The sequence below is a fragment of the Pseudomonas sp. PGPR40 genome, from assembly GCF_022014505.1.
In the GTDB taxonomy this organism is placed as follows: domain Bacteria; phylum Pseudomonadota; class Gammaproteobacteria; order Pseudomonadales; family Pseudomonadaceae; genus Aquipseudomonas.
On record NZ_JAKLSP010000010.1, the window covers coordinates 1 to 115,343 of the forward strand.

Genomic DNA, 115,343 nt, shown 5'->3' on the forward strand with positions numbered 1-115,343 from the left:
GTCTTGGGGCGGGCAGAAAATCCGGGGTTTCCGGGAAACCGAGACTTTTTCATTAGCGCTTCTTGTTCGTCTGGGTTCACCTCGAACCTACTGAAAGTCTCAGAGGCTGGCGCTAGGACGTTTCCCAAAAGCGGCGCTGAAATTTCCTATTTCATGTTGTTGCAGGGGAAGAAGGAGATTTGCTCGGGGCGGCTGTGGCCCGGTAAATGGTGCCGGGAGCCGCGATTTTTTGTAAACCGATCGATCCAGATCAGCCATTTATCTTGGTCAACGTGCGCCAAGATTCAAAGCCGCAGTACGCTGCGCTCTTGGTCTGTGATGGCATCAAGGGTGGCACAGCTAGGCAAGTTGCCACCCGTTGTCTCCCATTCAATTTCAAGCAATACTCCCCACGTTCCCGAAAGGGGCTTGTGAGACTCTGAGGATCCTGGGCAACCAGCCATCGCAGAGCCAGGCAGGTACCGGGCGATGACAAGCCGACCTGTTTGTGAAAGGGCGCCGAAAGGCGCCCTTTGTCATTGTGGCAAGGGAGCTTGCTCCCGCTTGAGTGCGTAGCACTCACAAAATCAGCGGTGATGGTCAGGATTTTGGGGCCGCTGCGCAGCCCAGCGCGAGCAAGCTCGCTCGCCACAGGATAGCGTTCAACTCATTAGCCTCAGCCGAAGCGATCCTCTCACCAGTGCTTTATTGAACCTTCGCCAAATCCCCTTTCAACGCAACGCCCGCCATGATCGCCCCAGCGTGGCACTCATAGGTCTTGGCATCCTTGCGCTCATTTTTCTTGTAGAAGCTGACGATGTTGGTCACGGCATTGGCGCCGGCGTTCTTCGCTGCCTGGTGCAGGCTTATGATTGCTGATTGTGCGACCCATTCGCAGGCCACTTCGTCAGACTTGTTGAAGGCGTTGGTTTTCTTGTTGGTCACGGCACCCGCGCTGACTACGGTGACGTTGCCAGTCGGTGTATTGCCTGCCAGGTAGAATTTCACGCTGCCATCGATTTTGCCGGCGCGGGTTGCTTCGGCGACTGCTTTGTCAAAAGGCAGATACACCGCGGTGTCACGGGCTTGGCTGATGCCCGGCATTGCGCAGATCAGCAGGGTGGTGACGGCAGCGAGTTTCTTGAAGTGCATGGAGGTCTCCTTGACCCTGAGTCATTCGATTACGACCAGCGGCGGAAAATCAACGAGGTGTTGACCCCACCAAAAGCGAAATTGTTGTTCATCACGTACTGGTTGCTCATCTGCCGGAATTCACCGCGCAGGTAATCGAGCTTGCCGCACTGCGGATCGATCTCATCGAGGTTGAAGGTGTGTACGTATTGGTCGCGGTTCATCATTTCGATGCTGAACCAGGACTCCAGCGCGCCGCAGGCCCCCAGGGTGTGACCGAGGAAACTCTTCTGCGAACTGATTGGCATGTGTTTGCCGAACAACGCGCTGGTGGCCAGTGTTTCGGCAATGTCGCCCTGTTCTGTAGCGGTGCCGTGACCGTTCACATAGCCGATGTCGGAAGGCTGCAGCCCGGCGTCTTCCAGTGCCAGCTCCATGGCCCGGCGCATGGTGAGCTGCTCCGGGCGGGTGGCGTGCTGACCGTCGGCGTTGCTGCCGAAACCGACGATCTCGGCATGGATATGTGCGCCGCGTGCCAGGGCGTGTTCGAGCTCTTCGAGCACCAGCATGCCGCCGCCTTCACCGATCACCAGGCCATCGCGACCGGTGTCGTAAGGGCGCGGGCTGGTCTGCGGCGCATCGTTTTTCAGGCTGGTGGCGTAGAGCGCGTCGAACACCATGGCTTCGGTCGGGCACAGCTCTTCGGCGCCACCGGCGAGCATCAGCGGCAGGCGGCCGAACTTGATTGACTCGTAGGCGTAACCGATGCCCTGGCTGCCGCTGGTGCAGGCACTGGAGGTCGGGATCAGCCGGCCAGTGAGGCCGAAGAAGATGCTGATATTCGCCGCCGTGGTGTGCGGCATCATCCGCACGTAAGAGTTGGCGTTCAGGCCTTCGGCCACCGAGTTGAGCAGCATGTTGCCGAACGCCTTGATCTCGTCGGTGCTGCCGGTGGACGAGCCGCAGGAAACGCCCATGCGTCCGTCCTTGATCGACTCGTCGCCCAGCAGGCCGGCGTCCGCCAAAGCCTGTTCAGCCGCGCCCACGGCCAGGCGCGAGACGCGGCCCATGCTGCGCAGCTGCTTGCGGGTCCAGTGGCTTGGTACTTTGAAATCATCGATCGGCCCGGCCAGGCGCGTGTTGAGCTCGGTGAAACGATCCCACTCGTCCATGCGACGGATGCCGCTGCGGTTGGCCGCGAAGTTGGCGGCGATGGTTTCCCAATCGCTGCCCAATGAGGTAATGCCGGCCATGCCGGTGACGACGACGCGCTTCATCAGCACAGGCCTCCGTTGACGGCCAGAACCTGCCGGGTGATGTACGACGCTTCCGCCGACATCAGGAAATTCACCGCACCGGCCACCTCTTCCGGGGTGCCCATGCGTTGCGCGGGGATCATTTTCATCAGTTCTTCCACCGGCACGTTTTCATCGAGCATTGCCGTGTCGATCAGGCCGGGTGCGACACAGTTAACCGTGATTTTGCGCTTGCCCAGTTCGATCGCCAGCGCCTTGGCTGCGCCGATCAAACCAGCCTTGGACGCGCTGTAATTGACCTGGCCGCGATTGCCGATCAACCCGGACACCGAAGTGATGCAGACAATTCGCCCGGCGGCGCGACGACGGATCATCGGCATCATCACCGGGTGCAGCACATTGTAGAAACCGTCGAGATTGGTGCGCATCACCAGATCCCAATCCTCCTCGCTCAGGGCCGGAAAAGCACCGTCACGAGTCAGGCCAGCGTTGAGCACCACACCGTAATAGGCGCCATGGGTTTCGACGTCGGCTTCAAGAATAGCTTTGCAACTGGCACGGTCGGATACGTCGAATTGCAGGACGCGCACGTTGCGGCCCAAAGCTTCCACTTCGGCCTTTACCGCAATAGCGTCCGCCAGACCACTGCGACAGTGCAGCACGATGTCATGCCCGGCCCGGGCCAGGCGCAGCGCAATGGCGCGGCCGATACCACGGCTGGAGCCGGTGACCAATATGGATTCAGCCATCACTCGACTCCTTGGGGTTCATGAAGATATTGCGCGGCCTGAGGTGGGCGAAACACGTTTAGCCGGGCGGTGGCGTGGATGCCGGGGGCGGTGAGGTGGCATTCGAACACACCCATGCCGTTGTCATCTTCCAGCGAGCGTATCCCATGAATGGTCAACTCGGTGCCGGCGGGGAAGTGTTCCACGTTGCATTCGAATTTACGGGTGCCGAGCAGAAAGCCCAGTTCCACCGCATTGCCTTTCTGACGCGCATGGCAGCCGGCGTACGCGGCAACGCTCTGGGCCATCAGCTCGATGCCGACCCAGGCCGGCAGGCTGCCGTCGGGGCGATTGAACAGGCCGCCGGGCTTGACGGTGAGTCGGGTGTGAATCTGCTCGTCATCGAACGACAGGATCTGCTCGATCAGGATCATGTCGCCAGCGTGAGGCAGCAGTTCGGCGAGCGGCCAGGCAATCATGGGGCGTCTCCGATAATCAGGCTGACGTTATTGCCACCGAAGGCAAAGGAATTGCTCATCAGGTAGCGAGGTGCAATGGACGTCAGGTGGTCGGTCGGGGTCACCCAATGCAGGGCCGGTAATTCGGGGTCGGGTTGGCCGTCCCAGACGTGGGGCGGCAGGGCATGTTCACTGTTGGCCGCGTTCAGGCTCAACCAGCAAAACGCAGCTTCCAAAGCACCGGCAGCGCCGAGGGTATGGCCGGTCATCGGTTTGGTCGATGAGCAGGGCACGCCTTGCGGGAACAGCGTCGTCACGGCCAGGCTTTCCATGGCGTCGTTGTGTTGGGTGGCGGTGCCATGCAGGTTCAGATAGCCGATCTGCTGCGGTTGCAGGCTTGCGCGACTCAAGGCTTTGCGCATCGCTTGCAGGGCGCCTCGGCCGGTCGGTTCCGGCGCGGAAATATGGTGTGCATCGGAACTGGCGCCGCTGCCGAGCAGGGCAATCGGTTGGCGGTTACCGGCATTTTTGCTCATCAGAAACAGCACCGCCGCTTCGCCGATATTGATGCCGTTGCGGTTCGCCGAAAACGGGTTGCAGCGTTGTTCGGACACCGCTTCCAGGGCCGAGAAACCGTTGAGGGTCAGCTTGCACAAACTGTCGACACCGCCGCACAACACGGCGTCGCACAGGCCCAGATCAAGCAGTCGTTGGGCGCTCATCAGCGCGCGGGCGCTGGAGGTGCAGGCGGTGGAAATCACATAGGCCGGGCCGCTCAATTGCAGCCAGTCGGCGAGAAACGTCGCCGGCGCGCCAAGTTCCTGTTGCTGATAGTCATAATCGGCGGGGAACTGATGCTCGCGGATGTAATGGGCCAGACCGCTGCTGGCCTCGTGAATACCCGAGGTGCTGGTGCCGAGAATGACGCCGATACGGTCGCGGCCGTAGGTCTGGATTGCTTGCTCGATGTCTTCGCGAATCTGCAGCGCAGCCTCCAGCAGCAATTGATTGTTGCGACTGCTTTGATGCGCCAGCTCAGCCGGAATCGGCGCCAGCTCACCGCGCACCGCCGCCACTGGCAGCGAGCGTTCCACCACCCAGCCGGCCTCGCTGCGCATGCCCGAGCAATCGCCGGCAAACAGATTGCGGGCGACTTCCTGCTTATCGCGGCCCAGGGCGCAGATCACCCCGAGGGCGTTCAGATAAGCCGTCATGGCGTGTGCTCGCCTAACGGAGTGACGCGATAGTGAGGGCCTTGGGATACGTTCAATTCAAAGCTCAATGGTTGTGAATAGCGGATGTTCCAGCGCGGTGGCAAGGACCGTTGCCCGCCATGCTGGAGGGCGGCGGGATAGTTGCCATGTAATTCGCCCGTTGGGGTCAATGCAAACAACAAGGCAGCAAACAATTCCCGGGCTTCCGGATTAGGCGGCAGCAGACCGTCGGCCTGCCACTGGCCATCGATCAGCTTCTGCCGTGCCACGGGAATCCCCAAAGGGTCCATCATCGACCAGCGAATGCTCGGACCTTCACGCTGGATCACCAGCAGCCAGTCCTGACGCTGCTCGGCCATCTGACGTTCGATGTGCAGTTGCAGCGGCAACGCCAGGTTCGGGGTTCGCTCGGGCAGCGGTGCCTGGCTGGTGCAAGCGCTCAGCAACAGGACGCAACCCAGAAGCAGGAAACGGATCATCAGGTACACCCTTCAAGAGGCTTGCGCGCGACTACGTTGACCAGGGTTTCTTCCCGTTGGCCAAAGGGCTTTGGCTGGCGCAGGCCGAAGCGTTCGAGCAGGCCGAAATCCTTGGCGCGACTCCACCACAAGTAAGGGTAAGACACGTTCTGCGGGCCGAATTCAAAACCCTGCCGACGAATCATGTCCAGGTAACCGGCGGCGCTCTTCTGCACGTGCATCGGGTGGCGGAACAACCAGCGAATCACCCACGTATCAATGTAAGCCTCGGTGGACTCGGCGAACAGCAAATAGCCGCCCGGCTTGAGCACTCGATAGAACTCGGCCAGGGCTTGATCCTGTTCGACCAGGTGATGGAAGGTCTGGTGACAGAACAGCAGATCGACACTGGCGTCCGGGACGGCAAGGGTAGCGCAGTCACCGCCGATCAGTTCTACATCCATGCCCTGGCGGGCCGCTTCTTCGCCGCTCAGATTCAGGCTGTGCGGGTCGGCATCCAGACCGATCAGGCGCCGAGGCGCGAAGGTCTGGCGCAGGTACTGGAACGACTTGCCCTGGCCGCAACCGGCATCCAGCAGTACCGGATTGTCGGGCAACGGCGTGCTGAACAGATCGCGCAAATCGTTGATCGCCACGCGCAATACATGGTGCTGCCAGGTGTGACTACGCAGAAACCAGAAACCGAAACGGGTTTCTTCGACGTAGTTGTCGCTCAAGTAACTCATGTCGGATCCTGTGCGCAAAGGTCCGAGATCATCCGCAGTCGACGTTTGGGTTCGCTGACGAACGGGTTGCGCTCATCCCAGGCGTAACCCGCGAGGATCGAGCTGATCATGCGGCGGATTTCCGCTGTGCCGCCCTGATAGAAAATCACATCCTGAAAGGTCCCCGCGTACCAGCCTTCGACGTAGCAACGGAAGGTGTTGACGCCGCGCTTGAGCGGTTCGGCGAACTCGGTCTGCCAGTCGACGCTTTCACCTTGCAGTTGGCGGTGCAGCACGCCGGCGGCCATGCTCGCCGAACGCATGGCGATGGTCACACCGGAGGAAAACACCGGGTCGAGAAATTCCGCGGCGTTGCCCAACAAGGCGAAACCTGGGCCGTGCAGGGTTTTGACGTTGGCCGAATAGCCGCCAATGGTCCGCGCAGGTGTATCCCACACGGCATTGTTCAGCACACCGGCCAGGCTTGGCGTTTCGGCGATGAAGCCGCGCAAGCAGTCGTCCAGATTCTCGGTGCGGCCTTCGAAGTGTTCGGCGGCTGCCACCACGCCCACCGAGCAACGGCCATTGCTGAACGGGATGGTCCAGAACCAGATGTCACGCTGGGTCGGATGGGTGGTGATGAGGATTTTCTCCCGGTCGAAAGCCGGGCTGTCGATACAATCTTCGACGTGGGTAAACACGGCCTGGCGCACCGGGAAGTTCGACGGTGCTTCAAGGTCCAGCAAACGCGGCAGCACGCGACCGTAGCCGCTGGCATCGAGCACGAAATCGGCCTCGACGCGGTATTGGCTACCATCTTCGCGGAGCACATCGAGCTGCGGTTTCGCCAGGCTGAAATCGGCGCTGACAATGGCTTCGCCATAACGGACATCGACACCTTGCAGCTCAGCCTGATCGGCCAGCAGCTTGTCGAAGTCGGCGCGCTGAACCTGGAACGTCGTCGGCTTGCCGTTGGTGAATGTGTCGCCGAAATCGAAGGCGCTGTACTGATCGCCCCAGGCGAACGCCGCACCGTTCTTGCGCTGGAAACCGGCGGCGTTCACCGCCTCGAGCATGCCGGCTTCTTCGACGAAATCCAGGCAGTGGGACAGCAGGCTTTCACCGATGGAAAACCGTGGGAAATGCTGGCGCTCGATCATCAGCACATCATGACCTTTGCGCTTGAGCAGCGCGGCGGCGATGGCGCCCGAGGGGCCGGCACCGATCACCACCACCTGACGACGTTCCATTTCAACTGTTGGCACGGGTGCTCCTTGCCGGGGCGGCGATATTCAAAGGGATTCGGTGCATGCCGGCGAGTGCCGGCAGCAGGGTTGCGATCAGGCCCATCAACATCAGCGCGAAATACAGCGCCGGGCTGATGAGCTGTTGTTGCAGCAGCAGGTTGAGAAAAACGATCTCGCTCAAGCCGCGAATATTCAGCAAAAGACTTTCCCGCCAGCGGCTGGCACCTTCGAACGAGGCACCAGCCCAGCCGAGGCCCAGCCAGTTGCCCAACAGTTTGCTGGCAATCGGCAACAGCAGGAGCGCGGCCAGTTGCACGCCGCCGAGACTGTCGATGGCGCTGTGCACGTTGATCTGCACGATGCCGAACGTGAGGATCAGCGGGATGGCGATCCAGGTCTGCAAACGGTTCATCCACGCCGCCGGTAATGGCAGCACCAATGGCACCTTGAGCGCGGCCATGCACAGCAGATAGCCGATGCCGAAAATCAGCGCATTGAGTTTGAAGTGTTCGGCGACCACCAGCAGCGCGAAGAAGCAGCCGTTGTGCAGCAACGGTTGGCGCACCCCGAGCAGTCGCAGCGACAATGGCAGGCAGGCGCCAGCCAGCGGCAGCAAGAGGCTGCTCAGGTGCAGGCTGCCCTGGGCGAACGCGAACAGGGTCCAGCAGGTCAGATCGATCAGGATCGCGGTTTGCACCAGACGCCGGGTGGCGGCAGGCGGGTAGTTGATGTGTCGCAGGTACAGATACAACACCGGAATCGCGGTGATGGCGAACAGCAGACCAACCGCCAGCGAGCTGATCCACGGCTGCGGCGGCAACAGCCAGACCGCCGTCGCCAGCCCGCAGGCAAACGGAATGCAGAAACTCGGCAGGGCTATTTTCAGGCTCTGGCGTTCCAGCCGCAGGTCGATCACGTCGCTGAGGATGTGCCCCAGCAGCAAGGCAAAGCTCAGGCTGTAGAGGTTTTTCAGCCAGCCCGGCGAGATCAGGTCGGCGCCGCTCAAGTGCCAGCCCGGTTCGATCCAGAAGTACATCAGCAACGGCAGGCCGAAGGTCGCCAGCAGCAACTGGCTGACGATCGGAATCAGACCGAAATGACGACCGATACGGGTGGCCACGGCGAACAACACCAGGGCCATCGCCCAGAACACGGCGACCATCATGCTGCCGGCTCCACGACCGGGGCGGCATGGACTTGGCGTCCGGCCCACGGCGCCAGAATGAAACTGAATGCCAGGCCGAGGCTCACCGACAGGCCGAAGTTGCTCACCGCCGGTGTGCTGGACACCGCCAGCAAGCCGAACGACAACCAAGTGGTCACCGCTGCCAGCAAGGTGCCCAGCAGACTCGCCGCGGCGCCGCCGATCTGTTCGCGCATGAGGATCGCGTAATCGACGCTGATAGCCGTCACCAGCAACAGGCCGAACAGGCTGAACAGCGTCAGCGGCTGACCGAGCCAGCCGAGGCTTGCCAGACTGCACAGAGCCGCCAGCAACGGCAGGGAGACGATTCGCAGCGCGCCACCGAAACCGAATGGCAGGATCAGCACCAGCACGATCAGTACGCAGGAGGCGAGTTTCAATTCAGCGGCGCTGATTTGGGTGGCGGCGAAAACCTGGTTCAATTCACCGAGGCGGTCCACCAGTTCCACGCCCGCCAAGTCCTGCGCCTGGACCCGCAACAGCGCAGGATTGTTCAAGCCTTGCAGACTGACCATCGCAGCCACACCGTCATCGGTCGGCCCCAGCCACAGCGTGCGATAGGGCTCGGCCAATGGGCCCGCCAGCGCTGCGTCGATGTCTTCGACGGGCAGCGCTTGCAACGTTGCCAACTCGGCCTGCAACGCGGTGGCCGGCACGCCGAGGGCGAGCAACGGTTGCCAGAATTGCGGCAGCTTGCTCAGTGCTTCACGCACTTTGCGCTGTTCGCTCGGTGGGCTGACCAGTTGGTTGAGCGACAGATAGCCCTGAAGTTTTTCCAGATTGACCAACTGATCCAGACGCTCGCTCAGTGCCGTCAGACGTTCGAGCAGTTCCTGCTGATTGGACGCGCGCACCAGGAAGAACTGGCTGGTAGGTTGATAGCCGGTGATGCGTGCGATGGTCTGGGCCTCGTCAGTCAGTTGCTGCGGCGTGCCGACCCATTGGCGAATATCGTTTTTGCTTTGCAGCTGCAACAGACCGCCGACACAGAAGGCGATCAGCAGTGCCAGCAGTACTGGCGTGCGCAAGTATTTCAGCAGCGATTCACGCAGCTCCAGCAACTTCTCGGCGATGCGCATCGGCCATTGCGCCGGTCGCAGATCCACGCCCTTGAGCAGCGCCGGCAACAGGCACACTGCCGACAGGTAGGCGCCCACCAGGCCGGCAGCGGAGAACACGGCAATCTGGGTCAGGGCCGGAAACGGCGTCCAGGCCAGGGCCAGGTAGCCGATGCAACTGGTGATCAGGCTCAGTGTCAGCCCCGGCAGGGTCAGGCGCAACGCCGGCCAGCTGTGCCAGGGTTTCAGGCTCCAGCTTTTCGAGAGGTAATGCAGCGGGTAATCCACCGCCACGCCGATCAGGCTTGAACCCAGCACCAGCGTCATCACATGCATGTGACCGAACAGCGCCACGCAGGCCACTGCGCCGAACAGCATGCCCACCAGCACCGGGACGAACGCCAACAACACCCGCCAACGCCGGAAGGCCAGCAACAGCAGCAACAGAATCCCGACCGTGGCGCCGCCGCCGACCCAGGTCATCTCGCGAGCGGCTTGCCGTTGCCCGCTGGCGGCGTACAACAGGCCGCTGGCGGCGAGTAGTTGCACATCCGCCCGGGAGGCTTCTTCGCGACTGTACTGGAGCAGGTCGGCCACTTGCAGCGGCAGGCTCATGTCGAACGCGTTGCCGGCGGTTCGCGCCCGCAGCATCACCCAACTCTTGCCGTCGGCATCGGCAACCAGCGCACCGCTGCCGATGTCCAGTTGCACCAAACCATGCTGTGGCTGGCTGTTCTGGATACGTCCGGTCAGGCCGAGCCAATCGTCCTGGCTCGGCACCAGGCTGAAGCCGGTGAATGGGTCGAACAGGGCTTGTACCCGTTGCTGAATAAAGGCGTCGGGGTGTTCGATGAGTTGCTGCCGGTCGGCCACGGACAGCATTGCCAGTCGGCCTTGCAGCAATTGTGTGCGGAGCGCCGGCAAGTCGGCCTGCAGGTTCCACTGGACCTTTTCGAAGACGCCGCTGGCCTGCCACTGCTCGCCCAGTTTTTGCGCCATGGCGATGGCTTGCTGGCGCTCTTTATGGCCGACCAGCACCAACATTTCCCGGTTCAGCGGTTCTTGCATGCGTTGTTCGGCGCGCAGTTCCAGCGCGTCCGGCGCGGTGCCTGGCACCAGTTCCATCAGGTTGGCCGACAGCGGCGCGTCGTCACGCCATTGCCAGCCGGCGAGCGCGAGCACCGCCAGCAGCAGGATCAGAAACAGCCGCGGCAGCATGCGTTCACTCGGCAAAGTCATGTTGCTCCGCATCGCTCAAAGGTTGTAAGCGGGTGCTGTCCTGCATGCGCAACAGGGTTCGGTCACCCTGGGTTTCGAGCAGCTCGATGCTGTGCACCAGTTCGCCGCCGTCAATGTTGATCTGATTGAACACCTGCTTGAGCAGCATCGAGCGCGGGGTCAGGGTCAGCTTCCAGTTCTGTGCATCGCCGCTCAGCGACAGTTCGAAATCCCGTTGCAGGCCACTGCTGTCGCCTTGCAGCACCGCGAGGAACAAACGGTTCTGTTCGGCGCCGGCACTCTTGTTCGGCAACATTTGCCAGCCGTTGGCGTCACGCCGGGCAATGCCCTTGTCGCTGATGCGGTAGTCCTGTTGCAGCGGGGTTTTCAGCAACCAGAGCAGGCCGTGATTCTTCGCCAAAACGAAGGTGCCTTTGCTGGTCAGCGGCTGGGGCAGGGCGCGCAGGTGTTTTTCCTGGATGAAGCTGCCGTGGATCACATCGGGCTTGGCCAGTTGATCGCTCAACTGCTGTAGATCGAAAGCCTGGGCCAATGATGAAAGCCCGAGCAACGCTAAAGCGCCAAGGCATTTGAACAGCGAGTTCATGGCAGCATCCTTTCAACCGCGTCGGTGAACACCTTCGGCGAAGCCAACTGCATTTCGCGGCTGCTCATGTCGACGGCGACCTGCACTGAAACAGCGCGGGTCAAACGTTCACCGGTTGCAAGATCGCTGATCAGGTAATTGATCTTCAGACGGTTTTCCCACTCCACCAGACTGGCGCGCACATTCAACTTCTGGCCGAACACGGCGCCACGCACATAGCGCAGCTGCAAGTCGATCACCGGCCACGCGTAACCCGACGCCACCATGGCGTCGTAGTTGTGGCCGATCTTGTCCAGCAGCGCACAGCGGGCGACTTCCAGGTATTTGACGTAATGGCCGTGCCAGACCACGTTCATGGTGTCGACGTCAAAGAACGGTACGAGGATTTCCGTGTCGGTGTGAAGCACTCCCTTGCTACGCATGCAGCCTCCAGTGTTGTTCGGCGATGCGTTGCAGGCACAGGCGCAATTCGCCTTCCAGAGCACGGTCTTCGATGACCGGCGGGAAGTCCTTGGCCAATTCTTCATGCATCGCGGCCAGGGCCGGTGGCAGTGGACGCGCGTCTTCAGCCTGGCCGCGTAGCCAGACGCCTTGGTTGGCGGCGAGCAAGGTGGCGGCGGCGACCTGTTCGGTCAGCTCCAGCACGCGGATGGCGTCGCGGGCAGCGATGGTGCCCATGCTGACTTTGTCCTGGTTGTGGCACTCGGTGGAGCGCGAAAAGACGCTGGCCGGCAGGGTGTTTTTCAGGGCCTCGGCGGTCCAGGCGCTGGTGCCGATCTGCACCGCCTTGAAGCCATGATTAAGCATCGCGCGGTCGGCGGTGGCGCCGGACAGATTGCTCGGCAAGCCATGGTTGTAACGCTCGTCCACCAGCAGCGCGAGCTGACGATCAAGCAAATCGGCGACGTTGGCCACCAGGTTTTTCAGGCTGTCCATGGCAAACGCAATGTGGCCGCCGTAGAAGTGCCCGCCGTGCAGCACGCGTTCGGCTTCGGCGTCGATGATCGGGTTGTCGTTGGCGCTGTTGAGTTCGATCTCGATGAACGAGCGCAGCCAGTTCAGGCTGTCTGCCAGCACACCGAGCACGTGCGGCGCACAACGCAGGGAATAGCGGTCTTGCAGGCGATGCAGCGGCGCGGTCGGCGCATCGATCGCCAAATCCTTGCGCAGCCACGCGGCGACTTGCATCTGCCCTGGATGAGGTTTGGCGGCGAACAGACGCTCGTCGAAATGCTCCGGGTTGCCCTGTAAAGCGACCACGTTCAGCGCGGTGATGCGCGTGGCCAGTTGCAGCAGGTAATCAGCGCGGGCGTAAGCCAGGCAGGCGAGGCCGGTCATTACGGCAGTGCCGTTCATCAGCGCCAGCGCTTCTTTCGGACGCAATACCAGCGGTTCCCAACCCAGTTCGCTGTGCACATCGACGGCTTGTCGACGCTCACCACGGAACATCACTTCGCGCTCGCCGGACAAGGTTGCGGCGACGTAGGACAGCGGCGTCAGATCACCACTGGCGCCCACCGAACCTTCTTCCGGAATCAGCGGCAGAATGTCGTGTTCGAGGAAGGCTTGCAGACGCTCCAGCAGTTCCACGCGTACCCCGGAAACGCCGTAGCAAAGCGATTGCAAACGCGCCGCCAGCACCGCGCGGGTGGCTTGGGCGTCGAGCAGTTTACCCAGGCCGCAACCGTGGAAGGTATACAGATGACGGGGCAGGGCTTCGACGTGGTGCAGCGGCACCGCCACCACGCAGGAGTCGCCATAACCGGTGGTCACGCCATAGATCACGCCTTCCTTGTCCAACAGGGAATCAAGGAATTGCGGACCCTTGGCGATGCGCTGGCGAAACTCGGGGTCGCCCTGCAACTGCGTCGGCACCTGACGGTTGGCCAGGGCCAGCACGTCTTCGATGCGCAAAGGGAGTTCGCCGAAGGTTACCGGCTCAAGCATTGGCGTCGTCATCGGTCTTCCAGAAAGGGTAAAAGTTGAACCATTGTTGGGGTGCTTCGAGGCAATAGTGACCCAGGCGTTCGGCGTAGCGGGAGGCCCACTGATGAATGACCTGTTCGCGGTCGCTGCGTTTCCACACCACTGCCTCGGTGAACGGTTCGAGGGTCAGTCGATAGTCGCCCGTCGGTTTCTTCAGGCACAGCAGCAAATTGACCGGGCATTTCAGCAGACCGGCCAATAGCCACGGGCCTTGGGGAAAGGCTGCCTGATGCCCAAGAAAATCCACTGTCACGCTGCGCCCGCCATGTAACGGCACGCGATCGCCGGCAATCGCCAGCCATTCGCCGCGCTCCAGGCGTTCATGCAGTTGCAGCATGATCACCGGGTCCAGCTCGCTGACCTGAATCAGCCGCAGATTGGTCGCTCCGGCTTCGCCCAACAGACGGTTGAATTGTTCGGCATGCTTGGTGTGTACCAGCACGTTCATGGTGACTTTCTCGCCGATCTCGGCCAGCGCCCGGCAGACCTCGAGATTGCCCAGGTGTGCGCCCACCAGCATTTGTCCGCGTGTGCCGCGCAGTTTGTTGCGTAGCAACGCCGGGTCGATGATTTCGATCTGCTCGATGCTCAGTTTGCCGTTCCACACGTCGAGCTTGTCGAGCATGGAGTCGGCGAAGGCCATGAACTGACCGAACACCCGCCAATGGGTCGGGCGCAATTCGCGCCGACCGCTCCAGTCGGCGAGCCGCTGCTGGTATTGCCAGGCGCTTTGGCGGGCGCTGCGCCCGAACAGGAAAAAGTACAGGACGATGCCGTACAGCAACGGGCTCAACAACCGACGGCCCAAGACTTTTGCGCAAAGCGCAGTGAACTTCATCAACCAGAAACTGCCGCGCTCCTCACGGTCGGCCCAGTGCTGTTTGTCTGCGTTGCCGCTCATGCTCGCCACCGTCGCCAGAGGATCACCGGTGCCCGCAACAACATGCCGAAGAACAGCCGGGTGTGCATGCCCGAAATCAGTACATTGTCGTGGAACAGGCGGAAATGCGAGACGCCATCCAGCGGGTAATGAACCCTGGTTTTCAGCCACTGCATCGGCTGATTGCGCCAGGCCAGGCGCACCAGAATGTCGGAGTCGAAGTCCATGCGTTTGCCGATTCTGGCCGAGTCGATCAGGGCCAGGGTTGGCGGTAATGGGTAGACGCGGAAGCCGCACATGGAATCGCGAATCTGCAACGACAGGGTGTTGAGCCAGACCATCACATGAGTCAGGTACCGGGCGTACAAACGACCTTTCGGCACGCTGGCGTCGTATTGCGGATAACCGCAGATTACCGCCTCAGGATGAGTGCGCGAATGCTCGATGAAGATTTTGACGTCTTGCAGGTCATGCTGGCCGTCGGCGTCCACCTGCAAGGCATGGCTGAAGCCCAGGCGCGAGGCTTCCCGCAGGCCGGTCATTACCGCGCCGCCCTTGCCTTGATTGATGGTGAGCCTGATCAGGTAAACCCGATCACGCTGCGCCAGTTGGTCAAGCACCTTGGCACAGGCCGGGCTGCTGGCATCGTCCACCAGAATGCACGGCAGGCCACTGGCAAGCAGCGCATCGAGCACGGCGGTGATTGCGGTTTCGTGGTTGTAGACCGGGATTACGGCGCAGGGGTTATGCATCGCTGGCAGCCTCCAGCAAAATCCGCCCGCTGGAGCAGGTGGCGGTTTCATTGCGATAGGCGAAATACAATTTACTGCGCGCCGAGTCGAAGCGCAGGTGCAACTGGATTTCATCGCCGGGACGCACCAGTTGCTGGAATTTCAGCACTTCCATGCCGGCGAATTTTGCCGGCAGATCCATCAATTGCTGGCCCAGGCTCAATGCCCATTCCACCTGCACCACACCGGGCAATACCGGCGCCCGGGGGAAATGGCCGCTGAAGTAGGCCAGGTCTGGCGGGACGGCCAGTTGCAGGCTCCACTCGCCATCGACTTCGACCTGCTCCAGCACTTGCGCCGCCTTTGGCCGAGGTGTCAGCAGCAAGGCTTCAACTTCGGTCTGGGGCAGTTTGCCTTGCGCGTTCAGCGGCAGCTGCCGCAACAAACGCCAGCGGCGTGGCAGGGCCAGCGTTTCACAATGTTGACTCAGATGCTGACGCAAGGCTTGAGTGAAGCTGCGTCGCCCCTGATTACGCAACGCATGCAGGCCTCGTTCGCTGAGCACCAGCAGCGCACCCAATGAGGCGCGATTTTCCTGAATCACACCGAGGCGCGCTTCGGCGACCCAGGCGTGAGCCATCAGCGCTTGTTCGAGCATCGGCAGCGAGATACGTTTTTCTTCCAGTTTGACGATTCGGTCCAGCCGTCCCAACAGCTCGAAACGACCGTCGGCGGCCATGCGCGCGGCATCGGCGGTGTGCTCGATATGGCCGGCAGGCAAGTACGGTGACGCAACAAGCAGGGCGCCATCGCTGTCCTGGCTCAGCGCAACATCGGCGAAGGTCTGCCAGAGATTCTGGCCCTGACGCCAGGCGATGCCGCCGGTTTCCGAGCTGCCGAAAATTTCGGTCGGCCATTGTTGCAGGCGTTCGTACAGGCTTTGCGCCGCTTCGGCGGGCAACGCGCCACCGGAGGAAAATACTCGGCGCACTGCGCTCAGCGCTGGCCAGTCGAGGTTGTCGCCCATGCGTTTGAGCAGCGCCGGGCTGGCGACCCAGGCGAAGGCCAGGTGTTCGCGGCTGGCGCGTTGCAGGTCTTCCGGGAAGGCCAGTTGTGTACGCACAAACGAACGCCCGGCGCACAATGGCCATAGCACCCGAAACAGCAAGCCGTAGATGTGCTGCGTGGCGACGCTGCCGATGATGCAGGCCTCACCCAGATCTGCGCCCCACAAGTGCTCCAGCGCTTCGACTTCATTGGCCAATTGGCGCAGGGTTTTGTCGATGCGCTTGGGTTCGCCACTGGAGCCGGAGGTGCACAGGCTCAGCTGACAGCGATCCAGATCCAGCGGGTTGGCCGGCAGCGGTGGATGTCGATAATCGCTCAGGTGCGCATCGTCGGCGTGATCGGTCAGCCACAGATCGACGTCGGTCGACCAGCGCTGGCGAGTCTGCGCTTGCAGGTCGGCGGGCAGCAGCACGCTGATCCCGGCACGCCAGGCGCCGAACAGGGCAATGGCCAGGTCGGCGGCGTCCTCAAGGTGCACGGCGATGCGCTGTACCCCCTGAGCTTGCAGGCCAGCCGCCAGGCTCAGGGCCTGTTCGCACAATTGCGCGTGATTCAACGCCGGTTCCACCGTCACGGTGCGGTCCGGCCGAGCCTTGAGCAATAGTTGCTCAAGTGTTATCCAATTCATGGGCGGCCTCTTACCCGTTGTCGTATGAGCCATTCAATGGCAAACATCAGGCCGATCAATCCATAGGAGATCAGGCCGGTGTACAACATCCACCAACTCAGCGGCGCCCAAAGGGTCAGGGCGGCGGCGCACAAGCCGTTGCAGAGAAAAAACACGCTCCAGGCAATCGTCACCTGGCGGGTGTAGCGAATGGCCCTGGCCGGTAATTCCGGTTCTCGCAGACGGGCCAGGCGTTCGATCATCGGCGGGCCATATTTCAGGCTCAGGCCGAACAGCACCAGCATGAACGCGCTGATCAGCACCGGATACCAGCGCAGCAGCACCGGACTGTCGAATAGAGCCAGCAGCAGGCAAAACCCGATGGCGACCGTGGCCATCCACAGGCTTCCGGGGCGCCGCACGCCGGTCAGCGCTCGCGCCAGCCACAGGCTACCCAGCAGCAGACCGAACTGCCACGGGGCAAAATGTTCCATGCCGAAATACACCGCAAAGGGGTACAGCAGGCCTGCCAGCAGCAGGCCGAGGCCGATCAGTCGGCTCATGCGGCCGGTTGAACCAGACGGTAGACCGCCTCGACCACGTCGCTGACGGTACGCACCGATTTGAATTCTTCGGCGGCGATTTTCTTGCCGGTCTGGCGTTTGATGTGATCGATCAGGTCGACCGCATCGATGCTGTCGATTTCCAGATCCTGATACAGGTTGGACCCCAGGCTGATGCGCTCGGGCTCCAGCTCAAAGAGTTCGACCAGAGCATCGCGCAGGGTATTGAAAATATCGTCACGAGTTTGCATGGTCCGGTCTCAAGCTGCCTGTTTTGCAGTGACGAACGCCGCAAGGCTCGCCACGTTGGTGAAGTGATTACGGGTGTCCTTGGCGTCGGCATCGATTTTGATGCCGTACTTTTTCTGGATCGCCAGGCCGAGTTCCAGGGCATCCACCGAGTCCAGGCCCAGGCCTTCGCCGAACAGTGTCTGGTCATCGCCAATGTCGTCGACGCTGATGTCTTCGAGGCCCAGGGCTTCGATGATCAATTCTTTGATTTCCAGCATCAGGCTATTAGGTTGCAGATCGCTCATCTTCGGCGAGCTCCTTGATAAAGTAAGAGTGCAAATAGTCGTTGAGCTTGCGCGAGGCCTGAGGCGCAGGTCCTTGCGTAGCGAAAGCCTGTGGGTCTATATCGGCCCCGACGCGAAAACTGAAGTGCACGCGGCGTTTGGGGATCCGATACCAGGGTTCGGCCTTGGTCAATGTAGTCGGGCTGACCTTGATGATCACCGGGGTGAGGATTCTCGCACCGCGCAGGGCGATTGCCGCGCCCCCCCGATGAAAGGCCGGCGGTTGACCGGGTTGAGTGCGGGTGCCCTCGGGGAAAATGATCAGGGTCTGACCGCTTTTCAGCGCGTCGGCAGCGGCGTCGAGCATGTCCATGCTTCCGTCGTTGCTGATGTAGTCGGTGCGGCGTAGCGGACCGCGGGTGAACGGATTTTCCCAGAGGCTTTTTTTGACCACGCAGTTGGCGTGGCCCACCAGGCCGATCAAAAACACCACATCGATCAGCGAGGGGTGATTGGCGACGATCATCTGGCCTGGCCGTCCGAGCTTGTCTGCCCCCTGAATGTCGTAGGTCAGCACGCCAGTGCGAGCCATGAACCGAATGAAAAACCAGAAACAGCGGCTGACCGTCTGTCGTGCCCGCTGACGATGGGCCAGGGCGTCTCCCGGCAGGCAGTTCAACAGCGGGAACACCACCAGTCGCAAGCATAGGCCGCCCAACCCGAACAGGGTAAAGCTTGCCGCAGTGGCCAGCAGGCGCCAGTAATAGGCGTCGCGGTTTTTATCGGTTACGGGTTGCGTTGCCAGGTCCATACACGATTTTTCCAGGCATGTTGGCAGGTTGTCTGCTGGCCGAGCAGGGTACGCAACAGGTTCAGGGCATGCGGCCAGTGGGCTTTGGACAACGCTTGCGAGGTGCTGTTCAGCGACAGCTGCCACTGATTACCGGGCGTGATCAACAGGCCGACCGCGTAAGGGAATGGCACATCGTCGATCCAGGCCGAATAGGCTGCGGGCGGTTGCTCTTCGGTCACTATCAGCAGTACGGCGGGTGCGCCTTCGGCAAGCAGCGCCGCCGCCTCCAGCATGCCGTATTCAAGGCCATCACCGGCTGCGGCGAGGGCGGTCATTTCGCTGGTTTCACCGCGCATGATCGACCACAGTCCAATGACCGCATTGTGCACCGACAGGCTGAACTGGGTCGGCGACAAGGGTTGATCGGTCGCCAGATCGCTGAGAATTTCGAATGTGCGCGGGGTCTCGCCGTGACGGGAAATAAAGACCAACGGCAGGTCCTGGCGGCCATCAGCCAACGGCCAGCCGACACTGAACGCCATCCGCGCCAGACGGCTGAGTCGCCGACGCTGCATGGCCGGCAGAAACGACACATCGGGGGCGGCATCGCTGCGCTCGGGCACGACCGGTTGTCGGCTCCAGGCTTGCCAATCATCCACGCTTTCAAGCCCAGGGGCCCACGCGCGCCATTGGGCGATGTTGAAGTTGATCACAGACATTTCATCCCGCCCCTGCGGGCTTTCTTTGACGCGGTGAGTCGCAAAGAAACGCAGCTGACCTTATGTGGCGCTTAACGCCGAATGGCGCGCATTATCCCGGTGCGACGGGTGTGTTAGCAAATGCTGGTTACATTTTGCGCAACGAAATGTACCGTCTCGTTCGCGAAAAAAAGCTGTCGTTTAGCCAGTGTCCACATTGCGTCGGACATGTCTGTCGGCTCGATCGGCTGGCGATGGACGTGTTGGCGGCTTTTTCCGTCGGATATTTACCAATGACTGTGTGGTCCAGATGCCAGCGAGGTAGCTAAGCAGCGCCGTGGACTACTACACTCGGTCATTCTTTGATACACGGAGGTTTTGACATGCGGCGCGTGGTGTTCAATCAGAAAGGTGGCGTGGGCAAGTCAAGCATTGCCTGTAATCTGGCGGCGGTCAGTGCCAGCGAAGGCTATCGGACGCTGTTGGTGGATCTCGATGCTCAGGCCAACTCCACTCAATACCTGACGGGACTCACCGGTGATGATATCCCGATGGGGATCGCTGACTTCTTCAAGCAGACTCTGTCCTCCGGGCCGTTCTCGAAGAAAAACCAGGTCGACATTTACGAAACCCCATTCGACAACCTTCACGTCGTCACCGCCACCGCAGAGCTGGCTGACCTGCAGCCCAAGCTTGAGGCCAAGCACAAGATCAACAAGCTGCGCAAATTGCTCGAGGAGCTGGACGGCGATTACGACCGAATCTATCTCGATACGCCGCCAGCGCTGAATTTCTATGCCGTTTCGGCATTGATCGCCGCTGATCGTGTGCTGATTCCCTTCGACTGCGACAGTTTCTCGCGTCAGGCGTTGTATGGCCTGTTGGCGGAAATCGAAGAATTGAAGGAGGACCACAACGAAGGGCTGGAAGTCGAAGGCATTGTTGTCAATCAGTTCCAGGCCCGCGCCAGTTTGCCTCAGCAAATCCTCGACGAACTGATCGCCGAAGGGCTACCGGTGTTGCCGGTGTACCTGGCCAGTTCGGTACGCATGCGCGAATCCCACCAAGCTAATACGCCGCTGATCCACCTCGACCCGCGGCATAAACTGACCCAGCAGTTCGTCGACCTGCACAATCTGCTGGAAAATGCCTGAATCGCCCCTGTAGGAGCGAGCGGTGCGGCGGTCCGACTTGCCCGCGAAGAGGCCGGCACATTCGAAATCATCGTTGCCTGACACGACGCCTTCGCGGGCAAGTCGGACCGCCGCACCGCTCGCTCCTACATGATGGGCGGTGGGTTCAAATCCCCTGACTGCGCAACCAGCTCATCAACTGCGCTAACGGGAAAGCTCCGCTCTGGCGAGCCACTTCCCGGCCATTCTTGAACAGAATCAGGCTCGGGATCGAGCGAATCCCCAATTGCGCCGACAATTGCTGATTCGCCTCGCTGTCCAGTTTGGCCAGCCGACACTTGCCCGCCAATTGCCCTGCCGCCTGCTCGAACACCGGCGCAAACGACTTGCACGGCCCGCACCAGTCCGCCCACACATCCACCAGCAACGGCAGGTCGCCCTTGATCTGACTGGCGTAATCGCCTTGCTTCAATTCGAACGGTTTGTTCAGCAAGACCTCGGCCTTGCAGCGGCCGCATTTGGGATGGTCGTTGAGGCGCTCGGCGGGGATGCGGTTGAGGCCGTTGCAGTGGGGGCAGGGGATTAGGAGTGGGTCGGTCATGAGGGTGGTCCTGTTAAGAAGCCGATTACCTCTATTTGGAGACGTTTGCTCATGTTTTCAATCGTGCAGCGTCCTGCGATGTAACTAGGCTGGGTTGTACTGAGCGACACCGTTGGTCTGCTTAGAATTATCGCAACTTGCGATATTTTTGATCTGTGATTAACTTCCATAGCAGAATGCGATAAGGATGTTGCATGCATGTATTCACCGAAAAACCAATCCGTGAGGCCAAGGAAAAGTGGCCGCAGGTAGCCAATGCACTAGAGCAGTGGTATCGACTCGCCAAGGGGAGTACCCCGGGAGACTTCGCGGCGATGAAGGCGATTTTTCCCGCGACTGACAAAGTCGGAGAGTTTCATGTGTTCGACATTGGTGGCAATAAGTTACGGCTGATCGCTTTCGTCAGGTGTCGGTCTCAAAAGCTTTACATCAAGCATGTGCTGGATCACCGCGAATATGACCGCGGTAAATGGAAGGAGGGAAGGGCATGAGTATTCTGATCAAAAAGGCTGTCGAGCATTGGGAGTTCGTTTCTCCATTGCTTCGAAAACCAAAAAACGAAGACGACTATGACAGGTTGGCGCAGGCACTCGATGAATTGCTTGAAATGACCGGCGATGATGAGTCGCACCCGTTGATGAGCTTGGTGGACATTATCGGTGACTGGATTGCGGAGTGGGATCGCAAACACCACCCTATGCGCGAGGCCTCTGGTGTGGAGGTTCTCGGCTACATGATGCGCGAACACGGCCTCAGTCAGAGCGATCTGCCCGGTGTTGGCACCCAATCGGTGGTTTCCGAGATCTTGAGCGGCAAGCGTCAGCTCAACCTGCGGCAGATCCGCTGGTTAGCCGAACGCTTCGGTGTGTCAGTGGAGACGTTTATCTGACCCGCCTCACGACGAACAACTGATCTCCAGATGCTTGCCCCATTCCGGCGGCCGCTCGGCATAGCTCTCCATTCCAGGTTGTTCCTCGAACGGATTGCTCAATACCGAGTGCAGACGACGAACTTCCGCATAGTCGCCACTTTCCGCGGCATCGATGGCTTTCTGCGCCAGATAGTTACGCAGGATGTACAGCGGATTGACCGCGTGCATGCGCTTGCGGCGCTGTTCTTGATCAACCACGCCTTCACGAGCAACCCGGGCGATGTAGAGCGCGCCCCACGCATCGAAGCCCTTGATGTCGACGAAGTCATCGCGCAAACGGGCGACGGCCAGTTCGGGTGACTCATCCCCCAGGCGGCGAAAGAACAGGCTGTAGTCGACGCCGCTGTTCTGCATCAGTTGCAGCAGATGCTCCAGCAGTTTCTGGTCGTCGTCTTCGGCAGTGGTGAGACCGAGGCGGCGGCGCATCAGGTCCAGATAGTGGGCCTGGAACAGTGGCAGGTACAGGCCGAGGGTTTCGCGCAGGGCTTCGACGCTGATGAACGGCGTCAGGGCCTGGGCGAGGGCGCTGAGATTCCACTGGCCGATCGGTACCTGGTTGCTGAAGGAGTAGCGGCCCTGATCATCGGAGTGGTTGCAGATGAAGTGAGCGTCGAAGTCGTCGAGGAAGGCGAACGGGCCGAAGTCGAAGGTGATGCCGAGGATCGACATGTTGTCGGTGTTCATCACGCCGTGGCAGAACCCGTAAGCCTGCCATTTGGCGATCAGCTCGGCGTTGCGTTCGACGATTTCGCGGAACATCGCCAGATACGGTTCCGGCTGTTCCAGGCAGTGCGGGAAATGCATGGCCAGCACATGGTCGCCGAGTTCTTTTTGCTGCTCGGGGCGCTTGGTGTAATAAAAGAATTCGAAATGCCCGAAGCGCACATGACTCGGCGACAGGCGCAAGACCATGGCCGCGCGTTCCTGTTTCTCGCGCCAGACCGGCGTGTCGGAGCCGATCACGCACAATGCGCGAGTGGTGGGAATGTTCAGGGCATGCAGGGCTTCGGAGGCGAGAAATTCGCGAATCGACGAACGCAGCACCGCCCGTCCATCGCCCATGCGTGAGTAAGGCGTCTGACCGGCGCCCTTGAGGTGCAGGTCCCAATGCTCGCCGGCGTCGTTATAGACCTCGCCCAGCAACAGGCCGCGACCGTCGCCCAACTGCGGGTTGTAGGACCCGAACTGATGCCCGGAATAGACCATCGCCCGCGGCTCGGCTTCGGCCCAGAGCTTGTGACCGCCGAATAGCTCGGCAAACACCGGTGTCTGGGCCTGCGCCGGGTCCAGGTCAAGCAGCGCCATGGCGGCGGGGCTGGCGACCACCAGTCGCGGAGCGGCGATGGGCTCGGGCAGCACATGGGTTGAGAACGCGTCGCCCAGGCGGGCGAAGCGATTGTCGAAGGTCAGTTCGTCGAGGGCTTTCAACGGCCATCTCCAGCAGAATGTCCGAGCATTCTGCTAGGGATAGAGCCCTTAGTCGAGTTCGACCGTCGGAGGCTCTCGGTGCGATTTGCTGTCGGGCAGCGGCACGATGGTTTTGGTTTCCGGCTCGACCGGCACCATTTTGTATTCCTGGCCATGAAGGTTCTTGAGATAGACCTCCATTTGCCGGAACGAGATGTTGATCTTCTGCTTCTTGAACTCGCGATTGATAAAGCGGTTGACCTCATCAAGTACCGGGTTGCGGTCGCCAAGATCGCGCACATGCATGCGCAACTCATGGTCGAGGGTGCTTTCGCCGAAGTTCAGGAAGTACACGTGGGGTTCCGGGTCCTTCAGCACGCGCGGGTTGTCGCGGGCTGCCTTGAGCAAGAGCTCTTTCACCAGGTCCAGGTCCGAGCCATAGTCGACGCCGAGCTTGAGAGTCACCCGGGTGATCGTGTCGGTCAGGGACCAGTTGATCAGTTGCCCGGTGATGAACGTCTTGTTCGGGACGATGATGTCCTTGCGGTCGAAGTCGGTGATGGTCGTGGCACGGATGCGGATCTTGCTCACCGTGCCGGACAGGTTGCCGATGGTGATGGTGTCGCCGATCCGCACCGGGCGTTCGAACAGGATCATGATGCCGGAGATGAAGTTGGCGAAGATCTCCTGCATCCCGAAACCGAGGCCGACCGACAGCGCTGCCACCAGCCATTGCAACTTGTCCCAGCTCACGCCGAGCGTGGACAGGGTCGAGACGAAACCGATGCCGGCGATCACATAGGACAACAGCGTCGTCGTGGCGTAGGCACTGCCCTGAGCCAGGTTCAGCTTCGACAACACAAACACTTCCAGCAAACCTGGCAGGTTGCGAGCAAGCGCCAGGGTGATGCCAATGATGATCAATGCGCCGATCATGTCACCGATGCTGATCGGCACCATGCTCATATTGGCGCCGGTGCCGCTGGTGTATTCGTAAAGGGTGATGTTGTCCAGGTACGAAAATACCGAGATCAGATCGGACCAGACCCAGTACAGCGCCGCGATGAAACCGCCGAGCAGCGCCAGGCGAATCAGTCGCAGTGACTGTTCGTTGACCTTCTCGATGTCCAGGGTCGGCTCTTCGATCACCGCTTCGCCATCGCCCGCTTCTTTGGCCGCCTGGCGTTTGGCAAGCGCTCGCTGATAGGCCAGGCGCCGTGCCGCAACGCTGAGGCCGCGCACGAAGGTCGCTTCGATCACCAGCCAGAACATCAACAGGTAAAGTGTGTTGATCAACCGGTCGCTGAGTTTCAGTGCGGTGTAGTAGTAGCCAAAGCACACGGCGATGAACAACGCGATCGGCAGAGCGGTAAAAAGGACTGCCAAGGCCTTACGGAACAGCGATGTGTTTTCGTGGGTCGGGCTGCTGATCAGCAGACGGCTGAGTAACCAGGCCATCAAGGCGTAGCAGGTCAGCACCACTGGCATGCCGAGCACGTCGTCGGCCAGCGCTGCCGGTTGCAGTTCGGCGACAGCCACCACGGTTACCAGAGCCATCACCACCAGGCCGAGTCGGCGTATCCAGCCCTGAAGGAATTCGACCTGGGGTTTTTCCCAGCGGAAATGCAATTCGGCGACGCCGCCCGGCGCGAGAATGCGGTAGGCGGTGTAGAACACCAGCCAGGCCTGGGCCATTTGCAGCAGCGCCGCACCCATATTGGCGTTCTGCCCGCGTGCATCGATCTGCAAGGCCAGACCGCATAAGGCCAGACCCAGGGAGACCGGCATCGCCAGCAGGATGTTGATCAGAATCGCTTGCGGTGTGTGCCACTGGCTGTCGCGCTTGAAGTGGCCGATGTCCAGGTGAACTTTATTCAGGCGGGCATAAAGATTTTTGCGGCGCCACAGCAGCGCCCCGATCAGAAAGGCCAGCGGCAGAAACAACAGTGGCCGCTGCGTCAGGCCATCCGTCAGTTCACTCAGGCTTGAGGCCCAAGGCAGGGTGGTGACCTGACGTTCCAGGCGCTCCGGCACGGCGCGCATCCACTCAAGATCCAGCGGCTTGTTACTGGGGATCCAGAACATTTGCTCGTCCAGCGTAGCCCTCAGGCTTTGTGCGGTGCTGAGCAGTTGCTTCTGGTTGAGTTGCAGCGTGATGGATTCGTTGAGCACTGCGCTCAGTTCACGGTTCAAACGCTCCAGCAGGTCTGCGCGGGTGGTGGCCAGTTCCAGCAGGCTTTTGCGCAATTGCGGGGTGACTTGCTCGGGTGGTTGAGCCGCCAGCAGGTTGTCGACATAGGTGGTCGGATTGCTGAGCAATTCCCGTTGCTGGCTGACTTCGAACTGATACAGGCGAATGTCGGCGATCTGGTCGGCCAAGTCGCGGCCGCGGTTCAGCTTGAGGTTCGGCAGGGACTGTTTCTGTTTGTAGAGAATCTTGGAGAGCAGCAGGCTGCCCTTGAGCACATTGATCTGTTCTTCCAGCGCCGAATCGCTCTGGGTCACGCTGTCCAGTTGCTGTTTGGTCTGCAGGTTCTGTTGGGTGACTTCGTTAAGGCGGTCGGTGCTTTTGAGCAGGTAATCGGAGAGCTTCAGGTTGGCCGCGCTTTCGGTGGCCAGCAGGCTGCTGCCACCGGCTTTCTGTGCTTCGATGGATTGCTGGGTCACCGTCTCTTGCGACTGGGCCAGGCGCTTCTGGTTGATCAGGGTTTGCAGTTCCTGGATTTCCCGCTCCAGTCGATCGGATTTTTCCGACAGCAGATCATGCTGGCTGTTGCCCAGATCCTGCAGCTGACTGTTGCCGGCCAGTTCCTGTCGACGTAACGGGATCAGCGCATTCAGGGCCGCGAGCTCCGCGTTGAGTTGGTCGCGCTGTTCAGCGCTCAACGTCTTGCCGTTGTCTTTGCCGATTTTAAGAATGTTATTGATTTGCTGAATACGCGTCTGGCTGGCGGAAATTTCCGCTTGCGCACGCTCGGGACGAGTCTGGGCGGTAATTACCAGACTGTTGGCCTCGGCCAGTGCTTTCTGCAGATCGCTTTGCTGCGTTGAGCGTTCGGTCAAAAGCTGCTCAAGCTGCTGAATGGACTCTTTGGTATAGCGCTGCGCCACCGGCACCACATTGGTGGCCTTGAGGCGGGTCAATTCGCGCTGGTTCTCGATGTTCTGCTTCGGTGCGCTAGCGAGCTGCTGCTTGAGATCAGCCAGTTTTTGCTCGTAATCACGCTTGTTGGTGAGTTGCGTCAACGTGTTTTGCAAAATGCTCTGCAGGGCTTTCTGATCGGCTTCAGGCAGTTTGCGCTCGGCGATCTTGTCCAGGCTCGCCTGCACGGCGGCGCTGGAGGGCGGTTCGGCGGCTTGCAGCGTATTGATGGAAAGACTCAAGCCCAGCAGGGCCATGATGAAAAAAGTGCGCAGAGTTGACATAGAAACCGATCGAAAACGAGGCGAAGAGTGGAGTTTAGAGGAAGAGTCCCGGTCCGGGGCGACTTCCTTCGGGGAATCTGACGCCTACCTTACCAATCTTGTTCCCTTCCATGACAGCGACTGTCCAAAGGGTGTTGTTCCATTCCACCTGGTCACCGACGACGGGTGCACCGCCCACTTTCTGGGCAATGAAGTGGCCCAGGGACATGTTCGGATCGATGCCTTCGACTTTCAACCCGTACAGGGCAGCAACCGCGCCCAGCTGGGCGTCTCCTTCGAGTACGAAGTCGCCGAAGAAACGCAAATCCAGCCCCCGTTGCGGTGCCTGGCTGAAGAGTTTTCCGAGGGCCGGAAGGTTGTGTTCATGGCCGATCACACAGAGCAAATCATCGACTTCGAGCACCGTACTACCCGACGGATGGAGCAGTTGCTGGCCACGAAACAAGGCTGCGATACGGGTGCCTTCGGGCATTTTCAGCTCGCGAAGGGGGGATCCAATGCACCATTTCTCGGCGCCGAGGCGATACACAAACAACTCCCACTCACTGGTGACATGCACTTCCAGCGCCGATCGGGAAATCGGCAAAGGCTCTGGTGGGACGGTCACTTTCAAGAGCTTGGCAACCCAGGGCAGGCTCGTGCCTTGCACCAGCAGCGACACAAGTACGATAAAGAACGCCAGATTGAAATAGAGCTGAGCGTTGGGCAGCCCCGCCATCAGGGGGAACACCGCCAGAATGATCGGTACGGCGCCGCGCAGGCCAACCCAGGAAATGAAGGCCTTTTCGCGGCCATGGAACGCTTTGAAGGGCAACAGGCCGACCAGTACCGACAGCGGCCGGGCAAACAGAATCATCCACAGCGCCAGGCCCAGCGCCGGCAAGGCAATCGGCAACAGGTCATGGGGCGTGACCAACAGCCCCAGCACCAGGAACATGCCGATCTGGGCCAACCAGGCCATGCCGTCGAGCATATGTAAAATGCCGTGGCGGCTGCGCACCGGGCGGTTGCCGATCACCAGGCCGCACAGGTACACCGCCAAAAAGCCGCTGCCGTGCAGGGTGTTGGTCAGGGCAAATACCACTAGGCCGCCAGCGATGACCAGAATCGGATAAAGCCCCGTAGCCAGGTTGATACGGTTGACCAGTTGCAGCATGAGCCAACCCCCGCCGAGGCCAATCACACCGCCGATGCCGAACTCGCGCACCAAATGCACGAGCAGGTTCCAGTGCAAGCCGGTCTCGCCGCTGGCGAGCATGTCGATCAGGGTCACGGTGAGGAACACCGCCATCGGGTCGTTGCTGCCGGACTCGATCTCCAGGCTGGCGCTCACCCGTTCGTTCAGGCCCTTGCCGCCCAGCAGCGAGAACACGGCCGCGGCGTCGGTAGAGCCGACGATGGCGCCGATCAGCAGGCCTTGCATCAGATTCAGGTCGAACAACCATGCTGCCGCCATTCCGGTCAGGCCGGTGGTGATCAGTACACCCACCGTGGCCAGCGACAGCGCCGGCCATAACGCCACGCGGAAACTCGTCACCCGGGTGCGCAAGCCGCCGTCGAGCAGAATCACTGCCAGGGCGAGGTTGCCGACCAGATAAGCCGTTGGGTAGTTATCGAAAATAATGCCGGCGCCGTCGACACCGGCCGCCATGCCCACCGCGAGGATGATCACCAGAATCGGGATACCGAGGCGCGATGAAAGTGAGCTCACCAGAATGCTCGCACCTACCAGCAACGCGCCGATCAAGAACAGGCTGTTGATGGTCGTCGCATTCAAAGGCAGTACTCCAGAAAGCTAAAGGCGGGCACAAACTGACCATGCAGTCTGCGTGCCAGCGATTCTAACCTGTTGAAATGTGATGCTGTCAAAAAGCTTTTAACGATGATCGTTCCCACGCTCTGCGTGGGAATGCAGCCCGGGACGCTCCGCGTCCCAAGAGCAGACGCAGAGCGTCCATTGAGGCATTCCCACGCAGAGCATGGGAACGATCAGTCGCAGGTTACAGGCTAAACCGCCCAACCATGTTGTTCAGGTCCAGAGCCAGGCGCGACAGTTCACTGCTGGCAGCGCTCGTCTGGTTGGCACCGGTGGCCGATTGCACCGACAGGTCACGAATATTCACCAGGTTGCGGTCCACTTCACGGGCCACTTGCGCCTGTTCTTCCGCCGCGCTGGCGATCACCAGGTTGCGCTCGTTGATTTCGATGATGGCGCTATTAATAGTGTCCAGCGACAGGCCGGCACCGCGAGCGATATTCAAGGTCGACTCGGCGCGTTCGGTGCTGTTGCGCATCGAATCCACGGCGTGTTCGGTGCCGCTCTGGATGCTGCCGATCATGCGTTCGATTTCGCTGGTCGACTGCTGGGTGCGATGAGCCAGGGCACGCACTTCGTCGGCGACCACGGCAAAACCACGACCGGCTTCACCGGCACGTGCGGCTTCGATGGCGGCGTTCAACGCCAAAAGGTTGGTCTGGTCCGCCAGGCCGCGAATCACGTCCAGCACTTTGCCGATGTCTCGCGACTCGTTGGCCAGATCACCGATCAGGGTGGCGGTGCTCTGTACGTCGGTGCTCATGCGCTCGATGGCGCTGACGGTTTCCTGCACCAGGTCACGACCGTCGCCTGCGGACGTTGTGGCGTTCTTCGAGGCTTCGGAAGTGCTCACGGCGTTGCGGGCGACTTCTTCCACGGCGCTAGTCATCTCATTGACGGCAGTGGCGGCCTGTTCGATTTCGTTGTTCTGCTGGGTCAGGCCACGAGCGCTTTCATCGGTGACGCTGTTGAGTTCTTCGGCGGCGGACGCCAGTTGCGTGGCCGAACCGGAAATCCGTTGCAGGGTGTCGCGCAGTTTTTCCTGCATCTTCGCCATCGCGGCCAGCAGACGACCGGCTTCATCTTCACCGTCAACCGTGATGGGGCGCGTCAGGTTGCCCTCGGCGATTTGTTCGGCAGCGCTCAGGGCGTTGGCAATTGGCTTGGTGATGCTGTTGGTCAACAGCCAGGCGAACAGCACGGTCAGGCCGGTGGCGATAACCAGCAGAGTCACCACAAGGTTGAAGGCCGACGAGTACTGATCGGTGGCTCGCTGGTTGGTGTCGGCAGTCTGCTGAGTGTTGATCTCCAGCAAACGGTTGAGCACGGTGTTGATGGCTTCGGAATTGGTCAGCAAATCGCTGTTGAGCAGCGTGCGCAATTCATCGACCTGATTGCTGCGCGACAGGCTCTTCATCCGGTCTTCGATCTGACGGTACTGACCCAGCAACTGCACGTACTGATCATAGGCCGCACGTTCCTGCGGGCTGGCGATCAGTTTTTCGTAGACAGCTTGCGCCGCTCGGATCTGCTGGTTGCGTGTGTCCAGCAGGTCCATGGTTTTCTGCTGGATGTCTGGCTCGCGGTTTACCAACAGGCGATAAGACAGGACGCGCAGGCGCAGGGTTAGTTGAGTGAACTCGTCGAGGCTTTTAATGCTCGGTACGCTGTTCGAAGTGATTTCCTCGGCGGCGCCGCGAATCTTGCTCATCTGGTTCAGCGCAAACACCCCCAGAACCAGCATCAAGCTGCCAATCAAGGCAAAACCGAGGAACGCCCGCGGTGCGATATTCATATTTCGTAAAGACATGGTGTTCACCGAAAAAAGCGCATCCGTGCGGGGCTGAGACTGCTGTATTGATGGCTTATCGGTCATATGACCAAAGTCTTGAGGCGCTAGGTGTTTTTGTCGCAGAAGGGTCGTGGCGACGAAGTGCAGGAACCAGATCCGCCATTCACAGTCTCTAAAGCTCGCGAGGAAGGTCGTCCGCCAGGAAAATCAAGGCTTTGCGCCCGCATAACCCTGGCATCTGTGGTGACTTTTCTTTATCGTACGCGCCCTTTGAAAATGCCCGGAAAATCAAAATGTTGGAAGCATCCCTAAGCCAATTGGAACAACTGGTCAGCGACCTGGTGCAGCAGAACCAGACCCTGCTGGCCACCCATCAATCCCTGAGTGCCGAACTGGCCCAGGTCAAGGATGAAAACGAAAGCCTGCAACTGAGCCTGATGGAACAGGAAGAGAAACAAGGCGCCACCGCCGCCCGCATTCAGGCCTTGGTTGAGCGCGTCAGCGCCGGTCCTGTCAGCGCATGAGTCACGGTGCCGCAGGGGTAAAAGTTGTCTCGATTCTGGGTGAGGACTATTCGATCAAGGCGCCGGCCGGGGAAGAGCAGACCCTGCTGGACGCCGCTTTAATGTTGAAAGCCGCCCTGGCGGAGACCAAAAAGAAATACCCGGCGCTGATCGGTGACCGCTTGCTGGTGCTGGCGGCGATGAATCTGTGCTCGCAGCAGATCGAAATGCAAAAGCGTCACCAGCAGGAACTCGACCGTTACCAAGAGCAAGTCAGCGCCACGGTTGAAGTGATCGCCAAGACGATCAATCAGGCCTGATCGGCTTTGCGCACAACCAAAGAATAAATTGTCGATTTAGTTGTATACAATCGGCATGGCTGTTGCAGTGTTTCAGCCTCTTATTCTTTGGGGGTGCTCCATGCAGTTCTGGCGACGCAGTATTCAATGGCAGTTGATCCTGAGCATGGGCACCGCCCTGCTGGTCAGTATTCTGATCGTGGTTGGCGTTTATACCCTCGTGGTCAACCGCCTCGCCCAGCGCTATCTGGTCGAGCAGGCGTTGCCATCGAGCATCGAAGCGATGCGCAACGACATCGAACGAATCCTCGTTCAACCCCTCACCGCCGCCAAGGACATTGCCAGTAACAGCATGGTGCGTGACTGGTTGGCCGCAGGTGAAAACAGTGGCCAGACCGCTGGCTTCGTCAACTATCTGGAAGGCATTCGCGCCGAGCACAAAGCCTTTACCGCGATTATTATCGGCACCGCGTCCAACCATTACTTCACTGAAAAAGGCCTGGACCGGATCCTCAGTCGCTCCAATCCAAAGGACGCCTGGTTCTATTCGTTCCTCGACAGCAACCAGCCACGCACCCTCAATATCGACAATGACACCGCCACCGGCGAATTGGCCCTGTTCATCGACTTCAAGGTCGAGCAGGCCGGCAAAGTCGTGGGCGTCGCTGGCCTTGGGCTGAGCATGAAAGAGCTGTCGGAGTTGATCCACAATTTCAACTTCGGTGAGCGCGGCAAGGTCTATCTCGTGCGTTCCGACGGTTTGATCCAGGTTCACCCCGAGGCTCAGTTCAGCGGCAAACGCACGCTGGTTGAACAGATCGGCGCTCCGGCGGCGCAAGCGGTCATGGGGCAGCTCTCTACCTCCACCGCGTCCGCCACCAGCAGTTTTGTCCGCGATGGCGAAGATTTTCTGGCATTGAGCCTGCCGCTGCGTGATTTGGGCTGGACCTTGGTGGCCGAAGTGCCGCAGTCGCAAATCTATGCCGAAGCCCGGCGCGCGATGTGGATGAGCAGCGGTATCGGTCTGGCAGTGGCGCTGGTTTGCCTGTTGTTGGTGGTGTTGCTGGCCCGTGGGTTGGTGCGACCGATTCGTCAGGTAACAGCGGCGCTGGTAGCCATCGGTAGCGGTGGTGGAGATTTGACCCACAGGTTAGATTCCAGCCGCGCCGATGAACTGGGTGACCTCGCTCGCGGCTTCAATCGGTTCCTTGAAAGCCAGCGCGACATGATCGGCGAAGTGCTGGCCACCAGTGAGCGTTTGCGCACGGCGGTCGGCCAGGTGGCACGGGTGGTGGACAACACGGCCGAACGTTCGGGTCGTCAGCAGGAAATGACCGACATGGTCGCCACCGCGGTCCACGAGATGGGCCTGACCGTGCAGGAAATCGCGCAGAACGCCGGCAACGCGGCGGTCGCTTCGCAAACTGCACGGGATGAAGCGCTGCAAGCGCGGGAGGTGGTGGGCGGGTCGATTCGGCATATCGAAAGCATGTCCGATGAGATTGGCATCGCCGCCGGAGCGGTGGGCGAGTTGGCCCATCAGGTGGCATCCATCGATCAGGTGTTGGCGGTGATTCGCGGGATTTCCGAGCAGACCAATTTGCTGGCGCTCAACGCCGCCATCGAAGCGGCGCGGGCCGGCGACATGGGCCGCGGGTTTGCTGTGGTTGCCGATGAAGTGCGGACCCTGGCGCGGCGGACTCAATCGTCCACCGACGAAATCCAGCAGATGATCGGTAGCCTAAAGCAGGGAGCGGAGAATGCGGTGTCATCCATGCACGCCGGGCAAGCGGCAACCGGCACGGGCGTTGAGTCGAGTCAGCGCACCGGGGCGTCGTTGACCGCGATTACCGGGCAGGTCGAGCGCATCAGCGACATGAACCATCAGGTGGCCACGGCGACGGAAGAGCAGTCGGCGGTGACGGAAGAGATCAACCGCAATGTGCAGGGGATTTCTGATCTGGCGCGGGCGACGGCGGGGGAGGTCAGGGCTTGTCGGGACGACTGTCAGACGTTGCAGCGGTTGGCGGATGATCTGGCGCGGCAGATGGGCAGTTTCAAACTCACCTAACCGATCGTTCCCACGCTCCGCGTGGGAATGCCTCCTGTGACGCTCTGCGTCACGATCGCAAAGGGACGCGGAGCGTCCCGGGCTGCATTCCCACGCGGAGCGTGGGAACGATCAGTGAAAGGTTGTCAGAACCATTCATCCTGCATCGTTAAACACACATCATCCCGCGCCTCAAGAATCGCCAGCTCATGGTGACAACCCGGCACTTCCCACGTCAGGAAATACCGCGCCGCCTGCAGCTTGCCTTTATAGAAGCTCACATCCGCCGCGTTCCCTTTGGCTAACCCTTCCTCGGCGCGAATCGCCTGTTCCAGCCAGCGCCAACCAATCACCGTATGCCCGAACACTTTCAGATACAGCGCCGAGTTCGCCAGGCTGCTATTGACCTTGCCTTGAGCCAGATCGGTCAGCAGGCCGATGGTCACGGTTTGCAGGTGTGCCACCAGTTTTTCCAGCGGTTCACGCAACGGCGTCAGCGATTCATAGGCTTGCGCTCGTTCGGCGGTGTCGGCAATCAGGCGGATCAGTTGCTTGAGCCCCGCACCGCCGTTCTGCGCCAGCTTGCGCCCCAGCAAATCCAGGGACTGAATGCCGTGAGTCCCTTCATGAATCGGGTTCAAGCGGTTGTCGCGGTAATACTGCTCCACCGGGTACTCACGGGTATAACCGTGGCCGCCGAGAATCTGGATCGCCAGTTCGTTGGCCTTCAGGCAAAACTCCGACGGCCAGGATTTGACGATCGGCGTCAGCAAATCCAGCAGCTCATGAGCCTGCTTGCGCTCGGCTTCGCTCTCAAGCGTCGTGGTGTCGTCAAACAGTCGTGCCGCGTACAACCCGAGGTCAAAGGCTCCTTCAACGTAGGTTTTTTGCGTCAGCAGCATACGTCTGACATCGGCGTGCTGAATGATCGGCACCGGCGCGGTAGTCGGGTCTTTACTGTCTGGCACCCGACCTTGCGGCCGCTCGCGGGCGTATTCCAGCGAGTACAGATAACCGGCATAACCCAGCATCACCGCACCCATGCCGACGCCGATCCGCGCCTCGTTCATCATCTGGAACATGTAGCTCAAACCGTGGTGCGGCTTGCCCACCAGATAGCCGACACACTCGCCGTTGTCGCCGAAGTTCAACGCCGTGGACGTCGTGCCGCGCCAGCCCATCTTGTGGAACAACCCGGCCAGCAGCACGTCATTGCGCTGGCCGAGGCTTCCGTCATCGTTGACCAGAAACTTGGGCACGATAAACAGCGAAATGCCCTTCACACCGGCCGGTGCATCCGGCAGCTTGGCCAACACCATATGCACGATGTTTTCCGACAGCGAGTGATCGCCGCCGGAGATGAAAATCTTGTTGCCCTTGAGTCGCCAGGTGCCGTCGGACGCAGGCTCGGCGCGGGTATGAATATCCGACAGCGACGAGCCGGCATGTGGCTCGGTGAGGGCCATAGTGCCGAAGAAACGGCCGTCGATCATTGGTTGCAGAAAGCGCTGCTTCTGTTCCTTGGTGCCGAAGCTTTCAATCAGATTCGCTGCGCCCATGGTCAGGAACGGGTAGGAGGTCGACGCCGCGTTGGCTGACTGAAAGTGTGCAAAGCACGCTTGCGACACCAGCGTAGGAAGTTGCATGCCGCTGGCATCGAAACTGCGCGCGGCGTTGAGGAAACCGGCTTCGAGGAAGGCATCCACCGCCGGTTTCACTTCCGGAATCAGAATTGCCTGACCGTTCTCATAGCGCGGTTCGTTCTCGTCGCCCTTGCGGTTGTGCGGGGCGAAGAACTTCTCGGCGATGCTGCGAGCGGTGCCGATGGCCGCATCGAAGGTCTCGCGATTGTGCTCGGCGAACCGCTCACGCTGGGTCAGGCCCTCGGCATCAAGGACTTCATACAGCTCGAAAGCCAGATTACGGGAACTGAGCAACGTCTCGGACATGGCGGCCTACCTTTATTTGGAATGGACCGAGTCTAGGCGGAGGAATAAAGGCTGAACAGGATGATTGATGAGCGTGATGGAGGGGCAAAACGAGGGTAGGGCATGATCGTTCCCACGCTCCGCGTGGGAATGCAGCCCGGGACGCTCCGCGTCCCCAAACGACGTGACGCAGAGCGTCACAGGAGGCATTCCCACGCGAGAGCGTGGGAATGAACAGTGGAGTGTCAGCCGATCGTCATCAAACTGGCATTACCACCCGCCGCCGCAGTGTTGACGCTCAGCGCACGTTCGATCACCAGACGCTCCAACGCAATATTGGTCTCACCCTGCGACAAACCATGAACCCCAACAATCGCGCCGGCACGCTTGGCCACTTGCTGGCAGACCGCACGCAACTGGTCGGAGTGGCCATGATGCAGAACCGCATCAATCACCACTTCGTCCTTGGTCCAGTCGGCCACCCGCTTGATCCGCGCCTGAACTTCTTTCGGCAGGCGTGCGAACAGGGCCTTGCCCGGTTCAGCGTCCGGCCACACCGCCGAGCCGCCGACGGCCAATACCGCCGCCAGTTGGGTCAGCAGATCGCCTTCGACGTCCGCCAGGCACAGCACGTGTTCGCGCGGCAGGATCGCGTAGCTGTTGCGTTCGCCAGTCGGGCCCGCCAGTACGCGGGTGATGCCGCTCTGCGATTGCGCCGCGAACTGTGCACACAGGGTGCTCAAGTCAGCGAACTTGTTGCTGTCGGCCCAGGCTTTCAGCGCGGTCAGCGGTTTGCTCATGGCATCACGCAGACGGACGTCCGGTGCAGCGATAGCGTCGCCGCGGGCGAAGGATTGTTCGATCGCATCGGTAGGACGTGTCGACAGCAAGCGGTACAGGTACAGCGGACCACCGGCTTTCGGGCCAGTACCCGACAAGCCTTCGCCGCCGAACGGTTGCACGCCGACCACAGCGCCGACGATGTTGCGGTTCACGTAGACGTTACCGGCGTTGACGTTGTCGATCACCTTGGCGATGGTCTCGTCGATACGAGTGTGCACGCCCAGGGTCAGGCCGTAGCCGGAAGCGTTGATCTGGCCGATCAGTTGATCAATGTCTTTGCGCTTGTAGCGCACCACGTGCAGCACCGGGCCGAAGATCTCCCGTTGCAGCTCGTCGAAGCTTTCCAGTTCGATCAGGGTCGGCATCACGAAGGTGCCGCGTTTGACTTCTTCGCTGTTGGCGATGGCCACCTGATACACGTTGCGACCTTTGTCGCGCATAGCCTGGATGTGCTTCTCGATGCCGGCCTTGGCTTCGGCGTCGATCACCGGGCCGATGTCCACGGACAGACGCTCAGGGTTGCCGAGACGGCATTCCGCCATGGCGCCCTTGAGCATTTCGATGACACGGTCGGCGGAATCTTCCTGCAGGCACAGTACCCGCAGCGCCGAGCAACGCTGGCCAGCACTGTCGAAGGCCGACGACACCACGTCGATCACCACCTGTTCGGTCAGCGCCGAGGAGTCGACGATCATCGCGTTCTGACCGCCCGTTTCAGCGATCAGTGGAATCGGACGACCCTGGGCATCCAGACGACCGGCGACGTTGCGTTGCAGCAAACGAGCGACTTCGGTGGAGCCAGTGAACATCACGCCTTTGACCCGATCGTCACCGACCAGACGGGCGCCAACGGTTTCGCCACGGCCCGGCAGCAGTTGCAGCACGCCTTCCGGAATCCCGGCTTCGATCAGCAAACGCACAGCTTGAGCGGCCACCAGCGGGGTTTGTTCCGCTGGTTTGGCCAGTACCGGGTTACCGGCGGCCAGAGCAGCGGCGACCTGACCACTGAAGATCGCCAGCGGGAAGTTCCACGGGCTGATGCAGACCACCGGACCCAACGGGCGGTGGGCATCGTTGGTGAAATCGTTGCGCGCCTGCACCGCGTAGTAACGCAGGAAGTCCACGGCTTCACGCACTTCGGCGATGGCGTTGGCGAAGGTCTTGCCGGCTTCGCGAGCCAACAGGCCCATCAGCGGCTGGATCTCGCCTTCCATCAAATCGGCGGCACGTTCCAGAATCGCGGCGCGTTCTGCCGGCGGGGTGGCCTGCCAGATCGGCGCGGCTTTCAGGGCGCACTGGATCGCGTTATCGACGTCTTCGACGGTGGCTTCCTGCACATGGCCAACCACGTCACGCAGATCGGACGGGTTCAGGACGGGTGCAGGGGTTTCGCTGCTGGACGCGCAACCGAGCATCGGCGCCGCTTTCCAGTTGTTGTGAGCGGTGGCCAGCAGGGCGCAGGACAGGGAAGCCAGGCGATGTTCGTTGGCCATGTCGATGCCGCTGGAGTTGGCGCGCTCGGCACCATAAAGATCACGCGGCAGCGGGATACGCGGGTGCGGCAGGCCGAAGCCGCCTTCCAGCGTCGCCATCTGCTCGATGCTGGCCACTGGATCGGCCACCAGCTCCTGAATCGAAATAGACTGGTCGGCGATACGGTTGACGAACGAAGTGTTCGCGCCGTTTTCCAGCAGACGACGCACCAGGTACGCCAGCAATGTTTCGTGAGTGCCAACCGGTGCGTACACGCGGCACGGACGGTTCAGCTTGCCTTCGGAAACTTTACCGACAACCTGTTCGTACAGCGGTTCGCCCATGCCGTGCAGGCACTGGAACTCGTACTGACCAGGGTAATAATTCTGACCGGCGATATGGTAAATGGCCGACAAGGTGTGGGCGTTGTGCGTGGCGAACTGCGGATAAATGACTTCCGGCACCGACAGCAACTTGCGGGCGCAGGCGATATAGGACACGTCGGTGTACACCTTGCGGGTGTAGACCGGATAGCCTTCCAGGCCTTCGACCTGAGCGCGCTTGATTTCGCTGTCCCAGTAGGCGCCTTTCACCAGGCGAATCATCAGGCGATGACGGCTGCGGCGAGCCAGATCGATTACGTAATCGATCACATAAGGGCAACGCTTCTGGTAGGCCTGGATCACGAAACCGATGCCGTTCCAGCCGGTCAGTTGCGGCTCGAAGCACAGGCGCTCCAGCAGATCCAGCGACAGTTCGAGGCGGTCGGCTTCTTCGGCGTCGATGTTCAGGCCGATGTCGTATTGCTTGGCCAGCAGGGTCAGCGACAGCAGGCGCGGGTACAGCTCTTCCATCACGCGCTCGTACTGGGCGCGGCTGTAACGCGGGTGCAAGGCGGACAGCTTGATCGAAATGCCCGGACCTTCATAAATCCCACGACCGTGAGAGGCTTTGCCGATCGAGTGGATGGCTTGTTCGTACGAGGCCAGGTACTTCTGGGCGTCATGTTCGGTGAGTGCGGCTTCACCCAGCATGTCGTAGGAGTAGCGAAAGCCCTTGGCTTCGAACTTGCTGGCGTTGGCCAGGGCTTCGGCGATGGTTTCGCCGGTGACGAACTGCTCGCCCATCAGGCGCATGGCCATGTCGACGCCCTTGCGGATCATCGGCTCGCCGCTCTTGCCGATGATGCGGCTCAGGGACGAAGTCAGGCCCGCTTCGTTGTGGGTCGCGACCAGTTTGCCGGTCAGCAGCAAGCCCCAGGTGGCGGCGTTGACGAACAGCGACGGGCTGTTGCCCAAGTGCGGCTGCCAGTTGCCGGTGCTGATCTTGTCGCGAATCAGGGCGTCACGGGTGCCTTTGTCCGGGATGCGCAGCAGCGCTTCGGCCAGGCACATCAGCGCCACGCCTTCCTGGGACGACAGAGAAAATTCCTGCAACAAGCCCTGAACAATCCCGGCACGGCCGCCGGCGCTTTTCTGATTGCGCAGTTTCTCGGCAATCGAGGCGGCGAGCTTGTTGGTGGCCTCGGCCATCGGGGCCGGCAGACGCGCCTGCTCGATCAGCATCGGCACCACTTCAGGTTCCGGGCGACGGTAGGCGGCGGTGATAGAAGCGCGCAGCACCGATTGCGGCAGGATGCTTTCAGCGAACTCCAGGAAGCACTGATGCGCGTGATCGACGTGGATCTCGCCCGCTTCGTCAACTTCCTTGCCGTTCAAACCGCTCAGCTCGGACAGGGTTGCACCACCCTCGAGTTTTTCCAGGTAATTGAAAATTGCCTGCTTGATCAGCCAGTGCGGCGTGCGATCAATCGAGGTCGCGGCGGCCTTGAGGCGTTCGCGGGTCGGGTCGTCAAGTTTGACCCCAAGAGTGGTGGTAGCCATATTTTTATCCTCATGTTTGCCACGACCGCGTGGCATCAGCTGGCGGCAAGATTAGCTGTGCGTTGGTTGAGGTGCAACCGGGTGCAACCCTTTTTTTGTCAGAATAATAAGCAGCTCGTCAGGAAATCAATTCTGATGCATCGCTCCCGTGCCTGCTTGGTGCTTTTACTTCTAGTGCAACCCGAAAAACGCCCTAAAAAGGAGCAAAAACCGACCCTTTGCAAGAAAATCCGACTAGGTGCAACTTATTCGCACGAAACTGGTTGCACCTTATTTGCTTTGTTGAATAGCATTCGCGGCCAAGGTGCAACCGGTCCAAAAGATCGGTGCGCCGGCTGATGGCTTTCCTGGGGAAACATCAGTCATAAATGCGCGGGATCCTGAATCGTCTGTCAAACGTCGTCGTTTGCGAGCGGTTCACCAAGCCGCCGTTACATAAAAACAATGCCAGGGCGTAACTCAATGAGCGTAAGCAATCCAACCCTGATCACGTTCGTGATCTACATCGCAGCAATGGTGCTGATCGGCTTGATGGCCTATCGCTCCACCAACAACCTTTCTGACTATATTCTGGGCGGCCGTAGCCTGGGCAGCGTCGTAACCGCGCTTTCTGCTGGTGCTTCCGACATGAGTGGCTGGTTGTTGATGGGCCTGCCAGGCGCTATCTACATGTCCGGTCTTTCCGAAAGCTGGATCGCCATCGGCCTGATCATCGGTGCTTACCTGAACTGGCTTTTCGTCGCTGGCCGTCTGCGTGTGCAGACCGAGCACAACGGCGATGCGCTGACCCTGCCGGACTATTTCGCCAGTCGTTTCGAAGATAAAAGCGGCCTGCTGCGGATCATCTCTGCGGTCGTGATCCTGGTGTTCTTCACCATTTACTGCGCTTCCGGCATCGTAGCCGGCGCCCGTCTGTTTGAAAGCACCTTCGGCATGTCCTACGAGACAGCGCTGTGGGCCGGTGCTGCGGCGACGATTGCCTACACCTTCGTCGGTGGTTTCCTGGCAGTGAGCTGGACTGACACCGTACAAGCCACGCTGATGATCTTCGCCTTGTTGCTGACGCCGATCATTGTGCTGCTGGCCACTGGTGGCATCGACACCACCTTCCTGGCGATCGAAGCACAAGATCCAAGCAACTTCGACATGCTGAAAAACACCACCTTCATCGGCATCATCTCGCTGATGGGCTGGGGCCTGGGCTACTTCGGCCAACCGCACATCCTGGCGCGTTTCATGGCGGCGGATTCGGTCAAGTCGATCGCTAACGCCCGTCGCATCTCCATGACCTGGATGATCCTGTGCCTGGGCGGCACCGTCGCGGTAGGTTTCTTCGGTATCGCTTACTTCTCGGCAAACCCTGCCGTGGCCATGCCCGTGAGCGAAAACCACGAACGTGTGTTTATCGAACTGGCAAAAATCCTGTTTAACCCATGGGTTGCCGGTATCTTGCTGTCGGCGATTCTGGCTGCGGTGATGAGCACCCTGAGCTGCCAACTGCTGGTGTGCTCGAGCGCCCTGACCGAAGACTTCTACAAAACCTTCCTGCGTAAAACCGCTTCCCAGGTTGAGCTGGTCTGGGTCGGCCGCGCCATGGTGCTGCTGGTTGCCCTGATCGCCATTGCGATGGCGGCAAATCCGGAAAACCGTGTCCTGGGTCTGGTCAGCTACGCCTGGGCTGGTTTCGGTGCTGCGTTCGGTCCAGTTGTCCTGATCTCCGTGATCTGGAAAGACATGACCCGCAACGGCGCACTGGCCGGCATCCTGGTTGGCGCGATCACCGTAATCGTCTGGAAACACTTCGAACTGCTGGGTCTGTACGAAATCATCCCTGGTTTCATCTTCGCCAGCCTGGCGATCTTCTTCGTCAGCAAAATGGGCGCACCGACCGCCGGCATGCTTCAGCGCTTTGCTGCGGCCGAGAAGGATTTCCGTCTGAACCAGTGATGGGGATGAGCTGATGCTCTGATCTTTCAGCTACAACGAAACGGCCTGTTTCCTTAATGGAGGCGGGCCGTTTTTTTTGCGGGGAAAGGTTTGGTGTTTTTGATGGCCCCTTCGCGGGCAAGCCTCGCTCCTACGGATTTGTGTGTTCTGTAGGAGCGAGGCTTGCCCGCGAAGAGGCCATCCGCAGCAACACACTACTTTTGCGTGGAATGTCTGTAGCCCAACATCCCGATTTTTGAAGGAAAAATCCCTAAAAAAACAGGACAAATCTGATTTCCCTGTCCCTCCGTCAACACCCCTTGTCGCTCATGCAGAATCGCCCGCCTTCATTCTGCAGAGACACATCGGATGTTCGCGCCTGCCAATCAACCGCGTTTCACGTTGACCCTCGACGGCGTCCAGAATCAGCTCAAGGTACTTGAGTTCACGGGCAAGGAAGCCATTAGCCAACCCTACCGTTTTGACCTGGAACTGGTCAGCGAACGGCCCGACATTGACCTCGAAAGCCTGCTGCATCGTCAGGCGTTTCTGAGTTTCGATGCACAAGGTTCTGGTATCCACGGTCAGATTTTTCGCGTTGGCCAGGGTGATTCCGGTCAACGTCTGACGGGTTACCAAATCAGTCTTGTACCGCGTCTGGCGTACCTCGCTCGGCGCATCAATCAGCGAATCTTTCAGCGCAAAAACGTGCCGACCATCGTCGAGGAAGTTCTCAAAGACCATGGCATCCAGCGCGATGCCTTCAAGTTCCAGCTCGGCAGCGACTATTCCGATCGCGAGTATTGCGTGCAATACGCCGAAAGCGATCTGGCGTTCATCCAGCGGTTATGTGCAGAAGTCGGCATTCATTACCACTTCCAACACAGCCCCGACGGGCATCTGTTGGTGTTCGGCGATGACCAGACGGTTTTCCCCCGGCTGCCCGAGCCGACACTGTATCTGCCAGGCAGTGGGATGGCGGCTGAGGCGCCGGCGATCAAGCGCTTCAACGTGCGGCTGGAAACCCGGACTACAGCGGTCACTCGCCGGGACTACGACTTTCATAAACCGCGTTTGCAACTCGAAAGCCGCCTCGATAGCGAGCAGCGACCGCTGCTCGAGGATTACCACTTCCCCGGTCAATTCAGTGATCGCGAGCACGGCAAACGTCTGGCTCAACGGGCCTTGGAGCGCCACGGGGCAGATTACCGCCAGGCTGAAGGTTGCGGCGATGAATCTGCTTTAGTCAGTGGGCATTTCCTACGCCTTGCCGAACACCCGCGTCAGACGTGGAATGACCTGTGGTTGATCACTGAAATTGAACACCGTGGCCGGCAGCCGCAGGTGCTGGAAGAGTCGGCCGCCAACGACAGCCCGGATGATTTCCAGGGCTATCGCAATACCTTTCTGGCGACGCCGTGGGATGTTTTTTTTCGCCCGCCGCTGGGGCCAGAAAAACCGCGCATGCTTGGCTATCAGCCTGCCGTGGTCACCGGCCCGAAAGACAGCGAAATCCATTGCGACGCATATGGCCGAATCAAGGTTCAGCTCGCCTGGGACCGTGACGGTCAGCTCAACGAGCATTCCAGTTGCTGGCTGCGTGTCGCCACTGGCTGGGCGCACGACCGTTACGGCAGCGTGATGATTCCGCGCGTCGGCATGGAAGTGTTGGTGGGATTCATCGACGCCGATGCCGACAAACCGCTGGTCATGGGTTGCCTGCCCAATGCGGCAACCCCAGTGCCGCTCGATCTGCCGGCGGACAAGACCCGCAGCATTTTCCGCAGTCAAAGCAGTCCCGGTGGCGGCGGTTACAACGAATTGCGCATCGAGGATCGCAAAGGCGCCGAGGAAATCTACCTGCGCGCCCAGCGAAACTGGACTCAGCATGTGCTGAACGATCAACACGTGCAGGTCGACAACCAGCGCAGCATCGTCGTCACCGGCACCGCCCGCCATGAGTTGAAGGCTGACGAAAAACGCATCACCCACGGTCAGCGCCAGACCGAAGTGCGGCTGGACGATCACTTGGTGGTAGTCGGCGACCGCCACATTCGCGTGACCAGTCAGGCGCTCAATGCCAGTCAGCAATTCCACGTCAGCGCCGGCCAGCAAGTGGTCATCGACGGCGGTGCCAGTGCGACCATTCAGGCGGGCGGGCAGTGGATCAACATCGGCCCCGGCGGGATTTTCAGCAGCGTGCCGATTCAGGTCGGTGGCGCACCGATGGCGGCCATGACTGCGGCGCCGAGCTTGCCGGATGTTCCGTTGAAACTCGCAGCCGCCCCGGCAGCGCTGCTCAGTGCCGCACAAATACTCAGCCTGCAAAGCGACGCGCCATTCTGCGAAGAATGCGAGCGCTGCAAGGACGGTGTTTGTGCCGCCTGATGCCTTGTCACCTCACGCCTGGCTGGAGCGCCAGCCGCTGAAACCGTCGGAGCAACTGTTCGCGATCTTCAGCAGTGCCAGTGCGGCTGAACCGTTCAAAGCCTGGCAACGCTCGATCACGGCTCAAGCGCCGAGCCCGATTTGGGCAGATACCGCGTATGCCGAGTGGGAAGCGGTGATGCCCTATGTCGGAATCGTCGCTGTTGATGGTGAGTTTCTGGAGTGGGTTGCTGCTACTGAGTCTCGTGATTGGGGATGGTTGGCGGTTTCTTCTGCCACTCAAGAGGTATTGGTCGAGCATCTGCGCAGCCTCACGCAAGTTCTGCTGCCCAATCGCAACACGGTGTTTTTCCGATTCTGGGATGGGCGCTATTTACTGCCGATTTTGCAATCTGCCGAGGTTGGCGCCGCGCAACTGATACCGGTGGTTGGGCGCTGTCTGATTAATGGCATCGCCCTCGAAGTCGGCGGTAGTGCACTGAAAACCTCCAGGGTTTTCCCATGGTGGGAAGTTTCTGAATCGCTGCTCAAACCCGCCGAGTCCGCTACAACACACATCAACAACTTGCTGAAGTGGCTGAGCGAAGACCGCCCAGACCTTTACGAGGCGTTTTCCGAAAGTGTATTGCAGCACAAAGTTGCGATCTTTTTGCAAGCGCCAGACCTGCCTCAAGCACCGAAATCAGCCTTGGTGGATTACCTGATATCGGAGCTGGACTGATGGATCAGATCGAACGCATCGAGCAGGAGCTCGACGGTTTTAAAGACACCTTGAGTTTGTATCGCCAGCAACTGGGTAGCTTCTTGAGCAGGAATGCGGACAGGGTTAGCCGGGCTGCGGATATGCCGTCGCTGATGGGCATGGAGCGGAAGATCAAGCTGGGAAATACCAGTAAGTCAGTTAGTAGTGGCGACGATGATTTTCTCTCCAGTGTTGCGCAGTGTCCGGACAGCGGAATTCTGGAAATCGAGAGCAAGTTTGAATCGGTTTATGACATTCCGTTGGGGAATATTCAGGTCGATGTGATTGCCAGTGATGGCGGGGAAAGCACGCCGGTCTCGCTCGACGAAAGCGGTAAAGGAAAGTTTAAGGGTTTACCCGGCAAGTTCTATCGCGTTCATGTTCAGAGTGAAGTTACCCCGACTCAAATCAATGATCTTTTCTCCTCATACGATGGCCTGACCACAGAGCTGGAGGGCTGGCTGCGCAAGGAGTGGGAGGGGTTCAAGCCGCAGTGGTCGCAACAATCGGCATCAGCTTCATTGGCAGCAGTGGGAAATGGAGTACTCGCAGGAAGTTGGGCGGCGATTCAAGCTGTTTGGGATGGCATTGGTGAACTCACCGACATCCTGAAAGACCCCGACGCCTTTGCCGAAAAGCTCGGTGAAAGTGCCGGTCAACTCGCCAATCTGGCCGTCACTGCCCCAGACAAAATGGAAAAGGCCATGTTGCTGGCCAGCGACGAGGCAGCACTGTGTTTGCTGGTACGCACCGCAGTGCTATGGCTCGAAGCATTGCCACCTTCGCAACTGGCAGGGTCCTCGGCTGAAGCCATCTCCAAGGTCGTGGTCGGCTTGGTCATCGACTTGTTAATTGGCTTGGTGCTGAGTGTCGTTGGGGTAGGTATTGCCTGGCTGACGGTGCGCCTGGCCAAGTACAGCGCGCAGATTTTTCAGGCCGCAATGGGCTTCGTGAGGTCGATGGTCGCGATCATCAACAACTTCATGGAGTACGTCGACCGCTATAAGAAAGTCGCCGTGCGCGGTGTTGCAGCGGGACTGAAAAAGGGTCGCATGCAACTGCGTTGGGATGCCCGGCGTAACACCACGCTGAAAAAAAACGAACACCACGACGATGTCTCGAAACAGGCCACCAACCCCAACGGCGACAGTGCCGATTCCGCCGATAAAACCGCGACCAACAAATGCCCGGTGTCGATGGTCACCGGCGAAGAACTGCTGACCCTCACCGATGGTGCGCTGGACGGGATTCTGCCGTTCGACTTCATCCGGTTCTATCGCACCAGCGCTGCCGAGATCGACTGCGGGCTGGGTTTTGGCTGGAGCCATTCGCTCGCCCATCGACTGGAGATGGAGGGCGATCATGTCATCTGGATCGACCACGAAAACCGCCGCACCACGTTTCCGCTGCCGAATGCCGAACGCCCGGCGATCCATAACAGCCTGTCGCGCGCGGCGATTTATCTCGGGGCTGTTCCCGAGGAGCTGATCCTCGCCCAGGCCGGCGACGACGCGCGTTTCTACCACTTTCACAACGGTCGGCTGACGGCGATCAGCGACGCGTACGACAACCGCTTGCGCATCACCCGCGACCGTCAGGAGCGTATTCAACGCCTCGACAACGGCGCCGGCCGCGCCTTGCTGTTGCGCTATGACCGCGCGCACCTGATCGCCGTCGACTATCAGGTGTTTGTCCCGGCGCAGACCCTCGACGAAGCCTGGCAAACTGAACAAACGCTGGTCAGTTACCACTACGACGAACGCGATCAACTGATCGAAGCGAGCAATGCCGCCGGGGAGAGCGAGCGTTACGACTACGACGACCGGCACGTGATCCTGCAGCGGCAACTGGCCGGTGGCGCGAGTTTCTTCTGGGCGTGGGAACGCTCCGGCAAGGCGGCGCGCTGCGTGCGGCATTGGGCGTCGTTTGCGCAGATGGATGCGTGCTACGTCTGGGACGACCAGGGCAGCGTCACGGTCCATAACGTCGATGGCAGCCAAGAGGTTTACCTCCACGACGACCGCGCGCGGCTGGTACGCAAGGTCGAGCTGAATGGTGGTGAACAGCTCAAGGCCTATGACGACAACGGCCGGTTGGTGGCCGAGCAGGATCCGCTCGGGGCCATCACCGAATATCGTTACGACGAAGTCGGACGGTTGGTGGCGCTGATTCCGCCGGAAGACGAGCCGACGGCCTACGAGTATCGCAACGGTTTCCTGCACGCGCGCTATCGCGGCAAGGCGGTGTGGAAATATCAGCGCAATGCTCAGGGCGATGTCACTGAAGCCACCGATCCTGATGGCCAGGTTACTCATTACCACTACGACGCTCAGGGGCGTTTGCTGTCGATCCGCTACCCGGACACCAGCCGACATGTGTTCGTCTGGAATGCCTTGGGGCAACTGCTTGAGGAAACGCTACCGGATGGCGGGCAGCGACGCTTTTCCTACGATGCGCTGGGCCGGCAGACGACCCGTCTGGACGAGCACGGTGCGGTCACTCGCTACCAATGGGATGCCATCGGCCGACTGCTCCAGACGACGCTGCCTACCGGTGCCACTCGCGCCTTCAGCTACAACGCCTACGGCCAGATCACCGCCGAACGCAATGAACTGGGCCGCGTCACCCGCTACGAATACGCCGACGACCTGCACCTGGTCAGCCGCCGCATCAACCCCGATGGCACCCAGCTCAAGTACCGCTACGACAACGCGCAGCTGTTGCTGACGGAAATCGAAAACGAGTCCGGCGAAAAATATCAGCTGGACTACACGCCCAGCGGATTGATCCGACAGGAAACCGGCTTCGACGGCCGCCGCACCGCTTATAGCTACGACCTCAACGGCCAGCTGCAGGAGAAAACCGAGTTCGGCGACGACGGCTCGCAGCTGGTTACGGCTTATGAGCGGGACTCAGTTGGGCGTTTGCTGACCAAAACCCCGCCTGACGGTATCAAGGTCGAGTACCGCTACGACTCGTTGGGCCGACTGATCAGCGTCGACGACGGTCACGATCACCCGCTGGAGTTCGAGTACGACCAACAGGATCGCCTAATCACCGAGCACCAGGGCTGGGGCACCTTGCGTTATGGCTACGACGCCTGTGGCCAGCTCAAGCGATTGCGCCTGCCGGACAGCAGCAAACTCGATTACCACCACGCCAAGGGCGGTGCGCTGACGGCGATCGATCTCAATGGCACACGCCTGACGTCGCACACCTTCCTCGCCGGTCGCGAACAAAAACGCCAACAGGGCCTGCTGTTCAGCGAATATGCCTACGACGATCAGGGCCGACTGAAGGCCCACGCTGTCAGCCAACAGCAAAAAAATCTGTACCGCCGCGACTATGCCTACAGCCTCAACGGCAATCTCGACCACATCGCCGACACCCGCCATGGCCAACGCAATTACCAATACGACCCGCTCAACCGCCTGACTCGCGTTCGCCACACCCGCGACGAGCCAGCGGAAACCTTCGCCCACGACCCGGCCGGCAACCTGCTGATGCAGGACCGCTCCGGCGCCGCGAAGGTGCGGGGTAATCGCTTGCTAATGCAGGGCGACCGCCACTACGACTACGACGCCTTCGGTAATCTGATCCGCGAACGCCGCGGCACCGCGCAAAAGCTCGTCACCGAATACCGCTACGACTGCCAGCACCGCCTGGTCGGCGTCACCACCCCGGACGGTCGCACCGCCAGCTACCGCTACGACGCCTTCGGCCGCCGCATCGCCAAAACCATCGACGGCCACACCACTGAATTCTTTTGGCAAGGCGACCACCTCGTCGCCGAAAGCAGCCGCGAACACTACCGCAGCTACGTCTACGAACCCGGCAGCTTCCGCCCTCTGGCCATGCTCGACGGCAAAGGCCCGCGCAAGGCTTGCCCGTTCTACTACCAACTCGACCACCTCGGCACGCCGCAGGAACTGACCGATTTTGGTGGCGAGATCGTGTGGTCGGCGAAGTACAACGCCTACGGAAAAGTCACGCACCTGGCGTTCGGCGGGGGCGAGCAGCTTGAGCAACCGCTGCGCTTTCAAGGGCAGTACTTCGACGCCGAGAGTGGTCTGCATTACAACCGGCATCGCTACTATGATCCGGAGGTGGGTCGGTACTTGACGTCGGACCCGATCAAGTTGGTGGGTGGGCTCAATCAGTATCAGTACACGCCGAATCCGACGGGGTGGGTTGATCCGTTGGGGTTGTCTTGTAACCCGTGCCCTGGTGATAGAAATGTCGATGGACCGTATAGCGAAATTGTTCCCGGTGGGGGTTTAGCTGCGCATGAGGCTCGGGGTGGGCATCTGATTGAAAAACACATTGGTCGATCTGAAGCTCAGTTGGCAAAAAGGCTTGAAGATGAGGGGTGGCTTGGCAGGGCGTCTACTTTCTATGATCGAACAACGGCGGAAAAAGCTATGTCCAGCGTCATAACTACCAATAAGGCAGTGATAGCAAGATTCTTACAGAGCCGAGACACTCAGATCATTATTAGTGACTCTGTCCCTTATCCAGTTGGAGTTGTTTTAAGACGTAGAGCATCCACCGTTATGCCTGTATCCGGGGTGTATCTACTTTTACGCAAGGACCAGCGAATGCCAGATGGTTATCGAATACATACAGGATATGCAGAGTAATGAGCGCAAGATTTCCGGCACTATTCCAGTTCTTGGCTGGCTACTTTCATGAGGATTGGAGCTGTGATCACGAGTCAGAAGATGATGTCGTTCGATCGTTTGTTGCTGAATCTTCTCCAGAAAGGATTTCTCAAGTGAAGGATGAGTTGCAGGTCGTTTTACGTTCTATCCAAAGTGAAGAGGAATTGCAGGTTTTTTTGTTTGAGGAAATTGGATGTTCTTACTATTACCCCTATGCGTGGCCCTCAGGTAAAGCATGGTTGGAGCATATTTTGAGCATGCTTTAGCAGTGAATCCTGTTAGCTTTTCTGCGCTCATCGGGTGAAGGAGGAAGAGAAATTTCTGGGCAAGGTCGTCGGAAGTTTCCTTCAAAACGTATCGGTTTCCATGAACTGGTGCGAAGTGAGATCCATGGATAGTCTTTGGCTGTCGCTGCAAATGCAGTGGCAGGGTGTAGGAACCCTTGGAGATTTACCGCGCATCAGCGCTGTCGTTTGATTGCGGCACTTAATTTGTGTCCGTAACATCGTTCGCGGCGGCTGTACGCGGGACACGCTTCGGCGTGGCTGAGTTTTGGTGGATCTCCTCAGTTTCCTACTCTCGCGTACGGCTGCCACCCAAGCCCGTAGGAAAGGCCGTTGGTAGCTTAAATTTGTCCGCCAAAGGTCTCTAAAAAATGACAACACTTACACCCGATCCTCCCTACGAAAAAATAATCCCTCATCCCGAAAACCGCTTCATGGCGTTGACCGGCAACTGCACCGACATGCCCACGCTGTTCGTCGATACCCACGCGCCGCTCGATGTTTTATACGATGCCGCCAACTATCGAATTCGCGCCGTTACGCAGGTGCTGGAGAACATGTCGATGCGCGGTTCGGTTGAGTGTGAGTCGTTCATTCTTAGTGATTTTGCGTTGCTGTGCGCCATTCCGTTGCGGGATGGGTGTGATGTGCTGGATGTGATTGGGCGGCGGTTGCGGGCTTGGCCTTCGGAGTAAGACTGCTGAAAGATCGTTCCCACGCTCTGCGTGGGAATGCAGCCCGTGACGCTCTGCGTCACATCGGTGCCTGGCTCCACAGCGGTGGTGTGGCTGGAACGCGGAGCGTCCCTTGAGGCATTCCCACGCGGAGCGTGGGAACGATCATCGTGTAGACACCAAGATTGCCCGCTCAGCCACCAACCCCTGACGTTCTGCGCCGTACAAGGTAAACTTCCCGGCCTTCGCAGGAGCAATCATGAATTATCGTCACGCCTTCCATGCCGGCAATCACGCCGATGTGTTCAAACACCTGACTTTGACCCGCCTCATCGCCTTGATGTCGCGCAAGGAGCAGCCGTTTGCCTATCTCGACACTCACGCCGGCATTGGTCTGTATGACCTGCAGGGCGATCAGGCCAGTCGTACCGGTGAGTACCTGGAAGGGATCGCGCGGTTGTGGGATCAGCCGGATTTGCCGGCGTTGACCGCCGATTACATGAAGGTGCTGCACGAGATGAACCCGGATGGCCAGTTGCGCTATTACCCGGGCTCGCCGGAGTTGGCGCGGCGTCTGACGCGGCCGCAGGATCGGCTGATGCTCAACGAGAAGCACCCCGAAGACGGCTTGCTGCTCAAGGACAACATGGCCGGCGATCGTCGGGTGAAGGTTCACTTGGGCGAAGGCTGGCATGTGCCGCGGGCGATGTTGCCGGTGCAGGAGAAGCGGGCGGTGATGTTGATTGATCCGCCGTTCGAGCAGCTCGATGAGATGCAGCGTTGTGCGGCGTCGTTGAAAGAAGCGGTTGGCCGGATGCGTCAGACGGTGGCGGCGATCTGGTACCCGGTGAAGGATCAGCGCATGTTGCGGCGTTTTTATCAGGATCTGGCCGGCACGGGCGCGCCGAAGTTATTGCGGGTGGAGTTGTTGGTGCATCCGCTGGATACGCCCAATAGCTTGAATGGCTCGGGTTTGGCGATTGCCAATCCGCCGTGGGGGCTTGAAGAGGAATTGCGTGAGTTGCTGCCGTGGTTGTCCAAGAAGCTTGGGCAGACCCAGGGTGGGTGGCAGATGGATTGGTTGATTGCTGAGAGTTGACCAGTGATCGTTCCCACGCTCTGCGTGGGAATGCATCCCGTGACGCTCTGTGTCACCTGAAAGCGGAACGCGGAGCGTCCCCGGCGGCATTCCCACGCAGAGCGTGGGAACGATCGGTGTGCGGTTAGATCGGGCAAGTCACGCCTGTACCGCCAATCCCGCAATAGCCTTCCGGATTTTTGGCCAGGTACTGCTGGTGATACGCCTCGGCGAAGTAGAACGTCGGGGCTTCTTCGATTTCGGTGGTGATGGTGCCTTTGCCAGCCTTGGTCAACTCGGCCTGGAACACTTGCTCGCTGTGCTTGGCCGCAGCCAGTTGAGTCGGGTTGGTGGCGTAGATCACCGAGCGGTACTGGGTCCCGATGTCATTGCCCTGGCGCATGCCCTGGGTCGGGTTGTGCAGTTCCCAGAACATCTTCAGCAGCTCTTCGTAGCTGACTTTTGCCGGCTCGTAGACCACCAGTACCACTTCGCTATGGCCGGTCAGGCCCGAGCAGACTTCTTCATACGTCGGGTTCGGCGTAAAGCCGCCGGCGTAACCCACCGCCGTACTGACCACGCCTTCGCGCTGCCAGAACTTGCGCTCCGCGCCCCAGAAGCAACCCAGGCCGAAGATCGCGAAATCCACGTCCATCGCAAAGGGGCCCAGCAGCGGGGCATCGTGGACGAAGTGTTTTTCCGGCACGGTCATTGGGGTTTCGCGGCCAGGCAGAGCTTGTTCTTTAGTCGGGAGCACGTTTTTGTTCACCAGAATTTCCGAGCGCAAGACCATGATCAGTCCTCTCAGTTTGGTTGAGATGTAAATACACAGACCGCCAGTGTGCCGAATGATGCCAAGTTAATCACTACCCAATGTGGGAGCAGGCTTGCTCGCGAAGGCGGCGTGACAGTCGACATCCACGGCGCCTTAGACACCGCCTTCGCGAGCAAGCCCGCTCCCACAGGTGTTGCGACACCGTTGTCAGGCGATTGGGCCGCGCGGGTAGCGTTTGAGCTTTTCGATCAGCTCTGTGCCGGGGATCGGTCGGTCGAACAGGTAGCCCTGGCCGACGTCGCAGCGGTGGCGGCGCAGGAAGGCCAACTGCTCGGCTGTTTCGATGCCTTCAGCCACGACCTTGAGTTTCAGGTTATGGGCCATGGCGATTACCGCGGAGGTGATTTCCATGTCGTCCTGGTTGTCCGGGATTTCGTGGATGAAGCTTCGATCGATCTTGATGATGTCGATCGGGAATTTTTTCAAGTAACTGAGTGACGAGTAACCGGTGCCAAAGTCGTCCATCGCCAGGGTCAGGCCCAGACGCTTGAGTTGGTCGAGTTGCAAGTGCGTGTCTTCGGTGGCTTCCAGCAGCAGGCCTTCGGTCAACTCCAGCTCCAGCAGGTTCGCTGGCAGCTCTTCTTCCTTGAGGATGTTGGCGATGGACGCCACCAGGTCCGGGTCGGAGAACTGCTTGGGCGACAGATTGATCGCCACTTGCAGATTACCGAGGCCGGCGGCGGTCAGGTCTTTGCTCATGCGGCAGGCCTGGCGGGCGATCCATTTGCCGATCGGGATGATCAGCCCGGTTTCTTCGGCGACGCTGATGAACTGGTCCGGGCGGATCATGCCCTTTTCCGGATGATTCCAGCGCAGCAGCGCTTCCATGCCCAGCAAGCGACCGCTACGCAGGCACAGCTTGGGTTGGTAGAACACGTCCAGCTCGTTCTGGGTCAGGGCGCGGCGCAGGTTGTTTTCGACGAACAGTTTGTAGCTGGCCTCGGCGTTCAGCGCTTCGGTGAAGACTTGCACCTGGTGCTTTCCGTTGGCCTTGGCCTTGTGCAGTGCCAGGCCGGCGTTGCGCATCAGCGTCTGTGGGTCGCGGCCATGCAGCGGCGCGCAGGCCAGGCCCACGGAGCCGGTGACGCTGATCAATTGGTTGTCGACGAACAACGGTTTGTCGAGGGTTGCCAGCAATTGGTTGGCGACCTGCTGACCAGTCGAAAGGTCAGTGTCGTCCAGCAGCACTGCGAATTCGTTACTGGCGAAACGTGCCAGGCTGCCGCTCGGGCTCAGGCTGTTGCGCAAGCGTCGCGCCAGGCTAATCAGCAGCTTGTCGCCGGTCTGGTGGCCGAGGCTGTCGTTGATGCGTTTGAAGTTGTCGATGTCCACCAGCAGCAGGCTGATCGGTGTATCGCTGTCTCGGGCGAAGCGTTCATCGAGGTTGCGGATGAACGCCGGGCGATTGCCGAGGTTGGTCAGATTGTCGGTGTAGGCCAGGCGTTCGATACGTTGCTGGGCGAGTTTGGTCTGGGTGATGTCTTCGTAGATGCCGATGTAATGCGTCAGCTCACGGTTGTCGCCATAGACCTTGGAAATCGACAATTGGCCCCAGTAGGGTTCGAGGTTTTTGCGCCGGCTCTTGAACTCGCCCTGCCAGCTATTGCTTTTGGCCAGCGCCGACGGCGCATCGAACAGCAGTTCGCTGAGGTTTTCCAGCGCCGGCAATTCCGACAGCCGCTGGCCGTGGACTTCCTCGGTGGTGTACTGGGTGATCGCGGTAAAGCTTGGGTTGACGTACTCCACCACGCCGTCGCAATTGACCAGCAGAAAGGCGTTGGCGCTTTGCTCCACCGCACGCTGGAACAAGTGCAGGGCGCTGGTGGCGGTGCGACGGTTATGGTTGTTGATCACCTGGGCGAACTGATCCGCCAGCTCGCCGGCAAAGGCGATTTCATCCGACTGCCAGGCGCGGGTCGCACCGATCTGCTCCAGGCAGAGCACGCCGACTACCTGGCCATCCACGCGAATGCTGGCGTCAAGCATGGCGTTGACGTCGCGCGGACGCAGGCTCTCGGCTATTTCCCGGGTGCGCGGGTCACGGATGGCGTTATGGGCGTCGATGGCACGGCCGGTGTGCAAGGCGTCCAGATAATCGGGAAAACCGCTGGCGTCGATCGACTCAGGCAGTTGGCGATCCCGGGTGGCACGGTGATAGGCCGAGATCGGCGTCAGCAGCGAGCCGTCGAGGTGCCACAGGCTGGCGCAGTCGACTTCGTAAATGTCGCAGGCGCTACGAGTGATCAATTCGGCAGCTTCTTGCAGGGAATTGTTGGTGCTGTAGCGCTGGCGGGTCAGCAGCAGAATCAGGTCTTGCTGGGCGCGCACCCGGTCGAGGTGTAGCAGTTGCTCCTGCTGGGCGCGCTGATTGAGTTCCAGGGCGATTTGCAGGCGTGAGTTCTGGGTTTCCAGGTCCAGCGCAGGCAGCAGCGGTTCGCCGTCGAACAGACCGTCCACCACCATCAGGTAGCCGCGCAGCAGGTGTCGATTGTGTTGTTTGTAAGCTTCGCCCAGTTCCAGCAGGCTCAGTACGCCTGCGGCGGTGTGCAAGGTGTAGCGGATCAGGTAATGCGGGCTTTCGGTGAGTTGCTGCTGGATCGTGTCGTGCAGTTGATAGCGCGCCTCGGGCTCCATCAGGCTGGCATAGGGCGAGCCGACCAGGGCACAGAGCTCCACTGCCGGCAGGCCAAACTGTCGTTCGCAATTGGGGTCGAGAAACAACAGCGCCCAGCTCGGTTCATTCAGCCGTTCGAAACGCAGCATGCCGAGCCGCGAGGGCACAGGCAACTGCGTCACTACCTCGGCCACCATACGGCTGGCGGCATCGGGTTGGCTCTTCATATGGAGGGAAACTCGCTTCGAATATGCTGATCGCGCCGGGCTCTCGCCCTCTTTTCTGTTGTCTGCGGCAAGGTTGCATCATTGCGACACCGACTGACAAGAGAGATGAAGGCCAAGTGCTATAAGAATATGTCGGCAGGCGTGAAGATTTCTCCAGCGAGGCGCCAAAAGTAATGTTGTGAGTCAAAAAATCGCAGCCTTCGGCAGCCCCTACAAGGCTGCGATCTTTTCCGGAATCAACGCAATTTGATGCTTACCGACTGCAGTTGCTTGCCATCCCGATCGTGATAATTGACGCGAACCTGTTCAGTATCGACGATCAGATGCGCGAAATTATCCTGGCTGATCACCTCACTGGTCAGCTCATGCCGATAATCTCCCGCAGCTGTTCGGGCCAGCGCTTGGTCGAGAATGAACGTGGATGCCTTGGCATACGGCAGCAATTTGCTGTTGCACAGCGGTGAAGACACGATGGTGTGAACTTCGAAATCCGGATCCTCGCTGTGGGTCAGGCGACTGGTCAGCGAACCGTGGACATCGCCGGAAATGAAGAAGACGTTCTTGATGCCCTGCGTACGAATCGTCTCCAACAGCCGTAATCGTTGTTCCGGGTAGGCTTTCCAGGCGTCATCACCGTGAAGTTTGCGGTCGGGATAGAACATGACGCTGGTGACCACGAATTTCACCCGGGCCAGGCTGTTGATCAGCCATTTGAGCAGCGCCTGTTCCTGCTCTTCGTCCAGGATGCGCCGGTCGCTGGCCGACAGATTGCGTCGGGTTCGGCTGTCGGTGATAAACCATTCGATATCGCCATCGGAGAATTGATACCAATACTGTTGAAGTTTCCTGCTTACTTGTCCGTTGGCAAGTAACTCATGGGCAGGGCTGTGGCTCGCTTGATATAACTCATAGGCCGCCATGGCATTTTTGTATAAGTAAGCGTCGTACTTACTCTCGTTAGCCGGCCAGTTGTCTTCAATTTCATGGTCGTCGAGGATCATGTAAGTTGGCACGCCGGACATTAACTTCGAAATATGAGGCTGAGAGAAAGCCGTGCGGTATTTTCTGAGAATGTCCTTGTATTCCCGGTCGGGTGCGACAAGGTTCAAGTCATCGACGTAGATTTGGTCGCCCGTCATCAGCATGGCGCTGATAGGTGGCTCGGCGCGTTCCGCCAGGCTAGTAACCGAGGCAAAGATCCGGTCGCCCAAATGCGGGGCCGATGCACTGCCGGCGGTTATTCGCAGGTAACGACATGAACCGACAACATACGCCCGTGGTGTCTTGGTTTTGCTGGACTGAGTGCGAAAACGATAGATCTGCCGCGGCCATTGCAGTGGCAATTCCTGAACCGTCTCCACGGTATGCACCGGGCTCATGGGGCTGAACCAGCCTGCCTGGTATTCATAGTCTGTATCGGTGGCGAGATTGTTGAGGGCAATGACATCGGACATGTCACGCAAGATGGTCAGTTTTGAAAAGAGTCCTTTGGACCACTGCTCATCCCCCGTGCGTCGATAACGAATACCTGCAAATACCAAGGCATCCTTCTGTAATTCACCGCGCAAGAAAATGCGGGCATGGTTAGTTGTGGTGTGGCCAATAATTGGCCCGACAGTCGGTTTGAACATGTTCGAATCCATTCGAAGTAATGCTAACTAAGCAGATTAAGTTGTCGAGATTTCTATTAGGAATTCTCCAAACTGATCCTAGTTATTGACTCGCTAAAAATATCAGCCGGAAGTGGACTCGAGTTGTAGGCGGCGTAAGCCGTGAATGTAGGAATAGAGCTCGGAGGCAGAGGGCTTTTTTCAGGGCAAAAAAAAGCCCCGCCAAATTGACGGGGTTGAGGTACGAGCGTGGCGCTCGGAAAACATGACGCGACTGGCCCTCCGGTGAAGGAGGGCCGGCCGGTGTTACAGCAGGATAGTGCGAATGTCCGCCAGCAGGTCGCTCAGACGCTTGGTGAAGCGTGCAGCAGCGGCGCCGTTGATCACACGGTGATCGTAGGACAGCGACAGGGGCAGCATCAGCTTCGGCTGGAAGGCTTTGCCGTCCCAGACTGGCTGGATGGTCGCCTTGGAAACACCGAGGATCGCCACTTCCGGCGCGTTGACGATCGGCGTGAAGCCGGTGCCGCCAATGTGGCCGAGGCTGGAAATGGTGAAGCAGGCGCCTTGCATGTCGTCAGCGGTGAGCTTTTTGTCGCGGGCTTTGGCGGCCAGCGCAGCGGCTTCGGCTGCCAATTGCAACAGGCTCTTCTGGTCGACGTTCTTGATGACCGGTACCAACAGGCCTTCAGGGGTGTCGACGGCGAAGCCGATGTTCACGTACTTCTTGCGGATGATCGCTTTGCCGCTTGGCGCCAGAGAACTGTTGAAGTCCGGGAGTTCCTTGAGCAGGTGTGCGCACGATTTGAGCAGCAGCGGCAGGATGGTCAGCTTGACGCCAGCCTTCTCTGCAACGGCTTTCTGAGCATTGCGGAACGCTTCCAGGTCGGTGATATCAGCCGAATCGAACTGAGTCACGTGAGGAATGTTCAACCAGCTGCGGTGCAGGCTCGACGCGCCGATTTGCATCAGGCGAGTCATCGGCACTTCTTCGGTTTCACCGAAGCGGCTGAAGTCCACGACCGGAATCGGCGGGATGCCCGCGCCGCCGGTTGCGCCAGCCGCAGCGGCCGGTGCTTCCTTGGCTTTCTGCATCATGGCTTTGACGTAAACCTGCACGTCTTCTTTCAGCACACGACCGTGCGGGCCGCTTGGGCTGACCGCGCTCAGCTCGACGCCGAACTCACGGGCCAGTTGGCGCACTGCCGGGCCTGCGTGAACCTTGGCGCCTGGCTTGGCTGGAGCAGCGGCCGGTGCCGCAGCAGGTGCCGCAGCAGGTGCGGCAGCTGCCGGAGCAGCAGGTGCAGTAGCGGCTGGAGCAGGCGCAGCGGCTGGAGCCGGAGCCGCAGCAGGCGCTGCGCCTTTGACTTTCAGCTTCAGGATCAGGTCGCCGGTACCGACTTCGTCATCCAGCTTGATGGCAACGCTTTCCACCACGCCTGCGGCAGGCGATGGAATTTCCATGCTCGCCTTGTCGGATTCCAGGGTGATCAGCGACTGGTCGGCGGCGACGGTATCACCAGCCTTGACCAGCACTTCGATGATCTTGGCCTTGCCCGACGAACCGATGTCCGGGACATGAATATCCTGAACAGTGTCGGCAACCGGAGCCGCCGGAGCCGCAGCGGCTGGCGCCGGAGCAGCGGCAGCAGGCGCAGCAGCCTGGGCTGGCGCGGCCGCGGCCGGTGCAGCAGCACCTGCCACTTCCAGATCCAGAATCAGATCGCCAGTGCCGACTTCGTCGTTGAGCTTGACGCTGATGGCTTTGACCACGCCAGCGGCGGGCGAAGGGATTTCCATGCTGGCCTTGTCGGATTCCAGGGTGATCAGCGACTGATCAGCCTCGACGGTGTCGCCGACCTTGACCTGGATCTCGATGATCTGGGCCTTGCCCGACGAACCGATGTCCGGCACGTGCACTTGCTGAACGCTGGCAGCAGCCGGCGCAGCAGCAGGAGCAGCGGCGGCAGGAGCCGCAGCCGGTTTGGCTTCAGCCTTGGCCGCCGGTGCAGCGGCAGCCGCAGGGGCTGGCGCAGCAGCACCTTCTACTTCCAGCTCCAGCAGTTCGTCGCCTTCTTTCAGGCGATCGCCCAGCTTCACTTTCAGGCTCTTGATGATGCCGGTCTTAGGCGCAGGCACTTCCATGCTCGCCTTGTCCGATTCCAGCGTCAGGATGCTCTGATCGGCTTCGATACGGTCGCCGACCTTCACAAACAGTTCAATTACTTCACCTTCACCGCTGCCGATGTCAGGTACGCGAATGAGTTCGCTCACAGAGTGTCTCCTCAGCAGTCCAGTGGGTTGCGTTTTTCCGGGTTGATACCGAACTTGGCGATGGCTTCAGCCACAACCTTAGGTTCGATGTCACCACGGTCAGCCAAGGCTTCCAGGGCTGCCAACACCACGAAATGACGATCGACTTCGAAGAAGTGACGCAGCTTCTTGCGGCTGTCACTGCGGCCGAAACCATCGGTGCCCAGGACTTTGAATTCCTTGGACGGGACCCACTGACGAATTTGCTCAGCGAACAGCTTCATGTAGTCGGTAGACGCGATGACCGGACCTTTACGGCCGTTCAGGCACTCTTCGACGTAGCTCAGTTTAGGTTTCTGGCCAGGGTGCAGACGGTTGGTGCGCTCAACGGCCAGGCCGTCGCGACGCAGTTCGTTGAAGCTGGTAACGCTCCATACGTCAGCACCGACGTTGAACTCTTCACGCAGGATCTTCGCCGCTTCACGGACTTCACGCAGGATGGTGCCGGAGCCCATCAGCTGAACGTGGTGCGCCGCTTCGCGGGTGTCTTCCTCGAGCAGGTACATGCCTTTCTTGATGCCTTCTTCGGCACCGGCCGGCATGGCTGGCTGCTGGTAGGACTCGTTCATCACGGTGATGTAGTAGAAGACGTCCTGTTGCTCTTCGGTCATCTTCTTCATGCCGTCCTGAATGATCACCGCCAGCTCGTAGCCGTAGGTTGGATCGTAGGTGCGGCAGTTCGGGATGGTGGCAGCCAGCAGGTGGCTGTGACCGTCTTCGTGCTGCAGGCCTTCACCGTTCAGGGTGGTACGGCCGGCGGTGCCGCCGATCAGGAAGCCACGGGTACGGCTGTCGCCAGCGGCCCAGGCCAGGTCGCCGATACGCTGGAAGCCGAACATCGAGTAGAAGATGTAGAACGGCAGCATTGGCTGGTTGTGGCTGGAGTACGAAGTACCGGCAGCGATGAAGGAGCTCATGGCGCCCGCTTCGTTGATGCCTTCTTCGAGAATCTGGCCCTTCTGGTCTTCCTTGTAGAACATCACCTGGTCTTTATCGACTGGCTCGTAGAGCTGGCCGACGGAGGAGTAGATGCCCAACTGACGGAACATGCCTTCCATACCGAAGGTACGGGCTTCGTCCGGGATGATCGGAACGATGCGTGGGCCGATTTCCTTGTCCTTGACCAATTGCGCGAGGATCCGCACGAAAGCCATGGTGGTGGAGATTTCACGGTCGCCCGAGCCGTCCAGGATCGCCTTGAGAGTGTCCAGTGGCGGGGTCGGGATGTTGAAGCTCTTGGCGCGACGCTGTGGCACGAAACCGCCCAGCGCGGTACGGCGCTCTGCCAGGTAACGGGCTTCGGCGCTGTTCGGCTCCGGCTTGAAGAACGGCAGGTTTTCCAGTTCTTCGTCCTTGACCGGAATGTCGAAACGATCGCGGAACAACTTCAGGCTGTCGACATCGACTTTCTTGGTGTTGTGCGCAGTGTTTTTCGCTTCGCCGGCACCGGTGCCATAACCCTTGATGGTCTTGGCCAGGATGACAGTCGGTTGTTCTTTGTGGTTGACCGCTTCGTGGTACGCCGCGTAGACCTTGTACGGGTCGTGGCCGCCACGGTTGAGTTTCCAGATCTCGTCGTCAGACAGGTCTGCAACCATCGCCTTGAGTTCAGGCGTGTTGAAGAAGTGTTCACGCACGAACGCGCCGTCTTTGGCTTTGTAGTTCTGGTACTCGCCGTCGATGACTTCGTCCATGCGGCGTTGCAGGATACCGTCGACATCCTTGGCCAGCAGCGGGTCCCAGAAGCGGCCCCAGATGACCTTGGTCACGTTCCACTGAGCGCCGCGGAACACGCCTTCGAGTTCCTGGATGATCTTGCCGTTGCCGCGAACCGGGCCGTCGAGGCGCTGCAGGTTGCAGTTGATGACGAAGATCAGGTTGTCCAGCTTCTCGCGGCCGGCCAGGGAGATCGCGCCCAGGGATTCCGGCTCGTCGCACTCGCCATCGCCCAGGAAGCACCAGACTTTCTGTTTGCCTGGCTGGATGAAACCACGGTGTTCCAGGTACTTCATGAAGCGAGCCTGGTAGATCGCCTGGATCGGGCCCAGACCCATGGATACGGTCGGGAACTGCCAGAAGTCAGGCATCAGCCACGGGTGCGGATAGGACGACAAGCCCTGGCCGTCGACTTCCTGACGGAAGTTGTTCATCTGGTCTTCGGTGATGCGGCCTTCCATGAATGCACGGGCGTAAACGCCTGGCGAGGTGTGGCCCTGGAAGTAGATCAGGTCGCCGCCGTGTTCGTCGCTCGGGGCCTGGAAGAAGTAGTTGAAGCCGATGTCATACAGGGTCGCACTGGAAGCGAAGCTGGAGATGTGACCGCCGAGGTCAGAATCTTTCAGGTTCGTACGCATTACCATGGCCATCGCGTTCCAGCGTACCAACGAGCGAATGCGGCGTTCCATGAACAGGTCGCCAGGCATGCGTGCTTCGTGGGTAACGGGGATCGTGTTGCGGTACGGCGTAGTGATGGCGTAAGGGAGCTGCGAGCCGCTACGGGTCGCGAGTTCACCCATACGGGTCATCAGATAGTGAGCACGGTCTTCGCCTTCTTTGTCGAGAACCGATTCCAGGGCGTCCAGCCATTCCTGGGTTTCGACGGGATCGAGGTCTTGCATGGCTTGCTCCAGGGCGGAAAGGCTTCCAGAATCGGTTGCCTGAGTTTGCGACTGGCCTTGTGGGCAGACGATATAAATTCTTGGATTGCCGATAGGTTGTTCCGGCGGCGTGTAGTTTTACTACAAATCATCGGGCATTTCAGCCTTTCGAATGTATAGACGAGTAGTAAAACTACAGAAGATTGGCTTGTGGCCTCCGGCTGCGTTGTGAGAATAATCGTTAAGGTTGGTCTTTTGCCAACCAAAAAAGGTGAAGGCTTGATGATCGCTGCCAAAAATAAACAAATTACAGCTATTTCTAACCTTTGTTCGACAGTCAATCACGTAGTGTATTTTCAAAAATCACTACATGCAGCCTTTCGCACGCCGATCAAGGATAGACCATGAGCCTCCCTTCGCTTGCCGAACTGCCCGGCGTACTTCTGCCGTTTGTCACCCGTGCCGAGCAGTCGTTCCGTACGACTGTCGGGGTTCTCCCCGACGATCATGGCCTGTCTGCCTGGACGCCTGAGCGCTGGGCGCAATTTGCCCGTGTCAGCGCTGCCAGCGACTTTGTCATTGAACAGAGCCTGCGTGACCCTTTGATGTTGCTGGAGCTGGTGCAGTCCGGCGAACTGGACCGTGCCTTTGCGCCGGGTGAGTTGTGCGCACAGATTGCGACGGCGGTGAGCGCCGCCGAAACCGACGACCAACTTGGCCACGCCCTGCGTCGCCAGCGCGCCCGTCAGCAAGTGCGGATCATCTGGCGCGATCTGACACGCCAGGCCGATCTGATCCAGACCTGTCGCGACCTCTCGGACATGGCCGATGCCAGCATCGATCAGGCCTGTCAGTGGTTGTATCAGCGCCATTGCCAACAGTTCGGCACGCCCACCGGGCGGCGCAGTGGTAAACCGCAACAGATGGTCATCCTCGGCATGGGCAAGCTCGGTGCCGTGGAGCTGAACCTGTCGTCAGACATCGACCTGATCTTCGCCTACCCCGAGGGCGGTGAAACCGTCGGCGTGAAGCGCTCGCTGGATAATCAGGAGTTTTTCATTCGTCTGGGGCAGCGGCTGATCAAGGCCCTGGACCCGATGACCGTCGACGGTTTCGTGTTCCGCGTCGACATGCGCTTGCGGCCTTACGGTTCGTCCGGCGCCCTGGTGCTGAGCTTCAATGCGCTGGAGCAGTATTACCAGGATCAGGGCCGCGATTGGGAACGCTACGCGATGATCAAGGCGCGCGTGGTGGCCGGCGATCAAGTGGCCGGCGCCCAATTGCTCGACATGCTGCGGCCGTTCGTTTACCGGCGTTACCTGGACTTCTCGGCCATCGAAGCGCTGCGCACCATGAAGCAGCTGATCCAGCAGGAAGTCCGGCGCAAGGGCATGGCCGACAACATCAAACTCGGTTCCGGCGGCATTCGTGAAGTCGAATTTATCGCCCAGGCCTTCCAGCTGATTCACGGCGGTCGCGACTTGAGCCTGCAGCAGCGTCCTTTATTAAAAGTACTGAGCACATTGGAAGGTCAGGGTTACCTGCCGGCGGCGGTAGTCAGTGAACTGCGAGAAGCCTACGAATTTCTGCGTTACACCGAACACGCGATCCAGGCGATTGCCGACCGTCAGACCCAGATGCTGCCAGATAGCCCGCAGGATCAGGCGCGCATTGCCTTTATGCTCGGGTTCGCCAACTGGACAGCGTTCCACGAACAGCTGATGTACTGGCGTGGCCGGGTGGCCTGGCACTTTGCTCAGGTGATCGCCGATCCCGACGAAGAGGACGGCGCCGAGAGCGAAGTGGTGGTCGGCGGGGAATGGCTGCCGCTGTGGGAAGAGGCGCAGGACGAGGAGGCCGCGTGCCGTCAGCTGGAAGAGGGTGGTTTCGCCGATGCTTCCAAGGCGCTGAAAGCCCTGGCCAATCTGCGCGGCAGTCCGCAATTACGCGCCATGCAGCGCCTGGGGCGTGAACGTCTCGATGCTTTTATTCCGCGCTTGCTGGCTCAGGCGGTGGAGCACGCCAATCCCGATCTGGTGTTGGAGCGGGTACTGCCGTTGGTGGAAGCCGTGGCGCGTCGTTCCGCCTATCTGGTGTTGTTGACCGAGAATCCCGGCGCCCTGCGTCGCTTGCTGACGCTATGCGCCGCGAGCCCGTGGATTGCCGAACAGATCACGCGCTTCCCGTTGCTGCTCGACGAGTTGCTCAACGAAGGCCGGTTGTTCAAGCCACCGCTGGCGCCGGAACTGACGGCCGAGCTGCGCGAGCGTTTGACGCGGATTCCCGAAGACGACCTCGAACAGCAAATGGAAGCCCTGCGGCATTTCAAACTGGCGCACCGCTTGCGCGTCGCCGCCTCGGAAATCGCCGGCAGCCTGCCATTAATGAAGGTCAGTGATTACCTGACCTGGCTCGCCGAAGCGATTCTCGAACAGGTCCTGGCCCTGGCCTGGCGTCAGACCGTGGCCAAGTACGGCACGCCGCAACGCACCGACGGCAGCTTGTGCGACCCTGGTTTCATCATTGTCGGTTACGGGAAAGTCGGCGGTCTGGAACTGGGGCACAGTTCGGACCTGGATCTGGTGTTCATCCACGACGGCGATCCACAGGCGGAAACCGACGGGTCGAAGCCTATTGACGGTGCACAGTTTTTTACCCGGCTCGGGCAGCGCATCATTCATTTGCTGACGGCGCAGACCAACTCCGGCCAGCTGTATGAGGTGGACATGCGCCTGCGTCCGTCCGGTGCGTCCGGTTTGTTGGTGAGTTCCCTGGGGGCGTTTGCCCGGTATCAGGAAAACGAAGCCTGGACCTGGGAACATCAGGCGCTGGTGCGAGCACGGGTGCTGGTGGGCAGTCAGGATGTCGGCGAGGCGTTCGAGAAAGTTCGCGCGGCGGTATTGGGCAAGTCGCGGGATCTGCAGACCTTGCGCCAGGAGGTCAGCGAGATGCGTGCCAAGATGCGCGATAATCTCGGCAGCAAGAGCACGGCGGCGGGCACGGCGGCAAATGCCTTCGAGGCCACGGCGCCGTTCGATCTCAAGCAGGACGCCGGAGGTATCGTCGATATTGAATTTATGGTGCAATACGCGGCTCTGGCATGGTCTGAGGCGCATCCGTCATTGCTGCGCTATACCGACAATATCCGCATTCTGGAAGGGTTGGAGGAGGTCGGGCTAATGCCCGCCGAAGATGCCAGCCTGTTGCGTGAAGCCTATAAGGCCTACCGCTCCGCCGCTCACCGGGAGGCCTTGCAAAAGGACGCCGGAGTGATACCGGGCGACCAGTTCGTGGATGAACGACGGCAGGTCATGCGGATCTGGCGCGAGCTGGGGTTAAGCTGAGAAGGGATATTTGTAACACCTGATACCCAATGTAGGAGCGAGCTTGCTCGCGAAGGCGGAGTGTCAGTCGGCATTGATCCTGGATGTGCCGGCCCTTTCGCGAGCAAGCCCGCTCCCACAGTGGATCTTCGGTGTTTTGGAGATTGAGGCGGCCAGGCTGCACCGCACGGGATGTGCACCAATACCCAATGTAGGAGCGAGCTTGCTCGCGAAGGCGGGGTGTCAGTCGACAGGAATGTTGAAGGTGATGATCCCATCGCGGGCAAGCAGACTTCCACAGTGATTCTCGAGGCGGGGAGGCGTATGCCTCCCCGGCTCGTTTTTGGAAACTACATGAAAATTCTGATCGTTGGGCCCAGTTGGGTCGGTGACATGGTGATGGCACAGACACTTTTTCAGTGTCTCAAGCAGCGCCACCCGCAGTGCGAAATCGACGTGCTGGCCCCCGAGTGGAGCCGGCCGATTCTCGAGCGCATGCCCGAAGTGCGCCAGGCCTTGAGCTTCCCGCTCGGCCACGGCGTGCTGGAACTGGCGACGCGTCGGCGCATCGGTAAATCCCTGGCCGGTCAGTACGACCAGGCCATCCTGCTGCCCAATTCCCTGAAATCGGCACTGGTGCCGTTTTTTGCCGGTATCCCGAAACGCACCGGCTGGCGCGGCGAGTTCCGCTATGGCCTGCTCAATGACGTGCGTACGCTCGACAAAGAACGTTACCCGTTGATGATCGAACGCTTCATGGCCCTGGCTTTTGAGCCCGGCGTCGAATTGCCAAAACCGTATCCACGGCCGAACCTGCAGATCGACCCGGTGACTCGCGACGGCGCACTGGCCAAGTTCGGTCTGGCCCTGGACCGTCCGGTGTTGGCGCTGTGCCCTGGCGCCGAGTTCGGCGAGTCCAAGCGCTGGCCGTCCGAGCACTATGCCAAGGTCGCCGAAGCGAAGATCCGTGAAGGCTGGCAGGTCTGGCTGTTCGGCTCGAAAAATGATCACGCGGTGGGCGAAGACATTCGCGCGCGGTTGATTCCCGGTCTGCGTGAAGAGTCGGTGAACCTCAGTGGCGGCACTTCCCTGGCCGAGGCCATCGATCTGCTGTCCTGCGCTGACGCGGTGGTCTCCAACGACTCCGGCCTGATGCACGTGGCGGCCGCGCTGAACCGCCCGTTGGTGGCGGTGTACGGCTCGACGTCGCCGGGTTTCACACCACCATTGGCCGAGCATGTCGAAATCGTGCGCCTGGGCATCGAATGCAGTCCGTGCTTCGATCGCACCTGCCGTTTCGGTCATTACAATTGCTTGCGCCAGCTCATGCCAAAAGCGGTGAACGAAGCCTTGCAGCGGTTGCTGGGCACTGTGGTCGAGGTCAAATAGTTTGCGGGTACTGTTGATCAAGACTTCTTCGCTGGGCGACGTGATTCACGCGTTGCCAGCGTTGACCGACGCGGCGCGGGCGATCCCCGGCATCACGTTCGACTGGGTGGTGGAAGAAGGCTTCGCCGAGATTCCGACCTGGCACCCGGCCGTGGGCAAGGTGATTCCGGTGGCGATCCGTCGCTGGCGCAAGAACATCTGGCAGACCCTCAAGAGCGGTGAGTGGAAGCGCTTCAAGCAAAGCGTTCGCGCGACCCAATATGACTTGGTGATCGATGCACAGGGCCTGCTGAAAAGCGCCTTGTTGACTCGCTACGCCAAAGCACCGGTGGCCGGGCTGGACAAGAACTCGGCCCGCGAACCGATCGCCGCGCGTTTCTATTCCCGACGTCTGGCCGTGGCCCGTGGGCAGCACGCGGTAGAGCGAGTGCGCCAGTTGTTTGCGCTGGCACTGGGTTACGACCTGCCCAAAGGCTTGGGCGACTACGGCCTGAGCGTCGAGCGCTTGGTGGAGTTGCCACGCAAGAATCCGTACGTGGTGTTTCTCCATGGCACCACCTGGGACACCAAACACTGGCCTGAAGCCTATTGGCGCGAGCTGGCCGAGCGGGTGGGTTATCTTGGCGTGGCGGTAAAGCTGCCGTGGGGTAACCCGGTCGAAAAGGCCCGCGCCGAGCGCATCGCCAAAGACATGAAGCACGTCGAAGTGCTGCCCAAATTGAACCTGGCGGGTGTCGGCAAAGTCCTGGCCGGGGCGCAAGCCTGCGTGGCAGTGGATACCGGTCTCGGTCACCTCGCTGCGGCGCTGGACGTGCCGACCCTGTCGCTGTTCGGCCCGACCAACCCGGGCCTGACCGGCGCGTACGGCAAGTCGCAGATTCACATGGCCAGCGACTTTCCCTGCGCGCCGTGCCTGCAAAAGAAATGCACCTATCAACCGACGGCCGACGATGCCCGTCGGTTCGACCTGAAACGCGAGTGGCCCCTGTGCTTCACGCGTCTGAATCCCGAGCGTGTCGCGAGCCGACTGAGCACGTTGTTACTGGCTGAGGAGCTGCGCTGATGCAATTGGCATTTGTCCTGTACAAGTATTTTCCGTTTGGTGGCTTGCAGCGCGACTTCATGCGCATCGCCCTTGAATGCCAGCAGCGCGGCCATCAGATTCGCGTCTACACACTGATCTGGGAAGGCGATATTCCACCGGGTTTCGAAGTGCTGGTGGCGCCGGTCAAGGCGTTCTTCAATCATCGGCGCAACGAAAAACTCACCGAATGGATGGAGGCCGATCTGGCCAAGCGTCCGGTGGATCGCCTGATCGGTTTCAACAAAATGCCGGGTCTGGACGTTTACTACGCCGCCGACGGCTGCTTCGAAGACAAGGCACAAAACCTGCGCAACTCGCTGTACCGTCGTTGGGGCCGCTACCGCCACTTCGCCGAGTACGAGCGCGCGGTGTTCGCCAAGGATGCCAAGACCGAAGTGCTGATGATTTCCGAAGTCCAGCAGCCGCTGTTCATCAAGCATTACGACACGCCGCTTGCGCGCTTCCATTTACTGCCGCCGGGTATCTCTCAGGACCGTCGTGCACCCGCGAATGCGGCCGAGATTCGGGCCGAATTCCGTCAAGAGTTCAACCTCAAGGATGACGATTTGCTGCTGGTGCAGATCGGCTCCGGGTTCAAGACCAAAGGCGTGGACCGCAGCCTCAAGGCGCTGGCCGCCTTGCCCGCCGAGCTGAAAAAACGCACCCGGCTGTTTGTAATTGGCCAGGACGACCCCAAAGTATTCCAGTTGCAGAGCGCCACATTGGGGCTTGGCGACAACGTACAGTTCCTCAAGGGTCGCAGCGATATCCCGCGTTTCCTGCTCGGTGCCGATCTATTGATTCACCCGGCGTACAACGAAAATACCGGGACGGTGCTGCTTGAAGCCGTGGTAGCCGGCCTGCCGGTGCTGGTGAGCGCGGTGTGCGGCTATGCCCATTACATCGCCGAGGCCGACGCCGGCCTGGTGCTGGACGAGCCCTTCGATCAGGCGCAACTGACGCAGTACCTGACCGGCATGTTGAACGACGCAAATGCACGGGCGGCCTGGAGCCGCAACGGTCTGGCTTTCGCCGAGACGGCCGACCTCTACAGCATGCCGCAGCACGCGGCCGATGTGATTCTGGCGGAGCACGCTTAATGAAGTTGATGCTGGCTGAACCGTTCAAGAGCCTCTGGGCCGGACGCGATCCGTTCGCCGAAGTCGAGGGCCTCAAGGGCGAGGTGTATCGCGAGCTTGAAGCGCGCCGGACACTGCGTACTGAAGTGGACGGCCACGGGTTCTTCGTGAAAATCCACCGTGGCATCGGCTGGGGCGAGATCTTCAAGAACCTGCTGACCGCCAAGCTGCCGGTGCTGGGCGCGGGGCAGGAGTGGAAGGCCATTCAGCGCCTGCAAGAAGTCGGCGTGCCGACCATGACCGCCGTCGCTTACGGCGAAAAAGGCAGCAACCCGGCGGATCAGCATTCGTTCATCGTCACTGAAGAGTTGGCGCCCACCGTCAGCCTCGAAGACTTCAGCATCAATTGGGTCAAGCAACCGCCCGAGCCAAAACTCAAGCGCGCCTTGATCGCCGAAGTCGCGCGCATGACCGGCATGATGCACCGCGCCGGGGTCAACCACCGCGACTGCTACATCTGCCACTTCCTGCTGCACACCGACAAACCGGTGACAGCCGACGACTTCAAGCTGTCGGTGATCGATCTGCACCGTGCTCAGACCCGTCCGACGATTACCCAACGCTGGCGCAACAAGGACCTGGCGGCGCTGTATTTTTCGGCGCTGGACATCGGCCTGACCCGTCGCGACAAGCTGCGTTTCCTCAAGGGGTACTTCCAACAGCCCCTGCGCCAGATTCTGGCCGAGGAAGCGGGGCTGCTGGCATGGCTCGAAGGCAAGGCCAACAAGCTCTACGAGCGTAAGCAGCGATACGGGGACGCGCTCTGATGTCGGGTTGGACACTGGAACCTGCTTACAGCGATCTGGCAGAAGACTTCGGCAGTCTTGACGCGGTGTTCGCGCTCAAGGGCGAGCGACTGACCCGTGATCCGTTGTCCGAGGTCATTCGCGTCCAGCGCAACGGCGTCAACTATTACGTCAAGCGCTACGTCGGCGCCGGCAAAGGCTTGCGCCGTTACTTGGGCAAACCGCGGGTGAAAGCCGAGTGGCAGAACCTCAAGCGTTTCGCCAAGTGGGGCATTCCCACCGCCGAAGTAGTGGCCTGGGGGCTGGAGCGGCGCGGCGCGGCATACGATCGTGGGGCGATGATCACTCGCGAGCTGCCCAATACCGAAGACTTATCGGCTTTGGCGGGTCGGCATGATCCGAAACTGGCGGACCGCGCCTGGGTCGACAACATCAGTCGACAGCTGGCCGGCTATACCCGGACCATGCACGATCACCGCTTTACCCATAACGATTTGAAGTGGCGCAACTTGCTGATCGACGATGAATCCCGGCTGTTTCTGATCGACTGCCCCAACGGTGATTTCTGGCGCGGCTTCTGGCTCAACTACCGGATCACCAAAGACCTGGCTTGTCTGGACAAAGTTGCCAAATATCACCTGTCGGCCACCCAGCGTCTGCGCTTTTATCTGCAATACCGCCAATGCACCCGGCTCAATGCCGCCGACAAAAAACGGATTCGGCACGTGGTGAGATTTTTCGAGGGGCGCGAATGACTGATTTTCTGGCCGCTGAAGATCGTGTGCTGCTTGAGCGTCATGGTCTCGGCACCTTCGATGCGCTCTGGGCCAAACAGCTCGAAGCCGTGGACGAACCCAACACTGGTCGGGGTGGCTGGAGCAGTGTGTTTCGGCTGGAGCTGGAAGGTCATGGCTATTACCTCAAACGCCAGAGCAACTACCTGACACGCACATTGCATTCGCCCTTTGGCGAGCCGAGTTTTGCCCGTGAGTTTCGCAACATCAGTCGTTATCAGAAACTGGGGATACCGGCGCTGCAAGCGGCGTTTTTCGGTGAGCGCAAAGTCGACGGTGAAGTCCGGGCGATTCTGCTGACCCGCGCGCTGGACGGTTGGGATGACCTGGATTCGCTGTTACAACGCTGGTCCGAGCTGAGCGCGGCGCAGCATTCGGCGATTCTGAAAGCCTGTGGGCAACTGGCGCGACGCCTGCACGAGGTGCATCAACTCCACGGTTGCTTCTACCCCAAGCACATTTTTCTCCAGGCCACCGGTGACGGTTATCAGGCTCGGTTGATCGATCTGGAAAAAACCCGCCCGTTGTTTTTTGGTCAACGTGATCGGATCAAGGACCTGGATCCGTTGCTGCGTCGGGCGCGGGAATGGAGCGAAAGTCAGCTGCGCGAGTTGTTGGCGGTTTATCTGGATCAGCCATTGGACAGTTCGCTGGTGGACAGTTGGGTATCGCGCCTGAGTAAGCGGCGCAGTCACAAGGAGGCGCGTTGATGCGTTTGTCCGATCTGAAAAACGCCGGCCGCAGCCCGAGCCTGCCGCTGAGCATTCCATTGGCCGATGCCGCGGGGCCTGCCGAGTTACAGCTGCTGAGTCTGCTGCGGGTGTTGCCAGGGCAGCGTTACGTGGGTGCCGGAGTCTGGCGCGGCCGGCCGGTGTTGGCCAAGTTGCTGGTCGGTGGCAAAGCCGCGCGGCATTTTCAGCGGGAGCTGGATGGCGTGCGTTTGCTCGCCGCTCAAGGGCTGACCACGCCCTTGCTATTGGCTGATGGCTTGAAGGACGGCGAGGGTGGCTGGTTGTTGTTCGATTTCCTTGAAGGCGCCGAGAGCCTGGGGGACGCCTGGAAACAGGTCGAGCACTTGCCCGTGTTGGCGGATGAACAATCCGTGGTGCTGGCCGAGGCATTGGGCGCCATTGGGCAGCTGCATAGCAAAGGCCTGTGGCAGGAGGATCTGCACCTGGACAACCTGCTGCGCCACGGCGGTCAGTTGTATTTGATCGATGGCGCCGGGATCTGTGCCGAGACGGCAGGCAAGCCGCTGTCACAGCAGAAAGTCCTGGAAAACCTCGGGGTGTTTTTCGCTCAGTTGCCCAAATCCCTGGAACCCTTCACCGAAGAATTGCTGGTCTATTACCTGCTGAGCAACGGCGAACATGCCTTGCCCATGGAGGCGTTGCAGAAGCAGGTCGACAAGGTCCGCAGCTGGCGTTTGAAGGATTTCCTGATCAAGGTCGGCCGCGAATGCACGTTGTTCAGTGTCCAGCGCGGAGCGTTCGGCTTGCGAGCGATTCGTCGTGAGGAAGAGGCGGCGATGCTGCCAGTGCTGGAGCAGGCCGATGCCTTGCTCGATCAGGGCCATCTGTACAAGACCGGCGGCGCGGCGAGCGTCGGCAAGGTCGAGGCGGCCGGGCGCACATTGTTGGTCAAACGCTACAACATCAAGGGTTTTGCCCACTGGCTCAAACGTTTCTGGCGCCCGAGCCGCGCCTGGCACTCATGGCGTGAAGGCAATCGCCTGGCGTTCCTGGGCATTGCCACACCCAAGCCATTGGCCCTGCTGGAGAAGCGTTTTCTCTGGCTGCGCAGTCGGGCGTACCTGGTGACCGAATATTTGCCGGGGCCGGACATCATCGAGCGCTTCGCGCCGTACGTGGACAGCGGCGAAGCGCCGCAAGCCGAGTTGCAGGCGTTGGATCACCTGTTCGCCGAGCTGATTCGCGAGCGGATCAGCCATGGCGATTTCAAGGGTCATAACCTGTTCTGGCAGCAGGATCGCTGGGCGCTGATCGATCTGGATTCGATGCGCCAGCATGGTTCGGTCAGCAGCTTTGCCCCGGCGTACGCGAGGGATCGGGCGCGGTTCATGCGCAATTGGCCCGAGAGCAGTGCGCTGTATAGGGTGATTGATCAGCGTCTTCCCAAAGATATTTCCAGGGCTGCCTGAATCCCTATCGCGCAAGCCCGCGATGGCCATGGGTATCTACACATCTTCCTGAGTTTGACGAGGGTGTACATATCCGTTTCTGCGGTAACGGCCACTGGCGGTTTCGCCCTTACGGCGAGTCACTTTCGAAAAGCGCGAAAGTAACCAAAGCGCTTCTGCCCCTGTCGTTCGGTGCCTCGCTTAGGCTCGGCATGCCCTCGCTCCGGTCCTGCTCCGTGGGCCCGCCGCGATCGGCCATCCATGGCCGTGCGCGGCTAACCCGGCATCCATGCCGGGTTGCCCACTGCGCAGAACCTCCACTCGGCCTCTCGAGGGGGCGGTGCATCAAGATCAAGAGCTGCAGGCGAGCTAACGCTCGGCCTGTTGAGTGGTGAAAGGCAAAGCGGCTGGGCGCTGATTCTGGATGTGCGCTGATTTTTTGTGGGAGCTTGTCGGGTCGCCGCATCGCTGCGATGGCGGCCTGTCAGCCGACCCATCTTCCCCGGATGCACCCACTCCGACTGTGGGAGCGGGCTTGCTCGCGAAGAGGCCAGCATATTCAACATTGATGTCGGCTGACACTGCGCCTTCGCGGGCAAGCCTCGCTCCTACAGGGATATTGGGTGTTTGCGGGAGCGGTAGTTGTTCAGGCAGCGATGCCAACCAGAAACCGGCAACACCACCCATCCAATGCGGGAGCGAGCCTGCTCGCGATGCTGTTGATCTCGCCGTTGCCGTTGCCGTTGCTTTGGCTTTTGATCCTGATCTGCTTGCCCCTTTCCCAGAGGCCGAACGCAGGCGTTGCGCAGGGGGCACCGCGGCAAGGATGCCGCGGTAGCCGCGCACGGCCATGGATGGCCGATCGCGGCGGGCCCCCGGAGCAATGCCGGAGAGAGGGTATGCCGAGCCTAGGCGAGGCACCGAATGGCGGGGCAAGAGCCCTTGGTTACTTGGGGCTTTTCCAAGTGACTCGCTGTAAAAGCGAAACCGCCAGCGGCCGTGACCGCAGAAACGGATATGTACCCCCCAACACCAAGCACCAGGCACCAAGCGCCGGCAATGAATCTCTGTAGCTCAATAGATGTGTAGATACCTATGCCGCGATGGCGCCAGATCGGTCTTCCGAGATCTAGAGAACAGGTTCTTATGAACCGTCCTAACATGATCTACAGACCCCATGAACTGTGCCCTGAATAGCCACGATGCTAGTTTGCCTGACGTTTTCGGAGGGCAGATTTTGACGATAAAAAAGGGCTGGGCAACACCGACCGGGATCCCCCAGTCCATTTGCGCAGGAGTCTGTGTCGAGGCTTCATCTGTCAATGCACCAGCTTGCCACTTCCCCCTAGAGGCTTGCCGCTGCTTTTAAGCTATAATCCCGCCCTTTAGCTGTCTCTCGCCCCTTGCGAAGGCACATTAATTTTTGAGGCGCATTGCGCCTGCATGCAGACTAAAGAGGCTAGACCCCTGTGGCATTGACGATTCTTGGCCTGTCCGGCGCCCTTAGCCATGATCCTTCCGCAGCCCTGTATATCGACGGCAAGCTGGTCGCGGCGGCTGAAGAAGAGCGCTTCGTACGCGATAAACATGCAAAGAACCGCATGCCTTACGAATCGGCGAAGTTCTGCCTCGAACAGGCGGGCATCAAGCCGTCCGACGTTGATGTGGTAGCGATTCCGTTCGCACCGATCAGTCTGTTCGGCAAGGCTCGCTGGCACTACGCCAAGCGTTACTGGTACGCCCCGGACCGCGCCCTCGACGCGATCCTGATGGGCAATCGTCGCTACAAGCGCTATCGCAACAAGATTGTCTGGTGCCTCGAGCAACTGGGCTTCGACCCGAAGAAAATCAAGATCGAGCCGGTCGAGCACCACCTGGCCCACGCCTCCAGTGCCTACCACTGTTCCGGTTTCAAAGAGAAAACCGCGATTCTCGGGATCGACGGCAAGGGCGAGTACGCCACGACCTTCTTCGGTTACGGCGAAAACGGCAAGATCCACAAGATCAAGGAATTCTTCGATCCGGACTCCCTCGGCGGACTGTACGGCGCGATCACCGAGTTCCTCGGTTTCGAGATGCTCGACGGTGAATTCAAAGTCATGGGCATGGCGCCGTATGGGGATGCCAGCAAATACGATTTCTCGCGTCTGGCCTCGTTCGAGAACGGCGAACTGGTGATCAACACCGACTACGCCAACGTCATCGGCCTGCGTCGCTATAAAGAGAAGGGCAAAGGTTTCTACTTCTCGCCGAAGCTGATCGAATGGCTGGGTCCGAAACGCGAAGGCGATATCGCCGACGAGCCGTACATTCATTACGCCGCGAGCATGCAAGCGCTGTTCGAGAAGCTGGCGTTGCAGATGATCGACCACTACCTGGGCGATGTGCTCAAGGAAACCGGCAAGCTGGCCTTCGCCGGCGGCTGTGCGTTGAACGTCAAGCTGAACCAGAAAATCATTGCCCGTGACGACATCAAAGAGCTGTTCGTTCAGCCTGCGTCCGGCGATGCCGGCACTGCGGTCGGCGCTGCGGCCTACGTATCCCACGCTCGTGGTGTACCGGTCGAGAAGATGGAACACGTCTACCTCGGCCCGTCCTACAGCAACGAAGACGTGATCGCCGCCTGTGCCCGTCACCCGAGTGCGCCAGCGTGGCGCAAACTCGACAACATGCCGGAAAAAATCGCCAAAATCATGGTCGACGGCAACCCGGTAGCCTGGTTCCAGGGCCGTATGGAATTCGGTCCGCGCGCCTTGGGCGGTCGTTCGATCATCGGTTGCCCGAGCGCGACCGGCGTGGCTGACCGGATCAACCACCAGATCAAGTTCCGCGAGCGCTGGAGGCCTTTCTGCCCATCGATGCTCGACACCGTTGCGCCGCAGATGATCAAGATCGATCACCCGGCGCCGTTCATGACCTTCACCTTCGAAGTGGCTGAAGAGTGGAAAACCCGCGTGCCGGAAGTTGTCCACGAAGACGGCACTTCCCGGGCCCAGGTGCTCAAGCGCGAATACAACCCGCGCTACTACGACATGATGAAAGCGCTGGAAGTACTGACCGGCAACGGCGTGTCGCTGAACACTTCGCTCAACCGTCGTGGCGAGCCGATGATCTGCTCGCCGACCGACGCCTTGAACATGTTCTTCGGCTCCGACCTGCAATACCTGATCATGGAAGACATTCTGGTGGTCAAAGAAGGTGCGGACGGGTATGCCGTTGACTGACGTGCTGATCACTGTCGTTATTCCTGCTTATAACTACGCCAAAACCTTGCCGCGTGCGGTGAAATCGGTGCTGGCGCAGTTGGGTGATGCCCAGGCTGAGTTGCTGGTGATCGATGACGGTTCCACTGACGCGACGCCGCAAGTTCTGGAGCAGCTCCTGACTGAATATGGCGGATGCTTCAGAGCTCTGCGCAAACCCAATGGCGGTTTGTCTTCGGTACGTAATCGCGGGATCGAGGAGGCTCGGGGGCAATACCTGATCTTCCTCGATGCCGATGATGAGATGGCGCCTGGTGCGCTGGCTGCATTGACCCGGCATATCTCCAGCCATCCTGACAGCCGTTTGATCATTGGCGGTCACTGGTCTGTGTTCGACGACGGTCGTCGCGTCCAGCATGCCGTAAAACCCTTGCCAGCCACCCCGCGCCAGCGTGTGCGGGGCTACTTGCTGGACAAGACGGTATCGCTGTCTAACGGCGCCTGCGCAATGCATCGCGACGTGTTTGCGCCGGGCAACTATCCTGAGCACTTGCGCAACGTTGAAGATATTCCGGTGTTCGCTCAGGTGCTGGCGCGTTTCCCGTGCACTGTGCTCGATCAGCCGCTGGCGTTGATCTACAAGCATGGCGACAGCATGCGGCATGACCTCAAGCAAAGTCTGGCGGCGGGCGTGGGGATGGTTGACGAGGTATTTTCCTCGGTACGCATGCCTCAAGAACTGCAGGACCTGCGCCAGGCTTTCCTGGCTCAGCGCTGCCTGTCGTTGTTCCGCGATTGCTACAGTGCCGGCGATTATGTCAACGCCAAGGCTTTTTACGCCCGCGCCGTGCGCGCCGATCTGCGCTCGCTCACACGCTGGTCCTATACCCGCAAGGCCATCCGGTTGTTGTTCAAGTGAACACGCCGCCGTCTGACACCAGTGTGTTCCAGGCGCAGGGATGCTGGGCACAAAAAGCGCGTGAGCTGGACCGTTATCGCTGGAAGCTGCTGCGCGAGCGTCATGGTCGCTGTGGCAGCTTTTTGCGCCTGGTTCGTGATGTGTTGGTGGACGTGGCGGTCGGGATACGCGCCAAGGCGTGCCTGAGTGATTCGGTCGTCGCTGCACCCTGTGAGGTGCTGTTGCTGCATTCGGCACCCAAATCCATGGCGTTGCAGCGCAAGAATATTCTGATCGAGGGCCTGCGCAAGCGCGGGCGGCATCTGACAGAGGCAGCGTTACGTTCTCCGTCGGACGCCTGCGCCCAGCGCATGCTCCTGGCGCCGCCGCAGCCTGTACCGCTGCGTTATCTGGTGTACGCCGCCCATGCCCAGTGGCTGGTGATGACGTATTCGCCCAAGGTGTTGATCAACGAACGCAACGGCAGTCTTCATGCACCGTTCCTGCGCTTGGCATTGGCTGCGCGTGGTGCCCGCCTGCTGCAACTGGCACATGCCACGACGCTGGAATCTTCACGGCGACTGGGGATGAACGACTACGACTATTACGGCGTCTTTGGCCATAGTTCGCTGGTTGCCTTGCAAGAAAGAACCTTGCGGTTCGGTGAGTCGACGGTGGTGCTGATCGGTTCTTACCTCGCCGATGAAACTTATGATCTGCCCGTTGCCGATCCCGCTCTGCGGACGTTGTTGATTCTGGGGGTTGGCCCTGATCGAGAAAAAGAACCGGGCTACCAGCGCACCTATCAGTTACTGCGCAACTGGGCCGAGCAGCATCCGCATTATCGCGTGCTGTTCAAGCGTCATCCGCGCAGCAAGGCGCAATTCTGGAGCGATGCCGCTGCGCAGTTAGCCAGCATCGACTTGCTGGATAGCACGTGTTCACTGGCGGACGCTCTGGCGCAGGCCAGCGTTGTCGTCAATATCATGTCCAATGCCGGTATCGAGGCAGGGCTGGCGGGCCGGCCGGTGATCCATGTGAATGCGGGCAGCGATGTGGATATCTTCTCTCACTCGCTGTTTTTTGGGCCTCAAGTGCGCGATGAGCAAGAGTTTTCTCGCCAGTTGCAAGCGCTTGAGCAGGATTATCCGGGGCATGTGGCTCAAGCCCGGCGTTTTGCCGATTACCACCTGGTGTACGGCTCTCAGGGGTTGGCAAAGACCATTCAATTGGTTGATAGCTTGCTGCGAGGCGCAGACCCTGCGCGTGACTTCGAGACCTTCAAGTTGTCTGCCGCCGGCTGACACTGGCGGCTTAAGGGCTTAAGGGCTTAAGGGTTGAGCGCCAGGCTCAGTTCCCGTCCATTGCACACGCGTTGATGGTTCAGGTAATGCTCAAGGAACTGGTTGTCCTTGAGCAGCCACTCGCGATCCTGGCGATAGCGCAACATATGTTTGAAATTGCGCAGGCGCAGGCCTTTGCGCAGCGGCTTGCGATAGGCGCGCAGGTCGGCGATGTCGATCAGTCCCAGCGTGTTTTCAGGCGTCAACACCACATTGCCCAGGTGCGCGGAGCGAAAGTAGATGCCGTTCTCATGCAGGTGTGCAATGAACTCGCCCAATTGTGCCCGAAGAGATTCGTTATTGTCGGTGCCCAGCAACTGACGCAGGGTGCGGCCGGGCAGGGGATCGTAATGTACGGCGTCGCGCTCGATGCTGGGGATGCGATAAATCTGGCGAACTGTTGGGCATTCGATATTGCGTTCGCGCAGTGCACGGCAGTTGTCAGCGAATCGACGGGCGTAAGGCGCCCAAAGCGCGGAGGTCAGCAGGCGTTTACGGCGAAACAGCTTGAGCATCGAGCCATCGGCCAGGCACAAAACTTTATCCCCTTTACCATCGGCCTCGAGAACGTCGGCGCCCTCGCGCATGTTGAGATAAGCGGTATGGTCGAGCGTTTGCATCAAGGCTCCAAGGCTTGGCCTGATGGGATGGGCAGCCGGCTATGTTACCGCAGTGCACATGCTGCAAAAAACTGCTGTGGTACAATCGCCTCGCTTTTTAAGAGGCAGTTGCCCGCTCACCGGGTTGCCTGGCGCAATACCACCGAGTGCTGGCTTCTGATTCTTGGCTTTATACTTCCAAACGCGAACGGGCGAATAGCAGGGTGTTGATGTCTGCGGACGTGTCGCACGTGGTTATATCGCGCTTTGGCGGGTGGATGCGGCCTATTTTTTGGACACCCTATGACGACAATGCTGTTCATTTCCTTGGCCAAGCATCAAGGCCTCTATTTCAATCGGTTACTCAATGAGACCGAGTTGCAAGGTAAAGTCGTTACCCCACCACAGATGCCCTGGCCAAGGTTGCTGCAGACTTCCAGAGTGCTTTCGCGAATCGACTGGCCGAGCCTGATCGAAGAAAAATGCGAGGAGCGGCGCGTCAAGAACAAAAACGATGGTCGCTTGTATCGTCTGTTGTTACGTCTTGAGCTGATTTGGATGGCACTGCGTGCCCAAGCCCTGCTTGATCGCGAGCGCCCCGACGCGCTGGTGTTCTGGAATGGTTCCCATCGATACTGCCGATTGCTGACGGCTCTGGCGCCGCCGGGTTGTAAGACTTTCTTCTTCGAGAACGGTCTGTTGCCCGACACCACAACCGTTGATCCGCGGGGCGTGAACTACCTGAACGCCGTTCCACGCGAGGCCGGTTTTTATCTCAACTATCCTTACCCAGTTCCTGAAAATCAGACAGCGCCCGTGCTGATTCCACGCCAGCCGCGTACCAGTGGCCCGGCGCCGATCGTGTTGCCGGAGCAATTCGTCTTTATTCCGTTCCAGGATGACCGCGATAGTCAGGTTCGGCTGTTTTCTCCCTGGATCAAGAACATGCGCGAGATGTTTGCGTTGGGCGAGCGCTTGGCCAATGAAACGGGTCTGACAGTGGTGTTCAAGGAACATCCATCCAGTCGCGAAACGTATCCCGAGTTGCATGAGCGTACTCACGAACGTCTGCTGTTCGCCAACGGCAACGCCACTCAGCAGTTGATCGAGTCCAGTCAGTTTGTGGTCACGCTGAACTCGACGGTTGGCCTGGAAAGCCTCCTCTTGGGTAAGCCCGTACTAACCTTGGGCCAGGCGTTTTTCAATATCGAGGGGCTGGTGATGCATGCCGATAACGCCGAGCAGGTGGTGGAACTGGCGCGCGCATTCCCGCAATGGCCACTCAATGAGCGATTGAGGCGTAACTTTCTCCATTACCTCTCTGAACACTACTGTATCAAGGGTGGCTGGAAGAATGCCGACAAGGCCCAGTTGCAGCGAGTCGCCAATCGAATGCTGGGTAAAGCCGAATGCTGACAGGAATGAAGCAAATTATCGGTAAGGATGCCTTGGCGATGTGGGCGTCTGTCGGTTTTCTCGTGCTGCTGTGTGGGGCGTGGGTACTGCCGGACAACAAGCTTTATCACCAAATGATGATTTTCCTGCTGTGGTTGCCTGCCTCGTTGGCGCTGTTCCACAGGGATTTTCGCGTGATGCTCAAGCAGCCGGAGTGCATCCTCTTTGCTATCTTCGCGGCCTGGACGTTATTGGTGCTGATGGTTGAGGGGGGCGCTAACGTCGTCGGCAAAAGCAAGGTGACGCTCTATGTGGCCCTTACCTTGTCAGGCGTGCTACTGGCTGCGCAGAACCGTAAGTGGCGGTTCGAGTCCATGTTGTTGTATGCGTCGATCATGGGCGGTTTTTTTGCTGCGGCTTCCTGGGTCTACTTTTATGACGTGTCCGCTCAACCTTTCAGCGGCAGGCTGATTGCTATTGGCTTATGGGACACTGCGATCATGGCCGCGCATGCGGTGGGGGCCTTGCTGATTATTGGCGTCTTCACGTTGCAGACCAGGCGCTTCAATCCCTGGATGATGGTGTTGCTGCTGATTCCTGCACTGGGATATGCGTTATTCCTGGGCTTCAGCCAAACCCGTGGTGTGTGGATCGGCTTGTTGGCCTGTCTGTTCGTGATGGGAGTGGCACGGCCGTCGCGCCTGGGGGGTGGGCTGATTATTCTGGTGGTCCTCGGGGCGGCGTCCATTGCTGTATTCAAGCCGGAAATCCTCTTGCAGCGTGGCGTTTCTTTCCGTCCCGAGCTATGGAATGGCGGCATTCAATTGATGCTGGATCATTGGGGGATGGGATTGGGATTCCATGAGTATCTGATTCCTGTTCCTGAAATCGGACAGTCATTCAAACATCCCCATAACCTGTTCCTGGATATCGGTGTGCGTCTGGGAGTACCTGGCCTGCTGCTGTTCGGCTGGCTGTGGCTCACGGCCGGCTGGCGTGGCTGGATTTCGCGCGCGCAGCCATTGGGGCAAGTGTTGCTCGCACTCTGGGTGTTTTCCGGGGCGTCATTGATGACCGATGGCATTGGTCTCTGGCTCAAGCCCAATGCGGACTGGTTGATCACCTGGTTACCGATTGCCTTGAGTATCGTGTTGGCCACTCGTGGGAGCAATGAAACCAAAGGTTCCGTCTGGAGTGTTTCAACCCCTGATGCTGCTGGCCCGGAAGCGAAGTGCTAACGCTGCGTTTTCGGCACCTCATCCTGGCTGAACCGATGTTGTAATTCGTTCGCTGTTACAATCCACAGCTTGTCTGTCTTTTCAAACGTACGAGGCGTGCCGAATGGCCAGTTCCGACCAGCAATCAAGCATGAAGATTTACCTGCGGTTGCTGAAATACGTGCTTCCGTACTGGGGTGCTTTCGCCGTCAGTATTGTCGGTTTCGTGCTATTTGCATCTAGCCAGCCGATGCTGGCGGACATGCTCAAGCATTTTCTCGACGCCTTGCAAAAACCCAATGACACCAAGTTTATGGGTGTCTCGCTGGTACTCGGCGTACCGTTGTTGATTGTGCTGATTGCCGTCTACCAGGGTATCGGCTCATTTCTGGGCAACTATTACCTGGCCAAGGTTGCCCGTGGCGTAGTCCACGACTTGCGTTGCGCCTTGTTCGACAACCTGTTGACCCTGCCTAACCGCTACTTCGACAACCACAACTCCGGTCACCTGATTTCCCGTATCACCTATAACGTGACCATGGTCACCGGTGCCGCCACCGATGCGATCAAAGTGGTGATCCGCGAAGGCCTGACGGTGGTGTTCCTGTTCGGTTACCTGCTCTATAGCAACTGGAAAATGACCCTGGTATTGCTGGCGATCCTGCCGGTCATCGCGATTCTGGTGAGTAGCGCCAGCAAGAAATTTCGCAAGCAAAGCAAGAAAATCCAGGTGGCGATGGGCGATGTGACCCATGTGGCTTCGGAGACGATCCAGGGCTATCGCGTGGTTCGCAGCTTTGGCGGTGAGACCTACGAAATCGATCGGTTCCACAAGGCCAGCGCCGACAACATGAACCGCAGCCTGGGCATGACCCGCACCCAGTCGATCTACACCCCGATGCTGCAACTGGTGATTTACGTCGGCATGGCTGTGTTGATGTATCTGGTGCTTTACCTTCGCGGCGATGCCTCTGCTGGCGAACTGGTTGCCTACATTACCGCCGCTGGTTTGTTACCCAAGCCGATTCGTCAGTTGTCGGAAGTCAGCGCCACGATCCAGAAAGGGCTGGCCGGTGCGGAGAGCATCTTCGAGCAGCTCGACGAAGCTCCGGAAGTCGATACGGGTACCAAGGAGATGGTGCGCGTCAGCGGTCGCCTGGAGGTGCGTAACCTGAGCTTCCAGTACCCGGGCACCGAGAAAGTCGTGCTCAATGATATTTCCTTTACCGCCGAAGAGGGCCAGATGGTGGCTCTGGTGGGGCGTTCAGGCAGCGGCAAGTCGACCCTGGCCAACCTGATTCCGCGTTTCTATCACCACGACAAAGGCCAGATCCTGCTCGACGGTCTGGATGTCGAGGAATACAAGCTGACCAACCTGCGTCGACACATTGCCCTGGTGACCCAACAGGTCACCCTGTTCAACGACAGCGTCTCGAACAACATCGCCTACGGCGACCTCGCCGGCGCACCATTTGAAGATGTGCGCAAGGCTGCCGAAGATGCCTACGCGGCCGAGTTCATCGAGCAAATGCCTCAAGGCTACGACACCCTGGTGGGCGAAAATGGCGTGCTGCTTTCCGGCGGCCAGCGCCAGCGTCTGGCGATTGCCCGGGCACTGCTCAAGAATGCGCCATTGCTGATCCTCGATGAGGCCACTTCGGCCCTCGACACCGAATCCGAGCGCCACATTCAAGGGGCTCTGGAGCAAGTCATGAAGGGCCGTACCACGCTGGTGATCGCTCACCGCTTGTCGACCATCGAGAAGGCTGACCTGATCCTGCTGATGGACCAGGGCCGCATCGTCGAACGCGGCTCCCACGCCGAGTTGTTGGCGTTGAACGGTCTCTATGCACGCCTGCACGAGAAGGATTTCGTCGAAAGCACCGACGAGGCGATGACGGAGTCTCACGTTTGATTTTGAGTTACTGGCGAACCTGGCGAGAAAGCGGTTGGACTCCCATTGATGCCACGGCTTACGCCCAGGCCTGGCAACAGTTTGGCGGCAGCGTGGCGACTCATCCCGAAATCGTTGAGCGCCTGGCGGGGCTGGTAGGCATTCCGGTGCGTTATCTGGGCTGGTTCGTCGAGGGTGAATTGTGCGCCGCGATGCCGACCTGGGGCCGTCATGTGGCCTTGTCCAAGGAAGTGCTCAAGCGTGAAGGCAAACGTGGCCTGCTCGATCTCGGCAATGCCGAGATCATCCTGCCGGTTGCCGAAGATACCCAGGTTCGTGTGCGGCATCGCGCGCGTTATGTGTCCGAACTCAATGCCCCAAACATCACCGGCCTCGCTGAGCAGCCCGAAGGCCTGGCGCTGGCGCGTGAGCCCGAGGACTACAGCAAGAAGTTTCGCTACAACCAACGTCGCGATCAGCGTTTGCTGGAAGAGGCGGGTGGCATCATCCGACCGATGCTGGAGCTTGGCGCCAGCGAACAGGCGAGCATCTATGCCGACCTGTTCCAGCGCCGCTGGAACTTTGCAGCCCCGGGCAAGACGCATCTGGCTGAAGTGTTCAGCCTGTTGCGTGAGTTCATGACCGGGTCCTTGATCTACCTGAACGACGAGCCGGTGGCGATCCAGATTCTGTACCGGGTCGAGGCGCCCAAATGGGTCAGCCTGGAATACATTAACGGCGGTGTCGACCCGCAGAATCGCGAATTCAGCCCCGGCAGTGTACTCAGTTTCGTCAACACCCAAGCCGCGTGGGAGCAGGCCCGAGCCGTGGGCAAGCCGCTGCGTTACTCGTTCGGTCGCGCCGATCGCGAATACAAGGATCGCTGGTGTCACCGGGTTCCGGTCTATCAGGTTTGAGCGAGGACAGGCAGTCATGAGCGCACGCAAGCAACAATTGCTGAAACGCCATCGCCAACGCAAACGTGTGGTGCTGATCGGTGCATTGTTGGTGGCATTGCTATTTGGCATTTTTGTCGCCTGGTGGCCGCTGCCGCTGTTCCTGCTGCTGGGCTGGATCGCCCATGAAGCCTGGTTCGCCGACCACCTGTTCTATGCCCCGGGCGACGATTATCGCTATGACTTCCCGGCGGGTACGCCGCAGTTCCCCGCCACCCTGGCCAATGACATCTTGCAAGTGGCGGGTGACTTTGATGTGGCGCAAACCCTGGTTTTGCAGGTGCGAGTCAAGAGTCACTGGCTGGGTCGCTTTCTTGATCCCCAGGTATGGATCGGAGACGACCGTCAGGATCTGGAGCGCGGTGTAGCGGGAGAGCGTTTTCTCAATCTGTCCGGGCAAGGTTCGGCGCTGGCAGCCGGAACCCTGACATTACGTGGACGCTTTTGCAGCCTGGCGCCACAGGCAACTTTGCACGCCCTGAGTCATCCGGATTTTGGTCAACAGCGACTGTTGATCATCGCCCCCCATGCCGATGATGCCGAACTGGCAGCTTTCGGTCTCTATAGCCGGGCGTCCGAGGTGGCTATCGTCACGTTGACCCAAGGCGAGATCGAGGCCGAAAACTACCGCGATATGGGCCTCGACAGCGCTCAGGCTGCCCGACTAAAGGGGCGTCTGCGCAGTTGGGACAGTCTGGCAGTGCCGCTGTGGGGCGGGGTGCCACAACAACAGTGTGTGCAATTGGGCTACTACTGCTTGCAACTGAATGCGATGGCGCAGCAGCCGGAGCAAAGCTTCGGTTCCCGGGAGTCGGGGGAGAGCGATATACGCGAGGTGCGTCGGCACAATGCCCTGAGCCTGCCGGGGGACGTCGATGGTCAGCCCCATTGGCGCAACCTGGTGGCTGATCTGGCGCGTCTGCTTGAGCATCACCGGCCCGATGCGGTGCTGACACCCCATCCGGAACTGGATCCGCACAGCGATCATGTCGCCAGCACGCGCGCCTTGATGGAGGCGATTGAACTCAGTACCTGGCGCCCGCGTACCCTGCTGCTCTACGCCAATCACCTGCACGACAACGACCGCTGGCCGATGGGCCCGGCGGGTTATGGCATTGCCCTGCCGCCGACCATCGAGCCGTTGCCGGCCGATGGGCTATGGAGCCCGTTGCTGGACGCGCCAACCCGCATGGACAAAGCCATGGCCTTGGGCATGCAGCACGACTTGCAGGGCCGTCCACCGCTTAAAAGACGTCTGCGCCGGGTGATTCAGCGGTTATTGGCCGGGCGTCGCTGGCCCCGCACCGGTGAAGACGAGTTCTTCCGCAAAGCGGTGCGCCGACACGAACTTTTCTGGGTGCGTCCGCTGGATGGCCCTCCACAGGATGACCGCCGTTGAGCCTCTTTGCTCGCGTGCGGCCGTACACTTTCGCTATGTTATTATCCGCGACGCTTTTATTGCCCCTGGAGTTTCCATGAAGTTATCCATGCCACGATTCGATCAGGCCCCTGTCCTGGTGGTCGGTGATGTCATGCTCGACCGTTACTGGCATGGTGGTACCTCACGGATTTCCCCTGAGGCACCGGTACCGGTCGTCAAAGTCGAGCAAATCGAGGACCGCCCGGGCGGTGCCGCCAACGTTGCCCTGAACATTGCCGCGCTGGGTGCGCCGGCCTCGCTGGTCGGCGTGACTGGCGACGACGAGGCTGCCGACAGTCTGGTCAATAGCCTCAAGGGCGCTGGCGTACGGGCATTGTTCCAGCGCATCGCGCATCAGCCGACCATCGTCAAGCTGCGGGTGATGAGCCGCCACCAGCAATTGCTGCGTATCGACTTCGAAGAACCTTTCTCTACCGACGCGCTGGCGCTGGGCGAGCAAGTCGACGAATTGCTCGAAGGCATCAAGGTGCTGGTGCTGTCCGACTACGGCAAAGGCGCGCTGAAGAACCATCAGGTGCTGATCCAGGCCGCCCGTGCCCGTGGCATTCCGGTGTTGGCCGATCCCAAGGGCAAAGATTTCTCGATTTACCGCGGCGCGAGCCTGATCACCCCGAACCTCAGCGAGTTCGAAACCATTGTCGGTGGTTGCGCCGACGAACACGAATTGGTGAGCAAAGGCGCGCAGCTGATGCACGACCTCGACCTCGGCGCCTTGCTGGTGACCCGTGGCGAACACGGCATGACCTTGCTGCGCCCGGATCATCCGGCGTTGCACCTGCCGGCCCGTGCCCGTGAAGTGTTCGACGTGACCGGCGCCGGTGACACCGTCATTTCTACCCTGGCGGCGGCGATCGCCGCTGGCGAAGAACTGCCCCACGCGGTGGCCCTGGCCAATCTGGCGGCGGGCATCGTGGTCGGCAAGCTCGGTACGGCGGCTATCAGCGCGCCGGAACTGCGTCGTGCGATTCAGCGTGAAGAAGGTTCCGAGCGTGGTGTGTTGGGGCTGGAGCAGCTGCTGCTGGCAGTCGACGACGCACGCGCGCACAACGAGAAGATTGTGTTCACCAATGGCTGCTTCGACATTCTGCACGCCGGCCACGTGACCTATCTCGAACAGGCACGTGCCCAGGGTGATCGTCTGATCGTGGCGGTCAACGACGATGCGTCGGTGAGCCGCTTGAAAGGGCCGGGTCGGCCGATCAACAGCGTCGACCGTCGCATGGCGGTACTGGCAGGTCTGGGCGCCGTGGACTGGGTAATCAGCTTCGCTGAAGGTACCCCGGAAAACCTTCTGCGCGAGGTCAAGCCAGATGTGTTGGTCAAGGGCGGCGATTACGGGATCGATCAAGTAGTCGGCGCAGACATCGTCACTGCATACGGCGGGACCGTGAAAGTGCTGGGGCTGGTGGAAAACAGCTCGACCACGGCGATTGTCGAGAAGATCCGCAATCACTGATAGCGGTGAGAGTGCTTGATCGTTCCCACGCTCTGCGTGGGAACGCCTCTATGGACGCTCTGCGTCCGCTTTGAGACGCGGAGCGTCTCGGGCTGCATTCCCACGCAGAGCGTGGGAATGATCAGGGGCGTGCAGCCTTGCGCGGCACGATTCTTTTCAGCAGTTGCTTTGCTTTTCCGTGCAAGCGGGCTAAACCCGAATCCTTCCCCGGCGGGCTCAAACCCTGTTGCCGCACCCAGTCTTTCCAGCGAATCCGCTCATCCTTCACCAGCCATCCTTCCTGTCGGGCAAAACTCTCTGCCAGATACAATCCGCGGGTACTCGCGGGGTACAGCTGATCCTTTTTCAAGGTATACAGCTCGGCAGTGGGCAGACCGTCCTGCAATGGCATCAGATACAAGTCAGGACGTTTGCGATCGAGCCGGGCCACCAGTTGATCGCCCTCCAGCCGTTCGTCGACATGAAACAGGCTCAGGGATTTGGCTTCCTTGGGCACGTCCAGGCGCAAGTCGTAGATCAATTGCAGCGACGCGGTCGGCAAATGCACGTAGGCCTGTGGGCGTTCGATCAGCGGCATATGGGCGCAGCGCACCGGCCGCGCCGAGCCGGACAACGGCGTCAGGCGAAACGGCAGGGCTTCGCGGTAATGCAAGGCGGATGAATAGGGCGCTGGCAGCCAGGTGTCGTTGAAACGCCCGCTGAGCCAGCCTTCCGGGGTTTCCAACAGGCACTCTTCGGCGATTTCCTGGGTCGCCGTGTGCAACGGCAGGTTCAGTTCATGGGCCGGCACGTAACCCGAGATCAGCTTTAGCACCACATCGCCGCGGTCCTGCCGACGCTGACGCACCAACACCCAGTAATCGCGATTCTGCCAATGCAGGGTCAGGCGCACCGAAACCCCAAGATTCGCCAGCTCCAGGGCAAACCGCTCGCTGTCAGGCACCGTCACCGGGCGGCGACGTTGCAGGGTCTGGGAGAAATTCAGCGGCATTCCGACGCTCTGATAACTCAGGCCTTCGGGGGTCGCTTCGACGAATAACGGCAGGGTCTTGAAGTTGCTCGGGTTCTTTCTGATCAGCGTACGCGGCATGTCGACTCCTGCTTAAGGCCGCGTGGGCGGCATCAATGGCTACGAAGGACTTGGGCAACAGTCGCGACGTTGTGGGCGAGGTGCAGCGGATTGATGGTCCCGACAATAGCACTGGCCACCCCCGGGTGTTCAAACAACAATTCGAAGCTGGCGCGTACCGGGTCCACGCCCGGGCTCAGGCAGACGTGGCCGCTGGCCAGGGCTTTTTTGACCAGGATCGCTTTGCCGTGAGCAGCAGCATAGTCAATGACTGGCTTCTCGTTCTGTTCGTTCAGATTGTAGGTGACCATCGCGCAATCACCTTGTTCCAGAGCCTTCAAGCCGCCTTCGACGGTTTTTCCGGAGAAACCGAAACCGCGAATCTTGCCTTCGCGCTTGAGCTCGGCAAGGGTCGCATAGACCTCGCTGTCATTGAGGATTGCCAGGTCGTTGCCATCGGAGTGCACCAGCACCAGATCGATAACATCCGTCTCCAGCCTTTGCAGGCTGCGCTCCACCGAGAGGCGAGTATGGGCGGCGCTGAAATCGTGGTGCGACTGGCCGTCGACAAACTCTTCGCCAACCTTGCTGACGATCACCCAGTCCTGACGCTGACCACGCAGCAACGGGCCTAGACGCTCTTCGCTGCGGCCATAGGCCGGCGCGGTATCGATCAGATTGATGCCCAGATCCTGCGCGAGTTTGAGCAGCATGCGCGCTTCATCATCGCCGGGGATCTGGAAGCCGTTGGGGTATTTCACCCCTTGATCGCGGCCAAGTTTCACCGTGCCCAGGCCCAGAGGCGATACCAGCAGGCCGGTGCTGCCCAGAGGGCGATGCAGATCGTGCAGGGTGGGTTGGCTCATGGCAGCAGTTGCTCCCAGGCAGGGACGCCCATTGGCGGTTTCGGCAGCGGTGGCAATGTCGCCGTCGGGCCGGGCTGGATTCCGTCGCGGTCAAGGCTTGCCATAACCCGGTCCGCGAAGTCTGGCGCCAGCGCCAGTTTGGTCGGCCAGCCAACCAGCAAGCGGCCCTGTTCGGCAAGGAACGCATTGTCCGGGCGGGTCAGTCCCGATTGCAGCGGCTCGGCGCGATCCACGCGCAAGGTTGCCCATTGCACCGTGCTCAGGTCGATCCATGGCAGCAATTGGCCGAGCTCTTTCTGCGCAGTGGCGATTTGTTCGGCGGGTTCGCGGGCAACACCTTCGGCTTCGGCGATATCGCCGCCCAGATACCAGACCCATTGGCCATCGGCGGCCGGATGAGTGGTGACGGTGATGCGCGGTTTGGTGCCGCCGCCCAGACAGTGGGCGTACAGCGGTTTGAGGCTTGGGCCTTTGGCGATGATCATGTGCAACGACCGGCGCTGCATGGCGGGCTGGCTCAGCCCCAGTGCTTCGAGCAGCGCCGCCGTGCCGGCCCCGGCGCTCAGGACGATGCGCTGGGCACGGATCTCGCGCTCGTCGACTTTCAGGCCGACCAGTGTTCCATCCTCCAGCAACGGTTCGATCTTCTGGCCGGCAAGCAAACCATCGCCCGCCAGTTCGGCCAGGCGCCGGATCAGGCTCGGTACGTCAACCACCAGTTCCGCCAAGCGGTAGACTTTGCCCTTGAAGCGCTTGTCTTGCAGGGCTGGCGGTAGCTGCTCGCCCTTGACCTGATCGACCCGCCCGCGCACGGCTTTGCTGGCAAAGAAACTGGTGAGGTTGCCGGCGAGGGTGCCGGGGGACCAGAGGTAATGGGCTTCGGACAATAGACGCACACCGGACAGGTCCAACTCGCCGTCACCGGCCAGCGCTTCGCGCCAGCGACGCGGCATGTCGGCAATGGCTTCCGAGGCGCCGGTCAGAGCACCGTGCAGCGCGTACTTGGCGCCGCCGTGGATGATGCCCTGGGACTTCAGGCTTTGCCCGCCACCGAGGCTGGCGCTTTCCACCAGCACGGTCGAAAAACCCTGGCGGCGCAGGCGCGCATTCAGCCAGAGGCCGGCGACACCAGCGCCGACAATCAGTACGTCGGTGGAAATAACGGATGGCATGCAGCGACCTCAGTGTTCAAGACGAGGGCGCAGTATATACAAGGGAGGCGGGTTTGATGTCTGTAGGAGCTGGCTTGCCAGCGAAAGCGGTGTGCCAGATACGGCCATTTCGCTGGCAAGCCAGCTCCTACAGGCCTTAGTGTCCGGCGCTCTTGGAGAACAGCTGAATAACCACAACCCCCAGCACAATCAGCGCCATCCCCAGCATCGCCGGCACATCCAGCTTCTGCCCGTAGATGAACAGCGCCGCGACGCTGACCATCACAATCCCCATGCCGGCCCACACCGCGTAGGCCACGCCCACCGGAACGCTGCGCACCACCAGGGTCAGCATCCAGAAAGCAATGCCGTAACCGACAATGACCAGCAGCAGCGGCAACGGCGTGCTGAAACCCTTGACCGCTTTCATCGAAACGGTAGCGATCACTTCGGCGCAGATGGCGATGGCCAGGTAGTAGTAAGCGGTCATGGGTCAATCCTCGTGTGAAGTGTTGCTCTCTGAGGTCGGCATTCTAGAGATTCGCCAGATGCGGTAAAGTCATTACCTATCTGTTCTAAAGATGGGTTGAGCCATGAACATGCAATGGAATCTGGAACAGCTGCGCTTGTTTGTCAGCGTCGCGGAACAGCGTTCGTTTTCCGCGGTGGCGCGGGATCAGCGCAAGGCACAGTCGGCGGTCAGCAGTTCGATTGCGCTGCTGGAAGAGGACCTGGGTGTCAGCCTGTTCGATCGCAGCAGTGGTCGTCAGCCGAAACTCACCGAAGCCGGCACCGCCCTGCTTGAAGAGGCGCGGGAAGTGCTGCGCCAATGCGAGCGCCTCAACGGCCGCGCATTGGCGATGATGCGTGGCCAGGAAGCGAGTCTGCGGGTGGCTCAGGACGAAGCAATGCCCTATCAAGCGGTGGTTGAAAGCTTCGAGGCCCTGGCGGAAAAGTTTCCCAGCCTCGAAGTGCAACTGACCAGCGCCGCCCAGGGCGATGTCGCGCGTAAATTAGTGGAGCGCCGGGCCGATCTGGGCTTGTTGTTCTATCACGAACAGATTCCCGAAGCCCTTGAGCGGCGGGTGCTGGGCAGTGTCGAAATGGTCACGGTGTGCGGCGTGGGGCATCCCTTGGCGAAGCAGGCGCAGATCGATTGCCAGCAAATGGCGCAGCATCGACAGTTGCTGATGTCCACGCAGTCCAGCGTCTATCCCGGCAACGAGCCGGCCAGCCCGCAGGTCTGGCGCGCCGACAGTTTCTACGTGATGGCTGAATGGGTGATGCGCGGTCTCGGCTGGGCCTGGCTGCCGCGACATGTGGTGCAGTACCCGGCGTACCAGAATCAGATGGTCGAATTGACCAGCGAATGGACTCCGCCGGCACTGATTGTCGAACTGGTCTGGCGCCGCGACGAGCCCCTCGGCCCGGCGGCTCGTTGGCTGGCGGAACGTTTTGCCGTGCACTTGCAGGCGATCGGCTAAAAAACCGATAAACTCCGCCGCCATGAATAGAACTCTCTATACCGCGCTGTTTTACCTGGGGCTGCCATTGGTAGCGATTCGGCTTTGGCTGCGGGCGCGCAAGGCGCCGGCGTATGCCAAGCGCATTGGCGAGCGTTTCTCTCTCTCGCTGCCGGCGATGAAGCCGGGCGGCCTCTGGGTGCACGCGGTGTCGGTGGGCGAAAGCATCGCCGCGGCGCCGATGATTCGTGCCTTGCTGCAACGGTATCCGACGCTGCCGATCACGGTCACCTGCATGACCCCGACCGGGTCCGAGCGCATCCAGGCACTGTTCGCCAACGAGCCGCGCATTCAACACTGCTATTTGCCTTATGACTTACCCTGCGCAGCAAAGCGGTTCCTTGATCGGGCCCGGCCGAAGCTGGCGGTGATCATGGAAACCGAGCTCTGGCCCAACCATATCCACCAATGCGCCAAACGCGGGATTCCCGTGGCGCTGGCCAACGCGCGACTGTCCGAACGTTCGGCCAAAGGTTATGGCCGCTTCCATAAACTGACTCAGCCGATGCTCGCCGAGATGAGCCTGTTCGCGGTGCAGACCGAAGCCGAGGCGCAGCGCTTCCGGGATTTGGGCGCACGCCCGGAAACCGTCGAAGTAACCGGTTCGATCAAGTTCGACCTGACCATCGACCCGCAACTGCTGCAGCGTGCTGGCGAATTGCGTGCGCAGTGGCAGGCGCAGGATCGCCCGGTATGGATCGCCGCGAGTACACATGAAGGTGAAGATGATGTGGTGCTGACTGCCCATCGTCGACTGCTGGCCAGTCACCCCGATGCCTTGCTGATTCTGGTGCCGCGTCATCCGGAGCGTTTCAACCCGGTATTCGAATTGTGCCGGCAGCAGGGTTTCGCCACAGTGCGGCGTTCGATGGGCGAGCCGGTCACCGCAGGCACTTCGGTGCTGCTGGGCGACACCATGGGCGAGTTGCTGTTTCTCTATGCGTTGGCCGACAGCGCGTTTGTCGGTGGCAGTCTGGTGCCGAACGGCGGTCATAACCTGCTGGAGCCGGCGGCCCTGGCCAAACCGGTGCTCAGCGGGCCACACCTGTTCAACTTCCTCGAAATCGCCGCACAGTTGCACAGTGCCGGGGCGTTGGCCGAGGTCGAAGATGCCGAAGGTCTGGCGCTGGCGGTGCAGCGGCTGTTCGAATTGCCGAGCGATGCGCAGCGGATGGCGGAGGCGGGGTTGAAGGTGATGCGCACCAACCAGGGCGCGTTGCAGCGGTTGCTGGATGGGTTGGGCAAGTTGATCAAGCCCTGACCTTGTAGGAGCCAGGCTTGCCGGCGAAGGCGCTCTTAAGGACGCCTTCGCCGGCAAGCCTGGCTCCTACAGGTCCTGTGTCAAGGACGGGCTTTGAGTTGTTCCGCCGCAGCCTTGGCCAGATCCGGTGGCAGGAAGTCCTTGTCCGGGTTGTAGTCGGCTTTGAGATAACGCGTCAGGTCCTGCAAGTCCCCCGGGTTCAAAGTACCGGCGGCCTGTTTCAGGCGCAGGTTGTCGAGGATGTAGTCGTAGCGGGTGTTGTTGTAGTTGCGCACTGAGGTGTACAGCTGACGCTGGGCATCGAGCACGTCGACGATGTTGCGCGTCCCCACCTGATAACCGATTTCGGTCGCTTCCACCGCGCTCTGGTTGGAGATGATCGACTGTCGGCGTGCCTGCACTTGTTCGACGTCGGTGTTCACGGCACGGTGCAGGTTGCGGGTGTTTTCCACCACCTGACGACGCAGCGCTTCGCGTTGTTGTTCGGTCTGACCCAGCCGTGAGTAAGACTCGCGCACCTGGGAACTGGTCAACCCGCCGCTGTAGATCGGGATGCTCAATTGCAGGCCGACAGTGCGCTGCTCGACATCACCGCCGTAACGCACGCCGTTCGGGTTCGGATTGGTAAAGCCGAGGGCGTCGTTGTCACCTTTCTGGTATTGCGCGACCGCATCCAGGGTGGGCGCATGTCCGGCCTTGCGCTGCTTGAGAGTCTCCTCGGCGGCGCTCACCGCGTAGTTGCTGGCCAGCAAATTCAGGTTCTGTTTGGCGGCGGTATCGACCCAGGCCTTGGCGTCGTTCGGTGCTGGCGGCAGGATCGGCAAGGTATGGACGATGCCCTGGATCGAGTTGTACTGACGGTTGGTCAAGGTGATCAGCGCTTCGAACGCGTCATCTACCTGACGCTGCGCGAGAATCCGGTTGGCCCGCGCCGTGTCGTAACTGGCTTGGGATTGCAGCACGTCGGTCTTGTCCGACAGGCCGACATCGAAGCGCTCGTTGGACTGGTCGAGTTGACGCTTGAACGCCGCTTCTTCGGCCTTGGTCGAGGCCAGGGTGTCCTGGCTGCGCAGTACATTGAAGTAGCTTTCGGCGCTTTGCAGGATCAGGTTCTGTTCGGTGGCCGAGAGTTGCAGGGCGGCCTGTTCGTTGACGTCCTTGGCGGCCTGCAACTGGAACCAGCGATCGGCGCGGAAAATCGGCTGCGCGAGGGTTGCCTGATACACCGTGCCACTGCGGGTCGAGGTCAGCGATGGCTGATCGAGCTCGGTGCGAGTGTTGTTCAGGTCGGCACCGGCGGACAGGTTGGGCAGCAACCCGGCGCGGGCCTGGGGTACGACTTCCTTCTGGGCGCCATATTGGGCGCGGGCGGCAGCGATGTCGGCATTGTTGTCCACCGCTTCCTGATAGACGCTGACCAGATCGGTCTTGGTCGATAAGGGCGCTTCTGCTGCCCAGGCCATTCCATTGGACGCACAAGACACGGCAAGGGCCAGTGAGAGTTTGCGCAGCATGAGCCATCCCTAAACATTACGCTGATAATTTGAGCGCCAAGGCTACGGCGCGGCGCCCTGCAGCGTCAAGGCGCAGCACAGCGTAGCGAGTGTAGTTGCACGCTCGTACGACAACAATCCTGTAATTGCGCCATTCATCACGGTGTTTGCTGTGGAGTTGGCGTTCTTTGCCGGTTGTGTCTAGACTGGCCGGGTTCTTGTCGGGGTGCCTTGCTATGAGGCTGAGATCGAATAATTTCGGATCCCGTTGAACCTGATCAGGTTAGCGCCTGCGTAGGGAACAAGATTTCTCGTCACCCGGCGAGTCCTCTTGTGCTTCGTCCGGGATGTTGTTCGACAATCGAACACCCCTCGAGCATCGAGCACAGCACAGCTGGTTTTCCAGCACCCGTGCGTCCATTCGTTTACAGGTTCGCTCCGACAAAAAATCCACTGCCTGGATGTGTGTCTGGAGAGCCCGTGATGACTACAAAATCAAAAATCGAAACCAATCTGAGTGACTCGGCCAAGGTCGATCAGCAATCGGTTCAGCCGTTTACCCGCTCGCAAAAAATCTATGTCCAGGGCACACGCCCGGACATCCTCGTGCCGATGCGCGAAATCAGCCTGGACGTGACCCCGACCGACTTCGGCGGTGAAATCAACGCGCCGGTGGTGGTGTATGACACCTCGGGCCCGTACACCGACCCCAACGTTGTCATCGATGTGCGCAAAGGCCTCGCCGACGTGCGTTCACCGTGGATCGAATCCCGTGGCGATACCGAGCGTCTGCCGGGTCTGAGCTCCAATTTCGGTCAGGAACGCCTGGCCGATGCGGAATTGACCAAGCTGCGTTTCGCCCACGTGAACAACCCGCGCCGCGCCAAGGCCGGGGCTAACGTCAGCCAGATGCACTATGCGCGCAAAGGCATCATCACCGCCGAGATGGAATACGTCGCCATCCGCGAAAACATGAAGCTCGAAGTGGCCCGTGCCGCGGGCTTGCTGGACCAGCAGCACGCCGGTTACAGCTTCGGCGCCAGCGTACCGAAAATCATCACGCCGGAATTTGTCCGTGAAGAGATCGCCCGCGGTCGCGCGATCATTCCGGCCAACATCAACCATACCGAACTGGAACCGATGATCATCGGCCGTAACTTCCTGGTGAAGATCAACGGCAACATCGGCAACAGCGCCTTGGGTTCGTCCATCGAAGAAGAAGTGGCGAAACTGACCTGGGGCATTCGCTGGGGTTCGGACACGGTCATGGACTTGTCCACCGGCAAGCACATTCACGAAACCCGCGAATGGATCATCCGCAACTCGCCGGTGCCGATCGGTACCGTGCCGATCTATCAAGCCCTGGAAAAAGTCGGCGGCGCTGCTGAAGACCTGACCTGGGAACTGTTCCGCGACACGCTGATCGAGCAGGCCGAGCAGGGCGTCGACTACTTCACCATCCACGCTGGCGTGCTGCTGCGCTACGTGCCGCTGACCGCCAAACGCGTGACCGGTATTGTTTCCCGTGGCGGTTCGATCATGGCCAAGTGGTGCCTGGCGCACCACAAGGAAAACTTCCTCTACACCCATTTCGAAGACATCTGCGAAATCATGAAGGCCTACGACGTCAGCTTCTCGCTGGGCGATGGCCTGCGTCCGGGCTCGATTGCCGACGCCAACGACGCCGCACAATTCGGTGAGCTGGAAACCCTCGGCGAGCTGACCAAGATCGCCTGGAAGCACGACGTGCAGTGCATGATCGAAGGCCCGGGCCACGTGCCGATGCAGTTGATCAAAGAGAACATGGACAAGCAGCTTGAGTGCTGCGACGAGGCGCCGTTCTACACCCTCGGCCCGCTGACCACCGACATCGCCCCAGGCTACGACCACATCACCTCCGGTATCGGTGCGGCGATGATCGGCTGGTTCGGTTGCGCCATGCTCTGCTACGTGACGCCGAAGGAGCACTTGGGCCTGCCGAACAAGGATGACGTGAAGACCGGGATCATCACCTACAAGATCGCGGCTCACGCTGCCGACCTTGCCAAGGGGCATCCAGGCGCGCAAATTCGCGACAATGCCTTGAGCAAGGCGCGTTTCGAATTCCGTTGGGAAGACCAGTTCAACCTGGGCCTGGACCCGGACACCGCGCGCTCGTACCACGATGAAACCCTGCCGAAGGATTCGGCCAAGGTCGCGCACTTCTGCTCGATGTGCGGGCCGAAATTCTGCTCGATGAAGATCACCCAGGAAGTCCGTGAATATGCGGCCAACCAGCGGATTGAAACGGTCGATGCCGAAGTCGCCCAGGGATTGGCGGAACAGGCCGAGCGATTCAAACAGGAAGGCAGTCAGTTGTACAAGAAGGTTTGATCCCGTACTGATCGTTCCCACGCTCCGCGTGGGAATGCCTCCTGTGACGCTCTGCGTCACGCCGTTCTTGGGACGCGGAGCGTCCCGGGCTGCATTCCCACGCGGAGCGTGGGAACGATCACATCACCCCTTTTGAGGCTGGCGCTACTCTTGTCCTACAGGTAGTCCTCAGCTACGGCCTGGAAACAGCTCGGGCTTGAGAATGCCGTTCAGGCGCGGGTAGGGGATCTTCAGTTCGACGTGGCCCAATGCGTAAGGCGCAACGGTGCTCACTTCGTACTTGAGTATCACCCCACCGTAGGTCAGCGCCACGTTCTGGGTTTTCACGAAGGGCCAGCTCTTCACGAATTCCGGTTCCTGATCGAGCTTGGTGCTGATCAGCCAGCTGTTATGCGCCACTTGGGCCGCTTTCCAGAACGCCTCTTCCTGTCCCGGGATCAACATCTCCGAGAGGGTCAGCACTTTACGCTGCTGACGTGAATAGTTGATGAAACCGCGGCCCGGCGTGCCATGGGCACCGCCGGTGTCCAGGTAGCTGGACAATTCAACGATCACCAAGCCGTCATGCTGCTCACGTACTTTGGCTTGCAGATAGCTGCTGTAGCGCGGGCCGGCACTGCTCAAAAACTGCTCGCGATACGCCGCCAGTGTCGGCGCGACAGGGGCGTCGGGCGTGGTGCGGGTCATTTGCAGCAGGCGTTTTTCGATGATGCCATCCAACGCAGGCTCGTCCGGGAAACGCAGTGTATCGATGTTTACCAGCGGGCAATCAGGATTGGCACAGCCTGGTTTCAGCTGTTCGGAGGCGTCGCGGGTGGTTTCCAGCGGCACTCGGTAATTGGGCTGAAACAAACTCTGGCAAGCGCCCAGGATCAGGGCGATGGCGGCCACGGAGGCGACTTTAAAAAGCGACATGGGCGTCCTTTATGAAACAGGGAAGGCGAAAAGTTACCCGCTTCGACTCTCAACGAAGCAGTCAGTTCGCCACTAAGCTAATTAGAGTTGGTTTCGCCCTCACCGTCTATCCCGCTGACTGGAAAGGGGCTGCATCAAACATCGCGGGCGCGTTAGGATGGCGCGAAGTCGAGGTTGCACGTAACAATGCAAGTAACAAAAAGGAACCTCGTAACGGATTTGCAGTAAAGAGGATAGTCATGACTGATTTTGCCAACGCCATTCCGACCGCCGTTGATATCGTTCGGCGCGAAAAGTGCTACGAGGGTTTCTACAAGCTCGATCGCGTGCACTTGCGCCACGAATTGTTCGCCGGGGGCATGAGTCGCGAGATCAATCGTGAACTGTTCGTGCGCCATGATGCGGTGTGCGTGCTGCCTTACGATCCGCAGCGCGATGAAGTGGTGCTGATCGAGCAGTTTCGCGTCGGCGCCATGGGCAAGACCGACAACCCGTGGCTGATCGAACTGGTCGCCGGTCTGATCGACAAGGATGAAGTACCGGAAGAAGTTGCTCACCGCGAAGCGCAGGAGGAAGCTGGGCTTGTATTCGGGGCACTCTGGCCGATCACCCAATATTTTCCATCGCCGGGTGGCAGTAACGAATTCGTGCATTTGTATCTGGGGCGTTGCGACAGTACCGGGGTTGGCGGCCTGCATGGGCTGGAGGAAGAGGCAGAAGATATCCGCGTCACGGTCTGGGCCTTCGAAGATGCCCTGCAAGCCGTACGCGACGGACGTATTGCCAACGCGCCAAGCATCATTGCCTTGCAATGGCTGGCTTTGAACCGCGTTGAAGTGAGGGGGCTATGGTCGTAAACAAGCTGCGCGATCGCTACCGGATCGACCTCGTAGGGCTGCAAGCCTCCTGCGAGGCCAACTACGCGCGCCTGATGCGACTGCTACCGGACATGCGCAACGAGCCGCAGGCACGACGCATTGCAGTGACCCATGGCGACCAGATGCTAGGTGTGCTGGCCCTCGAAGTGCTGCAGGTCTGTCCGTACACCACGACGCTGCAAGTACGCCAGGAACACAGCCTGCCGTGGCTGCCGGTTCCTCAACTTGAAGTTCAGGTCTATCACGACGCTTGCATGGCCGAAGTGGTCAGCGCCGAACATGCAAGACGCTTCCGGGGCATCTATCCTTACCCGAACGCCGCGATGCATCAGCCGGATGAAAAGGCTCAGCTCAATCTGTTCCTGGGGGAATGGCTGAGTCACTGTCTGGCATGTGGGCACGAGTACGCAGTCGTTCGGTAGTTGTGAACTGCGTCCGGTTCACAGGTTTCCTCTTTTGATTGTCCCCCAGCATAATTGCGGCCCTTAACCACCCCGTGATCACGCCCTGGGAGAACGCCTTGCCGAGCGTATCCACATTGACCACCGCCGATCCGGCGTTGCTGGTGCAACTCTCCGACAGCCATCTGTTTGCCGAGGCGGACGGGACGTTGCTGGGCATGAATACCCACGACAGCCTGCAACAGGTCATTAAGCTGGTATTGAAGCAGCAGCCGCAGATCGATCTGATGATTGCCAGTGGCGATCTTTCACAGGACGGGACGCTGGAGTCATATCAACTGTTTCGCGACCTGACGCGGCAGATCGAAGCGCCGGCACGCTGGATTCCCGGTAATCATGACGAGCCGCAGATCATGGCCAAGGCAGCAGTGCAGAGTGCATTGCTGGAGCCAGTGGTGGATATCGCTAACTGGCGAATTACATTGCTCGATTCTGCGGTGCCAGGTTCGGTGCCAGGGTATTTGCAGGATGAGCAATTGCAATTGCTGGCTCGCTCGTTGAGCGAGGCGCCGCAGCGGCATCATCTGGTGTGTTTCCATCATCATCCGGTGTCGATCGGCTGTGCGTGGATGGAGCCGATCGGGTTGCGCAATCCAGAGGCATTGTTCGCGGTGCTGGATCGCTTTCCACAGGTGCGTGCGGTGTTGTGGGGGCATGTGCATCAGGAAATAGACCAGGTGCGCAACGGTGTGCGCCTGATCGCCTCGCCCTCGACCTGCATTCAGTTCGAGCCGGGCAGTGACGATTTCAAGGTGAGCGAGCAGGCGCCGGGGTATCGGTGGTTGCGGCTGTTGCCAGATGGCGGGCTGGAAACAGGTGTTGAGCGCGTCACCGGTTTCGATTTCCAGGTCGATTACGGCTCCAACGGCTACTGACCTTCACCTCGGAACGGCGGCGCTCCTCAAGCATGGATCAAACGGAGCACTTCTGTGATGAGGCCCGTTGCAAATCGTTGTGCCTGAATCCGCTCCTCCGACGTGTCTTCGTTATCGCCGTGCATAAACTGTCCATATAGAACGGGGCCGGTCAGAAGGTAGCCTTCCACACCATTTCCCTCTGCGAACTTTCTTTGCAAGGCATCCAAACCGGCATCCAGGGCTTTCTTATGCTCCCCACTTTGGATTTTGGTCAGGAATCGGCTGGCTACATGTTCTGGAGGACCGGCGTATTGCATCACATGAATCATATCGCCGGCGTCCTTGGGTTCGCCGCGGCTGTCGAATGCAAGTGCTTTGAGGATGATGAAGGCCACCAGGTCCGCATACCGAATATCCTCAACCGCGATGCCTCTACCATCCAGTAGCTTTGCGGTTACACGCTTTTCTTCGTACCAGTCGTAGGTGATTTCGGCGTGTTCGATAGCGAGAGCGGATACCTCCTCACCATCAATCGAGATTTTCGAGAAAGGCTTTTGGTCTCCCGCACCCCTTAGAAACTCAACCAGAACAACATGCTGTTCCGAAATGCGTCTTTGCCATCGCCAGGCTGAAGCCCACCCGTTCTCTTCCATGAAGCGTTCGAAGCCGCGTTCGCTCAATTGCTGGGCCAGCGACGCGTAGCCCTCGCCGTCAGCGATCACTTGAAGATTAAGCACTACGTCTACATCGGACGTGCCTGCATGCGGCGGGATATCCGGAAGTGCCTCGGGCGTGAGATATCGTGGTACTAGTCCGCCTACCAGCCGGATTGTGGATTTCAGCGTTCCAAATGCGCCCAGAAGCGTAACGAGGACTTGCTCACAAGCGGTTGTGTGATCGTTGGAATAACCGTCAGCTGTTTTGGGCTTCGGTGCCAGTGCCATCATCAAATCCTCAAAATGTCTGCGCGCAATTGTGCGGCAAGCTCTTTGTTTCTTCCTCGACCATTTTGTAGGTCGATGTATTGGATGAACGGGCTAGCGAGCCATGTCCCTTCATGTTCTTGCCGGAACAACATCTCTGCACCGTTACGTTCAATCAATATGACATTCGAGCCTTTCTCGGCAGGCTTGAGCGCCAAGGCTTTTACAAAGTCACTGACCGACTCTGGAGGAACCGCGATGTCAGCGACATCCACGCCGGTTAAAAGAGGTGATAGGGCGTTCGCTGCGATGGGGCCCGTAAATGCCCAATCCTCTGAGATGTTTGCCTTCATGGCCGTCTGCGAGATCTGGGTGAGGAGGTGTCTGGGGTTTGAACAGAATAGATACCAGCGTGATGTCCTTTCTTTGGATTTCTGCCGGGCCGATACCCACGCATCAAGTAACTTTCCTGGTTGGGTCAGCTTCCTGCGCTGATCCCGACCCCGGCCTTCAGAAGCTACTATCCATTCAAGCCTTTCGAGTTCTTTGAGGACGATTGAGACAGAATAGACAGAAGTTTCAGATGCATCTGCAAGCTGGTATCCAGTGAACCAATCACCTTTGAGGTGAAGCAGAGCGTGTACCACTTTTTCTCTCGAGCTGCTGAAGAGAGAAACCGGGCCGTGCTCACGACCACCAGAGTGCGGCCGTTCGATGTTTATCAGCCATCGCCCATGCCGCAAATACATGGAACCGCTAGCATCGTAATACCCAATGTTCCTGACCTTGAGTTCCTCACGGGCACCTTTGCTCAGACGTTTCGCAATAACCATGGGCACAACGTTTGCCTCTGGAGCATTTCGGGGTAGCCGCGCGCGATATCCCTCAAGAGTCCACGCCGCGTTTCTAACATCGCGAGGATAGCCCTCGTTCAACATTTCGATGGGAATGTGCCACTGGCTTTCAGGCGTATTGACCTCTACAACGGCATCAAGCGAATGGCCTGCACTTGGCACTTCATAAGCGATGTTGGTCACTGCGACGCCAGCCGCCTCCTCAAGCGCCGAAGCGAAACTGGTTAGCAGATTTTTCTCAAAATGATCTGGATCATTGGTGGGCATGGGGAATTCCATATGACTAGGCGGTTTAAGGCCTTTCGTTATCGAATAAGGATAGGTTATCTGTTCAGATAAACAACGTAATTTCTCCATATTGTTATCGAAAAACGCTTCGTTATCTGTACGGCTAACAAGGCAAATTTTGATAACGAATGGTTGATTAATCCGTAGCGGTGGCTGGCGAAGCAGTGCCAATGGTCAGTTGAGGGAAGGGGTGCATTTATTTGCAGCGAGTTTAAAGCTATCTAACCACTGGCCCCAACACGCCCCGACTCCCTGTAAACTCCGCTTTCTTCAGCCGACACCCAGGGAGCTCAAATGTCTGGTTCGATCCTTTATATCCACGGTTTCAACAGCGCGCCGGCGTCGAAAAAGGCCTGTCAGTTGATCAATGTGATGGAACGGCTGGGCTTGAACGATCAGTTGCGTGTGCCAGCCTTGCATCACCATCCTCGCGAGGCCATCGGTCAACTGGAGCAGGCGATTGCCGGGCTGGGGCGGCCACTGCTGGTCGGCAGCTCACTCGGCGGCTACTATGCGACTCACTTGGCCGAGCGCCATGGCTTGAAAGCCCTGCTGATCAACCCTGCCGTCAGCCCGCACCGGATGTTCGACGGGTTCCTGGGGACGCAGAAAAACCTGTATACCCATGAGACTTGGGAAATGACCCACGACCACGTGACGGCCCTGGCCGAGCTGGAAGTGCCGGCGCCCCAGGATCCGCAGCGGTTTCAAGTGTGGTTGCAGACCGGCGATGAAACGCTGGATTATCGCCTCGCCCAGCAGTATTACCGGGCCTGTGCCTTGCGCATTCAGGCGGGCGGCGACCATAGTTTCCAGGGTTTTGCCGAGCGATTGCCGGCAATGCTGAGTTTCGCCGGCATCGGCGCAGATTTGTATCAGGCGATTGATTTCACAGCACTGTGATTTGTCGCCTCTTTTTCAGAACATTCTTTTTCACAGAACACTTTTTACAGGCGGACGACGAGACCCCATGGCCACTCCCAGCGCTAGCTCTTATAACGCAGACGCCATCGAAGTCCTCTCGGGCCTCGACCCGGTGCGCAAACGCCCCGGCATGTACACCGACACAAGTCGGCCGAACCACCTTGCCCAGGAAGTCATCGACAACAGCGTCGACGAAGCCTTGGCCGGGCATGCGACGTCGGTGCAGGTCATCCTGCACGCCGATCACTCTCTGGAAGTCAGCGATGACGGCCGTGGCATGCCGGTGGACATTCACCCGGAAGAGGGTGTGTCGGGTGTCGAGCTGATCCTCACCAAGCTTCATGCCGGTGGCAAGTTTTCCAACAAGAACTACCAGTTCTCCGGCGGTTTGCACGGGGTGGGTATTTCCGTGGTCAACGCCTTGTCGACCGAAGTCCGGGTGCGTGTAAAACGTGACGGCAACGAATACCAGATGACTTTCGCTGACGGTTACAAAAAGACCGAGCTGGAAGTGATCGGCACCGTCGGCAAACGCAACACCGGCACCAGCGTGTTTTTCGCGCCGGACCCGAAGTACTTCGATTCACCGAAATTCTCCATCAGCCGCCTCAAGCACGTGCTCAAGGCCAAGGCCGTTCTGTGCCCGGGGTTGCTGGTCAGTTTTGAAGACAAGGCCACCGGCGAGAAAGTCGAATGGCATTACGAAGACGGCCTGCGCTCCTATCTGGTGGACGCGGTCAGCGAATTCGAACGCCTGCCGGACGAACCGTTCTGCGGCAGCCTGGCCGGTAACAAAGAAGCGGTCGATTGGGCGCTGCTGTGGTTGCCCGAGGGCGGCGACAGCGTTCAGGAAAGCTACGTCAACCTGATCCCGACGGCCCAGGGCGGTACGCACGTCAACGGTCTGCGGCAGGGTTTGCTCGACGCCATGCGTGAGTTTTGTGAATTTCGCAGCCTGTTGCCGCGTGGTGTGAAGCTGGCGCCGGAAGACGTCTGGGAGCGCATCGCGTTCGTCCTGTCGATGAAGATGCAGGAGCCGCAATTCTCCGGTCAGACCAAGGAACGCCTGTCATCCCGTGAAGCGGCAGCGTTCGTTTCCGGTGTGGTCAAGGATGCGTTCAGCCTGTGGCTCAACGCTCATCCGGAAATGGGCATGCTGCTGGCGGAATTGGCGATCAACAACGCCGGCCGTCGCCTCAAGGCCAGCAAGAAGGTCGAGCGCAAACGCATTACCCAAGGTCCGGCGCTGCCGGGCAAGCTGGCCGACTGTGCGGGGCAGGACCCGATGCGTTCCGAGCTGTTTCTGGTGGAAGGTGATTCCGCCGGCGGTTCGGCCAAGCAAGCGAGGGACAAAGAATTTCAGGCGATCCTGCCATTGCGCGGCAAGATTCTGAACACCTGGGAGGTCGACGGCAGCGAAGTGCTGGCCAGCCAGGAAGTGCACAACATCGCCGTGGCCATCGGTGTCGACCCGGGCTCGGCGGACATCGCCCAGCTGCGTTACGGCAAGATCTGCATCCTCGCCGACGCCGACTCCGACGGTCTGCACATCGCCACGTTGCTCTGCGCTTTGTTCGTTCAGCATTTCCGCCCGTTGGTGGATGCCGGTCACGTCTACGTCGCCATGCCGCCCCTGTACCGTATCGACCTGGGCAAAGAAATTTACTATGCCCTCGACGAGGCCGAGCGCGATGGCATTCTCGACCGCCTGGTAGCCGAGAAGAAACGCGGCAAGCCACAGGTCACCCGATTCAAAGGTCTGGGCGAAATGAATCCGCCGCAGCTGCGCGAAACCACCATGGACCCGAACACCCGGCGTCTGGTGCAGTTGACGCTGGAAGATTTCGACGCGACCTCGGAAATGATGGACATGCTGCTGGCGAAAAAACGTGCTGGCGATCGCAAGTCCTGGCTGGAGTCCAAGGGCAACCTGGCCGAGGTTCTGGGCTGATGCGATTTGGCTGGGCCCTGGTGTGTGCGTTACTGCTGACTTCGGTGACGGTTTCCGCGCAGCCTGCACCCGAACTGCGCCTGTTGTCCGAGCATGCCGTCGACGGCATGCGTGGCGGCAATCTGTCGGGGCTGGCCCAGTGCGGCAAGGATCTATGGACCGTTTCGGATCGTGACGATGATCAAATCTATCGCCTCGACACCCGCAATAACACCTGGCTAGCCGAAAGCGTGCGCATTGACGTACCCCTGGTGCCCGACAGCGGTTTGCCCTGGGGCTTGCGTTCGCGGACCTGGGCGGCGTCGTTCGTGCGGGGCGGGAACCTGGATTTCGAAGGCATCACCTGCGACAGCGTTGGCAATCGTTATATCGTCAGCGAAGCGCACGCCGCGGTGCTGCAAGTTCCGCCAATCGGGCCGGCGTCCTGGCTGAAAATCTCACCGATACTGGTTCGCGAAGCGCGGGCCAGTGGCATGCTGTTGCACTTCAATGCGTTGTTCGAAGGCCTGACGATCAATCCGGCCGGTGACACGCTGTGGCTGGCCGCTGAGCGTGAGCGCCGTGGTTTGCTGCGGATCAAGCGCAAACAAACAGTGTGGGACTGCGACGGTGGCTGTGTGCTGCTGAGTGAAGCGGGGGACGAAATGCAACCAGCGCAATTTCCCAAGGCCCGTGCGCGCTCCCGGGATTTTGCCGATCTGTCCTTGTTCGACGGCAAGCTGTTTACCCTTGAGCGCAACGCCTTTCAGGTCTGCCGCCGTGATGCGGTGACGGCCAAGGTCGAGCGCTGCTGGTCGTTTGCCGGCGAGGCGTTGCAGGAAAACCGTCGTTATTCACAGCCCTTTGGGCTGGCGGAAGCGTTGATTGTGGACGCCGACGGCGCCTGGATCGGCATCGACAATAACAACGGCGCACGTAATGACGGGGAAAAACGCCCGATTGTCTGGCGTTTTACCGCGCCTGAAGGTGGCTGGAGCGCCAAGCCATGAGTCAACAACCACCGGGCAAACGCGCCGGTCGGGTGCTGATGATCCTGGCCTGGTGCGCCGCATTGTTTCTGGCAACGCGTTTTTTCGGTCAATGGGAAGAGCGCCAGCAAAACCCGAACGGGGTGGTCAGCTCTGAGCAGGGCGAAGGTTTTATCGAAGTAAAACTGATCGGCAACAGTCAGGGGCATTTTGTCGCCAGTGGCCAGATCAACGGCCAACCAGTAGATTTCATGCTCGATACTGGGGCCACCGACGTTTCGATCCCGGCCAGTCTGGCCGAGCGGCTGAAACTGGAAAAAGGTTTCGGGGTGACCCTGAGCACGGCCAATGGCTTGAGCCAGGGTTATCGAACCCGCATCGATCGGCTGCAACTGGGCGACATTGTGTTGCGTGATGTTCGCGCGCTGGTTGCGCCAGGCCTGGAAGGCAATCAGGTGCTGCTCGGCATGAGCGCACTGAACAAACTTGAATTTACCCAGCGCGGTGGCACCATGCTGCTGCGCCAGACCACGAAATAATGAGGCCCGCATGAGCGACTCCCTTGATCTCAGCCTGGACGGTGTAGAACGCCGGTCACTGGCTGACTTCACCGAAAATGCCTACCTCAACTACTCCATGTACGTGATCATGGACCGTGCCTTGCCGCATATCGGCGACGGCCTGAAACCGGTACAGCGGCGCATCATCTATGCGATGAGCGAGTTGGGGCTGGACGCTGATTCCAAGCACAAGAAGTCGGCGCGTACCGTCGGTGACGTGCTCGGTAAGTTCCACCCGCACGGCGACTCGGCGTGCTACGAAGCCATGGTCCTGATGGCCCAGCCGTTCAGCTACCGCTACACGCTGGTCGACGGCCAGGGTAACTGGGGTGCGCCGGACGATCCGAAGTCTTTCGCGGCCATGCGTTACACCGAAGCGCGGCTGTCGCGTTATTCCGAAGTGCTGCTCAGCGAACTGGGCCAGGGCACCGCGGACTGGGGCCCGAACTTCGACGGTACGCTGGAAGAGCCTTTGGTGTTGCCGGCCCGTTTGCCGAACATTCTGCTCAACGGCACCACCGGTATCGCCGTGGGCATGGCCACTGATGTGCCACCGCATAACCTGCGTGAAGTGGCGACCGCTTGTGTGCGCTTGCTGGATGAGCCGAAAGCCACGGTCGAACAGCTCTGCGAGCACATTCAGGGCCCGGATTACCCGACCGAAGCGGAAATCATCACGCCGCGCGCCGACCTGCTGAAAATCTACGAAACCGGTCGCGGTTCGGTGCGTATGCGCGCCGTGTACCACATCGAAGACGGCGACATCATTGTCACCGCGCTGCCGCACCAGGTTTCGGGTGCCAAGGTGTTGGAACAGATCGCGGCCATGATGCAGGCCAAACCGTCCAAGGCTCCGCAGATCGCTGATCTGCGGGACGAATCCGACCACGAAAACCCATGCCGGATCGTGATCATTCCGGGTGCCCGCAAAAACTTTGACCACGATGCCCTGATGCAACACCTGTTCGCCAGCACCGAGCTGGAGTCGAGTTACCGGGTCAACATCAACATCATCGGTCTGGACGGCAAGCCGCAGCTGAAAAACCTGCGCGCATTGCTGGTCGAGTGGCTGGAGTTCCGGGTCCAGACTGTGCGTCGACGCCTGCAATTCCGACTCGATAAGGTCGAGCGTCGCCTGCACCTGTTGGACGGTTTGTTGATTGCCTACCTCAACCTGGATGAAGTGATCCACATCATCCGTACCGAGGAGCATCCGAAAGCCGCACTGATCGAGCGCTTCGCACTGAGCGAAATCCAGGCCGATTACATCCTCGACACCCGTCTGCGTCAGTTGGCGCGACTGGAAGAAATGAAGCTGCGTGCCGAGCAGGATGAACTGCTCAAGGAACAAGCCAAGCTGCAAGCCCTGCTGGGCAGTGAAGCCAAGTTGAAGAAACTGGTGCGCAGCGAGCTGATCAAGGACGCCGAAACCTATGGCGACGACCGTCGCTCGCCAATCGTCGAGCGCGCCGAAGCCAAGGCTTTGACCGAGCATGATCTGCTGCCGAACGAGAAAGTGACCGTTGTGCTGTCGGAAAAAGGCTGGGTTCGCTCCGCCAAAGGCCACGAGATCGACGCTACAGGGCTTTCCTACAAGGCCGGGGATGGTTTCAAGGCCTTGGCGGCCGGTCGTTCCAACCAGTTTGCGGTGTTTATCGACTCCACCGGTCGCAGCTATTCGGTGGCCGCGCATACGTTGCCATCGGCCCGTGGCCAGGGCGAACCGCTGACCGGCCGTCTGACGCCGCCGCCAGGGGCGAGTTTCGAATGCGTGCTGATGCCGGAAGACGATGCGTTGTACGTGATCGCGTCCGACGCCGGCTACGGTTTCGTGGTCAAGGGTGAAGACCTGCAAGCCAAGAACAAGGCGGGCAAGGCTCTGTTGAGTTTGCCGAACAACGCCAAAGTGATTCTGCCGCGCCCGGTGGCCGATCGTGAGCACAACTGGCTGGCCTCGGTGACCACCGAAGGTCGCCTGCTGATTTTCAAAATCAGCGATCTGCCACAATTAGGTAAAGGTAAAGGCAATAAGATCATCGGAATTTCCGGTGAACGTGTTGCCAGTCGCGAAGAATATGTCACGGACATCGCCGTTTTGCCGGAGGGTGCCACTTTGGTGCTACAGGCTGGAAAACGTACCTTGTCGCTGAAGGCGGATGACCTTGAACACTACAAAGGTGAGCGTGGGCGTCGCGGTAACAAACTGCCACGTGGCTTTCAGAGGGTGGACGCGCTGTTCGTCGAAAACCTCAATTAAGCGTCCTAGAGCGCTCGATCTACGATTTAACGCGTAGATCGGCGCTTTGGCGCTGGAGTCGGAACGCATATTCACGGATGATATGGCCTTTCAAGCGCCGGCGTGGCCGAGCGTTCTTCATATTTTTTGAGTATTTTCACTGTGGTTAGCCTTGTGGCGGCCACCTGGATGGGACGATGACTGCTCTGCGCCTTCCTTTTATTTTGATGCTCGCTGGCGTTCTTGGCCTGGCGGGTTGCAGCACTCACCAGCCGGTGTCGCTGTATCAGCTGGACAGCGGAAGTCCGGTTCAGCCTGCGCAAAGCGCCGGCATGGCGGTATTGCTGGGCCCGGTAACGGTTGCCGACTACCTGCAACGCGAAACCCTGTTGCAGCGTCAGCCCGATGGCAGCCTGCAAGCTTCGGTTGATGGTCGTTGGGCGGGTAGCCTGTCGTCCGACATCGATCAGCTGTTGTTGCGTCAGGTGGCCGGTCATCTGGACAGCCAACGCGTTGTCCTGGCACCGGCAACACTGGGCTTCACGCCGGATGTTCAGGTTCTGCTGACGATCACGCGTCTGGACTCAGGTGCGTTGCAACCGGCGATCCTTGATGCGCAATGGCGCCTGATCGACCGTCGTGGTCAGGTGCGCGATAACCGCATCATTCATCTGCAGGAGCAGCACGCTGGCGGAACTGCGGCTCAGGTTCAGGCTCAGGGTGTGTTGCTGCAGCGTCTGGCCGAGCAGTTGTCCACGGCGCTCAAGCCGCTGGCCAACCAGCCGCCGATTGCCGAAGCGCCACGCAAGCCAGCTGCCAAGCCTGTGGCACCGGCAGCAGCGCCTGAAAAGCAGCCGAAGATTCCGATGGCGTCGCCGATTCGGACCGATATGGAAGTGTTCAGGTTCTAAGTCTGGAATGATTCAAAACCAAAGCCCGCATTGATGCGGGCTTTGTTGTTTCTGCGGAATGAAATCTTCAGTGCGTCTGATGGCCTCTTCGCGAGCAAGCCCGCTCCCACAGTGGATCTTCAGTGAACACACCGTTTGTGGACAGCCGAGATCAATGTGGGAGCGGGCTTGCTCGCGAAGAGGCCGGAACAGGCAACAAAAAGCCCGCAGACAATTACTCGTCTGCGGGCTTCTTTACCGCGAGGGTCAACGCCTACGCCCGGCGTTCGTGCATCCGCGCCAGTTGCCGCTCCAGCATTGACGGATAGGGCTCCATCAAGCGTTCTACGCAGCACGCACCCTCCGGGCTTGCGATCGGCCGGATTCGGGCACGCTGACGAATCAATGCGTCGTCACTGATCTTGCGCTCCACCAACAGCAGGTTGCGGCTATGTTGCGACAGCGCCAGTGCATCCTGAGCGGTTTCAGTCAGCAGTAGGTCGATCTGGCTCAGGCCGAACAACTCGTCACCCAGCGTCAGGCCCAGTTGCAATTGCAGAGTGATGCCGCTGTCAGCGACTTCGATCTGCAACTGATGACCCAGGGCTCGCAGCAACTCACCGCAGCAGATGGCGTTGGTCAGGTAGTCATCGCCGCTGTCTTCGGTGTGGAACAGCATCAGCGTGCTGCCATCGTTCAGAGTGTGCAGTTCGCTCTGGTAAAGCGACGCGGCCTGATCGAGGCAATCGCGATAGCGTTTCAGCAGCTCTTCCAGGCGTGCGCGGGGCAGGCGGCGCAACTGATCTTGCGCGCCCAGTTGCACCGCCAGTACCGCGCTGTGCTGTGGCAGGTTCGATGCCTGCGGCTTTACGACTGGTTTCGGTGCGCTGTCTGTCGAGTCGTCACGCAGATCGGCAAACGGATCTTCGTCGTCCTCATCATCTTCGACGGTGCTGACAATGCGCCGTGGGGCAGGCTTGAGGCCGGCTACAGGCTTGGTTTCGTCGAAGCTTGGATCACGCAGGTTGCGCACTTCGAAGGTCGGTTCGTTATCGTCGGCGTCTTCGTAATCGCTGTCGTCATCTTCAGGCTCCGGCGCAGGCTCGGGTTCGGCTGGCTCTGGCGCGAAATTGGCGTGCAGCTGACGGGCGAGGTCGCCGATCTCATCCTGGCGCTCGGTGGCCGGGGTGTATTCGTCGATATTGCGCAGCCACACCCGCAATTGCAGCAGCGGCGTAGAAATATGCCGACCCAGACGCAGGCTCAAGGCCAGGGAAAGCGCCAGCAGAATGGCGCTCAAAATACCCATGCTTTGCAGGCTGATGGTCATCGGTTGCTGGAATTGATCCATGTCCAGGCTGATGCGCAGTTGCCCGGCGGTCACGTCCTGGAAGGTGATCTTGCTTTGGTAAATGCCCTCGGCTTCGCCCAGCAGGCTGTGCTTGGGCCGCTGGCCGGACTCGGCAAGGATGCGGTTGTCCATGCTGTAGATGGCCGCGTGGGCCACCAGTTTATTCTTGGTCAGGTTGTTGAGCAGCACGTTCAGGCTGAGGATGTCATTGGACACCAACAGCTCCGTGGCCGAGGTCGCGGTCTGGGTGGTCAGGCTTTCGCCAAGGGCATCCGCCTGCTCGTGCATGGCCTGTTTGAACTGCAAACCCATCACACAGGCATAGATCACCAGGGCCAGAGCGACCAGGATCACGTTATGGCTGGCAATGCGCAATGCGATCGGTACGCGGCGATGGCGCAGTGCACGGAAGATCAGCAGAAAGAAGTTATCGGTTTTTACTGGCGTGGGCCGGTTCACTTGAGCTCGGCTCTTTGTCTGTGAAGTTGACGCGCAGTATAGCGACAGGCCATAGGCCGTCAAAGCGCTCGCGGTGCCCGATGGTCACTGAAAATGGGTAGAATGCGGTTTTTTTCCACCTGCGGGGGTGCGCCTTGCGCGAAATCGTCCTGATAAACATCACGGGAGTCGACCGTCCGGGTCTGACTGCGGCCATTACCGGTGTTCTGGCCCAGGGTGGTGTGAACATTCTCGACATCGGTCAGGCGGTGATCCACGACACTTTGTCGTTCGGCATCCTGGTTGAAATTCCCGATACCGAACAAGGTAACTCAGTGCTCAAGGACATCCTGTTCAAAGGCTATGAGCTAGAGCAGCAGGTGCGTTTCACGCCGGTGTCCGAAGAGGATTACCAGTTGTGGGTCGGCAATCAGGGCAAGAAACGCCATATTGTCACCCTGCTGACTCGCAAAGTGACCGCCGAACAATTGCAGCGCGTGAGTTCGATCACCGCCAAATATGGTCTGAACATCGATCATATCGATCGTCTGTCCGGGCGCATGCCGCTGGACACGCCGGCCGACAAGGGCAAGGGCTGCATCGAGTTTTCCGTGCGCGGCGAGGCGGCTGACCCGCAAGCGCTGCGAGCTGAATTTCTCAGTGTCGCTCACGAGCTGAACGTCGATATTGCCTTCCAGGAAGATTCACTGTTCCGTCGTAACCGTCGTCTTGCAGTGTTCGACATGGACTCGACGCTGATCGAAGCCGAAGTCATTGACGAATTGGCGAAAATCGCCGGTGTGGGCGACCAGGTGTCCGCCATCACTGAGCGGGCGATGGCCGGCGAGCTGGATTTTCGCGCCAGCTTCAAGGAGCGCCTGGCCTTGCTGCAAGGGCTGGACATCAGCGTGCTGGAATCCATCGGCGCTTCCCTGCGCTTGACTGAAGGCGCCGAAACCCTGTTTGCCGAACTCAAGCGTCTGGGCTACAAGACCGCGATTCTATCGGGCGGTTTCACCTACTTCGCCAAGCAATTGCAGGCCAAGCTGGGCATCGACTATGTGTTCGCAAACGAACTGGCCGTGGTCGATGGCAAGGTCACTGGCGTGGCGGTCGAGCCGATTGTCGATGCGCAACGCAAGGCGGATTTGCTGCGTGAGCTGGCGCATAAGGAAGGTTTACGTCTGGAGCAGACGATTGCCGTCGGTGACGGTGCGAATGACCTGCCGATGCTGGCGATTGCCGGATTGGGCGTGGCATTCCGCGCCAAGCCGCTGGTCAAGCAATCGGCGAAGCAGGCGATTTCCACCCTTGGGCTGGATGGCGTGCTGTATCTGCTGGGCTTCCGGGATCGCGACGGGCAGCTCTGAGTTTTGTATTGACTGACAGGGCCTCTTCGCGAGCAAGCCCGCTCCCACATTGATCGTGTGATCGACATAGATCCAATGTGGGAGCGGGCATGCTCGCGAAGGGCGCGCCGCGGTTTTACGGACTTACGCTCAAAGCGACTGCCACAACGAATCAAACTCTTCCGCGACCCCGACAACGCCGCTCTTCGCGGCGTTATCGCTTCTGGCCGTCTCAAGCAAACGATAGGCAAACTGATTAAAGCTGTTGGTGCTCGCCACCCGACGCTCCAGCCCGGCACGGCGTTCCTCGCCGTTGGTATTGATCAACACCTTGTTGCCTTCCTGGAACGGCAGGCGCGGCGTGAGCAGGGTGGCCGGAAGGTCGATGGCGCTGATGGCAGGCAGCAACAGCCCGCGCAAGTATTGGCTGTGCTCGTCGTGAGAACGCATCAATTGCACGCCGCAGGGTTCGGCGCAAGGCGCGACTTGCTCGATACCCATCTGTGTGCCGCCGCCCCGCACCTGGCGGATCCAGCGCACCACTGCAATGCTCCAGCCTTGACCGGCAGTGTCTTCGATACCGACCATTTCGCCAGCCTGTAGCTCGGTGGGCACCGCGCCGGGCCAGGCCAGGCAATAGCCGCCAGGGCTGTGATTGATCACCGGTAGTACATAGGTCGGGAAATGCTGCTGGCGGTCGGATGCCTCGTGACTGTCATCGTTTTGAAAGCGCGGGTATTCGATCTCTTCGTAGGGCAGCAGCGTATCTGCGGTGCCATGGGGTGCGGCGTCGAAGGCTTGTCTCCATTGGTCTTTGGCGCGACCTGTCGGATCGGTCGCCGAGAACTGCGCGGGGCGGGCGCCGGGTTTCTTCAAAATGTCGTTGAACGAGCGTTTGCCGCCGAGATAAAAGTGCAGAGCGCTCATGCCCACGCACAGGGTCAACGTACCGTGGCCGACGGTGCGCTGGAAACTGCGCTCGGCGGTCTGCCCCCAGGCGGCATGCAGGTGTTGCAGCGTATCCAGATTCAGCCCCGTCGGAACGGGCAACGGCGATGCCTTGTCGGCCGATTGTTGCAGATGGGTTTCGATGGCCGCGACCAGAGGTTGCGGGTCGATCCCGAGCAAGCTCTCCTGTTGTTCGGCGAGGAATTTGGAGCGATAACGCGGCCCGGTGTCGAGATCCGGAGCGATGGCAAACAACCCGATGTCCGGTTTGGCCGGTTGCAGTTTGATCCAATGGCTCCAGGGTTCGAGCACCTCGGCGAGCCGGGCGATCTGGTTCTGGCGCAGTTGATTGCAGCGTGAAGCCCCCAGCAGGAGGGCGACGACGTAGGTTTGCGCGATGCTCAGGCTTTGCGTCTGACTGGCCAGTTCATCGCGCACGCTCAAATTTTGCAGTTGGAACTGACAGCCAATCCGGTACAGCTGATGTAATTCCAGCCACAGATTTTCGGGCACCGGACAATAGAGTTCAGTGGCGCGGATCAACGCGCCGTTCAGGCAATGGATTGCCCGTTGCAAAGCCAGGGTCAGCAGCGGCGCACGGTCCTTGCTGAAGCGCGGTGCGATGCGGATGACGATTTGCTTGTAGCCGATCGCCATGTGACTCTGCAGCGCCTGGCAAAGGTTGGCAATCTTGCGCGAGCGTTCGTCGAGCACAATGGCCTGATGCAGGAAATGCCGCTCCAGGTGCTTGCAGACGTAATACACCTCGGGCCGCAACAGTTCGAGCAATTGCAGGCGATTGTCGCTGGGTGTGAGCAGTTGATTGAGTTCGCTCAAGCCTTGATACAACTGGCGAGCGGTTTCGCCGATGTTGGCTTTGGGCAGATTGGCGATCCAGCGCTTGAGATCGCGAGGCGTGGCTTCGCAGAAAGTCAGATGTGACTGCGTCGAGATCTGTGCGCGTAGCAGGAGGTGGGGACTGGTCTCATTCATGCCGTGGACAAACTCCAACCGTTAAATGGGCAGTGAATGATCTGACTGTAGCAGCTATGGGTTTTACCGTTTGTCTGTCAGTCGAGTGCCAACCGGGCGTACTACTAATCTGTCACTCGTGCGACCGGATACACAGTCGTATGGCCTGCTGCCTACGCAGGGCAGGTCTCTTTGTAACTTCAAGGAGATGAAGTTTATGTCTAGATATGTAGTGGCAAATCAATGGGGCGGTAGTTCGGCACCCTGGCATCCGGGCGGAGACTGGACGCTAGGCGCGCGGGACAACCAGAACGTTGTCGCGATCGAGATCAAATCGGGCGATGGCGGGAAGAGTTTCACCGGCACCATGACGTATGCGGGTGAAGGTCCCATTGGCTTCAAGGCTCAGCGCACGGGCCAGAACCAATACAACGTTGAAAATCAGTGGGGCGGCAACGATGCCCCGTGGCATCCGGGTGGCAAATGGGTCATCGGAGGTCGGGATAATCAGAACGTTGTGGCGTTGAGCGTGACCTCCAGCGATGGAGGGAAAAACCTCAGTGGCACCAATACCTATGCCGACGAAGGGCCGATCGGCTTCCGTGGACAGATAGAGTAACGGCACCACCGAAATGTCCGACCCCGCGAAGACGTTCGCAGGGGTCGGATCAGAGGATCAGGCGTTTGGCAGGCCGATGCCCTGGCCCATCTGCACTGGCGAAAGGGCGCCGAGCCCTTCAGCCCATTTCACCTGGTCCGGACCAAACAGCACGACCGCTGTAGAGCCGAGTTTGAAGCGACCCAGTTCCGCGCCTTTTTCCAGATGGATCGGCGCACGGGCGGCTTCGTCGTAACGGACGGTTTTCAGCTCGCGTTTTGGCGGCGTGATCAACCCGGCCCAGACAGTTTCAATCGACGCCACAATCATTGCGCCCACCAGTACCACGGCCATCGGCCCGCGCTCGGTATCGAAAATGCACGCCACACGCTCGTTGCGAGCGAACAGCTCCGGAACGTTTTCCGCCGTGGTCTGGTTGACCGAGAAGATCCGGCCGGGGATGTAGACCATCTCGCGCAGAGTGCCGGCCAGCGGCATGTGCACGCGGTGGTAATCCTTGGGTGACAGGTAAATGGTAGCGAAATCGCCACCCATGAATGGCGCGGCGTTGGCTGCGTCACCACCCAGCAGTTCCAGCACGCTGAAGCTGTGGCCCTTGGCCTGGAAAACCCGACCGTGTTCGATCGGGCCGAGTTGGCTGACGGCACCGTCGGCCGGGCTGAGAATCGCGCCAGGGGTTTGGTCCAACGGACGAGCGCCGTCTTTCAAGGCGCGAGTGAAGAACGCATTGAAGTGCTCGTAAGCCGTCAGGTCTTCGACCAGCGCCTGGGACATGTCCACTTGATAACGCTTGGCGAACCAGGCGGTCAAGGCGTTCTTGAACCAGCGCACGCGGCATTCGGCAATGCAGCCGGCCAGTCGCGAGAGCAAGTGGTGCGGTAGCAGGTATTGGCTGAGGATAAACAAACGCTTATTCATTAACTGTCCTTAAAAAACCTTAAATCTCTACGGGCGTGTCGGGATGGTTGCCCCATTCGCCCCAGGAGCCGGCGTAGCCTTTGACTCGCGGATAACCGAGCGACTTGGCCACTAGATACGTGAAGCCAGAAC

The 115,343-nt window shown here is 59.8% G+C and carries 90 protein-coding genes, 2 pseudogenes and 1 riboswitch (1 of these 93 running past the window's edge); of the genes and pseudogenes, 45 read left to right on the forward strand and 47 right to left on the reverse strand.

Going from position 1 to position 115,343, the window contains the following annotated elements:
* Positions 1–684: 684 nt before the first annotated feature.
* The 21 genes from MEB48_RS10670 to MEB48_RS10770 are packed head-to-tail and all read right to left on the reverse strand — an operon-like array spanning position 685 to position 19,145.
* Positions 685–1,131, reverse strand: a complete 447-nt coding sequence (locus tag MEB48_RS10670) for an excinuclease (RefSeq protein ID WP_237884228.1) — start codon at positions 1,129–1,131, stop codon at positions 685–687.
* Positions 1,132–1,160: 29 nt separating this feature from the next.
* Entirely contained in the window at positions 1,161–2,387 is a 1,227-nt protein-coding gene (locus tag MEB48_RS10675) for a beta-ketoacyl-ACP synthase (protein WP_237884229.1), read from the reverse strand.
* On the reverse strand, positions 2,387–3,115 hold the full coding sequence (gene fabG, locus MEB48_RS10680) for a 3-oxoacyl-ACP reductase FabG (RefSeq protein WP_237884230.1): 729 nt from the start codon (positions 3,113–3,115) through the stop codon (positions 2,387–2,389). Before fabG ends, MEB48_RS10675 begins: the two co-directional genes overlap by 1 nt.
* Positions 3,115–3,573: a hotdog family protein gene (locus MEB48_RS10685; protein WP_008009164.1), complete on the reverse strand. Its 459-nt coding sequence runs from the start codon at positions 3,571–3,573 to the stop codon at positions 3,115–3,117. The genes fabG and MEB48_RS10685 overlap by 1 nt, the downstream gene beginning before the upstream one ends.
* Positions 3,570–4,766, reverse strand: coding sequence for a beta-ketoacyl-[acyl-carrier-protein] synthase family protein (locus MEB48_RS10690; protein WP_237884231.1), 1,197 nt, complete (start codon positions 4,764–4,766; stop codon positions 3,570–3,572). The genes MEB48_RS10685 and MEB48_RS10690 overlap by 4 nt, the downstream gene beginning before the upstream one ends.
* A complete protein-coding gene (locus MEB48_RS10695) occupies positions 4,763–5,245 on the reverse strand; it encodes a hypothetical protein (protein WP_237884232.1) in 483 nt (160 codons plus the stop codon). Before MEB48_RS10695 ends, MEB48_RS10690 begins: the two co-directional genes overlap by 4 nt.
* On the reverse strand, positions 5,245–5,970 hold the full coding sequence (locus tag MEB48_RS10700; RefSeq protein ID WP_237884233.1) for a class I SAM-dependent methyltransferase: 726 nt from the start codon (positions 5,968–5,970) through the stop codon (positions 5,245–5,247). Before MEB48_RS10700 ends, MEB48_RS10695 begins: the two co-directional genes overlap by 1 nt.
* A complete protein-coding gene (locus MEB48_RS10705) occupies positions 5,967–7,214 on the reverse strand; it encodes an NAD(P)/FAD-dependent oxidoreductase (protein ID WP_237884234.1) in 1,248 nt (415 codons plus the stop codon). Before MEB48_RS10705 ends, MEB48_RS10700 begins: the two co-directional genes overlap by 4 nt.
* On the reverse strand, positions 7,201–8,361 hold the full coding sequence (locus MEB48_RS10710; protein WP_237884235.1) for a sodium:proton antiporter: 1,161 nt from the start codon (positions 8,359–8,361) through the stop codon (positions 7,201–7,203). The genes MEB48_RS10705 and MEB48_RS10710 overlap by 14 nt, the downstream gene beginning before the upstream one ends.
* The gene (locus MEB48_RS10715) at positions 8,358–10,697 is read right to left on the reverse strand and encodes an MMPL family transporter (protein ID WP_237884236.1); all 2,340 of its coding nucleotides are present in this window, start codon (positions 10,695–10,697) and stop codon (positions 8,358–8,360) included. Before MEB48_RS10715 ends, MEB48_RS10710 begins: the two co-directional genes overlap by 4 nt.
* Positions 10,681–11,283 (reverse strand): outer membrane lipoprotein carrier protein LolA, encoded by a 603-nt coding sequence (locus tag MEB48_RS10720; protein ID WP_237884237.1) that lies wholly within the window; start codon positions 11,281–11,283, stop codon positions 10,681–10,683. Before MEB48_RS10720 ends, MEB48_RS10715 begins: the two co-directional genes overlap by 17 nt.
* Positions 11,280–11,705 carry an acyl-CoA thioesterase gene (locus MEB48_RS10725; protein ID WP_237884238.1) on the reverse strand — a complete coding sequence of 142 codons (426 nt, stop codon included), beginning with the start codon at positions 11,703–11,705 and terminating at the stop codon, positions 11,280–11,282. Before MEB48_RS10725 ends, MEB48_RS10720 begins: the two co-directional genes overlap by 4 nt.
* On the reverse strand, positions 11,698–13,242 hold the full coding sequence (locus tag MEB48_RS10730) for an HAL/PAL/TAL family ammonia-lyase (RefSeq protein ID WP_237884239.1): 1,545 nt from the start codon (positions 13,240–13,242) through the stop codon (positions 11,698–11,700). Before MEB48_RS10730 ends, MEB48_RS10725 begins: the two co-directional genes overlap by 8 nt.
* Positions 13,223–14,170, reverse strand: a complete 948-nt coding sequence (locus tag MEB48_RS10735) for an LpxL/LpxP family acyltransferase (protein ID WP_237884240.1) — start codon at positions 14,168–14,170, stop codon at positions 13,223–13,225. Before MEB48_RS10735 ends, MEB48_RS10730 begins: the two co-directional genes overlap by 20 nt.
* Positions 14,167–14,901, reverse strand: coding sequence for a glycosyltransferase family 2 protein (locus MEB48_RS10740; protein WP_237884241.1), 735 nt, complete (start codon positions 14,899–14,901; stop codon positions 14,167–14,169). Before MEB48_RS10740 ends, MEB48_RS10735 begins: the two co-directional genes overlap by 4 nt.
* Entirely contained in the window at positions 14,894–16,576 is a 1,683-nt protein-coding gene (locus MEB48_RS10745) for an acyl-CoA synthetase family protein (RefSeq protein ID WP_237884242.1), read from the reverse strand. The genes MEB48_RS10740 and MEB48_RS10745 overlap by 8 nt, the downstream gene beginning before the upstream one ends.
* Positions 16,573–17,118 carry a hypothetical protein gene (locus MEB48_RS10750; protein WP_237884243.1) on the reverse strand — a complete coding sequence of 182 codons (546 nt, stop codon included), beginning with the start codon at positions 17,116–17,118 and terminating at the stop codon, positions 16,573–16,575. The genes MEB48_RS10745 and MEB48_RS10750 overlap by 4 nt, the downstream gene beginning before the upstream one ends.
* Positions 17,115–17,369 carry an acyl carrier protein gene (locus MEB48_RS10755; RefSeq protein WP_007903178.1) on the reverse strand — a complete coding sequence of 85 codons (255 nt, stop codon included), beginning with the start codon at positions 17,367–17,369 and terminating at the stop codon, positions 17,115–17,117. Before MEB48_RS10755 ends, MEB48_RS10750 begins: the two co-directional genes overlap by 4 nt.
* 9 nt (positions 17,370–17,378) lie before the next feature.
* Positions 17,379–17,654: a phosphopantetheine-binding protein gene (locus MEB48_RS10760; RefSeq protein WP_095052817.1), complete on the reverse strand. Its 276-nt coding sequence runs from the start codon at positions 17,652–17,654 to the stop codon at positions 17,379–17,381.
* Positions 17,635–18,444: a lysophospholipid acyltransferase family protein gene (locus tag MEB48_RS10765; protein WP_237884244.1), complete on the reverse strand. Its 810-nt coding sequence runs from the start codon at positions 18,442–18,444 to the stop codon at positions 17,635–17,637. Before MEB48_RS10765 ends, MEB48_RS10760 begins: the two co-directional genes overlap by 20 nt.
* Positions 18,420–19,145, reverse strand: coding sequence for a beta-ketoacyl synthase chain length factor (locus MEB48_RS10770; RefSeq protein ID WP_237884245.1), 726 nt, complete (start codon positions 19,143–19,145; stop codon positions 18,420–18,422). The genes MEB48_RS10765 and MEB48_RS10770 overlap by 25 nt, the downstream gene beginning before the upstream one ends.
* A 362-nt stretch (positions 19,146–19,507) precedes the next feature.
* On the opposite strand from MEB48_RS10770, the gene MEB48_RS10775 reads away from it, so the two are divergent.
* The gene (locus MEB48_RS10775) at positions 19,508–20,278 is read left to right on the forward strand and encodes a ParA family protein (protein WP_008009127.1); all 771 of its coding nucleotides are present in this window, start codon (positions 19,508–19,510) and stop codon (positions 20,276–20,278) included.
* 145 nt (positions 20,279–20,423) lie between these two features.
* On the opposite strand, the gene trxC is transcribed toward MEB48_RS10775, so the two are convergent.
* Positions 20,424–20,858, reverse strand: a complete 435-nt coding sequence (trxC, locus tag MEB48_RS10780; protein WP_237884246.1) for a thioredoxin TrxC — start codon at positions 20,856–20,858, stop codon at positions 20,424–20,426.
* Positions 20,859–21,052: 194 nt separating this feature from the next.
* On the opposite strand from trxC, the gene MEB48_RS10785 reads away from it, so the two are divergent.
* Together MEB48_RS10785 and MEB48_RS10790 are read left to right on the forward strand one after the other, a co-directional pair.
* On the forward strand, positions 21,053–21,349 hold the full coding sequence (locus MEB48_RS10785; protein ID WP_237884247.1) for a type II toxin-antitoxin system HigB family toxin: 297 nt from the start codon (positions 21,053–21,055) through the stop codon (positions 21,347–21,349).
* Positions 21,346–21,747 (forward strand): helix-turn-helix domain-containing protein, encoded by a 402-nt coding sequence (locus MEB48_RS10790; RefSeq protein WP_237884248.1) that lies wholly within the window; start codon positions 21,346–21,348, stop codon positions 21,745–21,747. The genes MEB48_RS10785 and MEB48_RS10790 overlap by 4 nt, the downstream gene beginning before the upstream one ends.
* A gap of 6 nt (positions 21,748–21,753) precedes the next feature.
* Here the strand turns inward: MEB48_RS10790 and selO are convergent, their stop codons facing one another.
* From selO to MEB48_RS29370, 5 genes and pseudogenes are all read right to left on the reverse strand, one after another.
* The gene (gene selO, locus MEB48_RS10795; protein ID WP_237884249.1) at positions 21,754–23,217 is read right to left on the reverse strand and encodes a protein adenylyltransferase SelO; all 1,464 of its coding nucleotides are present in this window, start codon (positions 23,215–23,217) and stop codon (positions 21,754–21,756) included.
* 48 nt (positions 23,218–23,265) lie between these two features.
* Positions 23,266–26,622 (reverse strand): mechanosensitive channel MscK, encoded by a 3,357-nt coding sequence (gene mscK / locus MEB48_RS10800; protein WP_237884250.1) that lies wholly within the window; start codon positions 26,620–26,622, stop codon positions 23,266–23,268.
* A 34-nt stretch (positions 26,623–26,656) separates the two neighbouring features.
* Positions 26,657–28,399 (reverse strand): potassium/proton antiporter, encoded by a 1,743-nt coding sequence (locus MEB48_RS10805; protein WP_237884251.1) that lies wholly within the window; start codon positions 28,397–28,399, stop codon positions 26,657–26,659.
* Between the two features lie 223 nt (positions 28,400–28,622).
* Complete coding sequence (locus tag MEB48_RS29365; RefSeq protein WP_442969084.1) at positions 28,623–29,495, reverse strand: methyl-accepting chemotaxis protein; 873 nt, start codon at positions 29,493–29,495, stop codon at positions 28,623–28,625.
* A pseudogene (locus tag MEB48_RS29370) lies at positions 29,478–30,314 on the reverse strand (MCP four helix bundle domain-containing protein); the annotation flags it as partial. The pseudogene MEB48_RS29370 and the gene MEB48_RS29365, both read right to left, overlap by 18 nt.
* A gap of 209 nt (positions 30,315–30,523) precedes the next feature.
* On the opposite strand from MEB48_RS29370, the gene MEB48_RS10815 reads away from it, so the two are divergent.
* The 4 genes and pseudogenes from MEB48_RS10815 (at position 30,524) to MEB48_RS29380 (ending at position 33,103) form a co-directional block, all read left to right on the forward strand.
* The gene (locus MEB48_RS10815) at positions 30,524–30,754 is read left to right on the forward strand and encodes a hypothetical protein (RefSeq protein ID WP_095052828.1); all 231 of its coding nucleotides are present in this window, start codon (positions 30,524–30,526) and stop codon (positions 30,752–30,754) included.
* Positions 30,751–31,053 (forward strand): cell division protein ZapA, encoded by a 303-nt coding sequence (locus MEB48_RS10820; RefSeq protein ID WP_237884253.1) that lies wholly within the window; start codon positions 30,751–30,753, stop codon positions 31,051–31,053. Before MEB48_RS10815 ends, MEB48_RS10820 begins: the two co-directional genes overlap by 4 nt.
* A 145-nt stretch (positions 31,054–31,198) precedes the next feature.
* Positions 31,199–32,236, forward strand: a pseudogene (locus tag MEB48_RS29375) (HAMP domain-containing protein); the annotation flags it as partial.
* Positions 32,237–32,371: 135 nt separating this feature from the next.
* On the forward strand, positions 32,372–33,103 hold the full coding sequence (locus tag MEB48_RS29380; protein ID WP_442969085.1) for a methyl-accepting chemotaxis protein: 732 nt from the start codon (positions 32,372–32,374) through the stop codon (positions 33,101–33,103).
* A gap of 125 nt (positions 33,104–33,228) precedes the next feature.
* Here the strand turns inward: MEB48_RS29380 and MEB48_RS10830 are convergent, their stop codons facing one another.
* Positions 33,229–35,031, reverse strand: a complete 1,803-nt coding sequence (locus tag MEB48_RS10830) for an acyl-CoA dehydrogenase (RefSeq protein WP_237884255.1) — start codon at positions 35,029–35,031, stop codon at positions 33,229–33,231.
* A gap of 224 nt (positions 35,032–35,255) precedes the next feature.
* Positions 35,256–39,209: a trifunctional transcriptional regulator/proline dehydrogenase/L-glutamate gamma-semialdehyde dehydrogenase gene (gene putA / locus MEB48_RS10835; RefSeq protein WP_237884256.1), complete on the reverse strand. Its 3,954-nt coding sequence runs from the start codon at positions 39,207–39,209 to the stop codon at positions 35,256–35,258.
* Between the two features lie 462 nt (positions 39,210–39,671).
* On the opposite strand from putA, the gene putP reads away from it, so the two are divergent.
* The 7 genes from putP to MEB48_RS10870 all read left to right on the forward strand — a co-directional run bounded on the left by putP (position 39,672) and on the right by MEB48_RS10870 (position 50,983).
* Entirely contained in the window at positions 39,672–41,156 is a 1,485-nt protein-coding gene (gene putP, locus MEB48_RS10840) for a sodium/proline symporter PutP (RefSeq protein WP_237884257.1), read from the forward strand.
* A gap of 348 nt (positions 41,157–41,504) precedes the next feature.
* Positions 41,505–43,523 carry a type VI secretion system Vgr family protein gene (locus MEB48_RS10845; protein ID WP_237884258.1) on the forward strand — a complete coding sequence of 673 codons (2,019 nt, stop codon included), beginning with the start codon at positions 41,505–41,507 and terminating at the stop codon, positions 43,521–43,523.
* Positions 43,513–44,244: a DUF4123 domain-containing protein gene (locus tag MEB48_RS10850; protein ID WP_237884259.1), complete on the forward strand. Its 732-nt coding sequence runs from the start codon at positions 43,513–43,515 to the stop codon at positions 44,242–44,244. The genes MEB48_RS10845 and MEB48_RS10850 overlap by 11 nt, the downstream gene beginning before the upstream one ends.
* Positions 44,244–48,905, forward strand: a complete 4,662-nt coding sequence (locus tag MEB48_RS10855) for an RHS repeat protein (protein WP_237884260.1) — start codon at positions 44,244–44,246, stop codon at positions 48,903–48,905. Before MEB48_RS10850 ends, MEB48_RS10855 begins: the two co-directional genes overlap by 1 nt.
* Positions 48,905–49,192 (forward strand): contact-dependent growth inhibition system immunity protein, encoded by a 288-nt coding sequence (locus tag MEB48_RS10860; protein ID WP_048396103.1) that lies wholly within the window; start codon positions 48,905–48,907, stop codon positions 49,190–49,192. The genes MEB48_RS10855 and MEB48_RS10860 overlap by 1 nt, the downstream gene beginning before the upstream one ends.
* Positions 49,193–49,581: 389 nt before the next feature.
* Positions 49,582–49,905 carry a hypothetical protein gene (locus MEB48_RS10865; protein WP_237884261.1) on the forward strand — a complete coding sequence of 108 codons (324 nt, stop codon included), beginning with the start codon at positions 49,582–49,584 and terminating at the stop codon, positions 49,903–49,905.
* Positions 49,906–50,143: 238 nt separating this feature from the next.
* Positions 50,144–50,983, forward strand: a complete 840-nt coding sequence (locus MEB48_RS10870) for a 23S rRNA (adenine(2030)-N(6))-methyltransferase RlmJ (protein ID WP_237884262.1) — start codon at positions 50,144–50,146, stop codon at positions 50,981–50,983.
* A 124-nt stretch (positions 50,984–51,107) separates the two neighbouring features.
* Here MEB48_RS10870 and msrA read toward each other — a convergent pair whose 3' ends face one another.
* The 5 genes from msrA to aceE all read right to left on the reverse strand — a co-directional run bounded on the left by msrA (position 51,108) and on the right by aceE (position 61,179).
* Positions 51,108–51,755: a peptide-methionine (S)-S-oxide reductase MsrA gene (gene msrA / locus MEB48_RS10875; RefSeq protein ID WP_095052839.1), complete on the reverse strand. Its 648-nt coding sequence runs from the start codon at positions 51,753–51,755 to the stop codon at positions 51,108–51,110.
* Positions 51,756–51,944: 189 nt separating this feature from the next.
* The gene (locus tag MEB48_RS10880) at positions 51,945–54,638 is read right to left on the reverse strand and encodes a putative bifunctional diguanylate cyclase/phosphodiesterase (RefSeq protein WP_237884263.1); all 2,694 of its coding nucleotides are present in this window, start codon (positions 54,636–54,638) and stop codon (positions 51,945–51,947) included.
* 236 nt (positions 54,639–54,874) lie between these two features.
* The gene (locus MEB48_RS10885) at positions 54,875–56,269 is read right to left on the reverse strand and encodes an alkaline phosphatase D family protein (protein WP_237884264.1); all 1,395 of its coding nucleotides are present in this window, start codon (positions 56,267–56,269) and stop codon (positions 54,875–54,877) included.
* Between the two features lie 285 nt (positions 56,270–56,554).
* The gene (aceF, locus tag MEB48_RS10890; RefSeq protein WP_237884265.1) at positions 56,555–58,522 is read right to left on the reverse strand and encodes a dihydrolipoyllysine-residue acetyltransferase; all 1,968 of its coding nucleotides are present in this window, start codon (positions 58,520–58,522) and stop codon (positions 56,555–56,557) included.
* Between the two features lie 11 nt (positions 58,523–58,533).
* A complete protein-coding gene (gene aceE, locus MEB48_RS10895; protein ID WP_237884266.1) occupies positions 58,534–61,179 on the reverse strand; it encodes a pyruvate dehydrogenase (acetyl-transferring), homodimeric type in 2,646 nt (881 codons plus the stop codon).
* Positions 61,180–61,562: 383 nt separating this feature from the next.
* Between aceE and glnE the strand changes: the two genes are divergently transcribed.
* From glnE to MEB48_RS10950, 11 genes are all read left to right on the forward strand, one after another.
* A complete protein-coding gene (gene glnE / locus MEB48_RS10900; protein WP_237884267.1) occupies positions 61,563–64,502 on the forward strand; it encodes a bifunctional [glutamate--ammonia ligase]-adenylyl-L-tyrosine phosphorylase/[glutamate--ammonia-ligase] adenylyltransferase in 2,940 nt (979 codons plus the stop codon).
* Between the two features lie 333 nt (positions 64,503–64,835).
* Positions 64,836–65,870, forward strand: a complete 1,035-nt coding sequence (waaF, locus tag MEB48_RS10905; protein ID WP_237884268.1) for a lipopolysaccharide heptosyltransferase II — start codon at positions 64,836–64,838, stop codon at positions 65,868–65,870.
* Between the two features lies 1 nt (position 65,871).
* Entirely contained in the window at positions 65,872–66,933 is a 1,062-nt protein-coding gene (gene waaC, locus MEB48_RS10910) for a lipopolysaccharide heptosyltransferase I (protein WP_237884269.1), read from the forward strand.
* The gene (locus MEB48_RS10915; protein ID WP_237884270.1) at positions 66,933–68,054 is read left to right on the forward strand and encodes a glycosyltransferase family 4 protein; all 1,122 of its coding nucleotides are present in this window, start codon (positions 66,933–66,935) and stop codon (positions 68,052–68,054) included. The genes waaC and MEB48_RS10915 overlap by 1 nt, the downstream gene beginning before the upstream one ends.
* Entirely contained in the window at positions 68,054–68,860 is an 807-nt protein-coding gene (rfaP, locus tag MEB48_RS10920) for a lipopolysaccharide core heptose(I) kinase RfaP (RefSeq protein ID WP_030130445.1), read from the forward strand. Before MEB48_RS10915 ends, rfaP begins: the two co-directional genes overlap by 1 nt.
* Positions 68,860–69,594, forward strand: a complete 735-nt coding sequence (locus tag MEB48_RS10925) for a lipopolysaccharide kinase InaA family protein (protein WP_237884271.1) — start codon at positions 68,860–68,862, stop codon at positions 69,592–69,594. The genes rfaP and MEB48_RS10925 overlap by 1 nt, the downstream gene beginning before the upstream one ends.
* Positions 69,591–70,343 carry a lipopolysaccharide kinase InaA family protein gene (locus MEB48_RS10930; RefSeq protein ID WP_237884272.1) on the forward strand — a complete coding sequence of 251 codons (753 nt, stop codon included), beginning with the start codon at positions 69,591–69,593 and terminating at the stop codon, positions 70,341–70,343. The genes MEB48_RS10925 and MEB48_RS10930 overlap by 4 nt, the downstream gene beginning before the upstream one ends.
* Positions 70,343–71,794, forward strand: coding sequence for a lipopolysaccharide kinase InaA family protein (locus MEB48_RS10935; RefSeq protein WP_237884273.1), 1,452 nt, complete (start codon positions 70,343–70,345; stop codon positions 71,792–71,794). The genes MEB48_RS10930 and MEB48_RS10935 overlap by 1 nt, the downstream gene beginning before the upstream one ends.
* A gap of 1,448 nt (positions 71,795–73,242) precedes the next feature.
* Positions 73,243–74,997 (forward strand): carbamoyltransferase family protein, encoded by a 1,755-nt coding sequence (locus MEB48_RS10940; RefSeq protein ID WP_030130449.1) that lies wholly within the window; start codon positions 73,243–73,245, stop codon positions 74,995–74,997.
* A complete protein-coding gene (locus tag MEB48_RS10945; protein ID WP_237884274.1) occupies positions 74,984–75,895 on the forward strand; it encodes a glycosyltransferase family 2 protein in 912 nt (303 codons plus the stop codon). The genes MEB48_RS10940 and MEB48_RS10945 overlap by 14 nt, the downstream gene beginning before the upstream one ends.
* Positions 75,892–77,178 (forward strand): capsule biosynthesis protein, encoded by a 1,287-nt coding sequence (locus MEB48_RS10950; RefSeq protein ID WP_237884275.1) that lies wholly within the window; start codon positions 75,892–75,894, stop codon positions 77,176–77,178. Before MEB48_RS10945 ends, MEB48_RS10950 begins: the two co-directional genes overlap by 4 nt.
* Positions 77,179–77,204: 26 nt before the next feature.
* Here MEB48_RS10950 and MEB48_RS10955 read toward each other — a convergent pair whose 3' ends face one another.
* Entirely contained in the window at positions 77,205–77,837 is a 633-nt protein-coding gene (locus MEB48_RS10955) for a toluene tolerance protein (RefSeq protein ID WP_237884276.1), read from the reverse strand.
* 282 nt (positions 77,838–78,119) lie between these two features.
* On the opposite strand from MEB48_RS10955, the gene MEB48_RS10960 reads away from it, so the two are divergent.
* The 6 genes from MEB48_RS10960 (at position 78,120) to hldE (ending at position 86,175) form a co-directional block, all read left to right on the forward strand.
* The gene (locus MEB48_RS10960) at positions 78,120–79,232 is read left to right on the forward strand and encodes a capsular polysaccharide export protein, LipB/KpsS family (protein WP_237884277.1); all 1,113 of its coding nucleotides are present in this window, start codon (positions 78,120–78,122) and stop codon (positions 79,230–79,232) included.
* Positions 79,233–79,237: 5 nt separating this feature from the next.
* Positions 79,238–80,449 carry an O-antigen ligase family protein gene (locus MEB48_RS10965; RefSeq protein WP_237884278.1) on the forward strand — a complete coding sequence of 404 codons (1,212 nt, stop codon included), beginning with the start codon at positions 79,238–79,240 and terminating at the stop codon, positions 80,447–80,449.
* 103 nt (positions 80,450–80,552) lie between these two features.
* Positions 80,553–82,343: a lipid A export permease/ATP-binding protein MsbA gene (gene msbA / locus MEB48_RS10970; RefSeq protein ID WP_237884279.1), complete on the forward strand. Its 1,791-nt coding sequence runs from the start codon at positions 80,553–80,555 to the stop codon at positions 82,341–82,343.
* Complete coding sequence (locus tag MEB48_RS10975; protein ID WP_237884334.1) at positions 82,343–83,239, forward strand: GNAT family N-acetyltransferase; 897 nt, start codon at positions 82,343–82,345, stop codon at positions 83,237–83,239. The genes msbA and MEB48_RS10975 overlap by 1 nt, the downstream gene beginning before the upstream one ends.
* A gap of 16 nt (positions 83,240–83,255) precedes the next feature.
* Positions 83,256–84,677, forward strand: coding sequence for a PIG-L deacetylase family protein (locus MEB48_RS10980; protein WP_237884280.1), 1,422 nt, complete (start codon positions 83,256–83,258; stop codon positions 84,675–84,677).
* Positions 84,678–84,753: 76 nt separating this feature from the next.
* On the forward strand, positions 84,754–86,175 hold the full coding sequence (gene hldE, locus MEB48_RS10985; protein ID WP_030130457.1) for a bifunctional D-glycero-beta-D-manno-heptose-7-phosphate kinase/D-glycero-beta-D-manno-heptose 1-phosphate adenylyltransferase HldE: 1,422 nt from the start codon (positions 84,754–84,756) through the stop codon (positions 86,173–86,175).
* A gap of 121 nt (positions 86,176–86,296) precedes the next feature.
* On the opposite strand, the gene MEB48_RS10990 is transcribed toward hldE, so the two are convergent.
* From MEB48_RS10990 to MEB48_RS11005, 4 genes are all read right to left on the reverse strand, one after another.
* Positions 86,297–87,265 (reverse strand): metal ABC transporter ATPase, encoded by a 969-nt coding sequence (locus MEB48_RS10990; protein WP_237884281.1) that lies wholly within the window; start codon positions 87,263–87,265, stop codon positions 86,297–86,299.
* 32 nt (positions 87,266–87,297) lie between these two features.
* Positions 87,298–88,110, reverse strand: a complete 813-nt coding sequence (locus MEB48_RS10995; RefSeq protein WP_237884282.1) for an aldo/keto reductase — start codon at positions 88,108–88,110, stop codon at positions 87,298–87,300.
* On the reverse strand, positions 88,107–89,282 hold the full coding sequence (locus tag MEB48_RS11000) for an NAD(P)/FAD-dependent oxidoreductase (protein WP_237884283.1): 1,176 nt from the start codon (positions 89,280–89,282) through the stop codon (positions 88,107–88,109). Before MEB48_RS11000 ends, MEB48_RS10995 begins: the two co-directional genes overlap by 4 nt.
* 136 nt (positions 89,283–89,418) lie before the next feature.
* The gene (locus MEB48_RS11005) at positions 89,419–89,751 is read right to left on the reverse strand and encodes a DMT family transporter (protein WP_237884284.1); all 333 of its coding nucleotides are present in this window, start codon (positions 89,749–89,751) and stop codon (positions 89,419–89,421) included.
* A 103-nt stretch (positions 89,752–89,854) separates the two neighbouring features.
* Here MEB48_RS11005 and MEB48_RS11010 point away from each other — a divergent pair, with 103 nt between their 5' ends.
* Positions 89,855–90,745, forward strand: a complete 891-nt coding sequence (locus MEB48_RS11010; protein ID WP_237884285.1) for a LysR family transcriptional regulator — start codon at positions 89,855–89,857, stop codon at positions 90,743–90,745.
* 22 nt (positions 90,746–90,767) lie between these two features.
* Positions 90,768–92,045, forward strand: coding sequence for a lipid IV(A) 3-deoxy-D-manno-octulosonic acid transferase (gene waaA, locus MEB48_RS11015; RefSeq protein WP_237884286.1), 1,278 nt, complete (start codon positions 90,768–90,770; stop codon positions 92,043–92,045).
* 80 nt (positions 92,046–92,125) lie between these two features.
* On the opposite strand, the gene MEB48_RS11020 is transcribed toward waaA, so the two are convergent.
* On the reverse strand, positions 92,126–93,559 hold the full coding sequence (locus MEB48_RS11020) for a TolC family outer membrane protein (RefSeq protein WP_237884287.1): 1,434 nt from the start codon (positions 93,557–93,559) through the stop codon (positions 92,126–92,128).
* 191 nt (positions 93,560–93,750) lie between these two features.
* Positions 93,751–93,856, forward strand: a riboswitch (TPP riboswitch).
* Positions 93,857–94,021: 165 nt separating this feature from the next.
* Here MEB48_RS11020 and thiC point away from each other — a divergent pair.
* Positions 94,022–95,911 carry a phosphomethylpyrimidine synthase ThiC gene (gene thiC / locus MEB48_RS11025; RefSeq protein WP_237884288.1) on the forward strand — a complete coding sequence of 630 codons (1,890 nt, stop codon included), beginning with the start codon at positions 94,022–94,024 and terminating at the stop codon, positions 95,909–95,911.
* Positions 95,912–96,079: 168 nt separating this feature from the next.
* On the opposite strand, the gene MEB48_RS11030 is transcribed toward thiC, so the two are convergent.
* Entirely contained in the window at positions 96,080–96,826 is a 747-nt protein-coding gene (locus MEB48_RS11030; protein WP_237884289.1) for an RsiV family protein, read from the reverse strand.
* Positions 96,827–97,065: 239 nt separating this feature from the next.
* On the opposite strand from MEB48_RS11030, the gene MEB48_RS11035 reads away from it, so the two are divergent.
* The 3 genes from MEB48_RS11035 to cpdA all read left to right on the forward strand — a co-directional run bounded on the left by MEB48_RS11035 (position 97,066) and on the right by cpdA (position 99,040).
* Entirely contained in the window at positions 97,066–97,683 is a 618-nt protein-coding gene (locus MEB48_RS11035) for an NUDIX domain-containing protein (protein WP_237884290.1), read from the forward strand.
* Positions 97,674–98,126 carry a DUF1249 domain-containing protein gene (locus MEB48_RS11040; protein WP_008004854.1) on the forward strand — a complete coding sequence of 151 codons (453 nt, stop codon included), beginning with the start codon at positions 97,674–97,676 and terminating at the stop codon, positions 98,124–98,126. The genes MEB48_RS11035 and MEB48_RS11040 overlap by 10 nt, the downstream gene beginning before the upstream one ends.
* A gap of 98 nt (positions 98,127–98,224) precedes the next feature.
* Positions 98,225–99,040 carry a 3',5'-cyclic-AMP phosphodiesterase gene (gene cpdA, locus MEB48_RS11045; RefSeq protein ID WP_237884291.1) on the forward strand — a complete coding sequence of 272 codons (816 nt, stop codon included), beginning with the start codon at positions 98,225–98,227 and terminating at the stop codon, positions 99,038–99,040.
* 26 nt (positions 99,041–99,066) lie between these two features.
* Here cpdA and MEB48_RS11050 read toward each other — a convergent pair whose 3' ends face one another.
* Both MEB48_RS11050 and MEB48_RS11055 read right to left on the reverse strand, forming a co-directional pair.
* Positions 99,067–99,969 carry a hypothetical protein gene (locus MEB48_RS11050; protein ID WP_237884292.1) on the reverse strand — a complete coding sequence of 301 codons (903 nt, stop codon included), beginning with the start codon at positions 99,967–99,969 and terminating at the stop codon, positions 99,067–99,069.
* Positions 99,969–101,066 (reverse strand): hypothetical protein, encoded by a 1,098-nt coding sequence (locus MEB48_RS11055; protein ID WP_237884293.1) that lies wholly within the window; start codon positions 101,064–101,066, stop codon positions 99,969–99,971. The genes MEB48_RS11050 and MEB48_RS11055 overlap by 1 nt, the downstream gene beginning before the upstream one ends.
* A 315-nt stretch (positions 101,067–101,381) precedes the next feature.
* On the opposite strand from MEB48_RS11055, the gene MEB48_RS11060 reads away from it, so the two are divergent.
* From MEB48_RS11060 to MEB48_RS11085, 6 genes are all read left to right on the forward strand, one after another.
* Positions 101,382–101,990: a YqiA/YcfP family alpha/beta fold hydrolase gene (locus MEB48_RS11060; RefSeq protein WP_237884294.1), complete on the forward strand. Its 609-nt coding sequence runs from the start codon at positions 101,382–101,384 to the stop codon at positions 101,988–101,990.
* A gap of 67 nt (positions 101,991–102,057) precedes the next feature.
* Positions 102,058–103,962, forward strand: coding sequence for a DNA topoisomerase IV subunit B (parE, locus tag MEB48_RS11065; protein WP_237884295.1), 1,905 nt, complete (start codon positions 102,058–102,060; stop codon positions 103,960–103,962).
* Positions 103,962–104,951: an esterase-like activity of phytase family protein gene (locus MEB48_RS11070; protein ID WP_237884296.1), complete on the forward strand. Its 990-nt coding sequence runs from the start codon at positions 103,962–103,964 to the stop codon at positions 104,949–104,951. Before parE ends, MEB48_RS11070 begins: the two co-directional genes overlap by 1 nt.
* The gene (locus tag MEB48_RS11075) at positions 104,948–105,469 is read left to right on the forward strand and encodes a retropepsin-like aspartic protease family protein (RefSeq protein WP_095052871.1); all 522 of its coding nucleotides are present in this window, start codon (positions 104,948–104,950) and stop codon (positions 105,467–105,469) included. Before MEB48_RS11070 ends, MEB48_RS11075 begins: the two co-directional genes overlap by 4 nt.
* A 10-nt stretch (positions 105,470–105,479) precedes the next feature.
* Positions 105,480–107,747 (forward strand): DNA topoisomerase IV subunit A, encoded by a 2,268-nt coding sequence (gene parC, locus MEB48_RS11080; RefSeq protein ID WP_237884297.1) that lies wholly within the window; start codon positions 105,480–105,482, stop codon positions 107,745–107,747.
* A gap of 176 nt (positions 107,748–107,923) precedes the next feature.
* Positions 107,924–108,637, forward strand: coding sequence for a PqiC family protein (locus MEB48_RS11085; protein WP_237884298.1), 714 nt, complete (start codon positions 107,924–107,926; stop codon positions 108,635–108,637).
* 253 nt (positions 108,638–108,890) lie between these two features.
* On the opposite strand, the gene MEB48_RS11090 is transcribed toward MEB48_RS11085, so the two are convergent.
* Entirely contained in the window at positions 108,891–110,426 is a 1,536-nt protein-coding gene (locus tag MEB48_RS11090) for an AhpA/YtjB family protein (protein ID WP_237884299.1), read from the reverse strand.
* A 134-nt stretch (positions 110,427–110,560) separates the two neighbouring features.
* On the opposite strand from MEB48_RS11090, the gene serB reads away from it, so the two are divergent.
* Positions 110,561–111,775: a phosphoserine phosphatase SerB gene (gene serB / locus MEB48_RS11095; RefSeq protein ID WP_237884300.1), complete on the forward strand. Its 1,215-nt coding sequence runs from the start codon at positions 110,561–110,563 to the stop codon at positions 111,773–111,775.
* Between the two features lie 129 nt (positions 111,776–111,904).
* On the opposite strand, the gene MEB48_RS11100 is transcribed toward serB, so the two are convergent.
* Positions 111,905–113,695, reverse strand: a complete 1,791-nt coding sequence (locus MEB48_RS11100; RefSeq protein ID WP_237884301.1) for a molecular chaperone — start codon at positions 113,693–113,695, stop codon at positions 111,905–111,907.
* A gap of 196 nt (positions 113,696–113,891) precedes the next feature.
* Between MEB48_RS11100 and MEB48_RS11105 the strand changes: the two genes are divergently transcribed.
* Positions 113,892–114,293, forward strand: coding sequence for a lectin OAA family protein (locus tag MEB48_RS11105; protein ID WP_095053017.1), 402 nt, complete (start codon positions 113,892–113,894; stop codon positions 114,291–114,293).
* 57 nt (positions 114,294–114,350) lie between these two features.
* Here the strand turns inward: MEB48_RS11105 and asd are convergent, their stop codons facing one another.
* Both asd and MEB48_RS11115 read right to left on the reverse strand, forming a co-directional pair.
* Positions 114,351–115,211, reverse strand: coding sequence for an archaetidylserine decarboxylase (gene asd, locus MEB48_RS11110; protein ID WP_237884302.1), 861 nt, complete (start codon positions 115,209–115,211; stop codon positions 114,351–114,353).
* Between the two features lie 19 nt (positions 115,212–115,230).
* A protein-coding gene (locus MEB48_RS11115) for a rhodanese-like domain-containing protein (protein ID WP_237884303.1) crosses the window boundary here: on the reverse strand, positions 115,231–115,343 show its 3' portion. 703 nt of this gene lie beyond the right edge of the window; the window shows 113 of its 816 coding nt (coding positions 704–816); the start codon falls outside the window, past its right edge; the stop codon is at positions 115,231–115,233.

Coding starts and splice junctions, on each gene's coding strand:
- MEB48_RS11070 (WP_237884296.1), top strand. CDS start 103,962: ATGCGATTTGGCTGGGCCCTGGTGTGTGCGTTACTGCTGACTTCGGTG.
- MEB48_RS11055 (WP_237884293.1), bottom strand. CDS start 101,066: ATGCCCACCAATGATCCAGATCATTTTGAGAAAAATCTGCTAACCAGT.
- MEB48_RS11075 (WP_095052871.1), top strand. CDS start 104,948: ATGAGTCAACAACCACCGGGCAAACGCGCCGGTCGGGTGCTGATGATC.
- MEB48_RS11005 (WP_237884284.1), bottom strand. CDS start 89,751: ATGACCGCTTACTACTACCTGGCCATCGCCATCTGCGCCGAAGTGATC.
- MEB48_RS10855 (WP_237884260.1), top strand. CDS start 44,244: ATGGATCAGATCGAACGCATCGAGCAGGAGCTCGACGGTTTTAAAGAC.
- MEB48_RS10730 (WP_237884239.1), bottom strand. CDS start 13,242: ATGACGACGCCAATGCTTGAGCCGGTAACCTTCGGCGAACTCCCTTTG.
- hldE (WP_030130457.1), top strand. CDS start 84,754: ATGAAGTTATCCATGCCACGATTCGATCAGGCCCCTGTCCTGGTGGTC.
- MEB48_RS10745 (WP_237884242.1), bottom strand. CDS start 16,576: ATGAATTGGATAACACTTGAGCAACTATTGCTCAAGGCTCGGCCGGAC.
- MEB48_RS10830 (WP_237884255.1), bottom strand. CDS start 35,031: ATGTCCGAGACGTTGCTCAGTTCCCGTAATCTGGCTTTCGAGCTGTAT.
- MEB48_RS29365 (WP_442969084.1), bottom strand. CDS start 29,495: ATGGCGAAGATGCAGGAAAAACTGCGCGACACCCTGCAACGGATTTCC.
- MEB48_RS11000 (WP_237884283.1), bottom strand. CDS start 89,282: ATGCCATCCGTTATTTCCACCGACGTACTGATTGTCGGCGCTGGTGTC.
- MEB48_RS10885 (WP_237884264.1), bottom strand. CDS start 56,269: ATGTTCAAACCGACTGTCGGGCCAATTATTGGCCACACCACAACTAAC.
- parE (WP_237884295.1), top strand. CDS start 102,058: ATGGCCACTCCCAGCGCTAGCTCTTATAACGCAGACGCCATCGAAGTC.
- MEB48_RS10965 (WP_237884278.1), top strand. CDS start 79,238: ATGAAGCAAATTATCGGTAAGGATGCCTTGGCGATGTGGGCGTCTGTC.
- fabG (WP_237884230.1), bottom strand. CDS start 3,115: ATGGCTGAATCCATATTGGTCACCGGCTCCAGCCGTGGTATCGGCCGC.
- MEB48_RS11030 (WP_237884289.1), bottom strand. CDS start 96,826: ATGTCGCTTTTTAAAGTCGCCTCCGTGGCCGCCATCGCCCTGATCCTG.
- MEB48_RS10755 (WP_007903178.1), bottom strand. CDS start 17,369: ATGCAAACTCGTGACGATATTTTCAATACCCTGCGCGATGCTCTGGTC.
- aceE (WP_237884266.1), bottom strand. CDS start 61,179: ATGCAAGACCTCGATCCCGTCGAAACCCAGGAATGGCTGGACGCCCTG.
- MEB48_RS10725 (WP_237884238.1), bottom strand. CDS start 11,705: ATGCGTAGCAAGGGAGTGCTTCACACCGACACGGAAATCCTCGTACCG.
- MEB48_RS10700 (WP_237884233.1), bottom strand. CDS start 5,970: ATGAGTTACTTGAGCGACAACTACGTCGAAGAAACCCGTTTCGGTTTC.
- MEB48_RS10990 (WP_237884281.1), bottom strand. CDS start 87,265: ATGCCGCGTACGCTGATCAGAAAGAACCCGAGCAACTTCAAGACCCTG.
- MEB48_RS10925 (WP_237884271.1), top strand. CDS start 68,860: ATGTCGGGTTGGACACTGGAACCTGCTTACAGCGATCTGGCAGAAGAC.
- waaF (WP_237884268.1), top strand. CDS start 64,836: ATGAAAATTCTGATCGTTGGGCCCAGTTGGGTCGGTGACATGGTGATG.
- MEB48_RS10945 (WP_237884274.1), top strand. CDS start 74,984: ATGCCGTTGACTGACGTGCTGATCACTGTCGTTATTCCTGCTTATAAC.
- msrA (WP_095052839.1), bottom strand. CDS start 51,755: ATGGTCTTGCGCTCGGAAATTCTGGTGAACAAAAACGTGCTCCCGACT.
- MEB48_RS10820 (WP_237884253.1), top strand. CDS start 30,751: ATGAGTCACGGTGCCGCAGGGGTAAAAGTTGTCTCGATTCTGGGTGAG.
- MEB48_RS10775 (WP_008009127.1), top strand. CDS start 19,508: ATGCGGCGCGTGGTGTTCAATCAGAAAGGTGGCGTGGGCAAGTCAAGC.
- MEB48_RS10790 (WP_237884248.1), top strand. CDS start 21,346: ATGAGTATTCTGATCAAAAAGGCTGTCGAGCATTGGGAGTTCGTTTCT.
- MEB48_RS10715 (WP_237884236.1), bottom strand. CDS start 10,697: ATGACTTTGCCGAGTGAACGCATGCTGCCGCGGCTGTTTCTGATCCTG.
- thiC (WP_237884288.1), top strand. CDS start 94,022: ATGACTACAAAATCAAAAATCGAAACCAATCTGAGTGACTCGGCCAAG.
- MEB48_RS10915 (WP_237884270.1), top strand. CDS start 66,933: ATGCAATTGGCATTTGTCCTGTACAAGTATTTTCCGTTTGGTGGCTTG.
- MEB48_RS10675 (WP_237884229.1), bottom strand. CDS start 2,387: ATGAAGCGCGTCGTCGTCACCGGCATGGCCGGCATTACCTCATTGGGC.
- MEB48_RS29380 (WP_442969085.1), top strand. CDS start 32,372: ATGGTCGCCACCGCGGTCCACGAGATGGGCCTGACCGTGCAGGAAATC.
- MEB48_RS11050 (WP_237884292.1), bottom strand. CDS start 99,969: ATGATGGCACTGGCACCGAAGCCCAAAACAGCTGACGGTTATTCCAAC.
- MEB48_RS11100 (WP_237884301.1), bottom strand. CDS start 113,695: ATGAATGAGACCAGTCCCCACCTCCTGCTACGCGCACAGATCTCGACG.
- MEB48_RS10930 (WP_237884272.1), top strand. CDS start 69,591: ATGACTGATTTTCTGGCCGCTGAAGATCGTGTGCTGCTTGAGCGTCAT.
- MEB48_RS10960 (WP_237884277.1), top strand. CDS start 78,120: ATGACGACAATGCTGTTCATTTCCTTGGCCAAGCATCAAGGCCTCTAT.
- MEB48_RS10980 (WP_237884280.1), top strand. CDS start 83,256: ATGAGCGCACGCAAGCAACAATTGCTGAAACGCCATCGCCAACGCAAA.
- MEB48_RS11085 (WP_237884298.1), top strand. CDS start 107,924: ATGACTGCTCTGCGCCTTCCTTTTATTTTGATGCTCGCTGGCGTTCTT.
- MEB48_RS10720 (WP_237884237.1), bottom strand. CDS start 11,283: ATGAACTCGCTGTTCAAATGCCTTGGCGCTTTAGCGTTGCTCGGGCTT.
- MEB48_RS10735 (WP_237884240.1), bottom strand. CDS start 14,170: ATGAGCGGCAACGCAGACAAACAGCACTGGGCCGACCGTGAGGAGCGC.
- MEB48_RS10710 (WP_237884235.1), bottom strand. CDS start 8,361: ATGATGGTCGCCGTGTTCTGGGCGATGGCCCTGGTGTTGTTCGCCGTG.
- MEB48_RS10880 (WP_237884263.1), bottom strand. CDS start 54,638: ATGAAGAGCCAACCCGATGCCGCCAGCCGTATGGTGGCCGAGGTAGTG.
- MEB48_RS10935 (WP_237884273.1), top strand. CDS start 70,343: ATGCGTTTGTCCGATCTGAAAAACGCCGGCCGCAGCCCGAGCCTGCCG.
- putP (WP_237884257.1), top strand. CDS start 39,672: ATGAGCGTAAGCAATCCAACCCTGATCACGTTCGTGATCTACATCGCA.
- MEB48_RS11010 (WP_237884285.1), top strand. CDS start 89,855: ATGAACATGCAATGGAATCTGGAACAGCTGCGCTTGTTTGTCAGCGTC.
- MEB48_RS10860 (WP_048396103.1), top strand. CDS start 48,905: ATGAGCGCAAGATTTCCGGCACTATTCCAGTTCTTGGCTGGCTACTTT.
- MEB48_RS11040 (WP_008004854.1), top strand. CDS start 97,674: ATGGTCGTAAACAAGCTGCGCGATCGCTACCGGATCGACCTCGTAGGG.
- glnE (WP_237884267.1), top strand. CDS start 61,563: ATGAGCCTCCCTTCGCTTGCCGAACTGCCCGGCGTACTTCTGCCGTTT.
- MEB48_RS10740 (WP_237884241.1), bottom strand. CDS start 14,901: ATGCATAACCCCTGCGCCGTAATCCCGGTCTACAACCACGAAACCGCA.
- MEB48_RS10955 (WP_237884276.1), bottom strand. CDS start 77,837: ATGCAAACGCTCGACCATACCGCTTATCTCAACATGCGCGAGGGCGCC.
- waaA (WP_237884286.1), top strand. CDS start 90,768: ATGAATAGAACTCTCTATACCGCGCTGTTTTACCTGGGGCTGCCATTG.
- asd (WP_237884302.1), bottom strand. CDS start 115,211: ATGAATAAGCGTTTGTTTATCCTCAGCCAATACCTGCTACCGCACCAC.
- MEB48_RS10785 (WP_237884247.1), top strand. CDS start 21,053: ATGCATGTATTCACCGAAAAACCAATCCGTGAGGCCAAGGAAAAGTGG.
- MEB48_RS10685 (WP_008009164.1), bottom strand. CDS start 3,573: ATGATTGCCTGGCCGCTCGCCGAACTGCTGCCTCACGCTGGCGACATG.
- MEB48_RS11105 (WP_095053017.1), top strand. CDS start 113,892: ATGTCTAGATATGTAGTGGCAAATCAATGGGGCGGTAGTTCGGCACCC.
- MEB48_RS11035 (WP_237884290.1), top strand. CDS start 97,066: ATGACTGATTTTGCCAACGCCATTCCGACCGCCGTTGATATCGTTCGG.
- MEB48_RS11060 (WP_237884294.1), top strand. CDS start 101,382: ATGTCTGGTTCGATCCTTTATATCCACGGTTTCAACAGCGCGCCGGCG.
- MEB48_RS10870 (WP_237884262.1), top strand. CDS start 50,144: ATGAATTATCGTCACGCCTTCCATGCCGGCAATCACGCCGATGTGTTC.
- MEB48_RS10865 (WP_237884261.1), top strand. CDS start 49,582: ATGACAACACTTACACCCGATCCTCCCTACGAAAAAATAATCCCTCAT.
- MEB48_RS10770 (WP_237884245.1), bottom strand. CDS start 19,145: ATGTCTGTGATCAACTTCAACATCGCCCAATGGCGCGCGTGGGCCCCT.
- MEB48_RS11020 (WP_237884287.1), bottom strand. CDS start 93,559: ATGCTGCGCAAACTCTCACTGGCCCTTGCCGTGTCTTGTGCGTCCAAT.
- parC (WP_237884297.1), top strand. CDS start 105,480: ATGAGCGACTCCCTTGATCTCAGCCTGGACGGTGTAGAACGCCGGTCA.
- MEB48_RS10995 (WP_237884282.1), bottom strand. CDS start 88,110: ATGAGCCAACCCACCCTGCACGATCTGCATCGCCCTCTGGGCAGCACC.
- MEB48_RS10815 (WP_095052828.1), top strand. CDS start 30,524: ATGTTGGAAGCATCCCTAAGCCAATTGGAACAACTGGTCAGCGACCTG.
- MEB48_RS10760 (WP_095052817.1), bottom strand. CDS start 17,654: ATGAGCGATCTGCAACCTAATAGCCTGATGCTGGAAATCAAAGAATTG.
- MEB48_RS10695 (WP_237884232.1), bottom strand. CDS start 5,245: ATGATCCGTTTCCTGCTTCTGGGTTGCGTCCTGTTGCTGAGCGCTTGC.
- mscK (WP_237884250.1), bottom strand. CDS start 26,622: ATGTCAACTCTGCGCACTTTTTTCATCATGGCCCTGCTGGGCTTGAGT.
- MEB48_RS10765 (WP_237884244.1), bottom strand. CDS start 18,444: ATGGACCTGGCAACGCAACCCGTAACCGATAAAAACCGCGACGCCTAT.
- putA (WP_237884256.1), bottom strand. CDS start 39,209: ATGGCTACCACCACTCTTGGGGTCAAACTTGACGACCCGACCCGCGAA.
- MEB48_RS10845 (WP_237884258.1), top strand. CDS start 41,505: ATGTTCGCGCCTGCCAATCAACCGCGTTTCACGTTGACCCTCGACGGC.
- rfaP (WP_030130445.1), top strand. CDS start 68,054: ATGAAGTTGATGCTGGCTGAACCGTTCAAGAGCCTCTGGGCCGGACGC.
- MEB48_RS10690 (WP_237884231.1), bottom strand. CDS start 4,766: ATGACGGCTTATCTGAACGCCCTCGGGGTGATCTGCGCCCTGGGCCGC.
- trxC (WP_237884246.1), bottom strand. CDS start 20,858: ATGACCGACCCACTCCTAATCCCCTGCCCCCACTGCAACGGCCTCAAC.
- MEB48_RS10670 (WP_237884228.1), bottom strand. CDS start 1,131: ATGCACTTCAAGAAACTCGCTGCCGTCACCACCCTGCTGATCTGCGCA.
- MEB48_RS10750 (WP_237884243.1), bottom strand. CDS start 17,118: ATGAGCCGACTGATCGGCCTCGGCCTGCTGCTGGCAGGCCTGCTGTAC.
- msbA (WP_237884279.1), top strand. CDS start 80,553: ATGGCCAGTTCCGACCAGCAATCAAGCATGAAGATTTACCTGCGGTTG.